Origin of the sequence: Lentzea sp. NPDC058436 (genome assembly GCF_042721515.1) — a bacterium.
Taxonomy (GTDB): Bacteria; Actinomycetota; Actinomycetes; order Mycobacteriales; family Pseudonocardiaceae; genus Lentzea.
The window spans coordinates 822591-937933 of record NZ_JBHXLF010000001.1; the positions used below are offsets into that span (position 1 = coordinate 822591).

Genomic DNA, 115343 nt, shown 5'->3' on the forward strand with positions numbered 1-115343 from the left:
CCATCACCACGTCGTCGACGTTCGCGAGTTCCATCAGGGTGAGCCCGAAGACCAGTGACGAGACCATGAACGGGGTCAGCGCGAAGTCGTCGGCGAGGCCCTGCAACGCCTCGGTCGTGGACGTGGACAGCGCGAACCGCTCCGAGGAGCCGAGGAAGGCGCGGTCGGGCGCCGACCGGTCGCGGGGCAGCGGCAACACGGTCGGGGCGTCCTGGAGGAGCCGCCGCCAGGTCTCGACGTCCTCGGTCGTGCGCGGTGACGCGAGCCGCTCGGCCTGCCCGACGACGTGGTCGCGGTAGTCGGCACCCGCGGGTTCGAGCGGCTTGCCGCCGCCACCGGCGAACTCCGCGTAGAGCGCGGAGAGGTCCTCTTCGAGGATGCCGACGGACCAGCCGTCGAGGACGACGTGGTGCGCCGAGATCAGCAACAGGTGGTCCTGGGGCGCCAACGCGACGAGCTCCCCGGTGCAGAGCGGTCCGCCGTCCAGGTCGAACCGCGCCGAGCCCACCTCGGCGAAGCGGTCGGCGATCCAGGCGTCGTCGGCCCGGCCCTCGGTGAGACGCAGCTCGTTCGTGCCTCCGTCGAAAGTCTGCGGCATCCCGTCGACCGAACGGATGCGGAACCGCAGCGCCGCGTGGGTGTCCTGCAGCCGTTCGAAGGCCTTGGTGAGCGCCTGGACGTCCAGCGGCCCGGTCAGCCGCCAGCCCATCGCGATGACGTAGGCCGAGCCCGCGTCGTCGATCAGTTCGAGGTACCAGAGCCGGAACTGCTCCCGGGAGAGCCCGGTGCGCCGTTCGTCGTCCGCGGCGACGTGCGCGGTGGCGGGCAGCGGCGTCGTGGGGCGCTCGACGAAGAGCGCCATCTCGGCGGCGGTGCGCGTCGCGAACACGTCCGCGATGCCGAACGGCACCGCGAACTCGTCGCGCACGAGCAGCGCCAGCCGCAGGGCCGAGAGCGAGTTGCCGCCGGCGGCGAAGAAGTCGCCCCTGCCGTCGCTGCCGGGCAGGATCTTGCTCCACAGCCGCCGGATCGTCTCGGCCGCCGGCCCCGAGTCCGGTTCCGGCACCACCGCGGGAGCCGGGTCCGCCGCGGTGGGCAGAGCCGGGAGCGCCGCCAGCACCGCCGTCGTGTCGACCTTGCCGTTGGGCAGGTGCGGGATCTGCTCCACCTGCACCATCGCGGTCGGGATCAGGTGCCGTGGCAACGTGTTCTGCAACGTCCGGCGCACGGCCTTGACGTCGATCGCCGCACGGCCCTGCACCACGGCCGCGAGCCGGGCGTGGCCTCCGCCGTCCTGCACGACGGCCGCGCAGTGCGTGACGCCGTCGACCTGCGACAGCGCGCTCTCGACCTCGCCGAGCTCGATGCGCATGCCGTTGATCTTCACCTGCCGGTCGAGACGGCCCGCGTACTCCAGCTCGCCGTCGGGCCGGAACCGCCCGAGGTCGCCGGTGCGGTACATCCGCGCGCCCGGTTCGGCGGAGAACGGGTCGGGCACGAAGCGCGCCGCGGTCAGAGCCGGCCGGCGGACGTAGCCGTCGGCCAGGCCGGTTCCCGCCAGGCAGATCTCGCCGATGGCGCCGTGCGGGAGCGCGAACCCGTCCGGGTCCAGCACGTAGGCGCGGCTGCCGGGCACGGACTGGCCGATCTGCGGGTGGTCGCTCGCCGGTGAGATCACGGCGGACGTCGAGTAGGTGCAGTCCTCGGACGGGCCGTAGATGTTCACGACACGCGCCGCGCCCGCCGCGTGGAGGCGGCGCACCAGTTCGGCACGCAGCGGCTCGCCACCCGCGGCGACGACCATTCCGGTCACGTCCAGCGTGCCGCCCTCGACGGCCGCGCCGAGCAGCGACGGCACACCCGCGGTGAACGTGGGGCGCACATCTCCGGTGGGCGGCTCGAACAGGGACCGCGCGAGGTGCACCGTCCCGCCGAGCCCGAGGGGCGGGTAGAGCTCGACCGTCGAGACGTCGAACGAGACGGACGTCGCCGCCAGCGACTCCCGCAGGCAGTCCGTCCCGAAGAGCTGCCAGGTTCCCCGCACCATCGCGAGCACGGCGCGGTGCGGGATCGACACGCCCTTGGGCACGCCGGTCGAGCCGGACGTGTAGAGGACGTAGGCCTCGTCGGCCGGCCCGGTGGCGGGTACCGGCGGGTGCACCGGCTCCGCGGGCAGGACGTCCGGGGAGAGGACCGGGACGGCCGTGGCCAGGCCGGGGACCTCGGCGCCGGAGGCGATGACCGCGACGCACCCGGAGTCCTCGATCATGAACGACAGCCGCGGCGCGGGGTAGCCGGGATCGAGCGGCACGTACGCGCCGCCCGCGGCGAGGACCGCGAGCATCGACACCACCAGGCGCGGAGTCCTGTCGAGCAGGACGCCGACGCGGGCACCGGGGCCGACGCCGTGGGCGGTGAGCACACCCGCCAGCCCCCGGACGTCGGTCAGCAGGCGTTCGTAGGTGTACTCCTCGTCGTCGTACCGGATCGCGATCGCGGCGGGCGAGGCCTGCGCGGCGGTCGTGACGAGCTCCAGCACCGTGGCCGGATCGTCCCAGCGCGCCGGGGCGAGCTCCTGCGGCCGTTGCGGGACGGCGCTCGGCGCGAACGCCGCCGTGCGGGTGTCGCTGCCCGGATCACCCGCGAGCGCCGCCACGGCCTCGAACGCGGTGAGGATCCGCTCGGCGGTCCGCGGGTCGAACAGCGCCCGCGCGTACTCCAGCACGGCGCGCAGCCTGCCGTCGGCGTCCTCGTGCACGGTCAGCGACAGCTCGAACTTGGCGGTCGTCCCGGCGACGTCCACGGGCCGCACGGTCGCCTCGCCCAGAACGGGCGGTGCCGCCTCGCCGTCCGCAGCCGCGTAGGCGAACGAGACCTGGAACAGGGGCGGACGGCTGAGGTCCTGCCTCACCACGAGGCGGTCCACGAGGGCGTCGAGCGGGACGTCCTGGCCGTCGAAGGCTTCCAGACAGGCCGCGCGGACCCGTGCGACCGACTCCCGCAGCGAGTCCGACCGCTCGATCCTCAGCCGGATCGGGATCGTGTTGACGAACATCCCCACGACGTCGTCGAAGTCGGCCGACGGCCTGCCCGCCACCGGTGTGCCCACGACGATGTCGCGGTCACCCGCGTACCGGCTCAGGGCGTGGCCGAACAACGTCAGGCACGTCATGAACGGGGTCGCCCCGGTCGCGGCGCCCAGCGAGCGGATCGCCCGGCTCGTCGCGGCGGACAGGACCCGTTCGGCGTTGGCGCCCTCGAACGACTGCGTCCGGGGCCGGGGGAGGTCGACCGGGAGCTCGATGCCGGCCGGGGCATCGGCCAGTACCTCCGCCCACCGCCGCAGTGCCGCGTCGCGTGACCCGTCGGTGGCGGCACGGCGCTCGGCGCGCACGTAGTCGCTGTACTCACCGGCGCTCGGGTCGGGAGGCGGGACGGGACCACCCGCCACGACGGCCGCGTAGAGGTCCGACAGCTCCCGGTAGACGACGTCGAGCGACCAGCCGTCGGCCACGGCGTGGTTCAGCGTGAGCAGGACGAGGTGGTCGTCGGCGGCGTACTCGACCGTGCCGAGCCGGGCCAGCGGGCCACCGATGACCTCGAACGGCCGCGCGGCGTCCGCGCTCGCCCGTGCGCGGGCGTCGTGGTCGCGGGCGTCCGCGCCGAGGCCCGGGCACGTGTGGTGCTCGACCGCGGGCGTCTCGTCGGACTCCAGTGCGAGCAGGCGGTCGCCGGCCAGGACGAACCGCCTGCGCAGCTGTTCGTGGCGCTGCAGGAGTACACCGAAGGCCTCCTGCAACGCGTCGGTGTCCAGACCGCCTACGACCCGTCCCGCCCACGGCAGGGTGTAGGTCGCGGCCCCGCCCTCGATGGCCGACAGGACGATGATCCGCTCCTGTGCCGCCGAAGGCAGGACGGCGGCGGCCAGGTCCTCGTCGGCCAGCGCCCGGCGCGCGAAGGCGGCCTGCTGTGCCTGTCCGAGCGCCTGGAACGACTCGAAGAGCCCCATGGGCGCTACCGCCGCGTCTCGTGCAGGCGCCGCAACGCGGTGTCCGCGCGGGCGAGCACGGACCCGCTGTCGGCGTGCTCCCTGATCCTCGCCGCGAACAGGTCGGGCCGCGGATAGCGGAACATCGTGACCAGCGGCAGGTCGACGCCCAGCTCGGCGTTGAGCACCGTCAGGGTGCGGATCGCGCCGATCGACGTGCCGCCGGCGCGGAAGAAGTCGACGAGCTCGCTGTCGTCGAGCAGCCCCAGCTCCCGCCGCCACACCGCGTTCACGACGTCCTCCACGGGGTCACCGGAGCCCGGGACGGCCTGCTCGGTGCTCGGACGGCACAGCTCCCCGAGCCGGCGCTGGTCCTCCTTGCCGCCTGCCGTGCGCGGAACGGCGTCCAGCACGACCACGCGCGCCGGGATGCTCGTCAGCGGCAGCACGTCGACCAACCGGCCGCGCACGTCGTCGCCGTCGAGCTCGTGGCCTGTCTCCGCCACCACGTACCCGACCAGCACCTGGTCGGCGGACCGCTGCCCGCCCAGCATCGCGACCGCCCTGGCGACCTGGTCGTCGGACAACGCGGCGATCCGGTCCCGCAGTGCGTCGCGGGCGCTCTCGTTCATCACGGGGTTCACTTGACCGCCCTGACCACGCACATGCTGTCGGCCCACCAGTACTCGCAGTCGTCCGGTGGGCGCAGGCCGCTGACCAGCTCGACGCCGAACGAGGAGAAGTAGCGCAGCAGGTTGCGCTGGTGGCGGCGGCTCAGCGAGTCGCGCTCGTTGGTGTAGTAGGTGAAGACGCCGCCGGGACGCAGGTGCGCCGCGGCGAACGGGAAGAACGCCTCGGCGACCGTCGAGTCGCGCAGGACGTACTGGTCGAACTCGGACTCGCTGGTGGGGAAGGCGTCCCAGAAGACGCCGTCGAACAGGCCCAGGCGATGGGTCTGCTCCTGCCAGCTGCCCTCGGCGATGACGATGTCGGACTCCGGGCGCGTGGCGGCCCAGGCCCTGGCGACGTCGGCGACCTCGGCGTTGAGCTCGACGATCGTGTGCGAGTTGACGCCGCAGTCCTCGATGAACCCCGCGGAGAGCCCGAGACCGAACCCGATCTCCAGCACGTCCCCGTGCCCTGCCGCGACGACCTCGGCCATCCGGCGCATCAGCGGGATCTCCCAGTCCTGCATGACCTGCTGGTCCTCGATGAGCAGCTCACCGTCCACATAGGTGGCGGTGCTGCCGGACCACTGGCCGGGGTCGATCTCCCGGCGGGACGCGCCGCCGACGTAGCCGGGAGCGGTGACGTCGAGGTGCCGCAGCTGCTCGACGAGCTCGTCGACGGCGCGGTTGGTCACCCAGTGGCGCTGCTCCGGCCGGGGCGCGTCGATGTAGGACAGCCGCTCGAAGTCGACCGAGACCGACACGTCCCTCAGCTTCCGCTGGACCGACCGGGCCAGGTAGGCCTTGTCGGCGGGCGGAGGGGTGGGCTGCTGGCTGTTCGTCATCGCTCTTGCTCCATCAGGACGAGCACGGCCTCGGCCGCCGCGCGGCGGCCGGGGTCGGCGGAGGTGTGGGCGTCGAGCACGAGCGCGGTGAGGAGCTCGCGGGGGTCGTCGGCCACCGCGTCGGTGCCGATCACCCCGGCCTCGGCGACGCCGTCGATCGACAGCAGGGCGCGCGTGATCTCGCCGCTCTCGACCCGGACCCCGTTGAGGTTGAACTGCCGGTCGCGGCGCCCGAGGAACTCCAGCGCCCCGTCCTCGCGGACGCGGGCCAGGTCGCCGGTCCGGTAGAGCCTGCCCTCGCCGGGCAGGTCCACGAACCGGGCCCGCGTCTGGGCGCGGTCGTGCGGATAACCGAGGCCGACGCAGGCGCCGCCGAGGAAGAGCTCTCCGCGCACCCCCGCGGGCACCGGGACGAAGTTGTCGTCGAGGACGAGAGCCGTCGTGTTGTCGATCGGGTGCCCGATGGGGATCGGCGCTCCCGAGTCCTCGGTGAGCCGGTGGAAGATCGAGCCGATGCTGGCCTCGGTCGGCCCGTACAGGTTGTAGACGGCGACACCGAGGCCGACCCGCGTGACGAGCTCCGCGACGGCGGTCGTCAGCTCCTCGCCGCCGACCACCGCGACCTCCAGGCAGCGCAGCCCCTCCAGTGCGGCGGGGTCGGCGCCGACGTGCCCGAGGAGATCCCGGAACAGCCCGGGCACCATGTCGATCGTCGTGATGCCCCGTTCGGCGATCACCGCGCTGAGCGCGGCGGGGTCCAGGTGCAGCGCCGGTGTGCCCAGGACGGTCGTACCGCCGTTGACCAGCGGCCAGAAGTACTCCCACACGCAGCTGTCGAGGTGCGGTGGCGTGGTCTGCAGGACCCGCCTGCTCGCGCTCTCGCCGAACCGCGAGGTCATCCACTCGATCCTGTTGGCGACGCCGAGGTGCGACACCGCGGCGGCCTTGGGCGTGCCGGTGCTGCCCGACGTGAAGATCGCGTACATCGCGGCGCCGAGGTCGGCTGCCGGTGGGGGAAGAGCCGGTGCGGGAAGAGCCGGTCCGGTCTGCTCCGCCGGGAGGACGACCTGGCCGCGGGCGCCGAGCCAGGAGGGGGCGCCTCCCGCTGTCACGCAGAACGGGCTGCCGAGGTCGTCGAGGACCGCCTCGATCCGCGCGGCGGGCCAGTCGGGGGAGACCGGCGCGAAGGCCGAGCCCAGCCGGTTGACCGCCAGCATCGCGGCGACCAGCCACGGGCCGCTGTCCATCACGAGCGGGATGAACGGCGGCAGGTCCGACCCCAGAGCCGCGGCCGAGATGGCGGCGGCGGCGCGGTTCGTCGCGTCGGCCAGCGTCTCGTAGTCCCATTCCCCGTCGGCGGAGATGACGGCGGTCCGGTGCGGAAACCGTTGTGCGGTCTCGGCGACGCGGAGGTGGACCGGCTGGAGCGAGGCCGTTCCGGTCGACTGTCCACGTTGGACGGAAGCGTGCTCGGGAGCCGGCGGGACCGAGTCGCCCGTGCGGCGGTCGGGGTCGGCGAGGACCGCGTGCAGCACGGAGCCGAAGGTGTGGGCCATCCGCTCCACCTCGGTGGCGGAGAACAGGTCCGGGTTGTAGACGAAGTGCGGCCGCGGCCCGGTCTCCGAGCCGCGCACGATGAGCGTGAGGTCGACGGTCGACGTGGTCTCGGCCAGGTCGACCGCGGCCCCGCGGGCGTCACCGAGGTCGAGCCGGAGCTCGTCGTCGGGTTCGAGCACCACCATCGTCTGGAACAACGGGTTGTGGGCGGCGTCGCGGGTGGCGCCCGCGGCCTCGACGATCGCCTGCAGCGCGACACCCTCGTGGGACTGGGCCGACAGGAGGCTGCGCGCGGTGTCCGCGAGGTGTTCCGCCGCGGTCGGGTTGGCCCGCAGGTCGATCCGGACCGGCAGCGTGTTGACGAAGAACCCGACCACGCCCTCGGTCTCGGCGAGACCGCGGTTGGCGCTCGGCACGCCCACCAGCACGTCCGGCGAACCGACCTCGCGCGAGAGGAACAGGCCGAACACGCCGAGCCAGAACTGGTACGGGGTGAGACCTTCCCTGCGCAGGCAGCGCTCGACGTCGGCACCGACCGCCGGCGCCCCGGCGATGGGATGCCGGCTGCCGCGACCGGAACGGACGACGGGCCGGTCCCTGCCGACGGGGAAGCGGACCAGGGTCGGTGCGCCGGCGAGGTAGTCCCGCCAGAACTCCCGGCCGTGCGCGCTGCTTGCGGCGGCGGAACGTTCCCACCGCGCGTAGTCGAGGTAGCGAGCGGGGACCGCGGGCAGCGCCGGGGTCGTGCCCCTCGCGGCTGCCCGGTAAGCCGTGCCGAAGTCCTCGAACAGCGGAGGCAGCGACAGCTCGTCGACCGCCACGTGGTGCAGGACGAACACGAGCCGGTGGCGCGACTGCGCGAGCCTCGTCCAGCCGATCCGGAACACCAGGCCGTCGTCGAGGGAGAACGGCGTCGCGACGAAGTCGAGCTCTGCCCGGCTCAGCGTGCCGGGGACGGGCGGGCCGTCCTCGGGCGCGACGACGATCTCGCGCACCTCCACGTCCCGCTCCGTGATGGCCTGGACGACCATGCCGTCCTCCATCCGCAGCGCCGTGCGCAACACGGGATGGCGTTCGGCGACGGCACGGGCCGCGACCTGGACCGCCTCGACGTCCAGTGTGCCTTCGACGTCGAACGCGAACGGCGAGTGGTAGGCGCGGGAACCCGGATGCAGCTCGTCGAGCAGCCACAGCCGTTCCTGCGCGAGGGAGGCGGGCCCGGTGGTCTCCACGCCGACGGGCAGGGTCTCCGCACGCGCGTCCGCGGCAGGCCCCTCGACGCGGTCGGCCACGAGCCGGGCGACCCGCCGGACGGTCGGCGCGGTGAAGAAGTCCTGCGCCGACAGGGCGATCCCGTAGGACGAGCGCAGCCGGACGAGCACCCTGGCGAGGTTGAGGCTGTTGCCGCCGAGGTCGAAGAAGTCGTCCTCCGGGGCCGGGACCTGACCGAGCACGAGGCTCCAGATCGACGCGATTCCCTGTTCTAGCGGACTCAACGCGTCATGGGCGGGCTCGGAGGCCGTGGCCTGGACGCGCTGCGGCGTCACTGTGACGAACTCGGAGCCGCGCAGCACCCGGTACCGGGAAGGCCGCTCGTGGTCGCGCAGCCTGGCGCGTGCCTCGGTGTCGGCTGCGAGGACGAGCTGCTGGTCCAGCACGGCGCGAGGATCGTTGGCGAGGGCGCGTCCTGGGTCGTGCGGCCTCGCTTCCCGCAGCAGCCCCAGTGCGAGGGCGTGATCGGCGGGGGTGAAGACGACGACGTCCACCAGCCGCGGGGAATGGGCGGCGGGAGCGGCTTCCAGCCGGAGTCCGTCCGCCGCGACGCGTCGCCGCAGCTCACCGATCCGCACCGCGGTGGGCTCCCGGTGGTCACCGTCCGCGGCGCGCAGGACGTCGCGGACCACGACCGGTACGCCCGGTGCGACGAGCGATCCCAGCTCCGCCTCGGCCAGCCTGGCCGCGCCGAGTCCGCTGTGGACGATCGCGTCCGCCGTCGCCGGGACCGGTGGGGCGTCGAGGCGCAGCACGGCGTCGAACCGGAACAGCGTCATCTCGCTGTCGTCGTCGGTGTACTTGACGGTGACGTCGGCGCGGACCGGCCGGCCGCCGAGCTCCGCCAGGGAGGTGAAGTAGGCGGGCGAGAGCACCAGCTCCGACTCGTCACCGGTGCGGCCGCCGCGGAGCGAGTGGTTCGCCTGGGCGTGCAGCCAGTCCCGGAAGCCGCTGTCCAGGTCGAGGTTGCGCACGTCGCCGACGACCACGACGCCACCGGGCGCGACCGCGCGGGCGGCCAGGTCGAGGACGCGCCGCAGCTCGTGGGCGTCGGGGAGGTACTGGACGACCGAGTTCAGCACGACCACGTCGAACAGCTCGTCCACCGAGCCGAGCGCGGTCGCGATGTCGGTCTCGACGAACTCGGCGTCGAGGCCGGGCCACCGGTCGGCGGCGCTGTCCTGCAGGGCCGAGAGCCCCGGCGCCGAGAAGTCCACGCCGACGTAGCGGTCGAGGTCCGCGGCGATGCCGTGCAGGATCATGCCGGTTCCGCAGCCGAGGTCGAGGACGCGGCGCGGCCGTTCGGCCCTGATCTTCGCGACGACGTCGTCGCGCCAGCTCTCCATGACCTCGCGGGGCATCGGCTGCCCGTCGACCGCGCTCAGCCACGTCCTCGTGTCGAGTTCGGCGGGGTGCGCGGTGGTGTCGGACGCGTAGAGCGCGTCGTAGACCTCGCGCCAGCCCTGCACGACACCGTTGTCGGGAGCCTCGGGAACGAGGTCGGCGACCAGGCGGGTGACCGTGTCGACCTGGTCGGTGTGCACGTGCGCGGAACGCACCCCCGGCACGGCGCCGAGGACTTTCTCGATCTCCGCCGGGTGGACGGTGTGGCCGTGCACGAAGATCGTCTGGTCGATGCGGCCGCGGTACTCGATCCGCCCGTCGGGCAGCTCGCGCACCTCGTCGCCCATGGCGTACATCCGGGTGCCGGGTCGTTCGGCGAAGGGATCCGGCACGAACGCGCGCGCGGTCCGCCGCGGATCGCCGTCGTAGCCGAGCGCGGCGACCGAGCCGGAGAGGTAGAGCTGGCCGGGCTGTCCCTGCGGCACCGGACGCAGGTCGTCGTCGAGGACGTGGTGGACCACGCCGTCCAGCGGCAGGCCGATCACGGACGACGAGGTGAGCTCGACCGCGCTCCCGCTCGCGGTGAGCGGTCCGTCGACGACCGTCGTCACGCCGGTCTCGGTCGAGCCGAAGAGGTTGAAGAGACCGGCCTCGACACCGGGCAGGCCGGTCCAGCGCCGGATCGCGTCGTGCGGGACCGGCTCACCACCCACGCCCACCACGCGCAGCGCCGGACCCGGTGGCCGGACGTCACCGCGTTCGATCGCCTCCAGCCACACCAGCCAGAACGCGGTGGGCAGGTCGGCGACGCCGACCTGGAAGGTCTCCAGGTGCTCGGTGAACGCCGACAGGTCGGTGCGCAACGCGTCGGGCAGGGCGACCGTCGTGCCGCCCACCGCCCAGGCGATGGCGAGTTCTTCGAGCGCGATGTCGACCGCGGCGGGGTGGTACTGCAGCACCTTGTTCGTGGCGTCCATGCCGAGTCGCTTGCTCAGCCGTCCGGCCAGCCCCGCCAGGGCGCCGTGCGAGGTGAGGACGCCCTTGGGCGTGCCGGTCGTGCCGGAGGTGAAGGTGAGGTAGGCGGCGCCCGTCCGCGGCGGCCGGTACCCGTGAGGCGTGCCGGCACCGGCAGCGGCCGCTTCGGGGACGAGCACCGAGGCGATCCCGTGCTCACGTGCGAGCTGCTCGCCGGCCTGTCCCGTGGTGGCGACGACGTGCACACCGGCCCGGGACACGATGCCGGACGTCCGCGCCGCGGGCCACGACGGGTCCAGGGGCACGAACACCGCGCCGGCGCGGAAGACCGCCAGCACCAGTGCCGGGAAGTTCCAGTCCTGTTCGCCGACGAACGCGACCCGGGAGCCGTGGCGCGTGCCCGCGGCGACCAGCGCGTCGTGCAACGACCACGCGACCTGGTCGAGCTCGCGGTAGGAACGCGTCCCGTCCACGCCGGTGACGGCGGGACTGCCGGGCGCGTGCCCGAGAACGTGGTCGAACAGGTCGAGTGCGGAATCGGGTGCGGCGCGACCGTGCGTCGTTCCCATCGAGGAGCCCCCAGGTGTCGAGCGGGATCGGTGTGCGTCGTCAGCGGGCGGAGAGGGGACGCATGTCGACCCACGTCCGCTCGATGAAGTCCAGGCAGTCGTCGTACCCGCCGGTGAACCCGCCCTCGTGCCAGCCGGCGGGCCGGGCTCGGCCGGTGGGCCACACGGAGTACTGGCCCTCGTCGTTGACGACGACGAGGTGGGTCGCCGCCTCAGCTGGTGCGTTCATCGGGACCATCGCCTCCCAGTTGGTCGATGAGTGAGCTCAGCCGGTCGGCGACCGACTCGGGACGGGGTGCGGCGGCCACCCGGCGTGGCGCCGCCGCCGGCGCGAGCGCCGCGATGCGCGCCGCGGTGCGCCCGTCGAAGACCGCTCGGAGGGTCACCGCCGCGATCCCCTCGGACTCGAGCGTCCAGACCAGCCGGTTGGCCAGCAGCGAATGGCCGCCCAGCTCGAAGAAGTCGTCGTGCTCGCCGACGGACTCCCTGCCCAGCACCGCGGCCATGGCACCGGCGACGGCGAGACTCCTCGGATCGCCGGTCGGTTCGGCCCGCGTGGTGCGGGGACCGGTGGTGTCGTCGTCGGGATGCGCGGCTAGGAGGGCGCGCTGGTCGACCTTGCCGTGCGCGGTGAGCGGGAACTCGCCGATCTCGACGAGCCTGGCCGGGACCATGTAGGACGGCAGGTGGTCGTGCAGGTGCGCCCACGGGTCGCCGGCGACACCGGGGACCCGCGACCAGAACGCGGTGATCACGTTCTGACCGGCGCGGGCCGTCACCATCACGAAGCTCTGCGCCACCTGCGCCGCCGCGTCCAGCACGGCCCGGACCTCCTCCAGCTCGACCCGGAAGCCGCGGATCTTGATCTGGCTGTCGCGGCGCCCGAGGAACTCCAGGTCACCGCCGGGCAGGAACCTCGCCAGGTCGCCCGTCCGGTACATCCGCGCGCCGGGGCCGGTGCCGTGCGGGTCGGGCACGAACGCTCTCGCCGTCGTGGCGGGCAGGCGGGAGTACCCGTCGGCGAGCCCGGGACCGGCCAGGCAGATCTCGCCGACCGATCCCGGCGGCGTGCGCCTGCCGTGGGCGTCGAGCAGCCTGACCTCGGTGTCGCCCACCGGTGTGCCGATGGGCATCCACGCGGGCCAGCGCGCCGGGTCCGCCGGGGCCTGGTACATGGTCGCCACGTGCGTCTCGCTGGGGCCGTACTCGTTGAACAGCCGCGCGTCGGGGTGCAGCCGGGTCAGGAACGTCCGCAGCGCCTCGGTGACGACGAGCTGTTCGGAGCCGGAGACGAGCACGCGGAGCCGGTCGGGGACGACGTCGAGCGCGACGGCGCTCTCCACGGCTTCGAGCAGAGCGGGCGCCGCCATGAAGACGCGGTCGACCCGCCGGTCGCGAACCACGCGCATGACGTCGTGGACCGCGTCGCGTTCGTGCTGGTCGATCAGCACGAGGACACCGCCCGTGCAGAGCGCGCCGAAGATCTCCTGCGCCGAGACGTCGAAGCTCAGCGCCGCGAACTGCAGGGTGCGGTGACCCCGGCCGATCGACGCGTAGTGGCGGCGCTGCCAGTCCAGCAGGTTCCACACGGCGCCGTGCGACATGCGGATGCCCTTGGGCTTCCCGGTGGAGCCCGAGGTGTAGGTGACGTAGGCGAGGTCCTTCGGGTTCGCCGCCACCGGGACGACGGCCTCGGTGGCGCCGGTGCCCTCCGCCGGGATCGTGACGACACCGAACGCGCTCATCGGCCCCGCCGACGCCTCGTCGGTCACGACCACGCGGACGTCGCTGTCGGCGATCATGTGGTCGAGCCGGGAGGCCGGGTGCGCGGGGTCGAGCGCGACGTAGCCGGCACCCGTCGCCAGCACGCCGAGCACCGCGGCGACCATGGCGGGGGAGCGAGCCACGGAGACGCCGACGACCGTGCCGGGCGTGACCCCGGCCGCGCGCAGCCGTGCCGCGATCCCGTCGGACGCGGCCTTGAGCTCGGCGTAGCTCACGGAGGTGTGCGCGTGCTCGATCGCGACCCGCTCGCCCTCGCGCAGTGCGGTCGCCGTGAACTCCGCGTGGAGGTGACCGGGAACCTGGCGAGGTCCCTCACGGCGTTCCCACCGGCGCAGCGCGGCCACCTCGTCGTCGCCGAGCACGGTGATGTCGCGCACCCGGACGTCCGGGTCGCCGACGACGAGACCGAGCAGCCGCCGGTAGTGGCGCAGCATGCCGTCGACGACCGCGGCGTCGTAGAGGGTGCTGGAGTACTCGACGGCCAGCTGGTGCCCCGTCGCGCCGAGGGACACGTACAGCGCGAGCTCGAACTTCGCCGCCGTCGTGGGAACGGCGATCCGCTCGACCGCCACCCCGTCGAGGGTCAGGCCGGAGGTCGCGTCGTCGAGCGCGAACCACACCGAGAACAGGGGAGCAGCCGGGTTCTCCCGCCTGCCGGAGAGCGCGTGAACGACGTCCTCGTAGGGCACGTCGGCGTTCTCGACAGCGCCGTAGAACGCGTCGCGCGTGGCTTCGAGCACGTCGGTGAACGTGAGTTCGGCGTGCACGTGCTGCCGGACCACGAGGGTGTTGAGGAAGTACCCCACCAGATCGGTCGTGCCCCGACCCAGTCGATCGGCGACCGGCGTGCCGACGGTGATGTCGTCGTGCTGGGCGTAGATCCCCACCAGCGTCGCCCACGCGGCGAGGTAGAGCACGTACTCCGTGCAGCCCGCCTTCATCGCGGCGGCGCGCACCCCGGCGGCGACGTCCTCGTCCAGCACCGCCTCGCTGCTCGCCCCGCTCCAGCCCCGCTGAGCGGTGGAGTCCGACTTCCGCCTGGGCAGGTCGAGTCGTTCCGGGGCGTCGGCGAGCGCGCCGGCCGCCACGTCGAGGCGGGCCTGGTGCGACGCGTGTGACCGTCGAGCCGCAGCCCACGAGCGGTGTGCGGCCATGGCGTCGCCGTCGTTGACGGGGGACGGCGGTGGCGCACCGTCGCGGTAGAGCTCCGCGAGCTCGTCCAGCAGAACGCCCATCGACCAGTCGTCGAAGACGATGTGGTGGACGGTGAACGACAGCACGTGGTGATCGCCGTCCACGTCCAGCAGACGAACGCGGACGAGCCGGTCGGAAGTCAGGTCGAACGGCGTGCGCCACGACGACTCCAGGACGGCGCCGACGTCGTCAGGGCCGATCCGCGCGCGGTGGAAGTCGAGCGGTGGCGGATCGGCCGCGACGAGCGCGGCGACCTCGCCGCCGACCTCGCGGAAGACCGTCCGGAACACCTCGTGCCGCCCGATCGACTCCTGGACCGCGGCCGTGACGGCCGCGACGTCGAGCGAGGAGTCGAGGCGGTACGCGAAGGAGACGTTGTAGGCGTCCGCCGCGCCCATCCGGTCCTGGATCCAGATCCCGACCTGGCCCGCGGACGGCGTCAGCGCCGGTGCGGTGGCCCACGCGTCGGCCCCAGCGGTCACGACCGGCGACCGGAGGTCTGGGCGGAGTAGCGGTCCAGCGCGTCGTCCGGGACGCGGTCGAGCGGGGTGAAGTCCCGTGCCGCGACGAACTCCGGTCGCGGGTTCGCCACCGGGACGAGCACGTTGTCGACGCTGTTGTAGCTGACGATCGCCATGCGCCGGTCATGGGCGGACATGTTGGGCGCGGACGCGTGCAGCAACGTGCAGTCGAACATCAGCACGGTTCCGCGCGCGCCTTTCGGCGCCACCAGTTCACGTCCGCGAGTGGCTTCGGCGAGATCCGACACCGATACCTGATAACGGAGCGAAGAAGCAAGTGTGTCTTTCCACGTGCCGGGACGTTCGTCGACCGGAACGAGACCTTCTGACTGTGAACCGGGAACGACCATCAACGGACCGTTGAATTCCGTCACCTCGTCCAGGAAGATGGCGAAATTGACCGCGCGGGGATTCGGCATGCCGTCCTCCGCGTGCCAGAACTGGAAGTCCTGGTGCCATTCCCACAACTCGCCGACGAGGGCCCGCTTGGCGTTGATCTTGAATTGGTGCACGTAGACCCGGCTGTCCAGGACGGCCTCGGCGGCGTCCAGGAATCGTTCCAGCCTGACGAGATCGGCGAAGACGTCGTTCACCAGATGTGCGCCGTGATGGCCGCGGACGGCACCGGTCCCCGCTTCGTGAATAGTCGCTTCGCTCTTCGTCCGGACCAGTCGCTCGAATTCCCTGCCGAGCAGGTCGACTTCGTCGGAAGTGAAGAAGTTCTCCAGCAACAGCCATCCGTCGGACCGGTAGCTGATGAGTTGGTCAGCAGTCAGCACAATTGCGAGCCCCCCGGCAGTTCGCATGCTCTCGTAACTTCACCGTAGCACGGCCGTACGGCGGTGCTGGGCCGTTTCGGGCAGCTCGCGTTACTCCCGATCATGGGGGTGCGGGGCGCTGAGGCACGCCGACGGGCTCGGGTTCCGGGTCACCCGGATGTCGAACGGCGTCGAGACCGGCTTCAGGCGGCGGGGACGCACGACGGTGCCTGACCCGGCGTGCCGGCCACTGTCTCGGGTCTGCCTGGGAGGCTGCCCCAGGCGTGCCGGCCACCATCTCGGTTTCGCCAGGAGGCTGCCCGGCGTGCCGCCCACTTTCCCGGCTTCGCCAGGAGGCTGCCCGGCGTGCGGCCACCATCCCTGCTCCGCCTGGGAACGAGGTCGGTAGCAGGCGGGCGCGGAACTGCCCGCCGTCAGCTCAGCCGGCGGGCGCGGAAACGCCCGCCGGCCGTCGGCTCACCGGCCGCTGAGCGCGTACGCCCTGATCACGGTGACCTGCGAGGTGTTGCCCCGGCTGTCCACCGCGGACGCGCGGAGGGACACGTGACCGGGCCCGTTCGGGTGCTGGAGCAGTGCGCGGTCACCGAGCACCGGTGCCTTGGCCCACGTCGTCCCGTCGTCGTAGGAGACGTCCACGGTGATCCGCCGGATCCTGCCCGCGCCGCTGTCCGCGTACTGCTGCACCTGAAGGGGCACCGCGAAGACCCGTCCGCCGGGTGCCGCGCCGGACGCGTCCAGCTTCGGCGTGAAGCGGACCGCCGAGAGCGGGAACGCCGTGGCGCCGTGCGCCGTGTCGAACTCCCAGACCGCCCGGACCCGTGTGCTGGTGGCGGTCGTGTCGGCGCGGGTGCCGGCCACGTCGAGCCGCAGGCGGGTGCGTTCGGCGGGCAGCGGGTAGGTGCCGTTCTGGTCGGCTGCGATCGGGGTGCCGGTGCGGACGTCGGTGAGCGTCATCTTCTCGCGCTCCGACATCGTGACCCAGCCGCGGTTGCCCGCCGCGTCGCCGTACAGCAGCGGGTAGCCGGGCACCAGCAGGTCCCCGGCGCGCCGCAGGTCGAAGCCGTCGCCTACGGACACCGCCGTTGGTCCGAGCACCGGTGTCATCGCGCTCGTCGTGGTGGTGCGGCCCGCCCGGAACGCGGTGAACGGCGTCCACGCGGCGTGGGTCTGCTGCCACGACTTGTCGTAGTCGAGGTAGGTGTAGCTCCACCGAGTTCCGCTGGAACCCGGTGTCGCGTGCAGCCGCAGGGCGGTGACGCCGGTGATGTCGATCGCGGGGCCGAAGGTGGACCTGTGGTCGGAGTTCGTGCCTGCCGACCACGGCTCGACGTAGGTGCGGCCGCCCTCGGGTCGGGCCGGCAGCGCGGTCTTCCTCAGTTCGAGGTCGGACGCCTTGACGGCCTGCCGGATGCCGTTCGGGACCTGACCGGGCCAGTCCCAGCCCAGCGTGTAGAGGCCGTCGGTGCCGGAACGCCAGTGCGAGTTGACGTAGCCGGTCACGCGTCCGTCCGGAATGGACCCACCCGCGCGGCCGACGCGGAACGCGCGCCCGCCACCGGAGAAGCCGCCGAAGGTGACGAACTCGTAGTTCAGCCCGGTGCCGGCCGCGGAACCCCTGGCGCGCAGGGAGATCGTGCCGATCTGCTCCGCCGCCGCCGGGTCCTCCGGCAGGGAGATGTCGATCGGACCGGCCTGCCTGGCGTCGAGCGACACCTGCCGGTCACCGGTCAGCGCGATGTCGGCGTACGCCATCAGCGTGACCTCGGTGCGCGTCGAGATCATCCCGGTGATGCCGTAGGTCCCCCTGGGCAGCCGGACCGAGCCCTTGCCCTGGTCGTCGGTGGCCAGGTCCACCAGCTTGCCCGGCTGGTCGAGCCGGTAGACGCTGAGCCCGGACGAGTCGGGCGCGCCCTGGGAGTCGAGGGTCGTGACGTCCAACCGGTACATCTCGTCCTCGACGGTGAGGCCGACTGGGGTGCGCACGCGAGTGGTGCCGTCCGTCGCGACCAGCGCGCCCTCGTGCTTGCCGTACCTGGTGGTGCCGCGGGTGTCCGCGGTGACGGTCGCACTGGCCTGACCGCCGGCCGGCACGGTCAGCGAGGTGGGCGAGACCGTGATGGAGCCCTGCGCCGCGGTGCCTTCCAGGGCGAGGCCGAGCACGACCGGGTCCGTGCCGGTGTTGCGGTAGGTGACCTGCCTGACCACGGGCTTGTCGTCGTCGTGCGGCCACGTCTGCACGCCGAACGACAGGCTCGCCGGCTCCGCGCCGACCGCCTGCGTGGTCGCCCTCGTCAGGTCCACGCGTCCGGAGCCCTGCGCGAAGACGCTCAGTCCGGCGGTCGGCTCGGCCGAACCCACCAGAGCGGACTTCAGTTGAGCGCCGGTCCAGCCGGGATGGCGCTGGGCGAGGAGCGCGGCGGCGCCCGCCACGTGCGGGGTGGCCATCGAGGTGCCGGACATCCGCACGTAGCCGGGGTCGTCGGCCGGGGTGCCGATGGTGCCGTTGGCCGCCTTGGCCGCCGCGACGTCCACGCCGGGTGCGGTGACGTCGGGCTTGATCGCGCCGTCGTCGACCCGTGGGCCGCGACCGGAGAAGTACGCGATCGCGTCGGTGGCGTCGACGGCCCCGACGGTGAGCGCGGCGTCGGCGGTGCCGGGGCTGCCGAGCGTCGTCTCGCCCGGCCCGGAGTTCCCGGCGGCGACCACGAACAGCGTGCCGCTCGACGCCGACAGGTCGTTGACCGCCTGCTCGATCGGATCGGTGCCGGGGGAGTCGAACGGGGTGCCCAGACTCATGTTGACCACGTCGGCGCCCTGGTCGACGGCCCACCGCATCCCGGCCAGGATCGCCGAGTCCTGGCAGTAGCTGCTCTCGCAGACCTTGCCGACGAGCAGCGACGCGTCCGGGGCGACACCGGTGTACTTGCCGCCGAGGTTCGCACCGCTGCCGGCGATGACCGAGGCGACGTGCGTGCCGTGCCCGACCGTGTCGTCGACGCTCGGCTGGGAGGAGAAGTTCGCGGTCGCGGCGATCCTGCCGACGAGGTCGGGGTGGTTCTCGTCGACACCGGAGTCGAGCACGGCCACCTTGACGCCGGTTCCGGTCAGCCCCGCCTGCCACGCGCCGGGCGCCCCGATGCGGGCGACGCCGGGCTGGACGCTGAGCTTCTTCTTGCCGTCGAGCCACACCTTGTCGTGCCCGGCCACCAGGGCGTCCAGCGCGACACCGCTCTGCGGCCCCGCGGCCGAGAACCGCCTGCCGGCCCCCTCCAGGATGACCGGCGTGGCGTCGGTGTAGCCGAACTCCCGCAGGGCGTCGACGTCGAAGAGCGCCTTGTCGAGCCGCCCGGCGGCGAGCAGCGGTTCCGCGTCGGCCGGGACGACGTAGCGGTGCTGCCCGGTCGTGGAGATCGCGAACATCGCGTGCTCACGACCCGCCGCGGGCACGATGCCGAGCCCTGAACGGGAGAACGTCACCTTGTCCCCGGTGACGAGCGTGACCTGGTCGTTCGATCCGCGGTCGCCCGCGGTGGCGGGCAGTGCGGTGACCAGGGGGACGAGCAGTCCGGCGACCACGCCGAGCTTGGCCAAGCGTCCGCGCATGAAAACGACCTCCGTGTCACAAGACAGGACGGGACCGTTCACCGCGCGGCAGAGGCGGTGGCTGGAACAGTTGTGAGAGCGCTTCCATCGTCGACCGGTCGTCGTGGGCGTGTCAACGAGCCTCGACGAGTGGCCGTTGACCGATGACCCACGCCGTGCGCGGTCCCGGACGTGCCGGGACCGCGCACGGACCGGTCAGCTGACGAACCGGACGTCCGCCGCGGGCGTGTAGCCGAGCGTGCCCGTGCTCAGGTAGACCGTGTACCAGCCGTTGGTGGCCAGGCACAGGGACGGCCCGGTCATCTGCTGGCCCTTCTTCTTGGTCCGCACGATCGGGTGCTGCGTGCCGGGGCCGCTCCTGACCACGGTGTCCCGGATGGCCACGTAGGTGCAGGCGGCCGCGGCCTCCACGCCCGTGCCCGCCTCGGTGGTCGTGGCGGGTGCGGCCTGCGCGGTGGCCGCCGCGGTGAAGGCCAGCGCGACCGCCAGGCCCGTGAGGCCCAGTCCTCGTCGTACCGCCCTGCTGCTCGAACTCATGTGTTCCTCCCCTGGATCCGATGTCCGAGGCGGGTGCCTGTGCTGTCCGCCTCGGTGAGGACGGTGGTGGGCCGATCGTGTGAACTGGTTGCGAGATTCCTGTACCGCGCAGGTCAGGCCGTTATCCATGGACCGGGGAGAGGGGGAGGTCCATGGGGGTGGAACTCGGTCTGCTCGGCGAGGTGACCGCACGGGTCGACGGGCGGGAGGTGGAGCTCGGGCCCGCGAAGCTGCGGTGCGTGCTGGCGGCTCTCGCGGTGGACGTGTCCCGGCTGGTGCCGGCGGACCGGCTGGTCGAGCGGGTGTGGGGCGCGGACGCACCGCGCAGGGGTCGCAGGACGCTGTACAGCCACATCTCCCGGCTGCGCCAGGCGCTGTCGGGCATCAACGCCGTGACCGTGGTGAGCAGGGCGGGCGGCTACGCCCTGGAGGTGGACCGGCCGGAGGAGGTCGTCGACCTGCACCGCTTCCGCGCGTTGCGGGACCGGGCGAGTGGAAGCACGCGTGCGGAGGAGCCACTGACCGCGGCGCTGGCGCTGTGGCGCGGGCCCGCGTTGACCGGCCTGGACGGCGAGTGGGCCGAGGCCGAGCGCGACCGGCTGGAACGCGAACGGCTCGCCGTGCGGCACGACCTCACCGACACCCGGCTGCGGCTCGGCCAGGGCCCAGGGCTGCTGGCCGAGCTCGCGTCCCTGGCCGACGACCACCCGCTGGACGAGCGGATCGCGGGCCAGTTCCTGCTCGCCCTGCACCAGGCCGGGCGCACGGCCGACGCGCTGGAGCGCTACCGGCGGTTGCGCGAGCTGCTCGTCGAGGACCTGGGCACCGATCCCGGCGCCGCGTTGCAGGACCTCCACCGGCGCATCCTCGCGGCCGACCCGGCCCTGTCCGTCACCACGACCACGACACCGGTCGTGCCCCTGCAGCTGCCTGCCGCACCGGCGATGTTCACCGGCCGGGAGACCGCGCTGACCGAACTCGACCGCGCCCTCGTCGCCGACCCGTCGCCGACGGCCGGTTCCTGCGCGACGGCGGTGATCTCCACGGTCGGCGGTACCGGCGGCATCGGCAAGACCTGGCTCGCGCTGACCTGGGCCCACCGCAACCGGCAGCGCTTCCCCGACGGGCAGCTCTGGGCGGACCTGCGCGGCTTCGGCCCCGGCGAACCCAAGCAGGCGGCGGACGTGCTGGCGGACTTCCTGGCCGCCCTCGGCGTCGACCGCGATCACCAGCCGCAGGATGCCGACGCCCGCGCCGCGCTCTACCGCACCCACACCGCCGGCAGGCGCATGCTCGTCCTGCTGGACAACGCCGCCACGGCCGAGCAGGTCGTCCCACTGCTGCCCGGCGGTGACGCGTGCACCGTCCTGGTCACGAGCCGTCATCGGCTGCCCGCGCTGCTCACCCGCCACGGTGCCCACCCGGTCCACCTCGACGTGCTCACCGGGGCCGAGGCCCGCAGCCTGCTGCACGCCGCGCTCGGCGACACCCGCGCGCTGGGCGCCGAGCACGCGGTCGCCGAGCTGATCGAGCTGTGCGGCGGGTTCCCGCTCGCGCTCGGCCTGATCGCGGCCCGCGTCCGCGCCGACCGAGGCCTCCTCGGCGACGTCGTCGAGGACCTGCGCGCGCTGGGCCTCGGCGCCCTGGACTCGGACAGCCCCGACGCGAGCCTGCCCACCGTCCTGTCCTACTCCCTGCGCAGGCTCACCGAGGAGCAGCGCACCGTCTTCGGGCTGCTCGGAATCGCCCCCGGCCCCGACATCGCCCTGCCCGCCGCGGTCGCCCTCACCGGCCTGCCCGAGGCCGGGGCGCACAGGACGCTGGCGGCCCTGGAGGAGGCGTCACTGATCGTCCGGCGCCCGCACGGCCGGTACGCGATGCACGACCTGGTCCGCAGCTATGCCGCGGACACCGCCCGCACGATGCCCGACGAGGTGCGCGGCACCGCGTTGCGCCGCGTCGTCGACTTCTACCTGCACACGTCGTGCGCCGGTGAACGCGTTTTGGACCCCCACCGCCCGGCCATCGCGCTGGACCCGTCGACGACCCGGCCCCAGGTCCTCGCCGGCACGCAGGAGGCGTTCGACTGGTTCGACACCGAGCACCTGAACCTGCTGGCGGCGCAACGCACGGCCGGCGCCCACGGGTGGCACGCCGCCGCGTGGCAGCTCGGCTGGGCGTTGTTCACCTTCCACGACCGGCGCGGACACGTGCACGACCAGCTCGCCGTGGCGCTGCACGCGGTGGCCGCCGGCGGTCACCTCGACGAGCCGGACGTCCACGTGCTCACCCACCGGCTGGCCGGCATGGCCTACGCGGGCCTCAGCCGGTTCCCCGAGGCCGTGGAGCACCTGAACCGGTCGCTCGCACTGGCGGAACACCAGGGCGACCTGCTCAGCCGGGGACGCAACCACCGCGCGCTCGCGTGGACGTGGCGCAACGCCGGGAACAACCACCAGGCCCTGCACCACGCCGTGCTGGCACTGGAGGCGCACCGCCTGCTCGGCAACCCGGTCGAGGAGGCCCTGTCGCGGTGCCTCACCGCCTGCTACGCCGCCTACACCGGCCACTACGAGCGGGCCGCCGAGGACTGCGAGATCGGGCTCCGGCAGTGCCGCCGGTACGGCATCCCGCAGGGCGAGGCGGCGATCCTCAGCACCATGGGCTACATCGGCCACCACACCGGCCACCACCACCGCGCCATCCGCGACTACGAGGCGGCGATGGCGCTGCACCGCAGCCTCGGCGACATGTGCCACGTGGCCGACGTGCTGACCCAGATCGGCCATCCGCACGCCGCCCTCGGCCGTCACGACCAGGCCCGCGCGTCGTGGCAGGAAGCGCTGGAGATGTACGTCGACCAGGGCCGCGGCGAGGACGCCGGCCACGTCCGGCGGCAGCTGGAGGAGTCCGGCCGACCATCCAAATGAGACGCTTCCGGCCTGGCGATCCCCCGCACTCGCCGGGGAGGGTGGAAGCTCCGCGATCAACGGCTGACACAATGGACGAATGGCACTGGGTTACGTCTTCGCCGTGCTGGCGACCCTGGCGTCAGGCAGTGGTTCGATCCTGGAGTCGTTGGGTGTCCGGCGTGCGGGCGCGTACGGCGGCAGGTCTCTCGATCTCATCGCTCTGCGGCGTCAGTGGCTGTACTTCCTCGGTCTCGGCGTGAACCTGCTGGGATTCGGCTTCGCCTCCGCGGCGTTGCATCGGCTGCCGTTGTTCCTCGTGCAGTCGATGCTCGCGTTCAGCGTCGGCGTGACCGCCACGATCAGCGTGTTCATGGGCGCCCGCGTCCGCGCGTCGACCTGGGGTGCGCTGGCCGTCGGGGCGACCGGTCTGGTGCTGCTGGGCGTGTCCGCGGAGCCGGGGCCCGCCCAGGCCCTGTCGTCGCACTGGCGCTGGATCCTCGTGGCGGCGCCGGTCCCGGTGCTGGCGCTCGCCCTGTACGCCCGGCGCCGCCAGCACGTCTGGGCCAAGGCGGCACTGGCGTTCGGCTCCGGCGTCTCCTACAGCGTCGTCGGCATCTCGGCACGGACGCTCCACCTCCCGGACACCGCGTGGCGGCTCGTCCTGGAACCGGCGGCCTGGTCCATCGCGCTCAACGGACTCACCGCGGCGGTGCTGTTCGCGATGGCGCTGCAGAAGGGCGGCCCGACCGGGGTCACCGCGATCATGTTCACCACCAACACGACGCTGTCGTCGTTCGTCGGCCTGGTGTACCTCGACGACCAGGTCCGCGCCGGGTACGTGACCGCCGCGACGATCGGGTTCGTCCTCGCGATCGCCGGAGCGCTCGCCGTCGCCCGCTACTCGGCCGACACCCGGCAGGAGGACCGCACGGCCACGGCGGCCCGCACGCGGGTGTGACGCGTCCCTGACACGGTTGTCATCTTGATCTCCACCTCCATGAGCCAAGTCGTTGTCAAAACGTTGACGCCGCCCGGTTCGGTCGGAAGGTTCGACGTAGTCAGCGTCGACAGGGGGAGGCCCGATGCGGTTCAGGCTCGCGGTGGCTGTGGTCGTGGCGGCGGTGCTGGGCGCACCCGGCACGGCGATCGCGGATCCGACATCGACGTCTCTGCCGGGAGCCGATCCGGCCGCGGCTCCGACAACGATGTCTCCGCTGGTGGCCGATCCAACCGCGTTCGTCGATCCGATGATCGGCACCGGCCGCGGTGGCGCCACGGTGGGCGAGATCAACAACTTCCCCGGCCCGTCCACGCCGTTCGGCATGATGCAGTTCTCGCCGGACACGCAGGGCTCGTACGCCGGCTACCAGTACCACTCCGACCGCATCAGGGCTTCAGCCTCACGCACGCCTCGGTCGGGTGCACGGCGTTCGGTGACGTGCCGCTGCTGCCCGTCGCCGGGGACGTCGGCGCTTCACCCTGGGACCGCACCGAGAAGTTCACCCACGACGGCGAGCAGGCCGAGCCCGGCTACTACGCGGTGACGCTCGGGAACGTCCGCGCGGAGCTGACCGCGAGCACCCGCACCGGTCTGGCGACCTTCACCTACCCGGCGGGCTCGGCGTCGCAGGTGCTCGTCAAGGCGGGCGGCAGTCTCGCCGGGAACTCCCGCGCGAACGTGCGGATCAGCGGCGACCGCCAGCTGAGCGGCTCGGCCACCACCGGCGACTTCTGCGGCAAGGGCAACGAGTACACCCTCTACTACCAGGTCACCTTCGACCAGCCGTTCACCGCGCACGGCACCTGGGACGGGCGCACCGTCTCTCCCGACTCGGACAGCGCGGACGCCTCCAAGGCGGGCGCCTACCTGAGCTTCGGCTCCGCCACCGTGGTGCAGGCCAAGGTGTCCATGTCCTACGTGAGCGTCGACGGCGCCAAGGCGAACATGGCCGAGGAGGTGCCGGGCTGGGACTTCGCGGCCGTCCGGAAGGCCACCCGTGACTCGTGGGCGCGCGCACTCGGCAAGATCCGGGTCGCCGGCCGGGACACGGCGCAGCTCAAGTCGTTCTACACCGCGCTGTACCACTCGCTGATGCACCCCAACGTCTTCGACGACGTGGACGGGCGCTACATCGGTTTCGACGACCAGATCAGGACGTTGCCGAAGGGCCGGCACCAGTACGCGAACTTCTCCGACTGGGACACCTACCGCTCACTGGCGCCGTTGCAGGCCATGTTGTTCCCCCGGGAAGCCAGTGACATGGCGCAGTCGCTCACCAACGACGCCGTGCAGGGCGGCTGGTGGCCGCGCTGGCCGATCGCGAACGACTACACCGGCCAGATGACCGGCGACAGCTCGGTCGCGCTGGTCTCCACGCTGCACGCCTTCGGGGCGCGGGACTTCGACGTGAAGACGGCGCTGAAGTACCTGGTCAAGGGTGCGACCTCGGTGGACAACACGCCGGGCGCGTACCAGGAGCGGCCGGGGATCGAGCAGTACGTCGCCCGCGGGTACCTGCCGAACAACGACGCCGCCCGCGGTGACCACGCCCGCGTCGGCGCGTCGATCACGCTGGAGTGGGCGGTCGACGACTTCGCGATCGCCAGGTTCGCGCAGGCGATCGGCGAGCACGCCACCGCCCGCGACTTCTCGTTGCGCGGCCAGCACTGGCAGAACGTCTTCAACCCGATCACCGACCACGTCGCGCCCCGCGACCAGGACGGCCGGTTCCCCGACGGTCCCGGCTTCGTGCCGCCGAAGCCCGGCAGGTTCGGCCAGAACGGCTTCGACGAGGGCAACGCCGCCCAGTACTCGTGGATGGTGCCGCAGAACCCGGCGGGCCTCGTGACGGCGATGGGCGGTCCGGCGGCGGTCTCGCAGCGCCTCGACTCGTTCTTCCAGAAGCTCAACATCGGCGCGAACGAGCCGTACATGTGGATCGGCAACGAGCCGAACTTCGGGGTTCCGTGGCTGTACAACCACGTCGGGCAGCCGTGGAAGACGCAGGAGGTCGTCCGCAGGATCGCCACGACGACGTTCAGCGCGACGCCCGACGGCGCACCGGGCAACGACGACCTCGGTGCGATGTCGTCCTGGTACGTCTGGGCCGCGCTCGGTGTCTATCCCGCCATCCCCGGCACGCCGAACCTGGTCGTGCACAGCCCGTTGTTCGAACGCGCGGTGATCTCGCTGCCGACCGGGCGGGCGATCGACGTCCGGGCACCCAGCGCCTCCACGACCGCGCCGTACGTGCACGGGCTGAAGCTCGACGGCCGGAGCTGGAACCGCACCTACCTGCCGCCGAACGCCTTCCGGGACGGCGGCCGGCTGGACTTCGAGCTGGCGACGACCCCTGACCGCACCTGGGCCGCGGGCAGCACCCCACCGTCCTATCGCGACGGTGAGAAGCCGTTCCTGGCGGCGGCGACGAGCCAGATCACCGTCGAACCCGGTGCCACGGGCCAGTTCGAGGTGAGCGCGCAACGCCTCGGCGGCCGCGACAGGTCGCTCGGGGTGACGGCCGACGCCCCTGCCGGTCTCACCGTCACCGGCCAGGGCAGGCTCGGTCTCGACGACCGGACCGGCAACGGAACGACCAGGCTGACCGTCGCCGTCGCTCCGGACACCCCCGAGGGGTACCACGAGGTACCGGTGACCGTGCGCGGCGGCGGAACGTCCTCGCCGAACTCGGTGATCGTGTTGGTAGCGGCGAAGAACGGCTTCGCCGCCGCTTACGCGAACGCCGGGATCTCCGACGACGGCGACGTCGGGTCGGCGGACCTCGACGGCGCCGGCAACAGCTTCTCCCGGCAGTCGCTGGCGGCCGCGGGCCTCGTCGGCGGCCGTGAACACGAGGCCGCGGGCACGTCGTTCACCTGGCCTGCCGCACCCGTCGGCCGGCCGGACAACGTCGTACCCGCCGGGCAGACGATCGCGCTGGGCACGACGGCGACCCGCCTGTCGTTCATCGGCGCGGCCACGAACGGCGACCACCGCGCCACCGCGACGGTGACGTTCACCGACGGCAGCACGAGCGAGACCGACCTGTCGTTCGGCGACTGGGTGTTGCCGGGCGGCGGCCAGACACCGGTGTTCGGCAACACGCTGGTCGCCCGTGCCGAGTACCGCAACCGGCCGAGAGGTCCCGAGCCCGGCGCACTGGTCTTCGCGACGGCGCCGTTCGACGCGCCGGAGGGGAAGCGGATCGCCTCGGTGACGTTGCCGTCCAACGCGAACATGCACCTGTTCGCGATCGGCCTGTCGTAGGACTGCTCAGAACGAGATGGTGCAGTTCACCACGCTGTACTTGCCGGGGACGACGTCGCGCCACTGGCGGTTCCACGTGCCGCCCGCCTTGGCGCAGATCTGCGGCGCCTTCTTCCGGGCGTCGTCCTCGTCAGCGATGACGTCGCCGGCGTCGATGTCCAGGACGCGCTTGGTGGTGGGCTCGAACACGAAGGAACAGGTCACCATGCTGTACTGACCCTCGGTCTGGCCGGGGGTGAACCACGCGACGTTGAACTTGCCGCCCACCTGTTCGCAGATCGCCGGTCCCTTCGCCTGCGCCTCGTCGTTGCCGAACAGCGGGCCGCCGGCGGGAATGGTCAGCAGGCGCGTCGTGGTCTGGACGGTCGAGGAGGGTGTGGCGACGGGCTTTGTGGTCGTCGTCGTGGTGGTGGACCGTGTGGAGGAGGAGTGCGTCGCGGCGGACGACGTCCAGGACCGGATGTTCGGGTACAGGGCGACGATCGACGCCGTCACGGCGACCAGGACGAGCGCGGCGATGCCCCAGCCGAGCGCACGGCGCCTGGCCGGCGGGCGCTGGGCGTGGTCCGGCAGCACCCTGGTGTGTTGTGGTTGCGCCACAGGGATTCGAGGGGGCATCGGCCTCGGGGGCGCGACCGGGACGGGCTGTCGCGGAGTCGCCAGCGCGTTGCGGGCGGCTGTCGCCAGCGCTCCCGCGCTGGGGTGGCGGTGCCGGGGGTCCTTGGCGAGTGCGCGAGTGACGACCTCGTCGAGTCCGAGCGGCAGACCGGGGCGGAGGGCGCTGGGACGTGGCGGCGCGGTGTTGAGGTGGGCGAACATCATCGCGAGGTTGTTCTCGCAGGGGAACGGGAGTTGCCCGGTGAGGAGTTCGTGCAGCACGCAGCCCAGCGCGTAGATGTCGACGGCCCTCTGGAAGGCGTCCGCGGCCAGGACAGGCTGCAACCGCTCGGGTGCCGTGTAGGCGGGGCTGCCGAGCACGCGGTCGCTGGTGGCGGTCGTGTCGAGTGAGTTGTGGACGATGCCGAAGTCGATGAGGTAGGCGAACTCGTCCGCGCCGGACCCGGCGACGATCACGTTGGAGGGCTTGACGTCGCGGTGGATCAGGTTCTCGGCGTGCGCGGCGTCGAGTGCTGCGCCGACCTGCCCGATGATGTGCACCGCGCGGGCCGGGTCCAGCGGCCCGTCCCGGCGGACGAGGGAGCCCAGGTCGAGGCCGTCGACCATGCGCATGTCGATGAACAGCTGGCCGTTGATCTCGCCGAAGTCGTGGATCGGGATGATGTGCGGCTCACGCAGGCGGGCGGCCACCTGGGACTCGCGCCGGAACCGGGCCTGGTACCCGGTGTCGGAGGCCAGGGCGACCGGCAGGAGCTTCACCGCGACGGTGCGCTCCTTGACGGTGTCGTAAGCGCGGTAGACCTCGCCCATGCCACCGCGGCCCAGCAACGACTCCAGCCGGTATGGACCGAACATTCCGTTTTCGGAAGCGGAACTGCCGGGATCGATCACTGTGCAGACCCTCCGGGGGAGTCGCCACTCAGGCGAACGAATCCGGCCACACGCTACCAGTCGAGTGAACGGCTCGTGCTCGGAGCGTGACAACTGGTGTGTGGCAGGGCAAATGGCGGATGTCGTTGAGCGTCGGCTGCTGCGTTGGTGAGTGGCAGTGCGGCTTTCTGGTCACGGAGCGTTGGTCCGGTCGCGCCGTCGAGCACGCCGATTGCGGCTCGATAGCCGGGCGATGGGGGAGGGGAGTCGAATGCGTGATCTGAGTTCACCCGCGGTGCGGCGGTGAGATCGCCGAGGGAGCGATGGGTGGGAGGTGGCTGGTACCGCGGGATGTCGACCATCTCCTGCCTTGAGCGATCGAAAATCGTGGAGAGGAGGATCGGATGGACAAAAATGACATTCTCGCTGATGAAGACGGCCACGTTCGCGGATATGACTAGACACGACTCGTCGGCGCGAGGGAGTCGTCCATTCCGAGATGCTCCCTCGCGGCTCAAGCGCGTTCGAGAAAGGCGATCTTGATCAAGACGATGCGAGCCGCCGTGCTCGACGCTCCCGGCCCGCCGGAGAACCTGGTCGTGCGCGAACTGCCGGTACCTGAACCTCCGGTCGGCTGGGTCCGGATTCGCGTTCGCGCCTTCGGGCTCAACCGGTCGGAGCTCGTGGCGAGGCGGGGTCTTCCCGGGGATCCGGTCGGCTTTCCGCGTGTGCTGGGTGCCGAAGCGGTGGGCGAGGTCGACCTCGACAGTTCCGGCAGGTTCGCTCAGGGCCAGCAGGTCGTGGCGATGACGGCGGGAATGGGACGGCTGCTCGACGGCGGATACGCGGAATACGCGTGCTTTCCGATTTTCGCCTTGACTCCGTTCAGTTCGACGCTCAACTGGGCTGTGCTCGGTGCGATGCCTCAAATGTTCCGCGCAGCACACGAATCACTGGTGGCGGCTGTTGATCTGCGGCGCGGGCAGAGCGTGCTCGTGCGCGGCGGTACGTCTTCGGTGGGGCTGGCGACGACACTGCTCGCGAAGCAGCTCGGTGCGACCGTGCTCGCCACCACGCGCGACCCCGGCAAGCTCGATCTGCTGCGCTTGCACGGTGTCGACCACGTGTTCATCGACGACGGAGTGGTGGCGCCGCAGGTGCGCGACCTGTTCTCGGACGGCGTGGACAGCGCGGTCGAACTGGTGGGCATGGCCACGCTGCCTGACACCGTGCGTGCGACGAGGGGAACGGGAACTGTTTGCCTGACCGGCTCGCTCGGCGATGAGCGGAGTCCGTCGCCACCGGGTCCCGTGGACGTCGATTCCCGTGGCGCGCGGGTTGTCGTCTGCTCCGGAGATCAGAGCCTCTGCCCGCAGGTGTTCCGGGGAATGATCGACGACGTCGAAGCGGGACGTCTCGACGTGCCCATCGGGCGCCTGTACCGGATCGCCGAGATCGCGCAGGCCCATCGTGACATGGAAGCCGATCTGATCTGCGGCAAGGCGGTCGTCGTTCTTGATTGAGGCGTTCTGGCGTTGGTGGATCAATGCGCGATAGAAGAACAATAAGTTCCGCCGCCACCATCGAGGTATGACGGAGATCCTTGACTACCTCCGCGAGAACCTCATTCTCGCACTGATCGTCGGCTGCGAGATCGGGTTCTGGTTCTTCCTCCTCGCCGGGCTCGTCGCGCGTTATCCGCTGCGCAGTCCCAAGGTCGGTGGTCTCCTGCTCCTCTGCACACCCCTCGTCGACGTGGTGCTGCTCGTCGCGACGGTGTTCGACCTGCGTTCCGGCGGCGAGGCGACGTGGCCGCACGCGGCGGCCGCCATCTACCTCGGCCTCACGCTCGGGTTCGGGCACAGCATGATGCGCTGGGCCGACCAGCGCTTCCAGCACCGGTTCGCCGGTGGCCCGCCGCCGATCCGCCCACCGAAGTACGGGCGCGCCAAGGTGCGGCACGAGTGGAAGCAGTTCGCCAAGTTCCTGGTCGCCTGGACGATCTCGGCGGTCATCATGGCCGCGCTGGTCTTCGTCGTCAGCACGCCCGCGCAGACCGAGCTGCTGTGGAAGGTCGCCGTGCCGATCATGACCGGCACGGGGGTCGCCTGGTTCGTCTTCGGGCCTGTCCTGACGACGATCCGCCCGCCTCGCCCGCGCAGGGGAGTCCACGAGACCTACGTGGCCTGAGCGTCGATCCCGTCAGATCGAGTTGTCTCGGCCGGCTTGCCGCAGTGGTGCGGGAGGCCGGCCGTGTTCTGCTGATTCCGGTTGTCGAGTCCGTGGTAGTTGGCGAGGAGATCCGCGATGAGAATCGCCTGTTGGCAGGCGTTGACGCGACCGTCCGATGTGGACGGCGCGCTCGCGCGTCTGCGTGTGCGCGCGGGAGAGGCCGCTGCGGCCGGCGCGCGGTTGCTGGTCACGCCGGAGATGTCGCTGACCGGGTACAACATCGGCAGCAGGGGACTGCGCCGGCTCGCCGAACCGGAGAACGGGCCGATGTGCGAGGAGGTCTCGCGGATCGCCGCCGAGTTCGGCGTCGCCATCGTGCACGGCTGGCCGGAGCTGGACGGGGAGCGCGTCTACAACTCGGTGCGCGTGGTCGGTGCCGACGGGACGGGCCTGGCCTCCTACCGCAAGACGCACCTGTTCGGCGCCATCGACCGGATGAGCTTCTCCGCAGGGGAGACGGGGGTCGTGCAGGCCGATGTGGACGGAGTGACCGTCGGCGTGATCATCTGCTACGACGTGGAGTTCCCGGAACTGGTTCGCGCACATGCGTTGCGCGGCACCGAACTGCTGGTGGTGCCGACCGCGCTGATGTCGCCGTGGCACTTCGTCGCCGAGACGCTGGTGCCGGCTCGCGCCTGGGAGAGCCAGCTGTTCATCGCCTACACCAACTGGACCGGCCGCGAACGCGACCTGGAGTACTGCGGTCGCACCAGGGTGGTGGGACCGGACGGGCGGGTCGTCGCGATCGAAGCCGAGACCGCGGAAGGACTTCTGGTGACCGAGCTGGACGTGTCGCAGATCGCCAAGGCCCGCGCCGAGACGCCTTACCTCACCGACAGGCGTCCGGAGCTCTACTGAGCCGTCCCAGGTCCTGGCCGCGTCACCGGCCACGACCTGGGACACCTGTCAGATGTCGACCGGTGCCAGCTCGTCGAACAGGTCGCCGGGGCCCGGGTTGTCGGGGTGCGTGGCGCCACCGAGGTGGTGCACCACGCCCCAGACCGCGTTGAGCGCCGTCTCCACGGCGTTCTCCGCGAAGCCGCCCAGCCACGAGATGTCGTCGCCCGCCATGAGGAATCCGCGGTGCCTCGCGGCGAGCCCGTCCTGCATGAAGTTGGTGAACAACGTGCGCTGGTACCGGTACTGGCCGGGGAGGCTGGACTTGAACGCGCCCATGAAGTTCGGCTCGGTCTCCCAGGTGACCGAGACCGGCGGCGCGATGATGTGCGAGCGGATGTCGACGTCCGGGTAGATCTGGGCGAGTGACGCCAGAACCACCTCCAGCCGCTCCTCCGCGGTGAGGGTGGCGACCTTCAGGGAGTCGTCGTTCCACGTGTAGGACAGGCACATCACGCCGGGCTGGTCGGGCCCGTCGTCGAACAGGTAGACACCACGCGGCAGCCGGTCGGTCAGCGTCATGCCCATGACCTCGCGCCCGGTCCTCTCGTCGCGGTCGCGCCAGAACGGGCGGTCGGTCAGCACGAAGAGCTTCGACGAGCCCATGTAGTGGGTTCGTTCCAGCGCGGTCCACAGGTCGGACGGCAGCAGGTCGGGATCGCATTTGATGCGGGTCAACAGGTTCCAGCTCTGCGCGGTGTAGACGGCCGCCGGGTACTCGCGCACGTCGCCGGACACGTCCTCGATCACGTAGCCGGTGCCGTCGTCGGTGCGGCCGATCCTGCTCACGCCCGGCAACGGCGTCCCGTCGTGCAGCCGCGCGAGCGAGGTGCCGGCGGGCCAGTGCACGAGGTCGTCCGGTTCGTGGTGCCAGAGCCCGGTGGGAATCTGCTGGCTGCCGCCGATGATCCGGTACTGCTTGTCGCCGACCTCGGTGTAGACGACCCGCAGGACGTCGAGCACGGAGTTGGTGAAGTCGGTGTCCCACCCGCCGCACCCGAAGCCCACCTGGCCGAAGATCTCCCGGTGCTCGAAGGAGGAGAACCCCGCCGTGGAGGCCAGGAAGCCGTAGAACGACTGGTTCTCCAGCTCGCGGACCGTCCGGTTCCACAGCGCCTTGATCACCGGGATGTCGCGGCGCTCCATCGCGCCCATCATGACCGGCAGGTCGGCCTTCTCGTGCAACGCCTTCGACCACGCGTCGGAGACCTGCTGGAACGTCAGGGGCAGGTCCTCGGGGCCGCGTGCCCAGAGGGTCTCGCCGCGCAGGTTGATGACGGTGCTGGGAGTGGCCTCGGCCAGCGGATTGGGGAACGCCGCTGATTTCAGGCCCAGTTTGTTGACGTAGTGGAACAGCGTGGCCGACGGCGAGAAACGCATCGATCCCAGCTCGGCACGCGGTTCCGGGTGCCCCTCGAACCCGACGGTGCGCATTCGCCCGCCGATCTGCTCGATCTCGTACAGGACCGGTCGCAGTCCTAGTTTCATGAGTTCGTAGGCGGTGACCACCCCGGAGATTCCTCCGCCGATGACGGCGACCTCGGTACCGAGTCGTTCCACCGGCACGGCACCGAGTCCGGCCCGGTGGTCCAGCCATTCCTGGTAGACGAAGGGGAAGTCGGGGGAGAAACCCGTCGTCGGTGCCGGGTCGTCGTCTGTGACTGTCGTCGTGAATGCCATTGCTCAAACCTCGATGATTCGTCGGATCTCAGTGGTGTGCCGGAACGTCGGTCGAGGGTGTGCGGAAATCCGTGCGGCCGGATCGCCTCGAAGTGAGGGGCGGCCGGGCTGAATTAATACGACTGTGTTTTAACCCGCGCACAACGATGGGCGAGGTGAGCCGCTGAACGCCGAGGCCTACTTGGCGGGCCTGCGGGGCTTCAGCGCGTCCTTCGGGCCGGCCGTCACCACGTCGAAGTCGTCCTTGAGGAGCGACAGGCGGTGCAGGAGGTAGTCGGGGCCCGCCACGCAGATCGTCGTCAGGCCCTCGCCGACCAGCCGGTCGCGGATGTGACCCCAGTGCACCGGGCTGTCGGTGGACGCTTCGAGCAGCGCGCCGACGCCGGCTCCGTCGCTGATCAGCGAGCCGTCCTGGTCCGAGATGATCGGGATCTCCGGTGCGGAGAAGGAGACCTTCCTGAAGACCTCGTCCCGCAGCCGGGCGCGCAGCGGTGCCAGAACGCCGGCGTGTGCGGCCGGGCGCATCGTGGTCAGGGAGTAGCCGCCGCGCTCGCTGATCCTCCGCTTGAACGCGTCGAGGTGCTCCTCGTGCATCGTCACCAGGTGAACGCCGGGGTCGAAGTAGCCGGAGACCTCGTGCCACTCGCCGTCCTGGGACATCGTGGCGAGGACGTCGTCCAGCCGTTCCTGGGGCGTGCGCACGACCAGCTGGCTGACCAGGTCCTTGTGCTCCTCGCGGAAGTAGTCGAGCTCGCACCGCGCCAGTTCGGCGGTGAGCGCGACGACCTCCCCGAACGGCAGGGCTCCCGAGTACGCGACCGCGGCGCGCTCGCCGAAGCTGGAGCCGACGCACACGTCCGGGCGCAAGCCCAGCGACTTCTCCATCCAGTCGGCCATCGCGACCGAGTTGACCAGGAAACCGATCTGCTGGGCCGCGTTGTACTCGTCCGGACCGGACCGCAGCTCGTCGAGCAGCGAGTAGCCGAGCGCGGCGTCCGCCTGCGCCACCCGACGCCGGGCGAACGGACTGATCGTCATGAACCTGCCGACGTCGCCGAAACTCGACGGACCCATTCCCGGAAACACGACTGCCGTGCGGCTCATGGTGACGCCTCCTGTGCCTGTTGATCCTGCTTCCGGCTCGCGCCGCGCTGACGAGGTGCCGCACCCGGCGGCTCTCGGAGAAATAGGTGTGGATCCTATGTGCGGGTGTGCCCGCCGAGTAATGGAGCGATTCCGCAGCCCGGTCATCGCCAAGTAATTCGGCGGTAGCGCCGAGGACTTCCCCGCGGCACCGGCTTGGGGAAGTGATCGAGGTTCTCGTCCAGTGGTCGGTGAGTGGAATCTTTGCATCCCGCACGTCCGCGACATGTGATTGCTTTATGAGGCCTTCTGCGTCCCGACGTGCCGGGATCGGTTTGCGATGTTGTTCGCCATCACTGACGTCCCACGGAGTAGTTGGGGAGTGCGCACTTGAGCGAGTTCGATGACCTCCGTCCCGCCGGCGAGGCGGTGGACCGGGGAAACGAGCTGCCCGCGGGAATTCCGGGGGCAGCGGCACACGCATCGCGCGATCTCGTCCTGCGTGTGACCGCGGAAGTACTCGCCGACATGGTGCCCGGCGCGCCCGCGGTGGGCAGCGGCACCCGGTCGTTCCTCGACCTCGGCTTCGACTCGCTGGCGTCGGTCGAGCTCCACGCGCGCCTCGTCGCGGCCACCGGCCTCGAACTGCCCGTGACGGTCGTCTACGACTACCCGAGCCCGATGGCGCTGGCCGCACGCCTGGGCGCCGGTGACGAACCGCTCGGGTCCGTCGCCGCGTTCCCGGCGATCGAGCACGACGACGACGTGGCGATCGTGGGCATCGGCTGCCGGTTCCCCGGCGCGGTCGACTCGCCGGAACTGTTGTGGCGCCTGGTCGACGACGGCGTCGACGCCGTCACCGGCTTCCCCTCCGACCGCGACTGGGACGTCGAGGAGATCTTCGACCCCGACGCGAGCAAGGCGGGCAAGACCTACAGCCGCCACGGCGGGTTCCTCGACGCGGCGGCGGAGTTCGACGCCGAGTTCTTCGGGATCTCACCGCGTGAGGCGACCGCGATGGATCCCCAGCAGCGCCTGGTGCTCGAAGTCTCCTGGGAGGCGCTGGAACGCGCGGGCGTCGACCCCACCTCGTTGCGCGGCAGCCGTTCCGGCGTGTTCATCGGCGTCGAACCGCAGGAGTACGGTCCGCGACTGGCGGACGCTCCCGAAGGGTCAGAAGGCCATCTGCTCACCGGCAACGCGACGAGCGTGGTGTCCGGTCGCATCGCGTACGTGCTCGGCCTCGAAGGTCCCGCGCTGAGCGTGGACACCGCCTGCTCGGGTTCGCTCGTCGCCCTGCACCTCGCCGCGAACTCGCTGCGGTCCGGCGAGTGCGACCTCGCGCTCGCCGGTGGCGTGGCGGTCATGGCCAGCCCCGGCAACTTCATCGCCTTCTCCCGTCAGCGGGGACTCGCGCCCGACGGGCGCTGCAAGCCCTTCGACGAGTCGGCCGACGGCACCGGCTGGGGCGAGGGCGTCGGAGTCCTCGCCCTGGAACGACTTTCCGACGCCCAGCGCAACGGCCACCCCGTGCTCGCCGTCCTGCGCGCGTCGGCCATCAACCAGGACGGCGCCTCGAACGGCCTGACGGCGCCGAACGGCCTCGCGCAGCAACGTGTGATCCACCAGGCGCTCGCCAACGCCCGGCTCGCCGCCGCCGACGTCGACGCCGTGGAGGCCCACGGCACCGGCACCCGCCTGGGCGACCCGATCGAGGCGCAGGCGATCCTCGCCACCTACGGCCGCGAGCGCGAGGCGGACAGGCCGTTGTGGGTCGGTTCGATCAAGTCGAACATCGGCCACGCCCAGGCCGCCGCCGGTGCCGCCGGCGTGATCAAGATGATCATGGCGATGAGGCACGGCACCCTGCCTCGCTCTCTGCACCTCACCACGCCGACGCCGCACGTGGACTGGTCGGCCGGCGCCGTCTCGCTGCTCTCCGAAGCCCAGCCGTGGCCGGAGACCGGCCGTCCGCGCCGTGCCGCGGTCTCGTCCTTCGGCATCTCGGGCACCAACGCCCACGTGATCATCGAGGAGCCGCCGCCCGCGGAGGGCGAGCGGTCCGCCGACACCGGGAACATCGCCGTTCCGTGGGTGTTGTCGGGCAAGACGCAGGAAGCCCTGCGCGCCCAGGCCGAACGGCTGAAGGCCTTTGCCGGAAACGACTCCACGTCCAGCACCGTCGACATCGGACTGTCGCTCGCCACCACCCGCGCCGCCCTCGACCACCGCGCCGTCGTCGTCGGCCGCGGCCGCGACGAGCTGCTGGCCAGCCTCGACGCCGTGATCGACCCGGCCTCTCCGGCTCTCCGCGACGTCGCGGGCACCGGCGGCCTCGCGTTCCTGTTCTCGGGTCAGGGTTCCCAGCGCCGCGCGATGGGCCTCGAACTGTACGAGCGCAACGAGGTGTTCGCCCGCGCGCTGGACGACACATGCGGCTACCTCGACGTCCAGCTCGACATCCCGTTGCTGGAGGTGCTGTTCGCCGAGGAGGGCAGCGAGAACGCCGCCCTGATCGACCAGACCTCCTACTCCCAGCCCGCGCTGTTCGCGATCGAGGTCGCGCTCTACCGGATGCTCGGGTCGTGGGGCCTGAAGCCCGACTACGTCAGCGGCCACTCGATCGGTGAGATCGCCGCCGCGCACGTCGCGGGTGTCTTCTCCCTGGAGGACGCGGCGACCCTGGTGGCCGCCCGCGGACGGCTGATGCAGGAGCTTGAGCTTCGAGGCGCGATGGTGTCGTTGCGCGCCAGCGAAGAGGAGGCTCTGGGCCTGCTGGGCGGACACGAGCAGACCGCGAGCATCGCGGCGATCAACGGACCGCGCTCCGTCGTGATCTCCGGAGCCGACGACGTCGTGCTGGGGATCGCCGACCGGTGGCAGGCGCAGGGCGGCAAGGCGAAGCGCCTCAACGTCAGCCACGCCTTCCACTCGCCGCTGATGCGGCCGATGCTGCAGGAGTTCCGCCAGCTGCTGGAGTTCCTCTCCTTCTCCGCTCCGGCCATCCCGTTCGTCTCCACGGTCACGGGCGGCCTGGTGAACCCGGCCGAACTGTCCACACCGGACTACTGGGTGGCGCACGTCAGCGAGGCCGTGCGCTTCCACGACGCCGTGCGGGTCATCGAGTCGGCCGGCGTCACGACCTGTCTGGAGCTGGGCCCCGACGGTGTGCTGTCCGCGATGGCCGCGGACTGCCTCACGGACGAGGCCGACGTGCTGGTCCGGCCCGTCCTGCGCCGCGACCGCTCCGAGGAGATCGAGGCGCTCAGCGCGCTGGGTCACGCCCACGCGCGCGGCGCCCAGGTCGACTGGCCCGCGGTGTTCCCGGCGGGCGCGACCACCGTCGAGCTGCCCACGTACGCCTTCCAGCGCGAGCACTTCTGGCTGCCGGGAACGGCCGCCGGTGACGTGGCCGCGCTGGGCCTGGAGTCCGGCGACCACCCGCTGCTGGGCGCGAGCGTCGAACTCGCCGACGGCGTGGGTCACGTGCTCACGGGACGCCTGTCGCTCGCGACGCACCCGTGGCTCGCCGACCACGTCGTGTTCGACCGCGTCGTCGTTCCCGGCGCCGTGCTGCTCGACCTCGCGGTGCGCGCCGCGGAGGAGGTGGGCTGCGCGACGGTCGAGGAGCTGACCCTGCAGGCACCTCTGGTGCTCGCGGCGACCGACTCCGTGCGGTTGCAGCTGCGGGCGAACCCCGTTGACGACTCCGGCAGGTCCGCGATCAGCGTGCACTCGCTGCGGTCGGGATCCGGCGAGTGGGTCCTGCACGCCTCCGGCGCGCTGGCCGTGGAGGAGCAGACGCCGCGCGAGTGGTCCACGACGGCCTGGCCGCCCGCCGGAGCGCGGGAGGTCGCGCTCGGCGGCGTCTACGACGAGCTGGCCGCCACCGGTCTGGCCTACGGCCCCGTCTTCCGCGGGCTGCGCGGCGCGTGGGTCGCGGGCGACGAGGTGTTCGCCGAGGTCGCGCTGCCGGAGCAGGCCGGCGTGGACGCGGCGGAGTTCGCCCTGCACCCCGCGCTGCTGGACGCGTCGCTGCACGCGATCGCGTTCGGCGGTGCCGGTGACGACGCCGGCCGGGCACGGCTGCCGTTCTCCTGGTCCGGCGTGTCGGTGCACGCGACCGGCGCGACGTCGCTCCGCGTCAGGATCACGGTCAAGAGCGCCGACGAGGTCGCTCTGCACGCCGTCGACCCGGCGGGTGCTCCCGTTCTCACGGTCGACTCACTGGTGTCCCGTGCGCCTTCCGCTGACACGCCGAGTGCTCCGTCCAGTCTGTACGCAGTGGACTGGGTTCCCGTTCCCGTCGGCAGTTCACCGGAGTGGACGACCTTCGGCTCGGTGGACGCCGTCCCCGGTGTGCTCGCCCTGGTCGTCTCGCCGGAGAACGACGGTCCGGCCGGCGTGCGCGAGGCCACCCGCACCGTGCTCGCGGCCGTGCAGGACTTCCTCGCCGACGCCCGGTACTCGGACTCCCGCCTCGTGGTGGTGACCCGTGGTGCGGCCGGGCCGGACGTGACCGACGTGGCCACCTCGGCGGTGTGCGGTCTGGTGCGTGCGGCACAGGCCGAGCACCCAGGGCGGTTCGTCCTCCTCGACGGCCCGCAGGAGTTCGTCGGGACTGCCGCCGGAAGCGGTGAGGCCCAACTGGCCGTGCGCGAGGGCGTTCTCCTCGCACCTCGTGTCGTGCGCGCCCCGGCCGGGAACAACGCCGAACCGGAACTGCTCGAAGGCACGGTCCTGATCACCGGTGGCACCGGTGGGCTCGGAGCCGCGCTGGCCAGGCACCTGGTCTCAGCCCACGGCGTCACGAGTCTGGTCCTCCTCAGCCGTGGCGGCGCCGAGTCGCCAGGAGCCGGCGAACTGAGCGCCGAGCTCACCGAACTCGGTGCGCACGTCACGATCGAAGCGTGCGACGTCGCCGATCGCGCGGCCCTGGAATCCGTCATCAGCGCCATCCCGGAGGAACGTCCTCTGGTCGGCGTGGTGCACACCGCGGGCTCGCTCGCGGACGGCGTGGTCACGTCGCTCGACGAGGAACGCCTCGAAGGCGTGCTGCGCCCGAAGGTCGACGGCGCCTGGCACCTGCACGAGCTGACGAGCGGCCTCGACCTGCGGCTGTTCGCCCTGTACTCCTCCACGTCCGGGCTCTTCGAGGGCGCCGGACAGGGCAACTACGCCGCCGCCAACAGCTTCCTCGACGCACTGGCGCAGCACCGCCGCGCCGCCGGCCTCCCGGCCCAGTCCCTCGTGTGGGGTCTGTGGGAGCTCGGCATGGGAGGCGGCCTGACGCCGGAGGAGGCCGATCGCGCCGCTCGCCAGGGCTTCCCCGCGTTGGCCGAGCACGAGGGCCTCGCGTTGTTCGACGCGGCACTGGCCTCCGGCCTGCCCGTCGCCGTCACCGCGCGGCTCGACCTCGCCGCTCTCGAAGCACGATCCCGCGACGGACTCCTCCCGCCGCTGCTCGAACGTCTGGTCAGGACGAGGTCGCGCCGCGTCGCCGCCGGTGCCTCGCCCGCGCAGGGCTCACTGCTGGCCGGGATCGCGAAGTCCGACCAGCGGGCCGTGCTGCTCGGTGTGGTGCGCGCCCAGGTCGCGGGCGTGCTGGGGCACGCCTCCGCCGACCGGGTCGAGCAGGACAAGGCGTTCACCGACCTGGGCTTCGACTCGCTGACCGCGATCGAGCTGCGCAACAACCTGAGCGCCGCCGCCGGCGTGCGGCTCCCGGCCACGGTCGTCTTCGACCACCCGACGCCCGCCGCGCTCGCCGCGTTCCTCCACGTCCAGCTCTCCGGCGACGAGCCCGACCCGACCGCGCCGGTCGTCACCTCGGCCGCGTCGGACGAGCCGATCGCGATCGTCGGCATGGCGTGCCGCTACCCCGGTGGGGTGGGTTCGCCCGAGGACCTGTGGACCGTCGTCGCGTCGGGCACGGACACCATCTCCGGCTTCCCGTCGAACCGCGGCTGGGACCTGGACAACCTGTTCCACCCCGACCCCGACCACCGCGGCACCTCCTACGCGTCCGAGGGCGGCTTCCTGCACGACGCCGACGCGTTCGACGCCGAGTTCTTCGGCATCTCGCCGCGCGAGGCCCTGGCGATGGACCCGCAGCAGCGCCTGCTGCTGGAGGTCGTGTGGGAGTCGCTGGAGAACGCCGGCCTCGACCCCACGTCGTTGAAGGGCAGCAGGACCGGCGTGTTCGCCGGGGTCATGTACTACGACTACGCGCACAGCCTGGGCTCGATCCCCGAGGAGGTCGAGGGCTACATCGGCACCGGCACCTCGGCCAGCGTGCTGTCCGGCCGGGTGGCCTACACGCTCGGGCTGGAGGGTCCGGCGGTCACCGTCGACACCGCCTGTTCGTCCTCGCTCGTCGCTCTGCACCTCGCCTCGCAGGCGTTGCGCTCGGGGGAGTGCGGGCTGGCTCTCGCGGGTGGCGTCACGATCATGGCGACGCCGGAGACGTTCGTGGACTTCTCCCGCCAGCGCGGCCTGGCCGCAGACGGGCGCAGCAAGTCCTTCGCGGCCGCCGCCGACGGGACCAGCTGGTCCGAGGGCGTCGGCGTGCTCGTGCTCGAACGGCTGTCCGACGCGCGCCGCAACGGCCACGAGATCCTGGCCGTGGTCAAGGGTTCCGCGGTGAACCAGGACGGCGCGTCGAACGGCCTGACCGCGCCGAACGGTCCGTCGCAGCAGCGCGTGATCCGCCAGGCGCTGGCCAACGCCGGACTGTCCACTTCGGACGTGGACGCCGTCGAGGCGCACGGCACGGGCACCCGGCTCGGCGACCCCATCGAGGCACAGGCGCTGCTCAACACCTACGGGCAGGACCGCGCCGGACTACCGCCGTTGTGGCTGGGTTCCATCAAGTCCAACTTCGGGCACACGCAGGCCGCCGCCGGTGCCGCCGGTGTGATCAAGATGGTCCTCGCCATGCGGAACGGGACGCTGCCGGCGACGTTGCACGTGGACGCCCCGACGCCGCACGTCGAATGGGACACCGGCGCGGTGTCGCTGCTGACCGAGCAGGTTCCGTGGCCCGCGGCCGACCGGCCGCGAAGGGCCGCCGTGTCGTCGTTCGGCATCTCCGGCACCAACGCGCACGTGATCCTCGAAGCTCCGGACGAGGTGGACGTCCCCGTCCGCGCGACGGGCGAGGACACCTCCAGGATCGCCTGGGTGCTGTCGGGCAGGACGCCGGCGGCGGTGCGGGAGCAGGCGCGACGGCTGAGCGACTTCGTCGGCACCGGCGCCACCCTCTCCCCGGCGGACATCGGCTTCTCGCTGGCCACGACCCGTGCCGGGTTGGAGTCCCGTGCCGCCGTGACCGGAGCGGACCTCGGCGAGCTGGTGGCCGCCCTGGACGTCCTCGCGGACGGAGGGGCCGGCACCGACGTGGTGGACGGCTCCGTCCTCAGTGGACCCCTGGCGTTCCTGTTCGCCGGTCAGGGCTCGCAGCGGTTGGAGATGGGCCGCGGCCTGCACGAGGAGTTCCCGGTCTTCGCTTCGGCCTTCGACGAGGTCTGCGAGCTGCTGCCGGGCGTGCGCGAGGTGGTGTTCGGCTCGGACGCCGAGGCGCTGAACCGGACCGCGGTGGCGCAGCCGGCGTTGTTCGCCGTCGAGGTGGCGCTGTTCCGGCTCGTGGAGTCGTGGGGTGTCCGGCCGGAGTTCCTGGTGGGCCACTCGATCGGAGAGATCGCGGCGGCCCACGTGGCCGGCGTCTTCTCACTGGCGGACGCGGCCAGGTTGGTCGCGGCGCGTGGCCGGTTGATGCAGGAACTGCCTGCCGGTGGCGTGATGGTGGCGGTGCGGGCCGGCGAGGACGAGGTCGAGCGGTTCCTGTCGGACGAGGTGTCGCTGGCCGCGGTCAACGGCGCCGGTTCGGTGGTGCTGTCCGGTGTGGAGGGACCGGTTCTGGCGGCGGCCGACGAGCTCACCGCGCAGGGCCGCAAGTGCACGCGGTTGTCGGTGTCGCACGCGTTCCACTCGGTGTTGATGGAGCCGATGCTGGACGGGTTCCGCGCGGTGGCGGAGTTGATCGAGTACCGCGAACCGGCGGTGCCGATGGTGTCCACCGTGACGGGTGCCCTGGTGGGGCCGGGTGAGGTGACGTCACCGGAGTACTGGGTCCGGCACGCGCGGCAGCCCGTGCGGTTCGCCGACGCGGTGGCCGTGTGCGCGAAGCTCGGGGTGACGCGGTTCGTCGAGCTGGGCCCGGACAGCTCCCTGTCCGGACTGGGCGCGGAGGGCGCGGACGAGGAGAGCGTCTTCGTCCCGCTGCTGCGCAAGAAGCACGACGAGGTCAAGTCGTTCACCACGGCGCTGGCGCGGTTGCACGCGCACGGTGTGCCCGTCGCCTGGGACGCCATGTTCCCCGGTGCCCGGCGGGTCCCGTTGCCGACGTACGCGTTCCAGCACGGGAGGTACTGGCTGGAGGCGCCGCGCACGCAGGCCGGCACGACCGGGCTCGGGCTCGCCTCCGCCGAGCACCCGCTGCTCGGCGCGGCCGTGGAGTTCGCGGAGGGAGACGGGTTCCTCTTCACCGGATGCCTCTCCCGTGCCGCCCACGGCTGGCTGACCGACCACGTCGTGCTGGACCAGGTGATCGTTCCCGGCGCGTGCCTGGTCGAACTGGCCGTGCGCGCCGCGGACGAGGTCCGCTGCGGCACCCTGGAAGAGCTGACGCTCCAGACCCCGCTGGTGCTGCCGGAGTCGGGCGCGGTGGACATCCGGGTGCAGGTCGGTCCGTCCACTTCGGACGGTCGTCGTTCGGTCAACGTGCACTCTCGCCCGGCGAACTCCCTCACCGGAGACGCCTGGACGCGGCACGCCACGGGCTCCCTCGTACCTGCCGCGCCCACGCCCGACTTCGACCTCCGCGAGTGGCCGCCGGCCGGAGCCGAGCCGGTGGCGATCACCGGCCGGTACGAGGAGCTCGCGAGCACCGGCCTGTCCTACGGTCCCGCGTTCCAGGGCCTGACCGCGGCCTGGCAGCTCGGTGACGACGTCTTCGCCGAGGTCGTGATCGCGGACGACGACAGCCACCCGGACTACGGGCTGCATCCGGCACTGCTGGACGCCTCGCTGCACGCGATCGGCCTGAGCGGGGACACGCCGCTGTCGCTGCCGTTCGTGTTCAACGGCGTCACCCTGCACGCCTCCGGCGCCGGCTCGCTGCGGGTCCGCCTGCGCGAGGAGAGCGGTGGCACCTGGTCGATCCGGGTGGCGGACAGCGCCGGCGAGCCGGTGATGACCGTGGAGTCCCTGGTGCTGAAGGAGATCTCCGCCGAAGGGCTGCAGACGCGGCAGCAGAACGACTGGGCGTTGCGCGTGGAGTGGGCGCCGGCGGTGCTCGGCGACGCCGTCGAGTGGACGGACTACGAGGCGGTCGACGGCCGGGCTCCCGCGCACGTCGTCCTGCACGTGCCGGTGGACCACGACCAGGACGTGCCCGAGGCGGCGCGCAGGCTGTCCCACCGGATGCTCGACGTCGTCCAGCGCTGGGTGGCGGACGACCGGTTCGCCGGCTCCCAGCTCGTCGTGGTGACCGAGGGCGCGGTCGCAGTGGAGTCCGCGGTCGACAGCCCGGCGACTGCTGTCGTCTGGGGCCTCGTCCGCACCGCGCAGCAGGAGTACCCCGGCCGTTTCCTGCTCGTCGACGCCGAACCCGGCGCGGCGATCGGGCGCGAACTGCTGGGCAGGCTGATCGGGGCGGGGGAGCAGCAGCTCGCGGTGCGCGGCGACCACGCCTTCGCGCCGAGGATCGTGTCCGCGGCCAAGGACCGGCTGTCCCCGCCCGCGGGAACGGACGCGTGGGTGCTGGGGATGTCCGGCAAGGGCACGCTCGACCACCTGGTCCTGACCCCGAACCCCGGTGTGCTGGAGCCGATCGCGCCCGGAGACGTGCGCATCGGCGTCCGCGCCGCCGGACTGAACTTCCGCGACGTGCTGACCGTGCTCGACATGTACCCGGGAGACGCCGGGACGATCGGCAACGAGGCCGCCGGCGTCGTGCTCGAAGTCGGCTCCGAGGTGACCGACCTGCGTCCGGGCGACCGCGTGATGGGCCTGGTCATCGGCGGGATCGGCCCGATCGCCGACGCCGACCGCCGGCTGGTGACCCGGATGCCGCAGGGGTGGACGTTCGAACAGGCCTCCGCTGTGCCGCTGGTGTTCCTGACGGCGTACTACGGCCTGCGCGACCTCGGCCGGCTTGAGAAGGGCCAGTCCGTCCTGATCCACGCCGCCGCGGGTGGCGTCGGCATGGCGGCGACCCAGATCGCGCACCAGCTCGGTGCGGAGGTCTTCGGCACCGCGAGCACCGGCAAGCAGGACGTCCTGCGCGCGGCAGGGCTGGACGACCTGCACATCGCGTCGTCGCGCGACCTCGACTTCGAGGACGTGTTCTGCGCGGCGACCGTCGGACAGGGAGTCGACGTCGTGCTCAACGCGCTGTCGGGTGAGTTCGTGGACGCGTCGCTGCGCCTGGTCACCGCCGGCGGTCACTTCGTCGAGATGGGCAAGACCGACGTGCGCGACGCCGCCGAGGTGGCCGCACAGCACCGCGACGTCACCTATCGGGCGTTCGACCTGATCGACGCCGGACCGGACCGGATCGCGGAGATCTGGGCGGAGCTGGACCGGCTCTTCGAACGCGGAGAGCTCACGCCGTTGCCCACCAAGAGCTGGAACGTCGGCCAGGCGCAGGACGCGTTCCGGTTCATCAGCCAGGCCAAGCACGTCGGCAAGGTCGTGCTCACGCTGCCGAGGCCGATCGACCGGAACGGAACGGTCCTGATCACGGGTGGCACCGGCGCGCTCGGCAGTGCGGTCGCACGTCATCTCGTGGCCGAGCACGGCGTCCGCCACCTCCTGCTGATCAGCCGGAGCGGAGCGGACGCGCCGGGAGCCGAGCAGCTGCGCGCCGACCTGGTCGGGCTCGGTGCCACGGCGGACATCGCCGCCTGCGACTCGGCCGACCGCGAAGCGCTGGCCGCCGTGCTGGACGCCGTTCCTCAGGACCGGCCGCTGACCGCGGTCGTGCACACCGCCGGTGTCCTCGACGACGGACTGCTCGGCTCGCTCACGCCCGCACGACTGGACGTGGTGCAGCGCGCGAAGGTCGAAGCGGCCTGGCACCTGCACGAGCTGACCGAGCACCTCGACCTGGCGCGGTTCGTCCTGTTCTCCTCCATCAGCAGCATCACCGGCATGGAGGGCCAGGCCAACTACGCCGCGGCCAACGCGTTCCTCAACGCCGTGGCCGAGCACCGCCGCGGCAACGGCCAGGCGGGCCAGGCCCACGCGTGGGGCCTGTGGGCGGACGGCATGGGAGCCGGCCTGTCCCGCTCCGACCTGGACGTGATGGAGCAGGAGGGTTTCGGAGCACTGGCCCTGGCGGAGGGCATGACCCTGTTCGACGACGCGCTCCGCACGGACGAGCCCGTCACCGTCCCGGTGAAGCTCGATCGCGCGGCGTTGCGCAAGTTCGCCAAGCACAACGAGCTCAACCAGATGTGGCACGAGCTGGGACGGGCCACGTCCCGCCGCGTCACCGAGGCGGCCCAGTCGTCCTCGCTGGCGGACCGGCTCGCCTCGCTGACGGCGACGGAGCAGGACGCGTTCCTGGTCGACCTCGTCCGCGGGCACGCCGCCGCCGTCCTCGGCCACAGCGACGTGGACGCGCTGGAGACGACCAAGCCGTTCACGGACATCGGCCTCGACTCGCTGACGGCGGTCGAGCTGCGCAACCGGCTCAACACGGCGGCGGAGGTCCGGCTGTCCGCGACGGCCGTCTTCGACCACCCCACACCGGCCGCGCTCGCGACCCACCTGAAGGAGCTGCTGGCTCCGCAGGGAGCCGCCACGTTGTCCGCGGCCGCCGTGCTCGCGGAGCTGGACCGCCTGGAGACGAGCCTGCGGGCGGTCGACGGGGACGGTCACCTGACGATCGTGCTGCGGCTGGAGGAACTGCTGTCGACGTTCTCGGCGACGGCCGCGGGGCCGGTCGACGACGAGAGCACCGACCTGGCGGACGCCTCGGTCGACGACGTCGTCGACTTCCTGGAACGAGAACTCGGCCTTTCCTGACCGAGCCCACCCCCTGTCCTGGTCAACATTTCTTTGAGGTTGTGAGATGGCGGATCAAGAGAAGCTGGTCGGCCTGCTGAAGAAGCTCACCGCGGAGCTCCAGCAGACCAGGACGCGCCTGCGGCAAGCGGAGTCCCGTGACAGGGAACCGATCGCGATCATCGGCATGGCCTGCCGCTACCCCGGTGACGTCGAGAGTCCCGAGGACCTCTGGCGACTGGTCGACGAGGAGCGGGAGGGGATCTCCGGGTTCCCGACCAACCGCGGGTGGGACCTGGAGGGGCTGTTCGACGCCGACCCCGAGAGCTCCGGCCACAGCTACGTGAACACCGGTGGCTTCGTGCACACCGCGGACGAGTTCGACGCCGAGTTCTTCGGCATCTCACCGCGTGAGGCGCTGGCGATGGACCCGCAGCAGCGCCTGCTGATGCAGGTCACGTGGGAGGCCATCGAACGGGCGGGCATCGCCCCCGGTTCGCTGGCCGGCACCAGGACCAGCGTGTACGCGGGTGTGTCGTCGCAGGAGTACGGACCGCGGTTGCACGAGGAAGCCCTCAACGTGGAGGGGTACCTCCTCACCGGCACCACGTGTTCCGTGCACTCCGGCCGCATCGCCTACAACCTCGGTCTCGAAGGCCCCGCCGTCTCGGTGGACACCGCGTGCTCGTCGTCGCTGGTGGCGATCCACCTCGCCGTGCAGGCGCTGCGCAGCGGTGAGTGCGACCTCGCCCTGGCGGGGGGCGCGAACATCATGGGAGGGCCCGGCGTCTTCGTCGAGTTCTCCCGCCAGCGCGGTCTGTCGCCCGACGGGCGGTGCAAGTCGTTCGCCGAGGCCGCCGACGGCACCGGCTGGTCCGAGGGCGCCGGCGTGGTGATGCTGGAGAAGCTCTCCGACGCCCGGCGCAACGGCCACAGGGTGCTCGCGGTCGTCCGGGGTTCGGCGATCAACCAGGACGGCGCGTCGAACGGGCTCACCGCACCCAGCGGGCCCGCGCAGAAGAGCGTCATCGCGCAGGCGCTCGCCGACGCCCGGCTGTCGACGAGGGACGTCGACGTGGTCGAGGCGCACGGCACCGGCACCCGGCTCGGCGACCCGATCGAGGCGCAGGCGGTCCTCGCGACCTACGGGCAGGACCGCCCCGGTGACCGGCCGCTGTGGCTGGGTTCGCTGAAGTCCAACATCGGCCACACGCAGTGCGCGGCGGGCGTCGGCAGCCTCATCAAGATGGTGATGGCGCTGCACCACGACACGTTGCCGAAGACCCTGCACGTCGACAAGCCGACGTCGTTCGTGGACTGGCAGTCGGGTGCCGTCGAGCTGCTGACGGAGGCCCAGGCGTGGCCCCGGCAGGACGAGCCGCGCCGGGCGGCCGTGTCGTCCTTCGGCATCTCGGGCACCAACGCCCACCTGATCATCGAGGAGGCACCCGCCGAGGAGGTCGCCGAGGACCGGCCCAGCACCGGGAACACGCCCGTTCCCGTCGTGCTGTCCGGGACGAGCCGCGAGGCGCTCGCGGCGCAGGCCCGCAGGCTGCTGTCCACAGTGGAGGCCGATCCCTCCGCGAGCCCGCTCGACCTCGCCTACTCGCTCGCCACCGGCCGCACCGCGCTCGCCGAACGGGGTGTCGTCCTCGCCGCCGACCGCGACGGCCTCCTCGACGGACTGGCCGTCCTCGCCGACGGCGCGAGGAGCGACCAGGTCCTGCAGGGCAGCGTGAGCAACGGCAAGACCGCGTTCCTGTTCACCGGCGGCGGGGCGCAGTACCTGGCGATGGGCCGTGAGCTGTCCGCTGCCAACCCCGCGTTCGCCGCCATCTTCGACGCCGTCATGGGGGAGTTCGACGCCCACCTGGAGCGGCCGCTGCGCGAGGTCCTGTTCGCGGAGGACTCCGCGCTGCTGGACCGGATCGACTACATGCTGCCCGCCCTGTTCGCCGTCGAGGTCTCGGTGGCGCGGCTGCTGGAGTCCTGGGGCGTCGTCCCGGACTTCGTGGCGGGGCACTCGATCGGTGAGTTCGCCGCGGCGCACGTCGCCGGCGTCTGGTCGCTGGCCGACGCCGCGCGCATCGTCGCGATCCGCGGCCGGTTGATGAACTCGCTGCCGCCCGGCGGCGCGATGGTCGCGATCCAGGCCTCGGAGGAGGAGGTCGCGCCCGAGCTCACCGGCCTGGTGGGGTTCGCGGCGCTGAACGGGCCGACGTCGGTCGTGATCTCCGGCGACGAGGACACCGCCATGGCCATCGCCCAGCGGTTCAAGGACCGGGGGCGCAAGGCCAAGAAGCTCGTCGTCAGCCAGGCGTCGCACTCGGCGCTGATGGACGGCATCCTCGACGAGTTCGGCAGGGCGACCGCCGAGCTCACCTACTCCGCGCCGCGCATCCCGATCATCTCCACGCTCACGGGCAAGCAGGCCGGCGCGGACGAGGTGGGCGACCCGCAGTACTGGGTCCGCCACATCCGCCGTCCCGTCCGGTTCACCGACGCGGTGAGCCTGCTCGAACGGGAAGGCGTCACCCGCTTCGTCGAGGTGGGACCCAACGGTGTGCTGACCGCCGCCGCGATGGAGATCGTGGAGCGCCCGGAGGCCGCGGCGTTCGTCCTGTCGCTGCGCAAGAACCACGCCGAGGACCTGGACCTGGCCACGATGGTGGCGCGACTGCACGTCAGCGGCGCGCAGGTCGACTGGACGGCGTTCTTCCGCGACACGGGTGCCCGTCGCGTGGACGTGCCCACCTACGCGTTCCAGAACAGCCCGTACTGGCTCGCCAACGACAACAGCGGTCCCGCCGACCTCAGCGCGATCGGCCTCGTCTCGGCGGAGCACCCGGTGCTCGAAGCGTCGATCCTGCCCGCGGACGGCGACGGGGCGTTGTTCGCCGGACGGGTGTCGCTCGCCTCCCAGGCCTGGCTGGCCGACCACGCCGTCATGGGCACGGTGATCGTGCCGGGGGCGGGCCTGGTCGAGCTGGCGATCCGCGCCGGTGACGAGGTCGGCTGCGGGACCGTCGAGGAACTGACGCTCCACGCGCCGGTGCTGCCGGGTGCCGAGGGTTCCCTGGCACTGCAGGTGGTCGTGGGCGACGCCGACGAGGAAGGCCGCAGGCCGGTCTCCGTCCACAGCCGGCACCGCGACGCCACCTCCGGGCAGGCGTGGGTCCGCAACGCCGACGGATGGCTGCGGCCCACCTCCACCGCGGACCACTGGGTGCCGGGGGAGTGGCCGCCCAGCGGAGCCGAGTCCGTTGCCCTGGACGACTTCTACCCCCGCCTGGCCGACGCCGGTTTCGACTACGGCCCGCAGTTCCAGGGCCTGCGGGCGGCGTGGCGGCGCGGTGACGAGGTCTTCGCCGAGGTCGCCCTGCCGGACGCCGGCACCGACGGCTTCACGATCCACCCCGCCCTGCTCGACGCGGCGCTGCACACCCTCTTCCTGGCCCCCGGCGCGGAGGAGTCCGCCGCACTCCCGTTCTCGTGGAGCGGTGTCTCGTTGCACGCCACGGGTGCGCGCACGCTGCGGGTGAGGCTGACGGGGTCCGACGGGAACTCCGGAACCCTGTCCGCGGTGGACGACGCCGGCCAGCCGGTGATCTCCGTCGAGTCGATCGCCACCCGGCCCGTCACCGCGGAACAGCTGCGGAACGCGGACGCGCCGGAGAACCTGTACGCGGTCGAGTGGCAGAGCCGGCCCGCCCGGGGTTCCGCGCCCTGGACCGACCACGCCGACCTGCCCGCCGAGGGCGACGTCGAAGGACACGTCGTGTTCTCGGCGACGTCCGGAGACGACCCGGTCGCCGACACCCACCGGCTCACCGCGAGCGTGCTGGCCGTCCTGCGCACCTGGCTGGAGGACGACCGGTTCGCCTCGGCGACCCTGGTCGTGCGCACCAGCGGTGCGACCGATCCCGCCGAACCGTGCCCGGCTGCCGCCGCGGTGTGGGGCCTGGTCCGTTCCGCCCAGTCCGAGAACCCCGGCAGGGTCGTCCTCTTCGACGGTCCGGCCGAATCGGTCGGCGAGGCCGTCGCGACCGGTGAGCCCCAGGTCGCGCTGCACGGTGGCGAACTGGTCGTGCCGCGTCTGGTTCCCGCCGCCGCGTCCGACGACCTGACGGCGTGGGACCCGGACGGCACCGTGCTGATCAGCGGTGGCACCGGAGACCTCGGCGCACTCGCCGCCCGGCACCTGGTGACCGAACACGGCGTCCGGCACCTGGTCCTGACCAGCCGCCGCGGCATCGAAGCACCGGGAGCGGCGGACCTGCACGACGAGCTGACCGCACTGGGCGCACAGGTCGTGGTGGAGCGCTGCGACAGCGCCGACCGCCAGGAACTCGCCACCGTGCTCGGCCGCATCCCGGCCGGCCACCCGCTGACCGGCGTCGTGCACGTCGCCGGGGTGCTCGACGACGGCCTCGTCACCACGATCACCCCCGAACGGCTCGCCGGGGTGCTCACCCCGAAGGTCGACGCGGCGTGGCACCTCCACGAGCTCACGAAGGACATGGGCCTTCAGCACTTCGTCCTGTACTCGTCGGCCGCCGGCGTCCTCGGCTCTCCCGGCCAGGGCAGCTACGCCGCCGCCAACTCCTTCCTGGACGCGCTGGCCGGCTACCGCCGGGCTCGCGGTCTCGCCGCCCGGTCGCTGGCCTGGGGTCCGTGGCAGCAGGACCAGGGGCTGACCAGCCACCTGGACGAGACCCAGACCGGTCGCCTCGGCCGGGACGGGTTCGCCTCGCTGGACCGCGCCGAGGGCATGCGCGCCTTCGACGCGGCCCTGGCGGTGGACGAGTCGCTGGTGGTCCCGGTGAAGCTCGACCTGACCGCCCTGAACCGCGTCGCGCGCAGCACCGAGATCCCGGCCGTTCTCCGCGGCCTGGTCCGCACCACCCGCCGGAGCGCGACGACGAGCGAGACGCGGGAGCTGTCGCTGGTCGAACGCCTGGCCGCGCTGCCGGGAGCCGAACGGCCGGACGCGGTGCAGGACGCCGTGCTCGACCAGGTCGCCGACGTGCTGGGGCACAGCTCAGGGGCGGCGATCGACCCGGAACGCGCGTTCACCGAGCTGGGGTTCGACTCGCTCAGCTCCGTGAACCTGCGCAACCGCCTCAACGCGATGTTCGAGCTGCGCCTGGCCGCCACCGTCGTGTTCGACCACCCGTCCCCGCGCGCGATCGCGACCTTCGTCCTCTCGCTGCTGCCCGGAATGGACGAACCGGTCGACTCCGGTGCGGTCGACGAGCAGCAGGTCCGCCGCCTGCTCGCCACCGTTCCGTTCGACCGGCTCCGCACCGCCGGGGTCCTGGACGCACTGGTCCGGCTGGCGAACGACCCGGCGGCCGGGTCCGTCGCCGAGGTGGCCCCCGCGGACGACCTGGTGGACGAGATGGACGCCGACGAACTGGTGAAGCGCGTCATGGCGGCCGCCGAGGACAACACCGTGTCACTCACCTCTGGTTCGGAGAACTTCTGATGCCCTCCAACGAGGAACTTGTCGCAGCACTGCGGGAGTCGGTCAAGGAGAGCAGCAGGCTGGCCGCCCGCAACCGGAAGCTGGTCGACGACGCCCACGCGCCAATCGCGATCATCGGCATGGCCTGCCGGTACCCCGGCGGCGTCGACTCGCCCGAGTCCCTGTGGGACCTGGTCGCGACCGGCACCGACGCGGTGTCGGGATTCCCGGCGGACCGGGGCTGGAACCTCGGCGAGCTGTTCCACCCCGACCCCGACCACCGCGGCACGTCGTACTCCCGCGAGGGGAGCTTCCTGCACGACGCCGCGGACTTCGACCCGGACTTCTTCGGGATCTCGCCGCGCGAGGCGCTGGCCATGGACCCGCAGCAGCGGCTGATGCTCCAGGTCAGCTGGGAGGCCGTCGAGCACGCCCGCATCGACCCGACGACGCTCAAGGGCAGCGCGACCGGCGTGTTCGCCGGGCTCATGTACAGCGACTACGGCGTCGGCGTCGGACAGCTGCCCGAAGGCGTCGAGGGCTTCCTGGGCAACGGGACCCAGGGCAGCGTCCTGTCCGGTCGCGTGGCCTACACGCTCGGCCTGGAGGGGCCGGCGCTGACGGTCGACACCGCCTGTTCGTCGTCGCTGGTCGCCGTCCACCTCGCCGCTCAGGCGCTGCGCACGGGCGAGTGCTCGATGGCCCTCGCCGGCGGGGTGTGCGTCATGCCCATCCCCGACACCTACGTCGAGTTCTCCCGGCAGCGCGCGCTCTCCCCGGACGGCCGCTGCAAGTCCTTCTCCGCCTCCGCCGACGGCACCGGCTTCGGCGAGGGCGCGGGAATCCTGCTGCTGGAGAAGCTGGAGGACGCCGAGCGCAACGGTCACCACGTGCTCGCGGTCATCCAGGGCTCCGCGGTCAACCAGGACGGCGCGTCCAACGGCCTCACCGCGCCCAACGGACCGTCGCAGCAACGCGTCATCCGCGCCGCGCTCGCCGACGCCCGCCTGCCCGCGGGGGAGGTGGACGTGATCGAGGCGCACGGCACCGGCACCGAGCTGGGCGACCCGATCGAGGCCGACGCTCTGCTCGCCACCTACGGCCAGGACCGCGAGGAGCCGTTCTGGCTCGGCTCGATCAAGTCCAACATCGGGCACACCCAGTCCGCCGCCGGAGCCGCCGGGATCATCAAGATGGTCGAGGCGCTGCGCCGCGGCGAACTGCCGCGCACGCTGCACGTCACCGAGCCGTCGTCGGCCATCTCGTGGGACTCGGGCAACGGGCGCCTGCTCACCGAGCACCGCGACTGGCCCGCCGCCGGGCACCCCCGCACCGCGGCGGTGTCGTCGTTCGGCATCAGCGGCACCAACGCCCACGTCATCCTTCGCGAAGCGCCGGAACGCGCGGCCGCCGTTCGCGAGACCGCTCCGCCCGCCCGCGTCCCCTGGGTGCTCTCGGGGAACACCGAGGCAGCGGTGCGCCGGCAGGCGGAGCGCCTCGCGCGCCGGGTGCCCGGACTCGACCCGGTCGACGTCGGTTTCACCCTCGCCACCGGTCGTGCCGCGCGCACGCACCGCGCGGTGGTCTTCGGCGAGGAGGGGCTGGCCGCCCTGGCGGCCGAAGGACAGGGGCCCGAGGTCGTCACCGGCACGCAGACCACCGGCAAGGTCGCGTTCCTGTGCACCGGTCAGGGTGCGCAGCGCCTCGGCATGGGGCGCGAGCTGTCCGCCTACTCGGTGTTCGCGGAGAAGTTCGCCGAGGTGGCGGCGCACCTGGACAAGCACACCGAGTTCTCGCTGCTGGACGTCGTGCACGGCGACGTGCCGGAAGCGCTCGACCAGACGGCGGTGACCCAGCCGGCGCTGTTCGCGTTCGAGGTGGCGCTCGCGGAGCTGGTGAGGTCGTGGGGCGTCCGTCCCGACTTCCTGCTCGGCCACTCCATCGGCGAGCTCACCGCCGCGCACCTCGCGGGCGTGTGGTCGCTGGAGGACGCGGCGAGGCTGGTCACCGCTCGCGGCAGGCTCATGCAGGCGTTGCCGGCGGGCGGCGCGATGATCGCGGTCAGGGCCTCGGAGGCCGAGGTCGAGCTGCTGCCGGGCGTGAGCATCGCGGCCGTCAACGGCCCGGAGTCACTGGTGTTGTCCGGTGACGAGGAGGCCGTCGCCGAGATGGCCGCCCGGTTCGAGCGCTCCAAGCGGCTTCCGGTGAGCCACGCGTTCCACTCGCACCACATGGACGGCATGCTCGCCGAGTTCCGGGAGATCGCCCGCGACGTCGAGTACGCCGCGCCGCGCATCCCGCTGATCTCCAACCTCACCGGCGCCGTCGCCACCGCCGACGAGGTCACCGACCCGGAGTACTGGGTGCGGCACGTGCGCGGCACCGTCCGGTTCGCCGAGGGCATGGCCGCCCTGCACACCTTGGGCGTCCGCCGCTTCGTCGAGATCGGCCCGGACGCGGCGCTCTCCTCCCAGGGGGGCGACTGCGTGCCCGGCGGGTTGTTCCTGCCCGTGCAGCGCAAGAACCGCGACGAGGTCACCACCGCCGCGCAGGCGCAGGCCACCTTGTTCGCCCACGGCGTCAAGCTCGACTGGCCCGGCATCTTCGCGGGCACCGGCGCTCAGACGGTCGACCTGCCGACCTACCCGTTCGAGCGGGAGCGGTTCTGGCTCGCGCCCGAGCCGGCCAAGCGGGCGAACGGCTGGCGCCACCACATCCGGTGGACACCCGTGGCGACCACAGGCACACCGGCCGGGCCGTGGACGGTCGTGGCGGACCAGGACGACGCCTGGGCGCAGGCGGCCGCGGAAGCGTTGGGCACCAAGGTGGTCACCGCCGCCGACGCCCGCGAGGGCAACGTTCTCGCGTTCGCCGGCGACGGCATGGAGGCCGCCGCCCTGCTCCGCGAGGGCACCACGCTGTGGTGCGCCACGCGTGGTGCGGTCGCGGTCGGGCACGAGCGGGTCACCTCGCCCCGGCAGGCCGAGGTCTGGGCCGTCGGCAGGGTCGCGGCGATCGAACAGCCCCGTTCCTGGGGTGGCTGCGTCGACCTCCCGGAGGTGCCGGACGCCCGGTCCGTCGCACGGCTGGTGGAGGTCCTGTCCGGCGGTGAGGACGAGGTCGCGATCCGCGAGTCCGGCGTGCACGCGCGCCGTCTCGTGCCCGCCGAGCCCTCGACCGCGACGTGGACCACCAGCGGTACCGCGCTGGTCACGGGCGGCACGGGTGCGCTCGGCGCGCTGGTCGCCCGGCGGCTGGTCGAGGCGGGTGCGGAACACCTGGTCCTGCTGTCGCGCCGCGGCGAGGACGCTCCCGGAGCGCCTGAACTGGCCGCGGAGCTCACCGAACTCGGTGCGCGGGTGAGCATCCGCGCCTGCGACGCGGCCGACCGCGACGCACTGGCCTCGGTCGTGGCGGAGCTGGACGACCTCCGGGTCGTCGTGCACACCGCGGGAGTCCTCGACGACGGCCTGATCACGGGCCTCACCCCGGAGAGGTTCGACGCCGTCGCCAGGCCGAAGGTCGACGCCGCGCACCACCTCGGCGACCTGACCAAGCACCTCGAACTGGACGCGTTCGTCCTGTACTCGTCCCTGGCCGGGGTGCTCGGCAACGGCGGCCAGGCGGCCTACGCCGCCGCCAACGCGCACCTCGACGCCCTGGCCGAGCAACGGCGTTTCGACGGACTGCCCGCCACGGCCGTGGCGTGGGGCCCGTGGGCCGAGGGCGGCATGGCCGGCTCGCACGACGAGGGCGTGCGCCGGATGGGGCTGCGGCCGATGACGCCGCACGCCGCCGTCGAGGCGCTGTTCGAGTCGCTCGCCGCGGACGACGTCACGGTGACCGTGGCGGACTTCGACTGGCCCGCCTACCTCGACACCGCGCGGCAGGCACCGGTCCTCGCGGAGATCCCCCGGCAGCAGGCCGACGTTCCCGCGGCGACGGCGGGTCCGTCGTTGCGCGACCGGCTCGCCGGACTCATCGAGCCCGAGCAGCGCCGCCTGCTGCTCGACCTGGTCCGCGACGTCGTCGCCAAGGTGCTCGGACACGCGAGCGGCACGACGATCGAACCGGACCGCGCGTTCAGCGAGCTCGGCTTCGACTCGCTGACCGCAGTCGAACTGCGCAACCGCCTCGACGCGGCGGCGTCGCTGTCGGTCCCGTCGACCCTGGTCTTCGACCACCCGACACCGCTCGCGCTCGCGGACTACCTGTGGGCGGAGGTGGCGGGCCCCGAGCACGCGGCGGAAGCCCTGCTGCACGACCTCGACAGAGCCGCCGAGGTGCTCGCCGGCCTCGACGACGACAACGCGGCGCGCGCCGCCGTGCTGGAGCGCCTGCACGCGCTCGTGGCGGAGTTCGGCTCCGCACCAACGCATTCCCGCGGAGCTGTGGCGCGGACCGACCTCACCGAGGCGTCCGACGACGAGCTCTTCGCCTTCATCGACCAACAGCTCGGCACCTGAGCCGGCGCTCGTGATCTTGACCAATGAGTGGGGCAACCGTGGATGAGAACGCCAAGCTGCGCGACTACCTGACCCGGGTCACCGGTGAGCTGCAGCGCACCCGAAACCGCCTGGCCGAGGTCGAGGACCGGGAAGCCGAGCCGATCGCCGTCGTGGGGATCGGCTGCCGCTTCCCCGGCGGTGTGCGCACACCCGAGCAGTTCTGGGACCTGCTGGTCTCCGGACGGCACGGGATCACCGAGTTCCCCGGCAACCGGGGCTGGGACGTCGACGGCCTGTTCGATCCCGATCCCGACCACCTGGGCACCAGCTACGTGCGGCTCGGCGGCTTCGTGCACGACGCCGACGAGTTCGACCCGGAGTTCTTCGGCGTCTCGCCGCGCGAGGCCGTGTCGATGGACCCGCAGCAGCGCCTGCTGCTGGAGACCTCGTGGGAGGCGCTGGAGCGCGCGGGGATCGACCCCACGTCGCTCAAGGGCGGCCGCGCAGGGGTGTTCATGGGCACCAACGGCGTGGACTACGCGCGCGACATCCCCAGGGGCGTCGAAGGCGTCGAGGGCTACCTCGGCACCGGCACCGCGGGCAGCGTCCTGTCCGGCCGCATCTCGTACGTGCTGGGGCTGGAGGGCCCGTCGGTCACCGTCGACACGGCGTGCTCGGCGTCGCTGGTGACCCTGCACCTCGCGGTCCGCTCGCTGCGCGCGGGGGAGTCCGACCTGGCGCTGTCCGGCGGCGCGACGGTGATGTCGGACCCCGGCGCCTTCGTCGAGTTCTCCCGCCAGCGCGGCCTGTCCCGCGACGGCCTGGTCAAGGCGTTCGCCGCGGCCTCCGACGGCACCGGCTGGGGCGAGGGCGCGGGTGTGGTCGTGCTGGAGCGCCTGTCCGACGCCCAGCGCAACGGCCACCAGGTCCTCGCCGTCATCCGCGGCACGGCGGTCAACTCCGACGGCGCGTCCAACGGCCTCACCGCGCCCAACGGACCGTCGCAGCAGCGCGTCATCCGCGCCGCGCTCACCGACGCCCGCCTGTCCGCGAAGGACGTCGACGCCATCGAGGCGCACGGCACCGGCACCACCCTCGGCGACCCGATCGAAGTGCAGGCGCTGCAGGCCGTCTACGGCCGCGGCCGCGAGGCCGGCAGTCCGCTGCACCTCGGCTCGGTCAAGTCCAACATCGGTCACACGCAGGCCGCCGCCGGCGTCGCGAGCGTGATCAAGATGATCCTCGCGCTGCGCAACGGAGTGCTGCCCGCGACCCTGCACGTCGACGCCCCCACCCCGCAGGTCGACTGGTCGTCCGGCGCGATCTCCCTGCTCACCGAGAACCACTCCTGGCCCGCCGACCGCGTCCGCCGTGCGGGCGTGTCGTCGTTCGGCATCAGCGGCACCAACGCGCACGTCGTCCTGGAACAGGCTCCCGAGCCCGCGGAGGTCCCCGAGCGCGGGCCGGTGCCCGCGGTGATCCCGTGGGCGCTCTCCGGCAGGACCGACGCGGCATTGCAGGCGCAGGCCGAGGCGTTGCTCTCGGTCGACGCCCACCCGGCCGACATCGGCTACTCGCTCGCCAGGACGCGGGCGACCGGGCAGCGCCGCGCCGTCGTCACCGGTACCGACATCGAGTCCCTGCGCGCGGGTCTGCGCGCCGTGGCCCAGGGATCCGCGGCGCCCGCTGTCACGACCGGCGAGGCCGTCGGCGGCCAGCTCGCCGTCATGTTCACCGGACAGGGCTCCCAGCGGCTGGGCATGGGCCGTGAGCTGTACGCGGCGTTCCCCGTGTTCGCCGAGGCCTACGACGAGATCGCCGCACTGCTGCCCGGCATCCGCGAGGTCGACGACGCCGAGGTGCTCAACCAGACGGGCAACGCCCAGCCCGCGCTGTTCGCACTCGAAGTCGCGCTCTACCGGCTCGTCGAGTCGTGGGGCGTGCGGCCGGACTTCCTGATCGGCCACTCGGTCGGCGAACTGGCCGCCGCGCACGTCGCGGGCGTCTGGTCGCTTGAAGACGCCGCGAAGCTGGTGGAGGCGCGCGGCAGGCTCATGCAGGCGCTGCCCACCGGTGGCGCCATGGCCGCGATCCAGGCCGGCGAGGAGGAGGTCAGGGCCGCGCTGCGCGACGGTGTCGACATCGCCGCGGTCAACGGTCCCGAGGCGGTCGTGATCTCGGGTGACGCGGACGCCGTCGCCGCGATGACCGCGGGGTTCTCCGCCTCCGGCCGCAAGACCAAGGCGCTCAAGGTCTCGCACGCGTTCCACTCCTCGCTGATGGACGGCATGCTCGCCGAGTTCGCCGAGGTCGCGCGCGCGATCACCTACCAGACCCCGAAGATCGCCCTGGTGTCCAACGTCACGGGCGAACTGGCCCGCACCGAGGAGGTCTGCGACCCCGGCTACTGGGTCCGGCACGTCCGCGAGGCCGTCCGGTTCGCCGACGGCGTCAGGACCCTGGCGGCGGCCGGTGTCACGCGGTACCTGGAGCTGGGACCGGACGGCGTGCTGTCCGCCGCCGGTCAGGACTGCGCGGACGGGAAGTTCGTCACCGCGCTGCGCCGGGACCGCGACGAGGTGGCGACGATCCTCGCCGGTCTCGCCGACCTGCACGTCCACGGCGGCCGCGTCGACTGGGCCGCGTACCTCTCCGGCGCCCGCGTCGTCGACCTGCCCACCTACCCGTTCCAGCGCGACCGCTACTGGCTGCCCGTCACCGCCCCCGCGGGCGACGCGTCCGGCCTCGGCCTCAGCTCGCTGGACCACCCGCTGCTCGGTGCCGCCGTCTCCGTCGCCGACGCCGACGGGTTCCTGTTCACCGGCATCCTGTCCACGAGGACCCACCCGTGGCTGGCCGACCACGTCGTCATGGGCGCGGTGGTCGTGCCCGGCACGGCCCTCGTCGAACTGGCCGTGCGCGCGGCCGACGAGACCGGCCTGACCGGCGTCGAGGAACTGACCCTCCAGGCACCACTTGTGCTGCCCGAGAACGCGGGCGTGCACGTCCAGCTGTGGGTGGGCCCGCCGGACGAGGCGGGCCGCCGTCCGCTGACCCTGCACTCGCGTTCCAGCAACGCCCCCGTGGACGGCGCTTGGACCCTGCACGCCTCCGGTTCGCTGGCCGCGGCACGCCAGGACACGCCCTGGGACCTCGCCGAGTGGCCTCCGCCCGGTGCCGAGTCCGTCGGGCTGGACGGCCACTACCAGGAGCTCGCCGCCCTGGGCCTGGAGTACGGCGACACGTTCCAGGGCCTGCGCGCGGTGTGGACGTGGGGCGAGGACACCTTCGCCGAGGTCGCGCTGCCCGACCGGGCGCGCGACCAGGCCGGCCGGTTCGGCCTGCACCCCGCGTTGCTCGACGCCGCACTGCACGCCCTGGCACTCGGTGACGGCCAGGCCCGGCTGCCGTTCGCCTGGACCGACGTGGCCCTGCACGCCTCCGGCGCCGCCGACCTGAGGGTGAAGCTGTCCCCGGCGGGCACCGATGCGATCACCCTGAGGGTCGCCGACGGTCAGGGCGCGCCGATCGCCACCGTCGGCTCCCTCGCGGTGCGGCCCGTTTCGGCCGAGCAGATCCGCACGGCCTCCGACCAGAACGGGCTCTACGAGCTGGCCTGGAAGCCGGTCACCTCGACGCAGGGTGACGCACTCGACTGGGTGCGGTGGGAGGACCTGGGCGAGGAAGTTCCCCCGGTCGTCGTGTACCGCGCCGGCGGCGAGGACGTGCGGAGCACGCTCGCCGCGACGCTCGACGTTCTTCAGCAGTGGCTGGCCGACGAGCGGTTCGAGACCGCGAAGCTGGTCGTCCACACCGTCGACGCCGTCTCGACCGGTGCGGACGACCCCACCGTCGACCCGGTCGTGGCCGCGGTCTGGGGCCTGGTGCGCTCCGCTCAGTCCGAGCACCCCGACCGCTTCGCGCTGGTGGACGCGGCCGAGATCACCGACGCCGCCATCACGTCCGACGAGCCGCAACTGGCCGTGCGCGACGGCGAGCTCCTGGTGCCGCGCCTGGTCGCCACGGAGACCACCGGCCGCATGATCCCGCCCGCGGGTGACTGGCGGCTGGGCATGACCGGTCAGGGCACCGTCGACCACCTGGTGCTGGAGCCGGTGGAGGCGCGGCCGCTCGCACCGACCGAGGTCCGCGTCGCGGTGCGCGCGGCGGGCCTGAACTTCCGGGACGTGCTGAACGTCCTGGGCATGTACCGCGGCGAGGCGGGACTGCTCGTCAGCGAGCTCGCCGGTGTCGTGACCGAGGTGGGCGCGTCCGTGACCGACCTCGCGCCCGGCGACGAGGTGATGGGCCTGGTCGCCGGTGGCGGTGGCCCGTCGGCCGTGGTCGAACGTCAGATGATCACCCGCAAGCCCGCGGGGTGGACGTACGAGCAGGCCGCGACCGTGCCGCTGGTGTTCCTCACCGCGTACTACGCGCTGTGCGACCTGGGCGAGCTGAAGGCGGGGGAGTCGATCCTGATCCACTCCGCCGCCGGCGGCGTGGGCATGGCGGCGACGCAGCTCGCGAACCACCTGGGCGCCGTCGTCTACGGCACGGCGAGCGAGAGCAAGCAGCACGTGCTGCGGGAGGCGGGCATCGCCGAGGAGCACATCGCCTCGTCGCGCACGCTCGACTTCGAGCAGCGGTTCGGCCAGGTCGACGTCGTGCTCAACGCACTGGCGGGCGACTTCGTGGACGCGTCGCTGCGGACCATGGCTCCGGGTGGCCGCTTCCTGGAGATGGGCAAGGCCGACGTCCGCGACGTGGCCACCGTCGGGCAGGACGTGAGCTACCAGGCGTTCGACCTCAGCGAGGCGGGACCCGAGCGCACCGCGCAGATGTGGACCGCCCTCGTCGAGCTGTTCGAACGGGGCGTCCTCGAACCGCTTCCGGTGAAGGTGTGGGACGTGCGCCAGGCACGGGCGGCGTTCCGCTTTTTGAGCCAGGCCAAGCACATCGGCAAGATCGCGCTGTCGATGCCGAGGACGGCCGAGCCGGGCGGGACGGTCCTGGTGACCGGTGGCACCGGAGGCCTCGGTGCCGTGGTGGCCAAGCACCTGGTCACCGACCACGGCGTGCGCGGACTCCTGCTCACCAGCCGCCGCGGACTCGCCGCCCCCGGCGCGCAGGCGCTGGTCGACGAGCTCACCGCGCTGGGCGCCGAGGTGACGGCCGTCGCCTGCGACGTGGCGGACCGCGACGCGCTCGCCGCACTGCTCGACGGCGTCGACCTGACCGGCGTCGTGCACGCGGCCGGTGTGCTCGACGACGGCACGATCGACTCGCTGACCCCGCAACGGGTGGCGGGCGTGCTGGGGCCGAAGGCGGACGCCGCCCGGTACCTGCACGAGCTGACCGCACACCACGACCTGGCCTTCTTCCTCACGTTCTCCTCGGCCGCCGGTGTGCTCGGCGCGCCGGGGCAGGGCAGCTACGCCGCCGCGAACGCGTACCTCGACGCGCTCGCCGAGCACCGGCGTGCCCTCGGCCTGCCCGGCCAGTCGATGGCGTGGGGCCTGTGGGCGGCCGGCATGGGCGAGGCGCTCGGCGACGCCGACCTCGCCCGGTTGCGCAACGGCGGAACGCCCGCGCTCACCGTGCCGGAGGGCCTGGCGCTGTTCGACGCCGCCCTCGCGGCCGACGCGCCCGTGGCCGTCCCGATCAAGCTCGACCTGCCCGCTCTGCGCGCCTCCGCGCGGGGCACCGCGCTGCCGGCCGTGCTCGGCGGCCTCGTCCGCACGCCGGCCCGGCGCGTCGCGCAGTCCGGCGCCGGGCGGGACTCCTCCCTCGCGCGCCGTCTCAGCCAGCTCACCGAGGCCGAGCAGGACCACGAGCTGCTGGACCTGGTCCGCACCGAGGTCGGACTGGTGCTCGGGCACGTGACCCCCGGCGGCATCGAGCCCGGCCGAGGGTTCCTGGACCTGGGCTTCGACTCGCTCACCTCCGTCGAGCTGCGCAACCGACTCAGCTCCGCGACCGGTCTGCGGCTGCCGTCGACGGTGACCTTCGACCACCCGACCCCCGTCTCGCTGGCGGGTTTCCTGCGCTCCGAACTGATGGGCGAGCTGGGCGTGACGAGCACGCCCCAGGTGCGCGCGCAGGTCGCCGCCGACGACGACGACCCCATCGCGATCGTCGCCATGAGCTGCCGCTTCCCCGGCGGAGTGCGTTCGCCGGAGGACCTCTGGTCGCTGGTGTCCGAGGGCCGCGAGGGGATCTCCCCGTTCCCCGACGACCGCGGCTGGGACCTGGCGTCGCTGTTCGACACCACGCCGGGCAAGCAGGGCGTCTCGAACACCCGTGTCGGCGCGTTCCTGGAGGACGCCGGCGACTTCGACCCCGAGTTCTTCCGGATCTCGCCGCGCGAGGCGTTGGCGATGGACCCGCAGCAGCGGTTGCTGCTGGAGGTCTCCTGGGAGGCGTTCGAGCGCGCCGGGCTCAAGCCCGCGGACCTGCGCGGCAGTGCGACCGGTGTGTTCGCCGGCGCGATCTACCACGACTACGCCTCACAGCTGAAGACGATCCCCGACGACGTCGAGGGCTTCCTCGGCACCGGCACCTCGGGCTCGATGATGTCCGGGCGCATCGCCTACACGTTCGGCTTCGAGGGACCGGCCGTGTCGGTCGACACCGCCTGCTCGTCGTCGCTCGTGGCACTGCACATGGCGGCCCACTCGCTCCGTTCCGGTGAGTGCGAGCTCGCCCTGGCCGGCGGCGTGACCGTGATGTCCACCCCCGGCCCGTTCATCGACTTCAGCAAGCAGCAGGCCATGGCGCTCGACGGCCGTTGCAAGGCCTTCGCCGACGGCGCCGACGGCGTCAGCTGGGGCGAGGGCGTCGGCATGGTGCTCCTGGAGCGCCTGTCGGACGCACGACGCAACGGCCACCAGGTGCTGGCCCTGCTCAAGGGTTCCGCGGTGAACCAGGACGGCGCGTCCAGCGGTCTCACCGCGCCGAACGGTCCGTCGCAGCAGCGGGTGATCCGCCAGGCGCTGGCCAACGCCGGTCTGTCCACTTCGGACGTCGACGTGGTGGAGGCGCACGGCACGGGCACCCGGCTCGGCGACCCCATCGAGGCGCAGGCACTGCTCAACACCTACGGCCAGGACCGGGACGAGCCGCTGTACCTGGGTTCGATCAAGTCGAACATCGGTCACACGCAGGCAGCGGCGGGCATCGCCGGTGTCATCAAGATGGTGCAGGCGATGCACCAGGGCGTGCTGCCGCGCACCCTCCACATCGACGAGCCGTCCGGCCAGGTCGACTGGAACAGGGGCGCCGTCCGGCTGCTGACCGAGCAGGTCGACTGGCCGGAGACCGGCAAGCCGCGCCGCGCGAGCGTGTCGTCGTTCGGCTTCAGCGGGACCAACGCGCACGTCGTGCTCGAACACGTCCCGGCACCCGTCGCGGAGGCGGAGGGCAACCCGCCCGCGGTGGTACCGCTGGTGCTGTCCGCCCGCACCGACGAGGCCCTGCGCGAACAGGCGGGCCGGATCGCCGCGGACGCGGGCTCGAAGTCCCTGGCGGACCTCGGTTTCTCGCTGATCACGACCCGCCAGTCGCACGAACGGCGTGCCGTAGTGGTCGGCACCGACCGCGAGAGCGCGCTCGCCGCGCTGTCGGCGTTCGCGGACACCGGCCAGGCGGCCGGCGTCGTCACCGGTGTGGCCGCTCCCGGCAGGCTCGCGTTCCTGTTCGCCGGCCAGGGGACCCAGCGGCTGGGCATGGGGGCCGGGCTGTACGAGGCGTTCCCGGTGTTCACCCGCGCCTACGACGAGGTCTGCGAACTCCTGCCCGGTGTCCAGGGCATCACCGACGCCGACGTGCTGGCGCAGACGAGCAACGCGCAGCCGGCGATCTTCGCCGTCGAGGTCGCGTTGTTCCGGTTGCTCCGCTCGTGGGGTGTCACGCCCGACTTCGTCGCAGGGCACTCGATCGGTGAGATCGCGGCGGCGCACGTCGCCGGTGTCCTGTCGTTGGAGGACGCGGCGAAGCTGGTGTCCGCGCGGGGCCGCCTGATGCAGGCGCTGCCCGGCGGCGGTGCGATGGTCGCGGTTGAGACGACCGAGGAAGAGGTCCGGGAGTTCCTGTCTCCCAAGGTGTCCCTGGCCGCGATCAACGGCCCGAACGCCGTGGTGCTGTCGGGCGCGGCGTCGCCGACGCTCAAGGTCGCCAAGAAGTTCGAGAAGCTCGGCCGCCGCACCAAGCGGCTGGCGGTCTCGCACGCGTTCCACTCGGCCCTGATGGAGCCGATGCTGGACGAGTTCCGCGCGGTGGCGGAGTCGATCGAGTACCAGGAACCGTCGGTGCCGATGGTGTCCACCGTGACGGGTGCCCTGGTCGGGCCCGGCGTGGTGACCTCGCCCGAGTACTGGGTCGAGCACGTGCGCGAGCCCGTGCGGTTCGCCGACGGCGTGACCGCGCTGGCCGCCCTGGACGTCACCCGGTTCCTGGAGATCGGTCCCGACGCGGCCCTGTCCGGCCTCGGGCAGGGCATCGCGGAGGCGGTGTTCGTCCCGTCGCTGCGCAAGGACCGCGACGAGACGACCTCGCTGGTGTCCGCGCTGGGCACGTTGCACAGCCACGGCGCCGAGGTCGGCTGGCGGGAGTACTTCGCCGGCAGCGACGCGGCGGTCGTGGACCTGCCGACCTACCCGTTCCGGCGCCAGCGGTTCTGGCTTCACTCCACGCCGGGCGCGGGTGACGCCCCGAGCCTGGGCCTGGGCGCGCTCGACCACCCGCTGCTCGCCGCCACCGTCGCGCTCCCGGACGGCGGGGGCCTCGTGCTGACGGGCCGGCTGTCGCTGGACGCCCAGCCGTGGCTGGCCGGGCACAGGGTGATGGGCTCGGTGCTGCTCCCCGGCACCGCGTTCGCCGAACTGGCCGTCCGCGCGGGCGACGAGGTCGGCTGCGGCACGGTCGAGGAGCTCGTCCTCCAGACGCCGCTGGTGCTCGGCACCACGGCCCTGCAGCTCCGCGTGTCCCTCTCGGAGTCCGAAGTGGACGGTCGCCGCGCGGTGACGGTCCACTCGCGGCCCGAGGGTGCCGACGTCGACGACGAGTGGACCCTGCACGCCATCGGAACGCTCGCCCGCGGCGACGAGCCGGGAGAGCCCCAGACCGTGTGGCCTCCGGAGAACGCCGCACCGGTCGACCTCGACGGCTTCTACCCGAACCTCACCGAGGCCGGACTCGACTACGGCGGCCTGTTCCGCGGCCTGCGCGCCGCGTGGCGCCGGGGCGAGGAGACGTTCGCCGAGGTCGAGCTGCCCGAGGACACCGACGTCAGCCGGTTCGGCCTGCACCCGGCCCTGCTGGACGCCGCGCTGCACGCCGTCGGGCTCTCCGGTGGCGGGGCGAGGTTGCCGTTCTCGCTGGCAGGCCTGACGCTGCACGCGTCCGGCGCGACGGCGCTGCGGGTCCGGCTCGCCCCGGCGGGATCGGGCGCGCTGTCGCTGCGGGTCGCCGACGTCACCGGTGCCCCCGTGCTGTCGGTCGCCCGGCTCGCGCTGAGGGAGATCAGCGAGGAGCAGTTCCGCCCGGTCGACCAGGCGGAACGCGAGTCGCTGTTCACCGTCGACTGGGTGCCGCTCGCACCCGGTGAGGCGGCGGACGCGTTCGTCGACCACGTCGTGGCTGAAGGCGCGGTGGCCGACCTGACCGCCGAGGTCCTGGAGCTGCTGAAGTCGTGGCTGGCGGAGGACCGCGAGGCGAAGCTGGTCGTGCGCACGACCCCGGACGTTCCCGCGCACGCCGCGGTGAGCGGCCTCGTGCGCAGCGCGCAGGCCGAACATCCCGAACGGTTCGTGCTGGTGCACGGCGACGGTGACGTCGCTGCCGCGGTCGGCACGGGCGAGCCCGAGGTCCTGTTCGCCGACGGCGAGCTGAGGGTTCCGCGCCTGGTCCGCGCCAAGGCGACCGGCGGCGACTGGACGCTCGACGGGACCGTCCTGGTCACCGGCGGCACCGGAGGCCTGGGCGCGCTGGTCGCCCGTCGCCTCGTCGAACGCCACGGCGTCCGGAACCTGCTGCTCGTCAGCCGTTCCGGTGGCGACAGCCCCGGCGCACCCGCACTGGTGCAGGAGCTGACCGCACTCGGCGCCGAGGTGACGGTCGCCGCGTGCGACGTCTCCGACCGCGGTCAGATCGAGGCCGCGCTCGCCCTCGTCCCCGCCGACCAGCCGCTGCGCGGGATCGTGCACGCGGCCGGCGTCCTCGACGACGGTGTGCTCGACGCGATGACCCCCGAACGCGTCGAAGCCGTGCTGCGTCCCAAGGCGGAGGCCGCCCGGCACCTGCACGACCTGACCACCGACCTTGACCTGTTCGTCACGTTCTCCTCGATCGCGGGCACGTTCGGCGCGCCGGGCCAGGCCAACTACGCCGCGGCGAACGGCTACCTCGACGGCCTCGCCGCCCACCGACGGGCGCAGGGACTGCCGGCGACGTCGATCGCCTACGGCCTGTGGGACGAGGGCATGGGCCACGGCCAGGCGGCGGGAGCCGCGGGCTTCGCGGCGCTGTCGGCCGAGGACGGCTTGACGCTGTTCGACCTGGTCGCGCTCGGCGACGACGCGAACCCGGTCGCGATGCGGCTGGACGTCGCCGCGGCCAGGGAGAGCGCGAAGGCCACCGGAGTGGTCCCGCACGTCCTGCGGAGCCTCGTCAAGGTCCGCCCGCGCCGCACCGCGCGAGCGGAGGAGGGCACCGGCCTGCGCCAGCGGCTGGGCGCGCTTCCGCCGGCCGAGCGACTGCGGCAGCTGCTCGACCTGATCCGCACCGAGGTCGCCCTGGTGCTGGGCCACACCAGCCCGGACGCGGTCGAGACCGACCGCGCGTTCGGCGACCTGGGGTTCGACTCGCTCACCGCGGTCGAGCTCCGCAACCGCCTCGACGCGGCCACGGGTCTCCGGCTGCCCGCCACCCTCACGTTCGACTACCCGACGCCCCTCACGCTGGCCGAGTTCCTCCAGGCCGAGTTCGTCGACGAGCTGGCCGACGCGGCGACGCCCGCGTTCACCTCCGTGGCGCTCGGCGACGACCCGATCGCGATCGTCGGCATGGCCTGCCGCTACCCCGGTGGCGTCGGGTCGCCCGACGACCTGTGGGACCTGGTCACCCACGGCCGCGACGGCGTCACCCGCTTCCCCGAGGACCGCGGGTGGGACGTCGACGGCATCTACCACCCCGACCCGGACGCGCAGGGCAAGACCTACACGCGCGAGGGCGGGTTCCTGCACGACGCCGGTGACTTCGACCCTGAGTTCTTCGGCATCTCGCCGCGCGAGGCGCTGGCGATGGACCCGCAGCAGCGGTTGCTGCTGGAGGTCTCCTGGGAGGCGCTGGAGCACGCGCGGGTCGACCCGTCCGGGCTCAAGGGCTCGCAGACCGGCGTGTTCGCCGGCTTGATGTACCACGACTACGGCGCGCGCCTCGGCGTGCTGCCCGACGGCGTCGAGGGTTTCATCGGCACCGGGACGTCCGGCAGCGTGCTGTCCGGTCGCGTGGCCTACACCCTCGGCCTGGAGGGCCCCGCCGTCACGGTCGACACGGCGTGCTCGTCCTCGCTGGTCGCCATGCACTGGGCGATGCAGGCGCTGCGCTCGGGTGAGTGCTCGATGGCACTGGCGGGCGGCGTCACCGTCATGGCCACGCCGGACACGTTCATCGGCTTCTCCCGCCAGCGCGGCCTAGCCGCCGACGGCAGGTGCAAGTCCTTCTCCGGCGACGCCGACGGCACCGGCTGGTCCGAGGGCGTGGGTGTCCTGGTGCTGGAGCGGTTGTCCGACGCCCGGCGCCACGGTCACCGGGTTCTGGCCGTGGTCAAGGGTTCCGCGGTGAACCAGGACGGCGCGTCCAACGGCCTCACCGCCCCGAACGGGCCCTCGCAGCAGCGGGTGATCCGGCAGGCGCTGGCCAGCGCGGGCATCGCTTCGTCCACTGTGGACGTCGTCGAGGCGCACGGGACCGGCACCCCGCTGGGCGACCCGATCGAGGCCCAGGCGTTGCTCGCCACCTACGGTCAGGAACGCGAGGAGGAGCCGCTCTACCTCGGTTCGATCAAGTCGAACATCGGCCACACGCAGGCCTCGGCCGGTGTCGCCGGCGTGATCAAGATGGTGCAGGCGCTGCGCCACGGCGTGCTTCCGGCGACGCTGCACCTGAACGAGCCGACCCCGCACGTCGACTGGGCGTCCGGTGACGTCAGCCTGCTCACCGAGCAGCGCGCCTGGCCCGAGAGCGACCGGCCGCGCCGTGCCGCCGTGTCGTCGTTCGGCATCAGCGGCACCAACGCGCACGTGATCCTGGAGCAGGCTCCGGACGTGGCCGTGCTGCCGCGTGAGGACGCGGAGCTTCCCGCCGTGCCCTGGGTGCTCTCCGGGCGCAGCGAGGAAGCCCTGCGCGAGCAGGCGGTCCGGCTGCTCGCAGTCGACGGCCAGCACGCCGACCTCGGCCTTTCCCTTGCCACCACGCGCACCTCGCACGACCACCGTGCCGTCGTGGTCGGCTCCACCGCGGAGGAGCTGCGTGCCGGTCTGACGGCGTTGTCGGCCGGCGAGACCGCCGCGTCGGTCACGACCGGCAGGGTCCACTCCGGACGGACGGCGGTCCTGTTCACCGGACAGGGCTCCCAGCGGCTGGGCATGGGCGCCGGGCTGCACGAGGCGTTCCCGGTCTTCGCCGAGGCGTACGACGAGGTCTGCGGTCACCTGCCCGGCATCCGGGAGATCACCGACGCGGACGTGCTGAACCTGACGGGCAACGCGCAGCCGGCGATCTTCGCGCTGGAAGTGGCGCTGTTCCGCCTCGTCCGGTCGTGGGGCGTCCTGCCGGACTTCCTGGCCGGGCACTCGATCGGTGAGATCGCGGCGGCGCACGTCGCCGGTGTCCTGTCACTGGAGGACGCGGCGAAGCTCGTGTCCGCTCGGGGCCGTCTGATGCAGGCGCTGCCCGACGGTGGTGCGATGGTCGCCGTTCAGGCGACCGAGGACGAGGTCCGCGAGCACCTGTCTTCCGAGGTTTCGCTGGCCGCCGTCAACGGCCCGAACGCCGTGGTGCTGTCCGGGGCTTCGGCGCCGACCCTCAAGGTCGCCGCGAAGTTCGAGAAGCTCGGCCGCCGCACCAAGCGGCTGGCGGTCTCGCACGCGTTCCACTCGGCCCTGATGGAGCCGATGCTCGCCGAGTTCGCGGAGGTCGCGCGCTCGCTGACCTACACGGCACCGTCGATCCCGGTCGTCTCCACGGTCACCGGCGAACTCGTCACCGACCGGCTGACCGACCCCGAGCACTGGGTCGAGCACGTCCGGGCGACCGTCCGGTTCGCCGACGCCATCTCCTCGCTCGGCGACAAGGGCGTCACGCGGTTCCTCGAAGTCGGGCCGGACGGCGTGCTGTCCGCGATGGGTGCCGACAGCGCCGACGGCCTCTTCACCTCGTTCCTGCGCAAGGACCGCGACGAGGCCACGTCCGCGCTGACCGGGCTCGCCGCCGCCCACACCAGGGGCGAGCAGGTCGACTGGTCCGCGGTGTTCGCCGGGACCGGCGCGCGGATCGTCGACCTGCCGACGTCGGCGTTCCAGCACCAGCGGTTCTGGCTCGCCTCCTCCGGCGCCGGAGCCGACGTCTCGTCCGTCGGTCTCGTGCCCACCGAGCACCCGCTGCTCGGTGCGGCCGTGCCCTTCGCCGACGGCGACGGGTGGGCGCTCACCGGCCGGCTGTCGCTGGCCACGCACCCGTGGCTCGCGGACCACGCCGCGCTGGGCACGGTGCTCCTGCCGGGGACCGGGCTCCTGGAACTGGTCGTGCGGGCCGGCGACGAAGCCGGCTGCGGCACGGTCGAGGAGCTCACGGTCCAGGCGCCGCTGCTGCTGCCGGCGTCCGGTGCGCTGGACGTCCAGGTGCTCGTCGGCGCGGCCGACGGCGCTCAAAGGCGACCGGTGTCGGTGCACTCCCGCAGTGCGCACGGAGCATGGACCGAGCACGCCACGGGCGTGTTGTCACCCACCACGTCCGCTCCGGCGTTCGACCTGACGGCCTGGCCGCCCGCCGGTGAGGCCGTGGAGCTCGACGGCCTGTACGAGGACTTCGCTGCCGCCGGACTGAGCTACGGACCGGTGTTCCAGGGCCTGCGGGCCGCCTGGCGCGACGGCGGCGACGTCTGGGCCGAGGTCGCGCTTCCGGAAGAGGAACACGACCAGGCGGGCCGGTTCGGCCTGCACCCGGCGCTGCTCGACGCGGCGTTGCACGCGATCGGGCTGATGGCGGGGGAGGGGACCCGTCTGCCGTTCTCGTTCGGCTCGGTGACCCTGCACGCGACCGGCGCGACCACGCTGCGCGTCCGGGTCACGTCGACCGGCACCGACAGGGTGTCCGTCCTCGTCGCCGACAGCACCGGCACCCCCGTCGCGACGATCGGCTCGCTGGTCGTCCGCGCCGCCTCCGCCGAACAGCTGCGCACGAACGACGAGTCGCTGTACGAGCTGTCCTGGGTTCCCGTGCCCGCACAGGGCACGGCGGTCGAGCACCTGCCGCTGAACGAGGTCGGCGACGACGTTCCTTCGGCGTTGGTGCTGGAGGTTCCGGCGGGCGAACCCCGGGACGTCCTGCACAGCACCCTGACCGCTATCCAGGGATTCTTGGCCGAGGAGCGGTTCGCCGACGCACGGCTGGCCGTCGTGACCGACGGCTCGCTGTCCGGTGCGGCGGTGCGCGGACTGGTCCGCAGCGCGGAGTCGGAGAACCCCGGCCGGTTCGTCGTCGTCGAGGGTGACGACGTGGACGCGGCGCTGGCAACCGGCGAGCCGCAGGTCCGCGTCCACAACGGACAGACGCTCGCACCCCGGCTCGTCCGGGCGCGCACCAACGACCCGGCCGCGTGGGGCGAGGGCACCGTCCTCGTCACCGGTGGCACGGGTGGGATCGGCGCCGCCGTCGCCCGCCACCTCGCGCAGGTGCACGGCGTCACGAAGCTGGTGCTGACCAGCCGCCGTGGCCTGGAAGCGCCCGGAGCGGCCGACCTGGCCGCGGAACTGGATGCCGAGGTCAAGGCGTGCGACGTCGCGGACAGGGACGCCCTGGCGGCGTTGCTGGACTCGATCCCCGACCTGACCGGGGTCGTGCACGCCGCCGGTGTGCTCGACGACGGTGTGGTCACGGCCCTGACGCCCGAGCGGGTCGACACCGTGCTGCGTCCCAAGGCCGACGCGGCCGTGGCGCTGCACGAGCTGACCCGTGACCGTTCGCTGAGCCAGTTCGTCCTGCTTTCCTCGGTCTCCGGCATCCTCGGCGGCCCCGGGCAGGCGAACTACGCCGCGGCGAACGCGGTCCTCGACGCACTGGCCGAGCAGCGGGTCGCCGAGGGGCTGCCCGCCCGGTCCGTGGCCTACGGCCTGTGGGCCGACGGCATGGGCGACGGGTCCGATGTGGACAGGCTGAGCCGCGACGGCTTCGGCGCACTGTCCGAAGAGGAGGGTCTGGCGCTGTTCGACGCCGCACTCGCCGCGCAGACGGCGGTGCCGGTGCCGGTGAAGCTGGACCTCGCGACGTTGCAGGTCCACGCCCGCACGTCACCGATCCCCGCCGTGCTGCGCGGTCTGGTCAGGGTTCCGCGGCTGCGCGGCGCCGTGAACGCCCAGGCGGTGTCGGCGCTGCTGGAGACCCTGTCGAGGCTCTCCGACGCCGACCAGCAGGCGCACGTCACGGACCTCGTCCGCGTTCGCGTCGCCGAGGTGCTGGGCCACAGCGGTACTGCCGCGGTGGAGGTGGGCCGTGCGTTCACGGAACTGGGCTTCGACTCGCTCACGGCGGTCGAGCTGCGCAACCGGCTCGGTGAGGCCACCGGCCTGCGTCTGCCGGCGACGCTGATCTTCGACTACCCGACGCCGCTGGCGCTCGCGGACTACGTGCGCACCGAACTGATCGGCGCGGCGGAGACCACCGCGGTCGCGCCGGCGCGGTCCGCCGCACCGGACGAGCCGATCGCGATCATCGCGATGAGCTGCCGCTACCCCGGTGGCGTCCGCTCGCCGGAGGACCTGTGGCGGCTGGTGGCGGAGGGCACCGACGCGATCACGCCGTTCCCGGCCGACCGCGGCTGGGACCTCGACGGCCTGTACGACCCGGACCCCGACCACACCGGGACGAGCTACGCCCGCGAGGGAGGGTTCCTGCTCGACGCGGCGGACTTCGACGCCGAGTTCTTCGGCATCTCGCCGCGCGAGGCGATGACCGTCGACCCGCAGCAGCGCCTGCTGCTGGAGACCGCCCAGGAGGCCTTCGAACGCGCCGGGATCGACCCGGTGACGCTCAAGGGCAGCCCCACCGGTGTGTTCGCCGGCGTGATGTACAACGACTACGCCTCCCGCCTGACCAGCACTCCCGACGGGTTCGAGGGCCTGCTCGGCACCGGCAGCGCGAACAGCGTCCTGTCCGGCCGGGTGTCCTACACCTTCGGCCTGGAGGGCCCTGCGGTCTCGGTGGACACGGCGTGCTCGTCGTCGCTGGTCGCGCTGCACCTCGCGGCGCAGGCGCTGCGGTCCGGTGACTGCGACCTGGCACTGGCGGGCGGTGCGACGGTGATGGCGACGCCGAACCCGTTCATCGAGTTCTCCCGGCAGCGCGGACTGGCCGCAGACGGCCGGTGCAAGCCGTTCGCCGCGGCGGCGGACGGCACCGGCTGGTCGGAGGGCGCCGGGTTCCTGCTCCTGGAGCGGTTGTCCGACGCCCAGCGCAACGGTCACCGCGTCCTGGCGGTGGTCAGGGGTTCCGCGGTGAACCAGGACGGCGCGTCCAACGGTCTCACCGCCCCGAACGGCCCGTCCCAGGTCCGCGTGATCCGTCAGGCCCTCGCGGCCGCTCAACTGTCCACTTCGGACGTGGACGCGCTGGAGGCGCACGGCACGGGCACCGCGCTGGGTGACCCGATCGAGGCGCAGGCCGTCCTGGCCACCTACGGCCAGGACCGGGACGAGCCGCTCGTGCTCGGCTCGGTGAAGTCCAACATCGGCCACACCCAGGCCGCGGCCGGCGTCGCAGGGATCATCAAGATGGTCGAGGCGATGCGGCACGGGATCGTCCCGGCGAGCCTGCACATCGACTCGCCGTCCCCGCACGTGGACTGGGCGGGCGGTGCGGTCGAACTGGCGACCGAGGCCCGGCTGTGGGTGCGGCGCGACCGCCCGCGTCGTGCGGCCGTGTCCGCGTTCGGCATCAGCGGCACCAACGCGCACGTCATCCTGGAGCAGGGGCCGGAGGTCCCGCCGGCGCCGCGGGAGGTCAGGAAGCCGGCTCTGCTCCCGTACGTCCTCTTCGGACGGACGGAGAACGCCCTGCGCGAGCAGGCGGCACGTCTGCTCAACGCGGAGCTCGCGGAACCGGTGGACGTCGCGTACTCCCTGGTCACCACGCGTGCCTCGCACGAACGGTGCGCGGTCGTGACCGGGAGCCCCGCCGACGTGCGCGCAGGGCTCGCCGCCCTGGCGGACGGGCTGACCGCGGCGAACGTGACGACCGGCCGTGCCGTCGGCGGCAAGCTCGCCGTGCTGTTCACGGGCCAGGGCAGCCAGCGGCTGGGCATGGGTCGCGAGCTGTACGCGGCGTTCCCCGTGTTCGCCGAGGCCTACGACGAGATCGCGGCGTTGCTGCCCGGCATCCGGGAGATCGACGACGCCGAGGTGCTCAACCGAACGGGCAACGCCCAGCCCGCGCTGTTCGCTCTGGAAGTCGCGCTGTACCGGCTGATCGAGTCGTGGGGCGTGCGACCGGACTTCCTGGCCGGCCACTCCATCGGCGAGCTGAGCGCGGCACACGTCGCAGGGGTGTTGTCCCTGCGGGACGCGGCGAAGCTGGTCGAGGCTCGCGGACGCCTGATGCAGGCACTGCCCACCGGCGGCGCGATGGTGGCCGTCGAGGCCACCGAGGACGAGGTGCGCGAGCACCTCACCGCCGAGGTGGGCCTGGCCGCCGTCAACGGGCCGTCCGCCGTCGTGCTGTCCGGAGTGGAGGGTCCGACGCTGGCCGTGGCCGAGAGCTTCCGCGCGCTCGGCCGCCGCACCAGGCGACTGGAGGTCTCGCACGCCTTCCACTCGGCGTTGATGGACCCGATGCTCGCGGAGTTCGCCGAGGTCGCGCGATCGCTGGACTACCGCGAGCCCGCGATTCCGGTCGTGTCGAACGTGACCGGCCTGCGGGCGACGGAGCTGACCGACCCGGAGTACTGGGTCCGGCACGTGCGGGACACCGTCCGGTTCGCGGACGGGATGCGCGAGCTGGAGGCCGCGGGCGTCACGAAGTTCGCCGAGCTGGGTCCGGACGGCGTGCTGTCCGCGATGGGACACGACTGCGTGAGCGACGGCGCGGTGTTCGTTCCGTTGCTGCGCAAGGACCGCGCCGAACCGCAGTCCGCCGCGGTCGCCTTCAGCCGTCTGGTGGCGGCGGGCGTGGCCCCGGACTGGGAGGTGTTCTTCGCCGGTACCGGAGCGCGGCGCACCGAGCTTCCGACCTACGCGTTCCAGCGCGAGCGCTACTGGCTCGACAGCGGCCCGGCGACCGGTGACGCCGCCGGGCTCGGGCTGGCGACGACCGAGCACCCGCTGCTCGGCGCGACCGCCTCGGCGCCGAACGGGGACGGGCTGACCTGCTTCGGCAGGCTGTCGCGCTCCGCCCAACCGTGGCTCGCGGACCACACCGTGCTCGGCGCGGTCCTGGTCCCCGGCGCGGCACTGGTCGAGATGGCCGTCCGGGCAGGCGACGAGGTCGGCTGTCCCAGGATCGTCGAACTGACCCTGGCGGCGCCGATGGTGCTGCCCGACCAGGGCGGCCTGGCCGTCCAGGTCGTCGTCGGCGCCGCGGCAGCAGACGCCGGGCGCGAGGTCGCGGTGTACTCGCGGCGGGCCGACGCCTCCGTCGAGGAACCGTGGACGCAGCACGCCGCCGGCGTGCTCATGCCCGACGAGGACCGCCTTCCGGTGGTGGCCGGCGCATGGCCGCCCGCGGGGGCGGAGGTCCTCGACCTGGAAGGCCTCTACTCCGACCTGGCGGCCACGGGACTGGGCTACGGCCCGGTGTTCCAGGGCGTCACCTCCGCCTGGCTGCACGAGGAGCAGATCTTCGCCGAGGTCGTGCTGCCGGAGGCGGCGCACGGTGACGTGACGCGGTTCGGCATCCACCCGGCGTTGCTCGACGCGGCCCTGCACCCCATCGGTCTGCTCGGGTTCACCGGCGACACGAGCGCACTCCTGCCGTTCCTGTGGCGCGATGTCTCGCTGCACGCCACGAACGCGACCGCGATCCGAGTGACGGTGACCCCCACCGACGCCAAGACGGTCCGGCTGGAGATCACCGACACCGCGGGCGCGCCGTTGCTCACGGTCGGATCTCTGGTGCTGCGCGAGGTGTCGACGGACCAGCTCGGCACCGAGTCCACTTCGGACTCTCTGTTCCGGACGGAATGGGTTCCGGTCGCGGGTGACGGGAACCCGGTCGCCTGGTCGTACCACGACGAGGCCGGGCAGACCGCGGTGACGGTGCTCAGGGCGGAACCGCCCGCACAGGCGGTTCCGCAGGCCGTGCGCGAAGTGCTCGTGAGCACGCTCGCCACCGTCCAGGAATGGCTGGCGGACGAGCGCAACGCGGACGGCAGGCTCGTCGTGCTCACCCGCGACGCGATGCGGGCACGACCGTCCGACGAGGTCGACCCGGTCGCGGCGTCGATCTGGGGTCTCGTTCGCAGCGCCCAGGCGGAGAACCCCGGCCGGCTGGTGCTGCTGGACGCTTCCGGGGAGGACGTGGACACGGCGCTCGCGAACCTCGGAGAGGAGACGCAGCTGGCCGTGCGCGACGGCGTCGTGCACGCCTGCCGGCTGCTTCCCGCGAGCAGTGCGCCGGAACTGGTGCCCCCGCCCGGCGAGGACACCTGGCGGGTGGACTCACCGGGAGGAACCCTGGACCGGTTCACGCTCCAGCCCGCCCCGGAAGCCGATGAACCCCTTGCCGCACACGAGGTGCGGATCGGTGTCCGCGCCGCGGGAGCGAGCTTCCGCGACGTGCGCACCGTCCTGGACGGCCAGTCCGGACCGCTCGGCCGCGAGGCCGCGGGCGTCGTCCTGGAACTGGGGGAGGGCGTCACGGACCTCCGCGTCGGCGATCCGGTGATGGGCCTGGTGCACGGCGGTTTCGGTCCGGTGGTCCGCACCGACCGCGCGTTGGTCACGAGGATTCCCCACTGGTGGACGTTCGAGCAGGCGGCCTCCGTGCCGCTGGCGTTCCTGACGGCCTGGTACGCGCTGAAGGACCTTGCCCGGTTGTCGGCCGGGGAGTCGGTGCTCATCCACGCCGCGGCCGGTGGCGTCGGCATGGCCGCCACCCAGATCGCCCACCACCTCGGCGCCGAGGTCTACGGCACGGCCGCCGAGGGCAAGTGGAACGTGCTGCGCGCCGCGGGCCTGCCCGACAGCCGCATCGCGTCCTCGCGCAGCCTCGGCTTCGAGGAGCGGTTCCTGGCCTCCAGCAACGGACGCGGCGTCGACGTCGTCCTCAACGGTCTCTCCGGTGAGTTCGCCGAGGCGTCGATGCGGCTGTTGCCGCGCGGTGGGCGGTTCGTGGAAATGGGGAACGGCGATCTTCGCCCGGCGAGCGATTTCGCAGGGCAGTATCCAGATGTGACTTACCGGGTGCTCGACGTGACCGACGCGGGTGCCGAACGGATCGCGACGATGTGGGAGGAGCTGATCACGATGTTCGAGTCGGGCCGGCTCACCCCGCTGCCGATCCGCTCCTGGGACGTGCGCGAGGCTCCCGAGGCGCTGCGCCACCTCTCCGAGGGCCGTCATGTCGGCAAGGTCGTCCTGACCGTGCCGCGGGCGCTCGACGTGAACGGCACGGTGCTCGTCACCGGCGGCACCGGTGGCCTCGGCGCCGTCGTGGCGCGGCACCTCGTCACCGCCCTCGGCGTGCGGGACCTCGTTCTCGTGGGCCGGCGTGGTTTCGACGCTCCTGGCGCGGCGGACCTGGCCGACGAACTGGCCGAGCTGGGTGCCAAGGTGCGCGTCGTCGCCTGCGACGCGGCCAACCGCTCCGCGCTGGAGGAGCTGCTGGAGAGCATCCCGGTGCTGACCGGCGTCGTCCACGCCGCCGGCGTGCTCGACGACGGTCTGTTCACCTCGCTCACCCCGCAGCGACTGGACACCGTGCTGCGCCCGAAGGTGGACGCGGCCTGGAACCTGCACGAGCTGACCCTGGGCCGGGACCTGGCGATGTTCGTCCTCTTCTCCTCGGCCGCGGGCGTCCTGGGCGCACCGGGCCAGGCGAACTACGCCGCGGCGAACACGTTCCTCGACGCGCTCGCGGAACACCGCCGTTCGCTGGGCCTGCCCGCCTCGTCCCTCGCCTACGGCCTCTGGGCCGACGGCATGGGCGCGGACACGGGCACCGGCCGGATGGCACGCGACGGCATCGGTGCGCTCACCCCGGACGAGGGGCTGGCGCTGTTCGACCTCGCCACGTCCATGGCGGCACCGGTGACGGTGCCGGTGAAGCTGGACCTGGCCGGGTTGAGGGCGCACGCCCAGACCGCTTCTCTGCCGCCGCTGCTGCGGGCACTGGTACCGACTCCGCGCACCCGTCGTGCGGCCTCGGCCGACGCGGCGGCGCAGGCGGACGAGCTGAGGCGGCGTCTGGCCGGACTGTCCCAGGCGGACGCCCGGCAGGCACTGCTCGACGTGGTCCGCAGGCAGGCGGCGGCCGTGCTCGGTCACTCGGGACCGGACGTGGTCGAGCCCGACCGGGCGTTCACCGACCTGGGCTTCGACTCGCTGACCGCGGTCGAGCTGCGCAACCGGCTCGGTGAGGCCACCGGCCTGCGCCTGCCGGCGACGCTGATCTTCGACTACCCGACTCCGGACGCCATGTCGGAGTTCCTCCAGACCGAGGTGGTCCCCGCGGCCGCCGCTGAAGCGTCCGGTGTGGACAGCGAGATCGTCCAACTGGAGGCGGCGCTGTCGGCGCTGGACCCGGCGACCACCGACGGGGCGCACGTGGAAACCAGGCTGCGCCGGCTGGTCGAGCTGTGGCGGGACAAGACCCGTGCCGGCTCGGACGACCGGGCGGACCTCGAGTCGGCCACCTTGGACGACATGTTCTCCCTGCTCGACAACGAACTCTGACCCACTTCCACCTTTCCGTGGTGGCAGCGTCCCAGCAGGACGCTGCCACGAGGAGGAATCGGCATGACCAGCGACGACCGGACGCTCGACTACTTGAAGCGGTTGACGACCGAGCTCCGCGACACCAGGCGTCGCCTGGACGCGGTGAAGGAGAGCGCCTCCGAGCCGCTGGCCGTCATCGGGATGGCCTGCCGGTACCCCGGCGGAGTGGGTTCGCCGGAGGACCTGTGGCGACTGGTGGAGCAGGGCGAGGACGGCGTGACCAGCTTCCCGGACAACCGGGGCTGGGACGCCGGCTCGCTCTACCACCCCGACCCCGACCACCGCGGCAGGACGTACACCACCGCGGGCGGGTTCCTGCACGAGGCGGACAGGTTCGACGCGGAGCTGTTCGGCATCTCGCCCCGCGAGGCGCTGGCCATGGACCCGCAGCAGCGCCTGCTGCTCGAAGTCGTGTGGGAGGCGTTGGAGCGCGCCGGGATCGTCCCCGCGTCGCTGCGGGGGAGTGCCACCGGTGTGTTCGCCGGCGCGATGCGCACGGAGTACGTGTCCGGGTTGACCTCGGTGTCCGAGGACATCGAGGGCTTCATCGGCACCGGCTCGTCCAACAGCGTGCTGTCCGGCCGGGTGTCCTACACGTTCGGCCTGGAAGGGCCGGCCGTCACCATCGACACCGCGTGTTCGTCCTCCTTGGTCGCACTCCACCTGGCCGGGCACGCCCTGCGCACGGGTGAGTGTTCGCTGGCACTGGTCGGCGGGGTCACCGTGATGTCCACGCCGGAGACGTTCGTCGAGTTCTCCCGCCAGCGCGGGCTGGCCGTCGACGGGCGGTGCAAGGCCTTCGCCGCCGCTGCCGACGGCACCGGGTGGTCCGAGGGCGCCGGTGTGCTCCTGCTGGAACGGTTGTCCGACGCGCGCCGCAACGGGCACCGCGTGCTCGCGGTCGTCCGCGGTTCGGCGGTCAACCAGGACGGTGCCTCCAACGGGCTCACCGCTCCCAGTGGGCCGTCCCAGCAGCGGGTGATCCGCCAGGCGCTCGCGAACGCCCGGCTGTCCACATCGGACGTCGACTTCGTGGAGGCGCACGGCACGGGCACCCGGCTCGGCGACCCGATCGAGGCGCAGGCGTTGCTCGCGACCTACGGTCAGGACCGCGAGGAGCCGCTGTACCTGGGATCCATCAAGTCCAACATCGGTCACTCGCAGGCCGCCGCCGGCGTCGCGGGCATCATCAAGGTCGTCGAGGCGATGCGGCACGGCGTGCTGCCGCGCACGCTCCACGTCGACGAGCCGTCGCCCCACGTCGACTGGACGGCGGGCGCGGTGGAACTGCTCACCGACCAGCGCCCCTGGCCCGCCGTCGACCGCCCGCGCCGCGCCGCGGTGTCGTCGTTCGGCCTGAGCGGCACCAACGCCCACGTCATCCTCGAACAGGTCGTGGACGAGCAGGAGGACGCCGAACGGACGTCCCCGCCCGTGCTGCCGTGGGTGGTGTCGGCCAAGACCGAGAACGGCCTGAGGGCACAGGCTTCTCGTGCTCTCGACGCCGTGGAGGGGAACGATCCGCTCGACGTCGCCCGCTCGCTGGCGACCGGCAGGGCCGCGCTCGACCGGCGCGCCGCGGTGGTCGGCTCGACCCGCGACGACCTCGTCGCCGGCCTGACCGCGCTGGCACAGGGCACGCCCTCGCCTGCAGTGGTCGAGGGCACTCCGCTGATCGGCCGCACGGCGTTCCTGTTCACCGGCCAGAGCAGCCAGCGCTGCGGCATGGGCCGCGAGCTGTACCAGGCCTTCCCCGCCTACGCCACGGCGTTCGACGCGGTCGTGGCGGCGCTCGACGAGCACCTGGACCGGCCGCTCGCCGACGTGGTGTTCGGCGACGACCAGGACCTGCTGGACCGGATGACCTACCTGCAGCCGGCGCTGTTCGCCGTCGAGGTGGCGCTGTTCCGGCTGCTGGAGTCCTGGGGCGCCCGTCCCGACTTCGTGGCCGGCCACTCGATCGGTGAGCTCACCGCCGCGCACGTGGCCGGCGTCTGGACGCTGGCGGACGCGGCGAAGATGGTCGCCGCGCGGGGCAGGCTCATGGAGTCGCTGCCCGCAGGCGGCGCGATGGTCAGCGTGCAGGCCGCCGAGGACGAGGTGCGCGCCGCGCTCACCCGCGGCGTCGAGATCGGCGCGGTCAACGGTCCGGACGCGGTGGTGCTGTCCGGCGACGAGGACGCGGTCCTCGCCGTGGCCGAGTCGTTCGCCGAACGGGGCCGCAAGACCAAGCGGCTGCGCATGACGCACGCGTGCCACTCGGCGCGCATGGACGGCATGCTCGCCGAGTTCGCCGCGATCGCCGACGGCGTCTCCTACGAGGCCGCGACGATCCCGGTGGTGTCCACCGTGACCGGCAGGCTGGCCGGCACCGACGAGGTCACCGTCCCGGGGTACTGGCCGCGCAACGTCCGGCAGGCCGTCCGGTTCTCCGACGCGATCACCTGGCTGCGCTCCGAGGGCGTCTCGCGGTTCGTCGAACTGGGACCCGACTCGGTGCTGACCGCCATGCTCGCGCGCATCCTGCCCGACGGGGACGTGCTCGCCGTGCCGATGTTGCGCAAGGGCCGTCCCGAAGCCGTGACCGCGACGACCGCCCTCGCCTCGCTGCACGTGCGCGGCGGACGCGTCGACTGGCGGACGTTCTACGAAGGCACCGGGGCCCGCACGGCGGACCTGCCGACCTACGCGTTCCAGCACGACACCTACTGGCTGCAGTCCGCGGGCAGCGCCGGAGATCCGTCCGGGCTGGGCCTGGCCGACGCCCGCCACCCGCTGCTGGGCGCGTCGGTGGCGCTGGCCGACGACTCCGGGCTCGTCCTCACCGGCAAGATCTCGCTCTCGACCCACCCGTGGCTCGCGGACCACGTCGTCGCGGGAACCGCCCTCCTGCCCGGAACGGCGCTGGTCGAACTGGCGCTGCGCGCGGGCGACGAGGCCGGCTGCCCGCACCTGGAAGAGCTCACCCTGCACGAGCCGGTGTTCCTGGACGGCCCGCGCGACCTCCAGGTCGTGCTGGCCGCGCCGGACGAGTCGGGCCGCCGTCCGGTGTCCCTGCACTCCCGCACCGGCGAGGGATCCTGGGCCCAGCACGCCTCCGGCACGCTGGCCCCCTCCGTCGCGGCGCCGGACTTCGACCTCGCCGAGTGGCCCCCGCGCGGTGCCGACGCGGTCGACCTGGGCGACGTGTACGAAGCCTTCGCCCGCAACGGGTTGGAGTACGGCACGGTGTTCCGCGGCCTGCGGGCCGCCTGGCGCCTCGGGGACGAGGTCTACGCGGAGCTGCGGCTGCCCGAGGAGGGCGAGGCGCAGAAGGACGCGGAGAGGTTCGGCCTGCACCCCGCGCTGCTCGACTCCTGCCTGCACGCCATCGGTCTCACCGCCGACGAGGACTCCGGTCCCCGGATTCCCTACCTGTGGCAGGACGTCGCGCTGCACGCGATCGGCGCCACCACACTGCGGTTGCGGCTCACCCCCGGCCAGTCGGACGCCGTCACGCTCCGGGTCGCGGACGGCGTCGGCGCTCCGGTGGCCACCATCGGCGCGCTCCTGCTGCGCCAGATCAGCGCGGACCAGTTCAAATCCGCCGAACCCGATGGCCCGGAATCCCTGTACCGCCTCGAATGGAAAGCGCTTACCGCATCAGGCGAGCACGATGTCGAGTGGACGTTCGTGGACGACCTCGACGACGACGTCCCGCCACCGCCGGTGGTCGTGCTCCCGGTGCGCACAGGAGCCGACGACGTGGCGGCCACCGCTCTGGCGGAGACCAACCGGGTCCTCTCCGTGCTCCAGCGGTGGAGCACCGAGGAACGCCTGCACGAGACCACCCTGGTCGTGCTCACCCGCGACGCGGCCGACACGGACCGGGTCGACCCTGCGGCCGCCGCCGTCTGGGGCCTGGTGCGCTCGGCCCAGTCCGAGCACCCCGGCCGGTACGTGCTGATCGACACCGACGCCGACGAGCCGACCTCCGCGGAACTGGGCGCTGCCCTGGCCACCGGGGAGCCGCAGCTGCTCTCCCGCGGCGGCGAGTTCGCCGCACCGCGCCTCGCCTCACTGCCGGGAGACGACGAGCTCGTCCCGCCCGCCGGCCGGGCCTGGGGATTGGGCATGTCCGGTCGCGGAACGCTGGACAACCTGCGCCTGGAGTCGTATCCGCAGGTGCTGGAACCGCTGGCACCGCACGACGTCCGGATCGCCGTCGCCGCGGCGGGGCTGAACTTCCGCGACGTGCTGAACGTGCTCGGCATGTTCGAGGGCGAGCCCGGCCACCTCGGCAAGGAGGTCGCGGGCGTCGTGATCGAGGTCGGGTCCGGGGTGACGGACCTGGCCGCCGGCGAGGCCGTGATGGGCGTGACGGACGGCGGCCTGGGCACGATCGCCACCGCACCCCGCGCCTACGTCACGCGCATTCCCGACGGCTGGTCGTTCGAGACCGCGGCCTCGGTCCCGCTGGTGTTCCTGACCGCCTACTACGGGCTCAAGGAACTGGCGGGGCTCCGCGCCGGCGAGTCGGTGCTGATCCACGCGGGTGCCGGCGGCGTCGGCATGGCCGCGATCCAGATCGCCCGGCACCTCGGTGCGGAGGTCTACGCCACCGCGAGCGTCGGCAAGCAGTACGTCCTGAGGGACGCGGGACTCGACGACGACCACATCGCCGACTCCCGCACGCTCGACTTCGAGGCGCACTTCGCCGCCACCACCGCCGGCCGGGGTGTCGACGTCGTGCTGGACGCGCTGACCGGTGACTTCGTGGACGCCTCGCTGCGGCTGCTGCCGCGCGGCGGCCGGTTCATGGAGATGGGCAAGGCGGGGCTGCGCGACCCGCAGGAGGTCGCCGCGCGGCACGACGGGGTCGTCTACCAGCCCTTCGACCTGGTCGAGGCCGAGCTGGACCTGGTCGGCCGGATGTGGGCCGACGTGGTCGAGCTGTTCGACCGCGGTGTGCTCACGGCGTTGCCGACCCGCGTCTGGGACGTGCGACGCGCCCCGGAGGCGTTCCGCTTCTTCAGCCAGGCCAAGCACATCGGCAAGCTGGTGCTGACGATCCCCGGCGGTCCCGAGCCGGACGGCACCGTGCTGATCACCGGCGGTACCGGCGACCTGGGCGGGCTGCTGGCCCGGCACCTGGTGACCGAGCACGGGGTCCGGCACCTCGTGCTGACCAGCAGGCGCGGCCTGGACGCTCCTGGCGCCGCCGAGCTGGTCGCCGACCTGACCGGCCTGGGCGCCGAGGTCACCGTCGCCGCCTGCGACGTCGCCTCCCGCGACGCCGTGGCGGACCTGCTCGGCGCCATCCCGGCCGAGCACCCGCTGACCGGTGTCGTGCACGCGGCGGGTGTTCTCGACGACGGCCTGGTCGACGCGCTCACGCCGGAGCGGCTGGACCGCGTCTTCGCGCCCAAGGTCGACGCCGCCTGGCACCTGCACGAGCTGACCCGGCACCTGCCGCTGCGCTGGTTCGTCCTGTTCTCCTCGGCCGCCGGTCTGCTCGGCAACGCGGGACAGGCCAACTACGCCGCCGCCAACAGCTTCCTCGACGCCCTGGCCGCCCGCCGTCGTGCCGACGGCCTGGCCGCCCACTCGATCGCGTGGGGCCTGTGGTCGGGCGGCATGGGCGGCAGGCTCGGCGAGGACGGCGAGGAACGGTTGCGCCGCAGCGGTTTCCCGCCCATCGCGTCCGCCGAGGGCATGGAGATGTTCGACATCGCGGTCGGCACCGAACACCCGGTCCTGCTCGCGCTGAAGCTCGACCGCGCCACGGTCCGCGCCCACGCCTCGGACGCGTCGCTGTCCCCGTTGCTGCGCGGTCTGGTCGGCGCTCCCGGCCGCGTCCGCGCCAGGGCCGCCACGGCCCAGCAGGACGGCGAACTGCTGCGCAAGCTCGCCGAGCTGACGCCGGCCCAGCAGAACGAGTTCCTGCTCGACCTCGTCCGGCGGGAGACCGCCCTGGTGCTGGGCAGGACCGGCGGCGACACCGTCGAGCCCTCCCGCGGTTTCAACGACCTCGGGTTCGACTCGCTCACGTCGGTCGAGTTCCGCAACCGCCTGAGCGCCGTCACCGGGCTGCGGCTGTCCTCGACGCTGGTCTTCGACTACCCCAGCCCGGCAGCGCTGTCCGCCTTCCTGCACACCGAACTGGCCGGTGACGCCGCACCGGCGGGCACCGCGCTGATCGAACAGATCACCCGGCTGGAGGCGATGCTCGCCAGCACCGATCCGGACGACACGGAGGTCGACCGGCGTCTGCAGCGCCTGCTGTCCGACTGGACGGCCAAGCGCTCCGACAGGACGGGATCCGATCTCGACATCGCGACCCCGGACACCATCCTCGCGCTGATCGACCACGAGTTCGGCACGCGCTGACCAGCCCGGCCGTCATAGGAGCCATGACCGATGCCCACCGAAGAGCAGTACGTCGACTACCTCAAGCGAATGGCGACTGACCTGCGGGAAAGCCGTCGGCAGCTGCGGGAGTCCGAGGAACGCCACACCGAGCCGATCGCGATCGTCGCGATGAGCTGCCGCTATCCCGGCGAGATCCGTTCCCCGCAGCAGCTGTGGGACCTCGTCAGCAGCGGGGGAGACGCCGTCTCGCCGTTCCCCACCAACCGCGGCTGGGACCTCGACGGCCTCTACGACCCGGACCCCGACCGGCCGGGCACGAGCTACGTCCGCGAGGGCGGGTTCCTGCACGACGCGGGCGAGTTCGACGCCGAGCTGTTCGGCATCTCGCCGCGTGAGGCCGAGGCGACCGACCCGCAGCAGCGGCTGCTGCTGGAGGCCGCGTGGGAGGCCGTCGAGAGCGCCGGCATCGACCCGGCCTCGCTCGTGGGCAGTGCGACCGGTGTGTTCGCGGGCGTCACGTACACCGACTACGCCTCGCGGCTGAACGAGGTGCCGGAGGAGTACGAGGGGTACCTCGCCACCGGCACCCTCGGCAGCGTGGTGTCCGGGCGGATCTCCTACGTGCTGGGGCTGCAGGGGCCGTCGGTGTCGATCGACACGGCCTGCTCGTCCTCACTCGTGGCGTTGCACCTCGCCGCCCACTCGTTGCGGACGGGGGAGTCCACGCTGGCCCTCGCGGGCGGCGTGACGGTCATGGCGGGCCCCGGCCCGTTCGTCGAGTTCTCCCGTCAGCGCGGGCTGGCCGCCAACGGCCGGTGCAAGCCGTTCGCCGACGGCGCCGACGGCACGAACTGGGCCGAGGGCGTCGGCGTGCTGGTGCTGGAGCGGTTGTCCGACGCCCGGCGCAACGGCCACCCGGTGCTCGCGGTGATCCGCGGCAGCGCGGTCAACTCCGACGGGTCGTCCAACGGCCTGACCGCCCCGAACGGCCCGTCCCAGCAACGGGTGATCCGCCAGGCGCTCGCCAACGCGCGGCTGTCCCCGTCCGACGTGGACGCGGTCGAGGCGCACGGCACCGGCACGAAGCTCGGTGATCCCATCGAGGCGCAGGCCCTGCTGGCCGCCTACGGCCAGGACCGCACCGAGCCGCTGTGGATCGGGTCGGTCAAGTCCAACATCGGGCACACGCAGTGCGCCGCGGGTGTCGCCGGCGTCATCAAGATGGTCGAGGCGATGAGGCACGGCGTCCTCCCGCAGAGCCTGCACGTCGACCGGCCGTCCGCGCACATCGACTGGTCGGACGGAGCCATCTCGCTGCTCTCGGAGCAGCGGCCGTGGCCGGAGGCGGACAGGCCGCGCCGCGCGGGTGTGTCCTCGTTCGGCATCAGCGGTACCAACGCCCACGTCATCCTGGAGCAGGCGCCGGAAGAGCCGTTGCCGCCACGGGACGTCGTGGCCCCGGCCACCGTGCCGTACGTCCTTTCGGGAGCGTCTCCCGCAGCTGTTCGCGCGCAGGCCGAGGCGCTGCTGCTCAGCGCTGACGAACCCGTTGACATCGCGCTGTCCCTCGCCACCACTCGCGCGGCGATGGACCACCGCGCGGTCGTCGTCGGCGCTCCCGGCGAGCTGGCCGCCGGACTCCGTGCGGTCGCCGACGGCGACGCCGGCGCGATCACGGGCTTCGCCGCCACCGGAAAGCTGGCCGTGCTGTTCAGCGGCCAGGGCTCGCAGCGGATCGGCATGGGCCGCGAGCTGCACGCGGCGTTCCCGGTCTTCGCCACCGCGTTCGACGAGGTCTTCGACCACCTGCCCGGTGTGCGCGAGGTCGTGTTCGGCGACGACGCCGAGCTGCTCAACCGCACCGAGTTCGCCCAGCCCGCGCTGTTCGCGTTCGAGGTGGCGCTGTTCCGCCTGGTCACGTCCTGGGGCGTGGTCCCCGACCTCCTCGCGGGCCACTCGATCGGTGAGCTCGCCGCCGCCCACGTCGCCGGTGTGCTCTCCCTCGCCGACGCGGCACGGCTGGTGCAGGCCCGCGGCCGGCTGATGCAGGCGCTGCCGGCCGGTGGCGCGATGGTCGCGGTCGAGGCGACCGAGGACGAGGTCCGTCCCCACCTCGGCGACGACGTGTGCCTGGCCGCGGTCAACGGACCCCGTGCCGTGGTGCTGTCCGGCGCCGAGAAGGCCGTTCTCGCGGTGGCCGAGCGGTTCGCCGACCGCCGCACGACGCGGCTGAAGGTCTCGCACGCCTTCCACTCCAGCCTGATGGACCCGATGCTGGCGGAGTTCGCGGAGGTCGCCCGCGGCATCACCTACGCCGAGCCCGCCATCCCGGTGGTCTCCACGCTGACCGGTGCGCTCGCCGACCGGCTGACCGACCCGGAGTACTGGGTCGAGCACGCCCGCGAGGCGGTCCGGTTCGCCGACGCGCTCGGCACCCTGCACCAGCGCGGCGTGACCGCGTTCCTCGAACTGGGACCGGACGCCCCGCTGACCGCCATGGGTGGCGCCACGCTCGGCGACGGCGCGGTGTTCGCGGCCTCCCAGCGCAAGGACCGCGACCCGGTCGAGATCCTCGTCCGCGCGCTCGCCGCGTTGCACGTCAACGGCATCAGCGTCGACTGGGCCGCCTACCTCGACGGCACCGGTGCCCGCACGGTCTCCCTGCCGACGTACCCGTTCCAGCGCAGGCGTTACTGGCTGGAGGACGCCGGAGTCGCCACGGCCGGCACCGGTGGCGAGGACGCCCGGTTCTGGTCGGTCGTCGCGAGCGGTGACGCCGAGGAGCTGGCCGCCGAACTGGAGCTGCCGAACGCGCAGGTCTCGCTCGGCGACGTCCTCCCGGCACTGGCCCGCTGGCACACCTCCCGCGCGAGTGAGTCCGAAGTGGACTCTCTGGGCTACCACGTGGGGTGGAAGCCGTTCACGCCGAAGCCGGCGACCGCGTCCGGACGCTGGCTGCTGGTGACCTCGGCCCGGTCGAACGACTGGACCGAGGCCGCCGAGGCGGCACTGCGAGGCGCCGACGTTGAACGCGTGGTCCTCGACGCACCCGACCGGGCCTCCGTGGCCGCCGCGTTGGACGGTGTCCCGGCGTTCGACGGCGTGCTGTCCCTGGTGGCACTCGACGAGCACGAGAACGACGGCCTGTCCTTCGGCGCCGAAGCGACCCTGTCGCTGGTGCAGGAGCTCGCCGCCCGCGAGCTCACCACTCCTTTGTGGACGATCACCCGGCAGGCCGTGGCCACCGGCCCGCACGAGGCACCCGCCTCCGCGGTCCAGTCCCAGCTCTGGGGATTCGGCAGGGCCGCCGCACTGGAACACCCGCGCCTGTGGGGTGGGCTGGTCGACGTTCCAGCCGAGCCGTCCGACCGCGTCAGCGCGCTTCTCGGTGCCGTGGTCACCGGTCCTCGCGGTGAGGACCAGGTCGCGATCCGCGCGGCCGGCGCGTTCGGTCGTCGCCTGACCCACGCGGGCAACACCGAGCCGGCGCGGCCCTGGAAGCCGCGGGGCACGGTTCTGGTGACCGGCGGTACCGGCGGTCTCGGCGGAGTGGTCGCCCGCTGGCTCGTCGAGGCGGGCGCGGACCACGTCGTGCTGGTCTCCCGTTCCGGCGCGAACGCCCCCGGCGCGGAGTCCCTGCGCGAGCAGCTGGGCGCCAAGGTCACCATCGCCGCCTGCGACGTCGCCGACCGCGACTCGTTCAAGAAGATCGTCGACGACGTCCGGGACGACCTGCGCGCCGTGTTCCACCTCGCGGGTGTCCTTGAGATCGGCCCGATCGACACGATCGACCGCGGGGCCTACACCGACGCGCTGCGCCCGAAGGTCGCCGGCACGCGGAACCTCGAAGAGCTCACCGACGGGCTCGACCTGGACGCCTTCGTGCTGTTCTCCTCCATCGCCGCCTCCGTCGGCAACCCCGCGCAGAGCGTGTACGGCGCCGCGAACGCGTACCTGGAGGCGGTCGCCCAGCGGCGCCGGTTCCGCGGCCTGCCCGCCACCTCGGTCGCCTGGGGTCGCTGGGGCGAGGTCGGCATGGGCGTCACCGGCCAGGCCGACGAGCTGCTCGGCGACCTCGGCGTGCCGACCATGGCACCGGAACTGGGTGTCGCCGCGCTGCGGCGCGCGATCGGCCGCGAGGAGACCGCGCTGACCGTGGCGGCGTTCGAGTGGGCGAAGTTCGCGCCGCCGTTCGCCGCGCTGCGACCGAGTCCTCTGCTCGCCGACCTGCCCGAGGTCCTGGCCATCGCCGAGGCCGACGCGAAGCGCGCCGAGGAAGGCGCCGAAGTCACCACGGCGTGGCGGACGCGGCTCGCGGGCATGCCCCAGGCCGAACGCGAACGCGTGCTGAGCCGGCTCGTGGTCTCCCACACCTCCGCCGTGCTGGGTCACGAGGACGAGGTCAGCGCCCAGCAGCTGTTCACCAAGCTGGGCATCGACTCGCTCACCGCGGTCGAGCTGCGCGGCCGTCTCAACGCCGAGACCGGCCTGGCGCTGCCGCCGACCGTCGTCTTCGACCACCCGAGCCCGGCCGCCCTCGTCACGCACCTGCTCACCGAGTTGGGGCCTCAGGAACAGTCCTCGACGACAACGGCCGCCGTGCGCGCGAACACCCCGCAGGGCCAGGAGATCGCCGTGACCGGCATGTCCTGCCGCTTCGCGGGCGGCAGCGACACGATCGACGAGTACTGGCAGAACCTCCTGCAGGGCAAGGACCTCGTCAGCCTGGCCCCGGAGAACCGGTGGATCGCCGCCGACTACCTCGACCTGGACCGCACCGCGCCGGGCAAGGCCTACACGCAGCACGGCGCGTTCGTCACCGACATCGCCGGCTGGGACGCCGCGTTCTTCGGGCTCTCGCCGCAGGAGGCGCGCCGCACCGACCCCAGCTTCCGGTTGCTCATGGAGCTGGTCTGGGAGGCGTTGGAGGACTCCTCGCTGACCGCCGAGGAACTGCGCGGCAGCCGCACCGGCGTGTTCGCCGGCCTGATCGACACCATCCAGTACAGCATGCGGCAGCTGGAGGTCGACGGCGCCGAGGCGGGGGACGACCCGTACTTCGGCCTGGGCAGCTCGCTGTCCGCGGCCGCAGGCCGGATCGCGCACCAGCTCGACCTGCGCGGCCCGTGCATCACCATCGACACCGCGTGCTCGTCCGCGCTCAGCGCCATGCACCTGGCCGTGCAGAGCCTGCGCCGCGGCGAGTGCGACATCGCGATCGTCGGCGCCTCCTCCACGATGATCAACCCGGAGGTGTTCGTCCAGTCCTGCAAGATGAGCATGCTCGCCGCCGACGGCCGCACGAAGACCTTCGACGAGTCCGCCGACGGCTACGTCATCGGTGAGGGCGGCGGCGTGGTCGTCCTGCGCCGCACCCAAGACGTTGCTCCAGGCCAGCGCGTCCGTGCGCTGATCCGCGGCACGGCGACCAACCAGGACGGTCGCAGCAACGGCCTCACCGCGCCCAACCGGGCCGCGCAGATCGCGGTCATCCGCGCCGCGCACGCCGACGCGGACGTGCGGACGGACGAGATCGGCTACGTGGAGGCGCACGGCTCCGGCACGCAGCTCGGCGACGCCATCGAGTTCACCGCCCTGCAGGAGGTCTTCGGCGAGCGCTCCGCGCCGGAACCGCTGTACGTGGGCGCGGTCAAGTCCAACGTCGGCCACACGCTGGCCGCCGCCGGGATGGCCGGCCTGGTCAAGACCGTGCTCGCGCTGGAGCACGGCGAGCTCCCGTCCAACCTGAACATGACGAACCCCAACTCGGTCGTCACCCTCGACGGCCCCGTCCGGCCCGTGCAGGCCGTCCGGCCGTTCCCCGCGGACGAGAACGGCGTGCTGCGGGCGGGCGTCAGCTCGTTCGGCTGGTCCGGCTCGAACGTCCACTTCGTACTGGAGCAGGCGCAGGGGAACCCGGTCTCGCGGCCGGGGTCGCCCTGGCAGCTGCTCACGGTGTCCGGGCACAGCGAGTCCAGCCTGCGTGCGAACGCGGCGGCGCTGGCCGACCACCTGGAGGCGCACCCGGAGCTGGAACTGGCCGACGTCGCGCACACCACCCAGTCCGGGCGCAGCGCGCTGCCGGTGCGGTCCGCGCTGCCGGTGCGCGACGTTGCCGACGCCATCGCGTCCTTGCGGACCGGCGTCACCGGTTCGGTGGTCGAGGACAAGCGCCGCTTCGGTCTTCTCCTCCCCGCGGCGCTCGGCGACTGGCGTGGCACCACGGAGGACCTCTACCGCACCGAGCCCGCGTTCAGCACCGCGATCGACGAGTGCGCCGGCCTGCTCAACGGGCGGGTCGACCTGCTGGGCGCGCTGCACGGCGAGGCGGACGCCGACGAACGCGCGGTCGTGTTCGCGGTGGAGTACGGCCTCGTCCGGTTGCTCGAATCCTGGAACCTGGTTCCCGCCGTCGTGCTGGGCGCAGGGGCGGGGGAGTGCGTCGCCGCGGTCATCGGCGGGATGCTCTCGCCGGCCGACGGTCTCGCGCTGGCCCTGGACGGGACCGTCCCGGCCACGGCCACCGAGCCCGCGGTCACCGTCGTGTCCTCGCGGACCGGCGCCGTGCTGACCGCGGCCGAGGTGACGGACGCCGCCCACTGGGCCGGCGAGTCCGACCGGACCGCCGACGGCCTGCTGGTCGTGGACCGGCACGCGGAGGTGCTCGTCGAGGTGGGCCCGGACGCCGCGAGCGGATCCCGGACCTCGCTGGAGCCGAACCGCCGGTCGTGGCTCGCCGCGCTCGGCGCGTTGTGGGAGCAGGGCGTGCCGGTGGACTGGGCGAGCGGTGCCGCCGCGGAACGCGTGTTCGTGACGCTGCCCGCGTACCGGTTCCAGCGCACCCGCTACTGGCCGGAGTCCGCCGCTCCCAGCGCGGTCACCGCCCCGGCGGCCCCCGAGATGCCGTCGTACGACGGCCTGAAGGCCAACGTGCCCACCTGGCGGCGCGACAACAGCCGTCCGGCGCCCGCCACCGCGGGACCCCTGGTGCTCCTCGCCGCCCCCGGCGAGTTCGCCGACAGGTTCACCGCGCTGGCAACGGAAGCAGGGCACGACGTCGTCCTCGCGCCCACCGGGCCGCAGGACCAGGAGGCCTACCGTGCCCTGCTGGCGGGCACCGCCGGCGAGCCGGTGCGCATCGTGCACGCCCGCGGCCTCACCGACACCGGTCAGGAGAGCGGCTTCTACGACCTGATGCGACTCGGCAAGGCCATCGGCACGGAGTGCGCCAACCGGCGCGTCGAGCTGATCAGTCTGGCCGCCAACGGGTTCGAGGTCCTCGACGGTGACGCGAAGGACCCGCACGCCGCGACCATCGCGGCGCTCACCAGCGCCATCGCCGCGGAGTACCCGCTGGTCCGGTCGCAGTACGCCGACCTCGGACCGGACGGCGACCACGCCCGTCAGGCGCTGCGCGAGCTCGACGGCCTGGCGGCGTCCACTTCGGACATCGCCGACGGCGTCGCCGTGGGCGCGTGGCGGCACGGCCGTCGCTGGATCCGCGCCTTCGAGGTGGTCGGGCTGGCGGAGGTCGACGATGCGCAGGCCTGGCGTCCCGGCGGGGTCTACCTCATCACCGGCGGTCTGGGCGAGCTCGGTCTGGCACTCGCGCGGCGGTTGGCGCCGCTGGGCACCAGGCTCGCGCTGGCCGGCCGGAAGGGCCTGCCGCCCGAGGACACCTGGGACGCCTGGATCGCGGAGAAGGGCGTCAACGACAAGACCAGCGGCGTGCTGATGGCCGTGCGGGAGCTGCGCGCCCTGGGCGCCGAGGTGTTCGTCGCCCAGGCAGACGTCAGCGTCCCCGAGCAGGTCGCGTCGCTGGTGCGGGACGTGCGTGCGCACTTCGGCGAGCTGCACGGCGTCGTGCACGCGGCCGGCGTCGCGGGCGGCGGCCTGCTGCAGACCAAGACCGAGGAGCAGGCGGCCGCGGTGCTCGCGCCGAAGGTGGCGGGCACGCTGGCACTGGCGGACGCGTTGCGCTCCGACCCGGTGGAACTGCTGGTGCTCTACTCGTCCGTGGCGAGCCTGACGGTCGGCGTCGGCGCCACGGACTACGCGGCGGCCAACGCGTTCCTCGACTCCTTCGCGGTCGTGGAGGCCAACACGGGCGGGGTCGCCAAGCGCGTCGTCTCCGTGGCGTGGGGCCCGTGGCAGCTCGACCCCTGGACGACGGAGGGCCTCGCCGGTTCGGCGGAGATGCAGGACAGCTCCAAGCGGTTCCGCGAGGAGTTCGGCATCCCCACCGAGGAGGGGACCGAACTGCTGTCCCGCATCGTGGCCTCCGGCGAGACGAACGTGGCGGTGCTGCCGCTGGAGGTCTCCGAGGCCATGGCCGCGCTGGCCCAGCTGGACACCCTCGAAGCCCTGGTGGGCGGTGCGGGCGTCGACCTGACGGACGGCAAGCGCTATCCGCGTCCGGAGCTGCGCACGCCCTACGTCGCCCCGAGCACGCCGGTCGAGAAGCAGGTGGCCGAGATCTGGCAGGCCTGCCTCGGACTGGAGCAGGCGGGCGTCCACGACCAGTTCTTCGACCTCGGCGGCACCTCCCTGATCGGCCTGGTGGTGATCGCCCGCATCTCCAAGGAGCTCGGCGTCGAGCTGGCACCGGCGACGTTGTTCGAGAAGCCGACCATCGCCGAGTTCGCGACCCTGCTGGCCCAGCCGGAGGCGGTGGCGCCGGACCTCGCGGACGTCGCAGGGGACGCGTCCGCCCGCGGTGAACGCCGCCGCGCCCGCGCCGGGAACCTGCGCCGGCGCCAGACCGGAACCCGAAGGTGAGGAACGACGTGACCACGCGAGAACGCGACACCAGCCACGACATCGCGATCGTGGGCATGGCGGGGAACCTCCCCGGCGCTCCGGACATCGGCAAGTTCTGGGCCGACCTGTGCGCGGGGCGGGACGGGATCACGAGGATGAGCCCGGCCGAGCTGCTCGCCGCCGGCGTGCCGCAGCAGCTGGTGGACGACCCGGCCTTCGTCGCCTCGTCGGGCGTGCTGTCCGATGTGGACCGTTTCGACGCGGAGCTGTTCGGCTTCAGCAGGTCCGAGGCCGAACTGGCCGACCCGCAGCACCGCCTGTTCCTCGAATGCTCGTGGCACGCGCTGGAGGACGCGGGCGTCGACCCCGAGACCTTCGACGGCCTCATCGGCGTGTTCGCCGGCGGCGCGCCGAGCACCTACCTGCTGTCCAACCTGCTGCAGAACGACGACCTCGCGCTGACCCACGGGCCCGACCACCTCGTCCTGCAGAACGAGAAGGACCTGCTGCCGTCGCGGGTGTCGTACGCCCTCGACCTCACCGGCCCGTCGGTGAGCGTGCAGAGCTGCAGCTCGACCGCGCTCGCCGCGGTCGCCGCCGGCTGCGGCAGCCTGCTCGCCGGCGAGTCGGACCTGGTCATCGCGGGCGCGGTCTCGGTGATCGTCCCGCAGGTCCCCGGCTACCTCTACCACCCGGCCGGCGAGTTCTCCCCGGACGGCGTCAGCCGCGTCCTGGACGCCGGCGCCAACGGCAAGATCCCCGGTGACGGGCTCGGCGCCGTCGTGCTGCGCAGGCTGGAGGACGCGCAGGCCGACGGGGACCGGATCTACGCGGTCATCCGCGGCTGGGCCGCGCTGCACGAGGGCCGCCACGGCCGCCAGGGGTTCGGCGTGCCCGGCGTGCCGGGCCAGACCGCCGTGATGGCCGAGGCGATGGCCGTGGCGGGAGTGGAGCCCGCCGAGATCGACCACGTCGAGGTGACCGCGATGGGCACGCCCTTCGGTGACGCCGTGGAGGTCATGGCGCTGCAGGAGGTCTTCGGCGTGGAGGGCGTCGAGCGGGTCACGCTCGGCTCGACCGACGGCAACCTCGGCCACATCAACCAGGCGGGCGGGATCGCGCGGCTGATCAAGGCGGCTCTCGCGCTGCACCACGAGAAGATGCCGCCCGCCGTGAACTTCTCCGCGCCGAACTCGCGGCTCGCGGGCTCCGGGGACAAGCTCGCGATGGTCGCGGAGCTGACCGACTGGCCGCGCGGCGAACGCCCGCGACTGGCCGGCGTCAACGCCCACGGGTACGGCGGCGCGGACGTGCACGTGATCATTGAGGAAGCACCGGCCGAGGACGCCGAACGACCGCCCGCGCGTCCACACCAGCTGCTGGTCTGGTCGGCCCGCACGGCAGAAGCCGCCGACGCCGCGACCACGAGGCTGGCCGCGGACGCCGAGCGGTGGGCGGACCCGGCTGACGCCGCCTACACGCTGCAGAGCGGCCGCAAAGCGTTCGGGGACAGGCGAATGGCCGTCGTGTCGTCGAGCGCCGACGCGGTGCGGGCGCTGACCTCACCGGCCCGCGTCCTCGCCGAAACCGGTGTGAGCACACGGCGAGCGGGTTTCCTGCTGGCCGGGGTGGGGGAGCAGTACGACGGCATGGCCGGCGGGCTGTACGCCTCCGAACCGGTGTTCCGCGCGGCGATCGACGAGTGCGCGGAGATGTTCCGCGAGCACCTCGGCTTCGACCCGGTCGCCCGCCTCGTCGGCGCCAGGACGGCGGGCGGCGGCGGTCTGGCCGCGCTGCTCGGTCGTACCCCGGAAGCCGACACCACCGGGGGAGGGCCCGCCGACACGGTCGTCGTCCAGCCCGGCGTCTTCGCGGTCGACTACGCGCTCGGCGTGCTGATGAAGGCCTGGGGCGTCGAGCCTTCGGTCCTCGCGGGGTACAGCGTCGGCGAGTTCGCCACGGCGGCGCTCGCGGGCAGCCTGACGCTCCAGGAGGCCACCGCCCTGGTGGCCACGAGGGCGAAGCTGATCTCGGGGCTGCCGGCCGGATCGATGGCCGCCGTGCCGTTGTCGGAGAACGAGCTGACCGCGCTGGTGGGCGACCTCGGGGTCTTCGGCCTCGACGTCGCCGCCGTCAACGGCCCCCGCATGATCGTCGTGTCGGGATCACCCGAGGGCGTCGTCCAGCTCACCGAGAAGCTCGCCGCCGAGGGAGTGCCCGCCAGGTCGTTGCGGACCACCCACGCGTTCCACTCGCGTTCCCTGCGGCCGGTGGCGGCGGAGCTCACCGCGTGGGCCAGGCGCAACCTCAGCCCCCGCGCTCCCGAGACGCCGTACCTGTCGAACGTCACCGGGCTGCCGATCACCGAGAAGCAGCTGAAGGACCCCGGCTACTGGGCGGAGCACATGTGCCGCCCGGTGCAGTTCGCCACCATGATCGGCCACCTGGCCGCGGAACGGCCCGGCACCGCGTTCGTCGAGCTCGGTGCGGGACAGTCGATGGGCGCGATGTTCCGTGGCCATCCGGACTTCCCCCAGAAGTCCTGGTCCCACCTCGTGTCCACCCTCCCGGGTGAAGCGGATCCCAGGCAGGACACCGAGTCCGTGACCGACGCGCTCGGCAGGCTGTGGCTGTCCGGTGTGGACGTCGACTGGCGCGCCTACCAGTCCGGCCGCGGAGCCAGGAAGACCACCCTGCCCGGCTACGCCTTCCAGCGCGAGCGCTACTGGGTCGAGCCCACCGCCCCCGAGGCCGGAACCGCGGTTCCGAGGGGCACCCGAGCGCGCTGACCGCACGCCAAGCCCGGCTTCGTCGCCCCTGACGCGTGCGAAGCCGGCTCCGGGCGGCGTGGCCGACCCGATTTCTTTCCCCACGAGCAGTGCATCCGAGGAGTAGCGATGACGAACGTTGGAGTTGTCGGCGCCGGAGTGATGGGCACCGGCGTCGCACAGGACCTGGCCCACCACGGGCACACCGTGGTCCTGGTGGACAACAACCAGGACGCGCTGGACGAGGCGCTCTCCCGGATCGAGCTGGAGTGCCGGATGAGCCGGATGCTCGGCGGCCCGGCGATCGACGCCGAGGCGGTGCTCGCGCTGATCACCGCCACCACCTCCCTCGAACTGCTCGCGGAGACCGAGGTGGTGATCGAGAACATCACCGAGAACTGGGACCTCAAGAAGGCGCTGTACGCGCAGCTCGACGTCGCCTGCAAGGCGGACACCGTGTTCGTGGCGAACACGTCGGCGATCCCGATCACCAAGATCGCTGCCCTGACCTCGCGCCCGGACAAGGTGATGGGCGTGCACTTCATGAACCCGGTGCCGATGAAGCCCGCGTGCGAGTTCATCCCCGGCTACCACACCAGTGAGCAGACCAAGGACACCGTCCGCGCGCTGCTGGAGTCGATCGGCAAGAAGCCGATCCCGGTCAACGACGCCTCCGGGTTCGTGTCCAACCGCGTGCTCATGCTGACCGTCAACGAGGCGGCCTTCCTGGTCCACGAGGGCGTCGCCGACGCGAAGACCGTCGACGAGGTGTTCCGCAGCTGCTTCGGCCACCCGATGGGACCGCTGGAGACGGCCGACCTCATCGGCGTCGACACGATCCTCTACAGCGTCGAGGTGCTCTACGAGCAGTTCAACGACAGCAAGTACCGCCCCTGCCCGCTGCTCAAGAAGATGACCGACGCCGGCCTGCACGGACGCAAGAGCGGCAAGGGTTTCTACACCTACCAGAGCATGGGCTGATCTCGCCCCCGATCCAGGTTTCCAGCCGAGAAAGGTCCAGAAATGTCGAATGACGCCCGCACCGAGATCCGTTCCTTCATCACGACCAAGTTCCCCGACGTGAAGTTCTCCGACGAGGAGGACATCTTCGCGCTCGGCTTCGTGAACTCCCTGTTCGCGATGGAGCTCGTGATGTTCATCGAGAAGGCGTTCGGCACGCGCATCCCGAACGAGGAGCTCCACCTGGGCAACTTCCGGTCCGTGGAGCTGATGGCCGACCTGGTGGCGCGGCAGTCCGCCGCGACCGTCGGCTGAGCGCGGTGACGATGCAAGCGCGGACGCGGAGCGCGCCGGCCGGCCTCGCCGAGGTCGTCCGGTTCGTCGACGAGGAGATCGCGCCGCACGCCAACGCCTTCGAGAAGGCGGAGTGGATCCCGCGGGACGTCCTGTCGCGCGTCGCCGAACTCGGCCTGTGGGCACCGTTCCTGCCCTCCGAGTTCGGCGGCGCGGACATGGACATGGTCACGCTCGGCCGCGTGCACGAGGAGATCGGCCGCGGCTGTTCCTCCCTGCGCAGCCTCCTGACCGTGCACTCGATGGTCAGCGCGTCGGTCCACCGCTGGGGCGACGACGCCCAGCAGGAGAAGTGGCTGCGCGCGCTCGCCGGCGGCGAGAAGCTCGGCGCGTTCTGCCTGACCGAACCCGACCACAGCGGCAGCGACTCCACCGCCGCGGGCACCACGGCGGTGCGGGGCGAGGACGGGTGGGTCCTCAACGGCAGGAAGAAGTGGATCACCGGCGGCCAGATCGCGAACGTCCTGATGGTGTTCGCGACGACGGACACCGGCATGAGCACCTTCCTGGTCGAGGCCGACCGGCCCGGCGTGCGGGTCGTCCCGCTGCCGCACGTGATGGGCACGACGGCGAGCATGCTCGCCGAGATCGAGTTCACCGACGTGCGCCTGGAACCGTCCGCCCTGCTCGGCCCGCCCGGCTGGGCGGCGGGGACGGTCATGACGAACGCCCTGAACCTGGGCCGCTACAGCGTGGCCTGCGGTTCGCTCGGCATCATCCGTGCCGCGCTCGAAGCGTGCGCGGCCTACACGTCGGTCCGGACGGCAGCCGGTGTCCCGCTGCGGGACCTGCCGCACGTGCGGCAGATGATGAGCGGCATGGTGACGGCCCGCGACGCGGCGAGGCTGTTGTGCCAGAGGGCGGGCGCGCTCAGCGACGAGGGCGACCCGGCGACGATCATGGCGACGTGGGTGGCGAAGTACCACGCCTCGAAGTCGGCCGCGCAGGCCGCGAGCGACGCGGTGCAGATCCACGGCGCCAACGGGTTCGGCCCCGACCACCGGGTCGCGCGGCTGTACCGGGACAGCAAGGTCATGGAGGTCATCGAGGGCAGCACCCAGATCCAGGAGCTGACGATCGCGGCCGAGGCATATCGAGAGGTGGCGCAGTGACGCAGACGGACGTCGTCGCTTCGGTCAAGCCGAAGCGCGGCCGCATCAAGTGCGTGGTGTGGGACCTGGACAACACCCTCTGGGACGGCACCCTTCTGGAGGACGCCTCGGTGAGGGTGCGTCCCGAGGTCGTGGAGGAGATCAAGCGGCTCGACGCCCTGGGCGTCCTGCACTCGGTGGCAAGCCGCAACGACCACGACGCCGCCATGGCGCGGCTGAAGGCGGAAGGACTCGACGAGTACTTCCTGTACCCGCAGATCAACTGGAACCCCAAGTCCCAGTCGGTCGAGCGGATCGCCAAGGAGATCAACATCGGGCTCGACGCGATCGCGTTCGTCGACGACCAGCCGTTCGAGCTGGAGGAGGTCGCGCACGCGCTGCCGGCGGTGAAGACCGTCGACACCGCGCGGATGGCCCAGGAACTCGCCTCCGAGGAGTTCCAGCCGAGGTTCGTGACCGACGAGTCCCGCGTGCGCCGCGACCTCTACCGCGCGGCCGCCGTGCGCGACCAGGCCGAGGTCGACTACACGGGCACCAACGAGGCGTTTCTGTCCACATTGGACATGGTGTTCACGATCAACCGGGCCAAGCAGGACGACCTGCAGCGCGCGGAGGAACTGACCGTCCGCACCAACCAGCTGAACTCGACCGGCCGCACGTACTCCTACGACGAGCTCGACGCGCTGCGCACCTCGCCCGACCACCTGCTGCTGGTCGCGTCGCTGACCGACAAGTACGGCGGCTACGGCAAGATCGGTCTCGCGCTCGTGGAGCGAGGAAAGCCCGCGTGGCACCTCAGGATGATGCTGATGTCGTGCCGCGTGATGGCCCGCGGCGTCGGGACGGTGCTGCTCAACCACGTGATGCGGCTGGCGAAGGAGGACGGCGCCCGGCTGCGTGCGGACTTCGTCGAGACCGGCCGCAACCGCGTGATGTACGTGACCTACGCGTTCGCGGGCTTCAGCGAGATCTCCCGCGACGACAACCGCTTGGTGCTGGAGTCGAGCCTCGACCAGATCCAGCCGCCTCCCGCCTACCTGGAGGTGAACGTCGAATGACCACGGCGAGCACCACCCACCACTGGCTTCCCTACGGCGTTGTCACGACCGGGACCCGCCTCTTCTGCTTCCCGCACGCGGGAGCCAGCGCTGCGGTGTACGCCGGCTGGCGCGCCGTCGGCGGCGACGACCCGGTGATCTGCCCGGTGCAGCTCCCCGGCCGCGCGGCACGCGGACGGGAGACCCCGCACCACGACCCCGAGGCGCTGGCCGACGACGTGCTCGACGGCCTGGGTCACGAGTTCACCGGCGACTACGCCCTGTTCGGGCACAGCGTCGGTGCCCTCACGGCCTACCAGGTCGCCAGGCGGATCGTCGAAAGGGGAGGACCGCCACCCAGGCACCTGTTCGTGTCCGGCAGGGCGGCGCCACAACTGCCGAACACGCGCAGGGAACTGCGTTCCCTGCCCACCGACGACCTCGTCGAGGAGCTGCGAGCGCTCGGCGGCCTGCCGGACATCCTGCTGCGAGAGCGCTCTCTGCTGGAGTCGTTCCTGCCGCTGCTGCGCGCGGACCTGGCGGTGAACGAGACCTACCGGCACGTCCCCGGACCGCCGCTGCCGATCCCGCTGACGGTGTTCGGCGGCGTCGACGACCCCCGTGCCCACCCCGCGGAACTGGCGGCGTGGCAGGAGCTGTCCGCGGACTCGGCGCTGGTGACCTACCCCGGTGGCCACTTCTACCTGGAGGACCGGGTGGGCGAGATGATGGACGTCGTCCGCCAGAGGATGGCCGGCTGAACCGCTGGCCTGAGCTCGGCCGAACATCGGGGGACGGGTCCAGCGCCACCGGCCGTCGGCCTCCTGAACGCGGTCACGCGTCCGGGACTTGGAGCCCAGCACACCGGTTTTCGGCCTCCTGGGCTTGAAATCCAGCACCACCGGCCGTCGGCCTCCCGGATGCGATAACGCGTCCATGGGCCTGAAACCCAGCACCACCGGCCCCTCGACCTCCCAGGCGCCACAACGCGCCCCAGGGCTCGAACCCCAGCACCACCTCCACCGAGGACTCGGTCGCCTTCGCGCGCCGACGAGCTCCTCCGCATCACCAAGATCTTCGGCTCCGGCAAGCAGCAGTGAGGAACGCACCAGGCAAGTTTCACGACCCGCAGCGAAGGGACCCACCATGACCGAGAGCGTGCAGACCACCAGCGTGAGCGACAGCGCTGTCGACGCCGAGACCAACCTCGGCCTCCTCGTCGACGCGGTGCTCCAGGGCGGCCCCGCCGACCTGCCCGCGGAGATCCGGGCTCGACGGGTGCACCGCGAGGAGCGCAAGGTCAAGATCCCGCACTACGGCGGGCACGAGCACTTCGAACGCGACGGAACCCCGCTCGACGAGCGCGCCGAGCTGGTGTTCCGCTGGACCGGACGCACCCGCGTCGCCGAGTGACGCCGATCGCCGGCCGATGCCGGAGGCGTTGAGCGCCTTCGGCATCGGCGGTCCGGCAGGCAGTCGCGGTACCGCCCGTCGAATGACCTGATCACCCGAATTCCGAAACCGATATGCACTTTCGCGACCACGGCCGAGGCACCTCCTCAGCCGTGGATTTCGCGCGTCCGAAAATACTGGGTGCGCGTGCCGCCGATCTCCCCGGATGCGCTTGAGATGACAACAATCGACGTCGTCTCGCGGCCGGACAGGATCCATCTTCCAGAAGTGGGCTGACTTCTCAGTCAGAACTTTACGACCAATTGAGGGCCCCCTCGGAGAATGCCGAGGTCGCGGATCTCATTGGATCGCCCCAGCCTGTTCCATCGCAGGTCGCGATGAATTCCCGCTCGGCCACGCACGGCATTGCCTGAGCATGCGCGCGCCTTCCGGATCTGGGTCGGCCGCGTTCGACTGTGTCGCGCTCTGCCCGTTTCGGCCGCAACCAAAGTTGCACCAAGGCCGTTCAGGCGTACGGACTCGGCAAGTCGACCGCACCAGGTCAGGCCATACGGAGCAGCTCGCTGCCCGTTTCCGTGAACCGGGCGAAAATCGGGCAGGATCCCACCAGGCTGGGGTTCCGACTGTCACGTTTCACGGGTGTTTCATCAAACGGTGAGCGCGAACCGAAGAACCCCGAGCCGAAGAGCCGGCGACAATCGGACCGCGTAAAGACCGCGTGAGGTCCGCGGCGTCGCGGCGGTCAGCCGAAGATGTCGGACGACCTCACCCACGCCATCCCTGAAGGCGTCCCCCGATCAATGGGCGCTCGCCTCATGAACCGAGCGAACAGCACCCGCGCAGTTCCGCCGCGATCACCGTCCGCAAATACACCCTGTCACGGAACTCGGGAGATTCGAGCATGATCACTCATCACGTCCAGGACGCCGACAACACCATCGAACCGGCGAAATCACAGCTCGACGATCTGCGCGGCGCGTGCGGGTTCGTGCCGGCGGCCGTCGGCCTCATGGTGGACTCGCCGGCGCTGATCAACACGTACCTGTCGGCGTTCGGCCACTTCCAGGACGAGGGGACCTTCACCGCGGACGAACGGCAGGTCCTGTTGCTGTCCAACGCGGTCGCGAACCGCAGCGAGTGGGCGGTCGCCTTCTACACCCTGCAGGCTCTCACCGAGGGGGTCGAGCCGTCCGTGGTGGAGGCGATCCGCCAGGGCATGCTGCCGAGGAACCGCCGGCTGGCCGCGCTGTCCGCGTTCACCCAGTCGGTGATAGAGCTCCGCGGGCAGGTGGACGAGGTGGAGCTGGCGGCCTTCCAGGCGGCGGGCTTCACGAGTGAGCAGGTGCTCGAAGTGATCACGGGGGTGGCCATCTCGGCGATGACGAACTACATCGCCAACATCGCACGCCCGCCACTGGAGGACGCGGCGCTGCCGCACTCCTGGAACGCGAGGGAGCTGGTGGGTTTCTAGGGACGGCCCTCGCAGCCTACGAACCTTCCTTCAGCGCACGCTGTTCCAGCTCCTTGCGGTCCGGCTTCCCGTTGCGGTTCAACGGGAACCGCTCGACGACGCTGACACGGTTCGGCTGCTCGTACTTCGGCAGGACGGAGTTGATCAGCTCGCGCCAGCGGGCCGGATCGCCGTTCTGCTCGTCCTCGACGTAGAACACGAGCGTCGAGCCACGCCGGTCGCAGGGCACCGCCGCGATCATCGTGGTGCAGCCGTGTTCGGCGAGGGTGCGTTCGATGATCTCCGGGTGCAGCGTGTACCCGTTGCGGTGCACGGCCGTCTTGCGGCCGGCGATGAACAGGTTTCCGTCGGTGTCCAGGTAGCCGAAGTCGTTGGTGGCGTACCAGTCCCGCTCCACGGGCGTCACGGTGCCCTCCGGCCCGAGGTAGCCCTCCATGAGGTCGGGGTCGAGCACCTCGATCTCACCGATCTCGCCGGCGGGGAGCTCCTCGCCGTTGTCCCCGCGGATGCGCACCGACATGCCTTCGACCGGGCGTCCCGTGCCGACGGGGTTGTCCGGCGTCGCGAACGCGACGTTGCCCATCTCGGTGCTGCCGTAGGAGTCCAGCAGCGGCAGGCCGTAGACCTCGACCGCCCGCTGCGACAGCGCAGGGTCGAGAGGCGCGGCGCCGCTGCACAGCATGCGGACCTCGCCGAACAGGCCGAGTGACGCGGTGCGCCTCTCCACGATGTTCAGGATGCTCTTGTAGGTGGCGGGCGTGGCGTCGACCACGGTCGTACCCGCCATGCCGGCGAGCTGCAGCGCGCGGTCCAGCCTGCGGTACGGGGCGATGACGAGCGAGCACCGCACGAGCCAGGCGATGAGGATCATCGAGATCCCGTACTGGTGGTTGAACGGCAGCAGCGGGAGCAGGACGTCGTCGGAGCGGTGCCCGACCAGATCGGCGTTGCGCTGGAGGTTCTTCAGGAACCGGCCGCCGTTCTTCACGACGCCCTTCGGCTCGCCGGTCGAGCCCGATGACCACATGATGATGCTGTCCGGCAGCTCGCACCACGCCGTGAAGTCCAGCGCGGAGTCGATCGGCTCACGGCCGCACGCGCCGACCGCGAGCTCGTAGCAGTGCACGACCTCCTGGTCCTTCGAAATGGGCGCGTCGTCGTCGACGATGACCATTTTCACCGAAGAACGGCTGCAGGCCTCTGCCGTGTGGTCGGATTTCTGCTGGTGGTCGACGAGCACCACCGAGGCGCCAACGTGCATCAGCGCGAAAAGCGTGCTGAGGTAGGAAACGGAATTGTCGACCTTCAACAACACGCGGTCGCCGAGGCCGAGCCCCAGGTCACGCAGCACGTCCGCGGTGCAGAGAGCGCGCTGCTCCAGCTCCTCGAAGGTGAAAGTGACATCCGGTGCGAATAGTTTTGCCGACATCGGAACAACTCCTCCCGCACGACTGTTGCAATGCAGGGTATTTCATCAAATCCCACTTACCGCCCACTGGACGGTAATCGCAGGGGTGCGCCAAATTATTCGGCGGCGGTGTGCCGGGGAACAATGGACGCGCCATCTCGTCGTACCCGGCCGTCAGCGGCGCCCCACCTCGGTCAGGCGCCGCCGTGCAGACCCCCGACCGGTTACCCGGCGCCACCGTTCGACGTGCCCGCGGCCGACAGCGAGTTGTCCGCAGAGATCCTCTCCATCACGGCCAGCGCCTTGCTCTCCCAGAACGCGAGCCGCAGCTCCTGGAACGTCCTCATCGCCTGTTCCACTATGGCGATGGCGTGGAACGTGTCCCCGCGCTGCGACACCAGCTGGGCGAGGTCGAGCTGGATCCGCGCGGCCCCGACCCGGTCGAGGTTCTCCTCGCACAGGCGGATCGCGCGCCGCAGCAGCCGCCCGGCCTCCGCGTACATGCGCATGCGGCCGTGTATCAGGCCGAGCGAGTGCAGCGCGTAGCTCTCGCCCACCGTGTCGCCGGAGCGCTGCACCATCGCGAGCACCGACGTGATGAGCTGCTGCGCCTGCTCGTACCGCCCCTGCACGAGCATCGCGCCACCGAGCCGATGCAGCACCTGGGCTTCCACGCGCGGGCTGGAGATCTCCCTGCACATGCGGAGGGCGTCGCTGAGCTGACTGATCGCCAGCTCGTTCTCGCCGCGGTCGATCGACAGCTGCGCGAGTTGGGACACGACGTGCGCCTGGCCGACGACGTCGCCGACGCGGGTGAAGTCGATCAGCGACTGCTCGAAGATCCGCAGCGCCACCTCGGGCCGTCCCTCGTTGTACTCCAGCAGTCCCAGGTTGCGGCGCACCAGCGCGAGACCCTGGGTGTCGTCGAGCTCGGTGAAGAGGTCCAGCGCGGGCTCCAGCGCGGCGCGGGAGGCCTCCATGCGCCGTTGGCTGTGGTGCAACGAACCGAGCGAGCACAGCAGTGCCGCGGTGCCGCGTTTGTTGCCGGCCTGGCGCACGGCTTCCAGCGCGCGTTCGTGGGTGTGCTGCCAGTCGTCGAAGCAGCTGCGCGTCTCGAACAACGTCACGAGCGTCATCGCCAGGTCCCAGCAGAGCTCGTCCAGACCGGCGTCGGCGGCCTGGACGACGGCCGCGCAGAGGTTCGGGTGCTCGCTCTCCAGCCAGCCCAGGGGGTCCTGCAGCACCACGTCGAGGTACGGCGCGGGTGGCTGCCAGCGCTTCCCCTGGCCGTGCAACAGGGTGAAGTCGCCGCCGTAGAGGTGGCGGTGTGCCTGCTCGGCCATCGCGAGCCAGCCCCCTGCGACCCGTTCCACGGATTCCAGCTGCGCGGCAGGCGTCTCGTGCGCGACGACGTGTTCCTTGGCGAACAAGCGGATCAGGTCGTGGAAGCGGTACCGCGGCAGGCCGGTGATGTCGCTGCCCACCACGTCCAGCAGCTGCGCGTCGACCAGCCGTTCCACCAGGTCGAAGCTGCGGCCGCGGTCGTCGGTGAGCGCCGAGGCCGTCCAGACCGGCAGGCTGTCCGCTTCGAGCAGGGACATCAGCCGCATCATCCGGCGCGCGTCGGGTTCCAGGCCGTCGTAGGTGAGCGACAGGCTGGCGCGCACGACCATGTCGCCGTGCACGAGCTCGTCCAGCCGGTGTTGTTCGTCGGCGAGGCGGCCGACCATCGAGGCGAGGGTCCAGTGCGGGCGCGCTGCCAGGCGGGCGCCGATGATGCGCAGCGCCAGTGGGAGCCCTCCCACGACGTCCAGCAACGCCGCCACGGCGACCGGTTCGCTCTCCAGGCGTTGCCTGCCGATGATGCGCCCCAGCAGCTCCCGCGAGTCGTCGGAGTCCATGCAGTCGACGTCGACCAGATGAGACCCGGCGAGCCCGGTGAGACGGGTCCTGCTCGTGACGATCACACCGCACGTCGGTGAGCCCGGAAGCAGTTGGTGCACCTGCGACTCGCTGCCCGCGTCGTCCAGGACGACCAGCACGCGCCGGTTCGCGAGCATGCTGCGGTACATGTCGGCGCGTTCGTCGACGCCGTCGGGCAACGTCGAGCCGACGACACCCAGAGCGGCGAGGAAACGGCCGAGAACCTCGGCGGGCGTGGCCGGTTGGGCGTGGGTGCCGCGCAGGTCGCAGTACAGCTGACCGTCCGGATAGGTCTCGGCGGCGACGCGATGGGCCACGTGGACCGCGAGAGCGCTCTTACCGATGCCCGCCTTGCCCGAGATGTTGACCACGTGCATCGTCATGTGGTCGCCGGAGAGCACGTTCTCGGCGCGCGCCACGACGTCCTGGCGGCCGATGAAGTCCGAGATCGTGGCGGGAAGCTGGTGCGGTGACACGACGTTCTGCACGACGACCGGGACGGACTCCTCCTGGTCGAGTCGCAGCACGTCGTCGTCGAGGAGGATCGCCGTCTCGAGCTTGCGCAGTTGGTCGCTCGGTTCCAGGCCGAGGCGTTCGATGAACAACTCGCGACCGGCGCGGTAAACGTCAAGGGCTTCCGGCTGCCGCCCGGAGCGGTAGAGTGCGAGCATCAGCTGACCGCGCAGGCGTTCTCGCAAAGGGTTTTCGGTGACCATGCTCTGCAATTCACCGATGAGAGCGTGATGGCGACCGAGTGACAGTTCGGTTTCCACGCAGTTCTCCAGCGCTGACAGGCGCTTCTCGTCGAGTCGCAGCGCTTTGCTCTGCAGCGCGGCACCGGCGGCGCTGAGCGCGGGCCCTCGCCACAGCGCCAGGGCCGAGCGCAGGATCGTCGAGGCCTCCTCCAGGCGTCCCTGGCGGACGGCGAGGTCGGCGGCGGCGACGCGGCGTTCGAAGAGGAAGACGTCGATCTTGTCCGCGGCGACTCGCAGCAGGTAGCCGGGCTGGCGGGTCTCGATCTGAGCGTCGACGCCGCCTCGCGCGAACTCCCGCCGGAGCGCGGACACGCAGATCTGGATCTGCGCTCGCGCGGTCGACGGCGGGTTGTGCTCCCAGACGACGTCGATCAACTGCTCCATGCTGACGACGCGGTTGGCTTCGAGCAGCAGGGCGCACAGGACGGTCCTCTGCCGCCGCGGCGGCGCCGGCACCTGCTCGTGGGCCCCGACTATCTCGATCATGCCCAGCAGCTTGAAAATCAGTTCGTCGTCAGGGGTGGGGCTCATGACAGGCGACCCCTCGTACCTAAGTTCGTCGCAGCGAATCGGTCACTTTCGCGTTTGTTCGGCTGGGCGGACCGAAATTGCGCGGAGCGTTTCCGTGATGTTAACTCAGGGTTGATCTCAACGCGAAGCGTCCTCATCTCCAGCATGTGACCTCTGCAAAGTTAGCCCTGGGAGCGAAAGCTGTCAAGATCTTCTTGTCCATCATTGTACGATCAAAGACAATGCTTCCCCCTAATAGTTGTCTCATTTGGGGATGGTTTCCGCCGAGGCGCCGACGGGGATAAACTCGCGCGCACGCGAAATATCGTTGCGGGATACAAACTTTGTAGTGGCCTGTCCGGCGTCTCTACTGTTACTCCGAACGGAGTAGTCGAGCGGGGTTGAACGCAGCAATCCGTTCGTTTGGTTTGCTAAACGCACGCTAATCATTGCGCGTTCCGCAACGTGATTTTTCCCGGTTGTTGATCACTCAGCGTAGTAACGGCGCGAGCTGACTGGCGGGTAAGTCATTCCGCGACTCATCGGCTCGCCGACGGCCACCATCGCAGCCAATCGATACGCGGTGGATTCGCGATAGAACGACGATGGGCCGCGCTCCTAACTTCTTCCTCAGACGCCGCTCGAAGGTGTCTTCAGCACGACTCGAGCCAAAGTCCGATCGAGTAAGAGGAAGCCCACATGATCCGCAAGAAGACCGCAGCCCTGGTTCTCTCCGTCATCCCGGCCGTCCTGACGATGACGCTCTTCGCCGGCACCGCGCAGGCCGACAACAGCCGTTGGGGCGACGGCCACCGGTGCGACACCCACTCGACGCGCCCCTCCGACGGTGACACGCCCTGGGCCTCCGTGACATCCGACGACACCCCCTGGGGACGCAAGGGCCCGCGTCGCTGCGACACCCCCTGGGGCTGATCACCCTTCGTCCGGACACCCTTTCACTGGAGGCCAGAACCATGCGATTCCACCTGCTGGGCTCACTGGAAGTCCTCGACGACGACCTGCCCGTGCCGCTGGGCGGCCTCAAGCAGCGCGCGGCTCTGGGTTTCCTCCTGCTGCAGGCCAACCGAGTGGTGGCGACGAGCAAGTTGCTGCAGGCGATGTGGCCACGGGACGTCGTCCCGCCCACGGCGCGCAAGATGCTCCAGAACGCCGTCTCGGGGCTGCGAGGCGTTCTCGCCGCCCACGGCGGCGATCCCGACGGGTCACCGATGCTGCTGACCCACGCACCGGGCTACCTGCTGCGCGTGGACGAGGACTCCCTCGACCTGTCGCACTTCCAGCGGCTCACCGAGCAGGGGAGGAGCGAGCTCGCCGCGGGCAACTGGCCCGTCGCGGCGAAGGTGCTCCGCAGCGCGCTGGGCCTGTGGCGCGGACCGGTGCTCGCGGACCTCGCGGAGACCGGGATCAACTGGCCGGAGCTGACCGCCACCAAGGACTGGAGACCAGCCGCGCAGGAGGACTGCTTCGAGGCGGAGCTCGCCTGCGGCCGGCACGCCGAGATCATCGGCGAGCTCGAGTCGTTGATCGAGCTGGAGCCCTATCGCGAGCGACTGGGCGGCCAGCTGATGCTCGCGCTGTACCGGTGCGGCCGCCAGGTGGACGCGCTGAACGTCTACCGCCGCACCAGGACGGCCCTGGTGGAGGAACTCGGTCTTGAACCAGGCCGAGAGCTGCAGGAGCTCGAACGCGCGATCCTCGACCACGCACCCACCCTGGACCTCCCGCCGTCGGTGCAGCGCAGGCACCTGCTCGCCGTCGACCAGGCGTCCGCGCCGTCACCCGTCGTGATCACGCCGCCCGCTCCGGAGCCGGCCCGCCCGGCGGACGTGCTGGACTCCACGGTCGTGGAGCGCAAGCTCGTCAGCGTCGTGATGGTGTCCGCCCAGCTCGGACTCGCGGCAGGGGACGGTGACCCCGAGGACGTCGACGCGGTGCACCAGGAGGTCGCCTCCGTCGTCTCCGCCGAGGTCTCCCGTCTCGGCGGTGTCGTCGGCGGCAGCGTCGGATCCGTGTTCCTGGCCCTGTTCGGCGTGCCCAAGACCGCCGAGGACGACGCCGATCGCGCCGTGCGCGCCTCGGTCGCCATCCGCGACAGGCTGGACGCGGTCGCGGAGGTGCAGATCGGCGTGGCGACCGGCGACGCCCTCGTGCGCCTGCCGTCGTCGACCGCCCCGACCGCCAGCGGAGTCCTGCTCGACCAGTGCCGTCAGCTGATGGCGCTGGCACCGCTGGGCGCGGTGCGCGCGTGCACTTCGACCCGTGACGCCGCCCGTTCCGTGATCTGGGAGTCTGATGGCGCCCCGACCGGAGGCTGGCAGGCGATCTCGTGCGTCTCACCTCGCGGTGCGAACCGCCGCTCGCAGGCCGCCGTGCCGTTCGTGGAACGCGAGCGCGAGTTGCTGGTGTTGCAGGGGCTCCTCGACGAGGTGCGCACGCGTCGCCGCCCGCACTTCGTGACCGTGCTCGGCGAGGCCGGCATGGGCAAGACGCGGCTCGTCGACGAAGTCGCCTCCTCCTGCACGACGGCTCTGCGCGGCACCGCGACGGCTTTCGGTGACGACCACGGCTACGGGCCGTTGGCCGACGTCGTCAGCGGCTTCTCGCCCTTCGCGACCCTGCGGGCCGGCCTCCAGAAGCTGGTCGGTGCCGGCGAGCTCGCGGACCGGCTGCACGCGAGCCTGGCCTGCCTGGCCGACCCCGGCGCCGGGGTGCGCCCGGACTTCCCGGCCTGGCGGCGGTTCCTGGAGGAGGCAGCGGAGTCCGAACCGCTGATCGTGCTGCTGGAGGACGTGCACTGGGCGAACGACGTGGTGCTCGACTTCGTGGAGGAACTGGGTGAACAGGCCGGTTCCGTGCCGTTGCTCGTGATCGTCACCGCGCGGCCGGAGTTGTTGCAGCGCAGGCCCTCGTGGTTCGGCGGCAAGCGCAACGCGACCACGATCAGCCTGGAACCGTTGTCCCACAACGGAACTCACCAGCTGCTCAACTCGCTGCTGCAGGCGCGGGACCTCTCGCCCGAACTGTGGCAGGCGCTCGTGTCGTACGCCAGCGGCAACCCGCTGTTCGCCACCGAATACGCCGGCATGGTGTCCGACGCGCGCACACCGTGCCTGCACAACGACGCCTCGCTGCCGGTGCCGCCTTCGGTGCGCGGGGTGCTGACCGCGCAGCTCGACTCGCTGCCGGTCGAGGCGAAGGCGGTGCTGCAGGACGCGGCGCTGACCGGCGACCTCGTGTCGCCCGGTGCGGTGGCGGCGACGGGCCAGCGCGACGCCCGTGAGGTCGCCCAGGTGCTGGAACTGCTGGAACAGCGGGACTTCCTGCGCCGCCGGGGCCGCAACAACGAGACCGGCGAGATCGAGTACGGGTTCCGGCACCTGCTCGTGCGCGACGTCGTCACCGAGCAGATCCCTCGCGCCGAGCGGGCGTCGAAGCACGAGCGGGCGCGGGCGTGGAGCAACCAGCCGACGCTCGACCTCACCGGCCGCCGGGCGGGCTGATCCCGCCAGAACGTTGAACGCCGGACCGCGTCCCACCCCAACGCGGTCCGGCGTTCAGCTTTGTCCGGGCAGGGTGAAACGGACGCAGCCGGCCTGACCGGGCCGGCTGCGTCCGTCGAGTGCGTGGTGAACGGATCAGGTGCCGGTCGGCGTGGCGAGGGATCGCGTGTGCCGCCGCAGAACGTCCATCAACAGGTCCGGCGTCGCTGCCCGCGGGTGCAGGATCGCGTGCAGGGTGAGCCCGTCCAGCAGGGCGCTCAGCCGGCAGCACTCGATGCCGAGGTCCAGTCGCGCGGGAAGCCCGCCGTGGTCGGTCGCCGCCCTGAGGATCCTGGTGATCAGGTGGCGCGTGTGCTCGTGGTGCTCCTCGGCGACGACGTGGAACGCGGGCTGCGCCCGTGCGGCCACGACGAAGGCCGACCAGACGGCAAGGTCCTCCCCGTGCGCCTGGTCGAGCGGGAGCATCTCCGCCAGCAGGTCCGCGACCAGGTCAGGGCTGGTGAGGTCCGCCGCGAGAAGCCGGTCGAAGCGGGTGGTCACGCGCTGCCTGATCCGCTCGCCGAGCTCACGCATCGTGAAAACCAGCAGTTCGTCGTGGCTCTCGAAGTAGTGCCGGATGGCTCCGATGGAGAGTCCGGTCTCGGTGGCGAGGTTGCGCAGGGACGCGCCCTCGACCCCCGTTCGGGCCATGATCCGAACCGCGGCGTCGCTCACGACCTTCCGCCGCTCGTACGGGATCACTATTTTCGGCACGATTTCCCTCTGGGTGCGGTGCTGCCCGAACCAACGGAGACGCCGGCATCGCCGGGGGAGACCCCGAATCAGCGATGCCGGCGTGGGAGACGCGGTCGCTCAGGCGCCGCGTGTGGAGCTTTCTTCCTGTGCGGGTTCCTGGTCGAGGACCTTGGGGACTCCGCGCAGGAACTTCAGGACGAAGAGCGCGAGAATGACGGTGACGGCGGCGCTGAAGGCCATGCTCGTCCGGATGCCGTCGAGGTAGGCCTCGGTGGCGGCGGTGCGGACGGCCGTGGCGAGCGGTTCCGCCAGCCCGCTGCCGACCGCGGCGCTGAAGGACTCCCTGACCTGCTCGACGACCGACTGGGGGACCCCCTCCGGCAGGACGAGCTGCGCCCGGTAGATCCCGGAGAGAACGGTGCCGATGATGGCGATTCCCAGCGAACCGCCCAGCTCGTACGCCGTCACCGAGATCGCGGCGGCCGCGCCGGAACGGTCTCGCGGAACGGTGCCCAGGATCGTGTCACTGGTGACGGTCAGCGTGAGACCCGCGCCCGCGCCGACCGCGATCTGCGCGACGACGACCAGTGCGTACGACGAGTCCGCCTCGACCCTGGCGAGCAGGCCGAAGCCGATCGCGGCCAGCACCAGCCCGAGTGCCACGGAGGACCCGCGGCCGATCTTGTTGATCGCGGTCGCGGCGAGCACGCCACCTGCCAGGACGGCGGCGACGGCCCCGGGGACGTAGGCGATTCCCGCGTTCAGCGGCGTCCACTCGCGCACGACCTGGAAGTACTGGCTGATGATCAGGCCGAACGCGGTCAGGGTGAACACCGCGACCAGGTTCGATCCGACGGACGTCGCGAACTGCCTGCGCTGGAACAGCCGCAGGTCGATCAACGGGACGGGCAGTTGCCGTTGCCGCCGGGCGAACAGCCACAGGGCGAGAACTCCCACGACGAAAGCGGCCATCACGTCCAGGTGCCACGGACCCACGAAGAAGGCGCCCTTGATCGTGTAGACCACCGCGACCACACCGATGACGGACAGCAGCACACTGGGCAGGTCCAGCGGAATTCGTTGCGGCGCACGCGATTCGGGGATGAACCTCACCGCGACGAGGACCAGCAGGAGGATCGGGACGTTCACGAGGAACACCGAACCCCACCAGAACTGGTTGAGCAGAACCCCGCCGACGATCGGCCCGACCGCGAAGCCCGCCGCCGAGAACCCCGCACTGGCGCCCACTGCCGCCGTGCGAGCCTTCTGCGTCGTGAACACGACACGCAGCAACGACGTCGTCGCGGGCAAGATCGCGGCTCCCGCCACACCCAGCAGGGCTCGCGCGATGATCAGCAGCTCGACGGTGGGCGCATAAGCCGCCAGCACCGAGGCCACGGCGAAAGCGCTGACACCCCACATGAGCATCCGTCGCCGCCCGATCCGGTCGCCCAGGTTGCCCAAGGTGACCAGGAGGCCCGCCATCGTGAACCCGTAGACGTCCACGATCCACAGCATCGACACGCTGGAGGCGCCGAGTTGAACGCTCAACGCCGGCGCTGCCAGGTGCAGCACGGTCATGTCCACCGTGACGATGAGCTGCGCGAGGCACGCCACGACGATCGTGGCGTAGCCCGTCACCCGGCTGTTCATGCGACGACCGCTCGTCCCGCGGCGTGGGACATCAGCCCCGAGCGCTGGGACCTGAAGGCCACGTCGCCTTTGTCTCTCATCAGGTCGATCGTCAGATCGGGCATTGTTCCTCCAGTCCGGACCTCGTTCATCCGGCGCGGATGGTGTGCGTAGGGGGCGGCTGTGACGATTGGTCGGGCTTGAACGGATGAAGTCGCGAAAGCTTCACGTGCGCTTCGGTGCGCGGATCGCATTAACCGAAGATGTCGTCGAGGAACGCCCAGCTGTCCTTCTTTTTCTTCTTCTTGCCACGGGAGTTCTTGTCGCTGCCGAAGAAGTCGTCGTCGTCATCGTCCCAGTCGTCGTTCTTCCTGTTGTGGGACGGTGGTGCCGGGTGGTGCGGTGCCTGCGCGGGCGCGGGCTGGTAGGGAGGCGGCGCCGCCAGGGGCGGTGGGCTCTGGTGGAACTGGGCGGACTGCTGACGTGCGCGGTCGGCCAGCAGGATCTGCTGCAACTCGCCTGCGTCGAGATAGATTCCCCTGCAGTTGTCACACTGTTCGAGGTGAATCCCGTGTTGGTCGTAGGTGCGCATGGCGTGTTGACATTTGGGGCAGATCATACGTCGATGGTAGGGCGATCGGCTCGCAAACGCCCCGGTCGTTCGGCTGTTGCGGTAACCGCTCGGTAATCGCGCGTCCATCCGACGTCAATTGTGAGAAACAGACAATGGCGGCCCATCCCGCATCCTATTCGTCGACGGCGTCGCCGGACACCCCCTGGCGGCGGTCCGGCCGCAGGGGCTCTCGCCCGGCGGGGGCCGGTCCGGTCAAGATCGTCCATTTTTACGCGATCTTGATGCCTGAGGCCTCCTGCCTTCACACAGGCAGGACTTCACACGAAGTTGACTCGTTCCCAAATGACGCACACCACCACGGGGGAACGGGCATGACCGAAACGTCGCAGCGGCACGCGATACCTGAGCGCGTGGACAGCCCGGTGCGCCCGGCTGCTCCCGCGACGGGGCTGGGACGGTGGTTGCTGAAGCACCGGGTGCAGCCGGTGGTCGGGCCGCAGAGCGGTGAGGCGCACGCGGAGCCGCAGTCGTGGTGGAAGGTGATGTGCCTGACCGGCGTGGACTACTTCTCCACGCTGTCCTACTTACCGGCCATCGCGGCGCTCGCGGCGGGAGCGGTCTCACCGCTGGCGACGTTGCTGATCGTGGCGCTGACGCTGCTGGGGATGCTGCCGATGTACCGGCGGGTGGCGAAGGAGAGCCCGCACGGACAGGGTTCGGTGGCGATGCTGGAGAACCTGCTGCCGTTCTGGCGCGGCAAGTTGTTCGTATTGGTGCTGCTGGGGTTCGTGGCCACGTCGTGGATCATCACGATCACGCTGTCGTCCGCGGACGCGACCGTGCACCTGCTGGAGAACCCGTACGCGCCCGGTTTCCTGCACGGACACGAGGTCGCGGTGACCGTCGTGCTGTTGCTGGTGCTGGGCGGCGTGTTCCTGCTCGGGTTCAGCGAGGCCGTCGGGGTGGCCATCCCGCTGGTCGCCGTGTTCCTGGTGCTGAACGCCGTGATCGTCGTGGCGGGTGTCGTCGAGGTGCTGGCGGAGCCGGCCGCGCTCGACCGGTGGCTGGACGCGCTGACGTCCACGAACGGTGGCGTCGTCGGCCCGGCGATCCTGGCGTTTCCGTTGCTGGTGCTGGGGTTGTCGGGCTTCGAGACCGGCGTGAGCATGATGCCTTTGGTGGCATCGAAGGGGAAGACCGCCGAGGAGCGACTGCGCGACCGCGTGCGCAACACGCGCAAGCTGCTCACGACCGCCGCGCTGATCATGTCGGTGTACCTGATCGCGACCAGCTTCGTGACCACCGTGCTGATCCCCGCGGAGAAGTTCCAGCCGGGCGGCGAGGCCAACGGACGGGCGCTGGCCTACCTCGCGCACGGCCTGCTCGGCGACGCGTTCGGCACGGCCTACGACATCAGCAGCATCCTGATCCTGTGGTTCGCGGGTGCCTCGGCGATGGCCGGCCTGATCAACATCGTGCCGCGCTACCTGCCGTCGTACGGCATGGCGCCGGAGTGGTCGCGCGCGGTGCGGCCGGTCGTGATCGTCTACACGGCGGTCTGCGTCCTGGTCACGATCATCTTCAACGCCGACGTCAACGCCCAGGCGGGCGCCTACGCCACCGGAATCCTCGCGATGATGGTCTCCGCGTCCGTCGCGGTAGCCATCTCCGCCC

At 71.9% G+C, this 115343-nt stretch carries 42 protein-coding genes (2 of these 42 cut by a window edge); 24 read left to right on the top strand and 18 right to left on the bottom strand.

Annotation, left to right across the window (positions count from 1 at the left end; all coding sequences use genetic code 11):
• From ACFWN2_RS03410 to ACFWN2_RS03450, 9 genes are all read right to left on the bottom strand, one after another.
• Positions 1–4009: the 5' portion of an amino acid adenylation domain-containing protein gene (locus ACFWN2_RS03410; protein ID WP_382424657.1), read on the bottom strand. 509 nt of this gene lie to the left of the window's left edge; 4009 of the gene's 4518 nt are visible here — the first part of the coding sequence; its start codon is at positions 4007–4009; the stop codon falls past the left edge of the window.
• Positions 4010–4014: 5 nt separating this feature from the next.
• Positions 4015–4620 (bottom strand): phosphopantetheine-binding protein, encoded by a 606-nt coding sequence (locus tag ACFWN2_RS03415; RefSeq protein ID WP_382424658.1) that lies wholly within the window; start codon positions 4618–4620, stop codon positions 4015–4017.
• Between the two features lie 8 nt (positions 4621–4628).
• The gene (locus ACFWN2_RS03420) at positions 4629–5501 is read right to left on the bottom strand and encodes a class I SAM-dependent methyltransferase (protein WP_382424659.1); all 873 of its coding nucleotides are present in this window, start codon (positions 5499–5501) and stop codon (positions 4629–4631) included.
• Entirely contained in the window at positions 5498–11218 is a 5721-nt protein-coding gene (locus ACFWN2_RS03425; protein ID WP_382424660.1) for an amino acid adenylation domain-containing protein, read from the bottom strand. The genes ACFWN2_RS03420 and ACFWN2_RS03425 overlap by 4 nt, the downstream gene beginning before the upstream one ends.
• Positions 11219–11258: 40 nt before the next feature.
• On the bottom strand, positions 11259–11447 hold the full coding sequence (locus tag ACFWN2_RS03430; RefSeq protein ID WP_382424661.1) for an MbtH family protein: 189 nt from the start codon (positions 11445–11447) through the stop codon (positions 11259–11261).
• Positions 11431–14679: an amino acid adenylation domain-containing protein gene (locus ACFWN2_RS03435; protein ID WP_382424662.1), complete on the bottom strand. Its 3249-nt coding sequence runs from the start codon at positions 14677–14679 to the stop codon at positions 11431–11433. Before ACFWN2_RS03435 ends, ACFWN2_RS03430 begins: the two co-directional genes overlap by 17 nt.
• Positions 14676–15524, bottom strand: coding sequence for a phytanoyl-CoA dioxygenase family protein (locus ACFWN2_RS03440; protein WP_382424663.1), 849 nt, complete (start codon positions 15522–15524; stop codon positions 14676–14678). Before ACFWN2_RS03440 ends, ACFWN2_RS03435 begins: the two co-directional genes overlap by 4 nt.
• 429 nt (positions 15525–15953) lie before the next feature.
• Positions 15954–19100, bottom strand: coding sequence for a S8 family serine peptidase (locus tag ACFWN2_RS03445; RefSeq protein ID WP_382424664.1), 3147 nt, complete (start codon positions 19098–19100; stop codon positions 15954–15956).
• Positions 19101–19295: 195 nt separating this feature from the next.
• Complete coding sequence (locus ACFWN2_RS03450; RefSeq protein ID WP_382424665.1) at positions 19296–19637, bottom strand: hypothetical protein; 342 nt, start codon at positions 19635–19637, stop codon at positions 19296–19298.
• Between the two features lie 152 nt (positions 19638–19789).
• Between ACFWN2_RS03450 and ACFWN2_RS03455 the strand changes: the two genes are divergently transcribed.
• The 4 genes from ACFWN2_RS03455 to ACFWN2_RS03470 all read left to right on the top strand — a co-directional run bounded on the left by ACFWN2_RS03455 (position 19790) and on the right by ACFWN2_RS03470 (position 26816).
• Complete coding sequence (locus ACFWN2_RS03455) at positions 19790–22567, top strand: BTAD domain-containing putative transcriptional regulator (RefSeq protein WP_382424666.1); 2778 nt, start codon at positions 19790–19792, stop codon at positions 22565–22567.
• Positions 22568–22646: 79 nt separating this feature from the next.
• Positions 22647–23507 (top strand): hypothetical protein, encoded by an 861-nt coding sequence (locus ACFWN2_RS03460; protein WP_382424667.1) that lies wholly within the window; start codon positions 22647–22649, stop codon positions 23505–23507.
• Positions 23508–23631: 124 nt separating this feature from the next.
• Positions 23632–24093 (top strand): hypothetical protein, encoded by a 462-nt coding sequence (locus tag ACFWN2_RS03465; protein WP_382424668.1) that lies wholly within the window; start codon positions 23632–23634, stop codon positions 24091–24093.
• Entirely contained in the window at positions 23988–26816 is a 2829-nt protein-coding gene (locus ACFWN2_RS03470; protein WP_382424669.1) for a GH92 family glycosyl hydrolase, read from the top strand. The genes ACFWN2_RS03465 and ACFWN2_RS03470 overlap by 106 nt, the downstream gene beginning before the upstream one ends.
• A gap of 6 nt (positions 26817–26822) precedes the next feature.
• On the opposite strand, the gene ACFWN2_RS03475 is transcribed toward ACFWN2_RS03470, so the two are convergent.
• The gene (locus ACFWN2_RS03475; RefSeq protein WP_382424670.1) at positions 26823–28289 is read right to left on the bottom strand and encodes a protein kinase; all 1467 of its coding nucleotides are present in this window, start codon (positions 28287–28289) and stop codon (positions 26823–26825) included.
• A gap of 89 nt (positions 28290–28378) precedes the next feature.
• A complete protein-coding gene (locus tag ACFWN2_RS03480) occupies positions 28379–28747 on the bottom strand; it encodes a hypothetical protein (protein ID WP_382424671.1) in 369 nt (122 codons plus the stop codon).
• Positions 28748–28903: 156 nt separating this feature from the next.
• Here ACFWN2_RS03480 and ACFWN2_RS03485 point away from each other — a divergent pair, with 156 nt between their 5' ends.
• The 3 genes from ACFWN2_RS03485 (at position 28904) to ACFWN2_RS03495 (ending at position 31394) form a co-directional block, all read left to right on the top strand.
• Positions 28904–29827 carry a zinc-binding dehydrogenase gene (locus tag ACFWN2_RS03485; RefSeq protein WP_382424672.1) on the top strand — a complete coding sequence of 308 codons (924 nt, stop codon included), beginning with the start codon at positions 28904–28906 and terminating at the stop codon, positions 29825–29827.
• Positions 29828–29894: 67 nt separating this feature from the next.
• Positions 29895–30494, top strand: coding sequence for a hypothetical protein (locus ACFWN2_RS03490; RefSeq protein ID WP_382424673.1), 600 nt, complete (start codon positions 29895–29897; stop codon positions 30492–30494).
• 117 nt (positions 30495–30611) lie between these two features.
• On the top strand, positions 30612–31394 hold the full coding sequence (locus tag ACFWN2_RS03495) for a carbon-nitrogen hydrolase family protein (protein WP_382424674.1): 783 nt from the start codon (positions 30612–30614) through the stop codon (positions 31392–31394).
• 48 nt (positions 31395–31442) lie between these two features.
• Here the strand turns inward: ACFWN2_RS03495 and ACFWN2_RS03500 are convergent, their stop codons facing one another.
• Together ACFWN2_RS03500 and ACFWN2_RS03505 are read right to left on the bottom strand one after the other, a co-directional pair.
• A complete protein-coding gene (locus ACFWN2_RS03500; protein WP_382424675.1) occupies positions 31443–33113 on the bottom strand; it encodes a flavin monoamine oxidase family protein in 1671 nt (556 codons plus the stop codon).
• Between the two features lie 177 nt (positions 33114–33290).
• On the bottom strand, positions 33291–34217 hold the full coding sequence (locus ACFWN2_RS03505) for an ACP S-malonyltransferase (RefSeq protein ID WP_382424676.1): 927 nt from the start codon (positions 34215–34217) through the stop codon (positions 33291–33293).
• A 369-nt stretch (positions 34218–34586) separates the two neighbouring features.
• Here ACFWN2_RS03505 and ACFWN2_RS03510 point away from each other — a divergent pair, with 369 nt between their 5' ends.
• The 14 genes from ACFWN2_RS03510 (at position 34587) to ACFWN2_RS03575 (ending at position 102611) form a co-directional block, all read left to right on the top strand.
• Positions 34587–46289: an SDR family NAD(P)-dependent oxidoreductase gene (locus ACFWN2_RS03510; protein ID WP_382424677.1), complete on the top strand. Its 11703-nt coding sequence runs from the start codon at positions 34587–34589 to the stop codon at positions 46287–46289.
• 46 nt (positions 46290–46335) lie between these two features.
• Positions 46336–51756, top strand: a complete 5421-nt coding sequence (locus ACFWN2_RS03515) for a type I polyketide synthase (RefSeq protein ID WP_382424678.1) — start codon at positions 46336–46338, stop codon at positions 51754–51756.
• A complete protein-coding gene (locus ACFWN2_RS03520; protein ID WP_382424679.1) occupies positions 51756–56201 on the top strand; it encodes a type I polyketide synthase in 4446 nt (1481 codons plus the stop codon). Before ACFWN2_RS03515 ends, ACFWN2_RS03520 begins: the two co-directional genes overlap by 1 nt.
• A gap of 38 nt (positions 56202–56239) precedes the next feature.
• Positions 56240–78343, top strand: a complete 22104-nt coding sequence (locus ACFWN2_RS03525) for an SDR family NAD(P)-dependent oxidoreductase (RefSeq protein ID WP_382424680.1) — start codon at positions 56240–56242, stop codon at positions 78341–78343.
• A 63-nt stretch (positions 78344–78406) separates the two neighbouring features.
• Entirely contained in the window at positions 78407–84754 is a 6348-nt protein-coding gene (locus ACFWN2_RS03530; protein ID WP_382424681.1) for an SDR family NAD(P)-dependent oxidoreductase, read from the top strand.
• Between the two features lie 30 nt (positions 84755–84784).
• Positions 84785–93514, top strand: coding sequence for a type I polyketide synthase (locus ACFWN2_RS03535; protein WP_382424682.1), 8730 nt, complete (start codon positions 84785–84787; stop codon positions 93512–93514).
• An 8-nt stretch (positions 93515–93522) separates the two neighbouring features.
• Positions 93523–96285, top strand: coding sequence for a type I polyketide synthase (locus tag ACFWN2_RS03540; protein ID WP_382424683.1), 2763 nt, complete (start codon positions 93523–93525; stop codon positions 96283–96285).
• 108 nt (positions 96286–96393) lie between these two features.
• On the top strand, positions 96394–97245 hold the full coding sequence (locus tag ACFWN2_RS03545; protein WP_382424684.1) for a 3-hydroxyacyl-CoA dehydrogenase family protein: 852 nt from the start codon (positions 96394–96396) through the stop codon (positions 97243–97245).
• 42 nt (positions 97246–97287) lie between these two features.
• Positions 97288–97539, top strand: a complete 252-nt coding sequence (locus ACFWN2_RS03550; RefSeq protein ID WP_382424685.1) for an acyl carrier protein — start codon at positions 97288–97290, stop codon at positions 97537–97539.
• Positions 97540–97550: 11 nt separating this feature from the next.
• On the top strand, positions 97551–98690 hold the full coding sequence (locus ACFWN2_RS03555) for an acyl-CoA dehydrogenase family protein (RefSeq protein ID WP_382425581.1): 1140 nt from the start codon (positions 97551–97553) through the stop codon (positions 98688–98690).
• Entirely contained in the window at positions 98687–99748 is a 1062-nt protein-coding gene (locus tag ACFWN2_RS03560; protein ID WP_382424686.1) for an HAD-IIIC family phosphatase, read from the top strand. Before ACFWN2_RS03555 ends, ACFWN2_RS03560 begins: the two co-directional genes overlap by 4 nt.
• Entirely contained in the window at positions 99745–100488 is a 744-nt protein-coding gene (locus ACFWN2_RS03565) for a thioesterase II family protein (protein ID WP_382424687.1), read from the top strand. The genes ACFWN2_RS03560 and ACFWN2_RS03565 overlap by 4 nt, the downstream gene beginning before the upstream one ends.
• A 385-nt stretch (positions 100489–100873) precedes the next feature.
• Complete coding sequence (locus tag ACFWN2_RS03570) at positions 100874–101140, top strand: DUF5988 family protein (RefSeq protein WP_382424688.1); 267 nt, start codon at positions 100874–100876, stop codon at positions 101138–101140.
• Positions 101141–102041: 901 nt separating this feature from the next.
• Entirely contained in the window at positions 102042–102611 is a 570-nt protein-coding gene (locus ACFWN2_RS03575; RefSeq protein ID WP_382424689.1) for a carboxymuconolactone decarboxylase family protein, read from the top strand.
• Between the two features lie 16 nt (positions 102612–102627).
• Here the strand turns inward: ACFWN2_RS03575 and ACFWN2_RS03580 are convergent, their stop codons facing one another.
• Both ACFWN2_RS03580 and ACFWN2_RS03585 read right to left on the bottom strand, forming a co-directional pair.
• Positions 102628–104040: a class I adenylate-forming enzyme family protein gene (locus ACFWN2_RS03580; RefSeq protein WP_382424690.1), complete on the bottom strand. Its 1413-nt coding sequence runs from the start codon at positions 104038–104040 to the stop codon at positions 102628–102630.
• A 203-nt stretch (positions 104041–104243) separates the two neighbouring features.
• Positions 104244–107228: a BTAD domain-containing putative transcriptional regulator gene (locus ACFWN2_RS03585; RefSeq protein ID WP_382424691.1), complete on the bottom strand. Its 2985-nt coding sequence runs from the start codon at positions 107226–107228 to the stop codon at positions 104244–104246.
• Positions 107229–107906: 678 nt separating this feature from the next.
• Here ACFWN2_RS03585 and ACFWN2_RS03590 point away from each other — a divergent pair.
• Together ACFWN2_RS03590 and ACFWN2_RS03595 are read left to right on the top strand one after the other, a co-directional pair.
• On the top strand, positions 107907–108140 hold the full coding sequence (locus ACFWN2_RS03590; RefSeq protein WP_382424692.1) for a hypothetical protein: 234 nt from the start codon (positions 107907–107909) through the stop codon (positions 108138–108140).
• Between the two features lie 41 nt (positions 108141–108181).
• Entirely contained in the window at positions 108182–110728 is a 2547-nt protein-coding gene (locus ACFWN2_RS03595) for a BTAD domain-containing putative transcriptional regulator (RefSeq protein WP_382424693.1), read from the top strand.
• A 135-nt stretch (positions 110729–110863) separates the two neighbouring features.
• Here ACFWN2_RS03595 and ACFWN2_RS03600 read toward each other — a convergent pair whose 3' ends face one another.
• From ACFWN2_RS03600 to ACFWN2_RS03610, 3 genes are all read right to left on the bottom strand, one after another.
• Positions 110864–111481, bottom strand: coding sequence for a TetR/AcrR family transcriptional regulator (locus tag ACFWN2_RS03600; protein WP_382424694.1), 618 nt, complete (start codon positions 111479–111481; stop codon positions 110864–110866).
• Positions 111482–111580: 99 nt separating this feature from the next.
• A complete protein-coding gene (locus ACFWN2_RS03605) occupies positions 111581–113116 on the bottom strand; it encodes an MFS transporter (protein WP_382424695.1) in 1536 nt (511 codons plus the stop codon).
• Between the two features lie 232 nt (positions 113117–113348).
• Positions 113349–113795 carry a zf-TFIIB domain-containing protein gene (locus ACFWN2_RS03610; protein WP_382424696.1) on the bottom strand — a complete coding sequence of 149 codons (447 nt, stop codon included), beginning with the start codon at positions 113793–113795 and terminating at the stop codon, positions 113349–113351.
• A gap of 245 nt (positions 113796–114040) precedes the next feature.
• On the opposite strand from ACFWN2_RS03610, the gene ACFWN2_RS03615 reads away from it, so the two are divergent.
• Positions 114041–115343 carry the 5' portion of an amino acid transporter gene (locus ACFWN2_RS03615; RefSeq protein WP_382424697.1) on the top strand. It continues 677 nt past the right edge of the window, so 1303 of the gene's 1980 nt are visible here — the first part of the coding sequence; its start codon is at positions 114041–114043; its stop codon lies beyond the right edge, outside the window.

Coding starts and splice junctions, on each gene's coding strand:
- ACFWN2_RS03415 (WP_382424658.1), bottom strand. CDS start 4,620: ATGAACGAGAGCGCCCGCGACGCACTGCGGGACCGGATCGCCGCGTTG.
- ACFWN2_RS03420 (WP_382424659.1), bottom strand. CDS start 5,501: ATGACGAACAGCCAGCAGCCCACCCCTCCGCCCGCCGACAAGGCCTAC.
- ACFWN2_RS03425 (WP_382424660.1), bottom strand. CDS start 11,218: ATGGGAACGACGCACGGTCGCGCCGCACCCGATTCCGCACTCGACCTG.
- ACFWN2_RS03430 (WP_382424661.1), bottom strand. CDS start 11,447: ATGAACGCACCAGCTGAGGCGGCGACCCACCTCGTCGTCGTCAACGAC.
- ACFWN2_RS03440 (WP_382424663.1), bottom strand. CDS start 15,524: ATGCGAACTGCCGGGGGGCTCGCAATTGTGCTGACTGCTGACCAACTC.
- ACFWN2_RS03445 (WP_382424664.1), bottom strand. CDS start 19,100: ATGCGCGGACGCTTGGCCAAGCTCGGCGTGGTCGCCGGACTGCTCGTC.
- ACFWN2_RS03450 (WP_382424665.1), bottom strand. CDS start 19,637: ATGAGTTCGAGCAGCAGGGCGGTACGACGAGGACTGGGCCTCACGGGC.
- ACFWN2_RS03455 (WP_382424666.1), top strand. CDS start 19,790: ATGGGGGTGGAACTCGGTCTGCTCGGCGAGGTGACCGCACGGGTCGAC.
- ACFWN2_RS03460 (WP_382424667.1), top strand. CDS start 22,647: ATGGCACTGGGTTACGTCTTCGCCGTGCTGGCGACCCTGGCGTCAGGC.
- ACFWN2_RS03465 (WP_382424668.1), top strand. CDS start 23,632: ATGCGGTTCAGGCTCGCGGTGGCTGTGGTCGTGGCGGCGGTGCTGGGC.
- ACFWN2_RS03475 (WP_382424670.1), bottom strand. CDS start 28,289: ATGTTCGGTCCATACCGGCTGGAGTCGTTGCTGGGCCGCGGTGGCATG.
- ACFWN2_RS03490 (WP_382424673.1), top strand. CDS start 29,895: ATGACGGAGATCCTTGACTACCTCCGCGAGAACCTCATTCTCGCACTG.
- ACFWN2_RS03495 (WP_382424674.1), top strand. CDS start 30,612: ATGAGAATCGCCTGTTGGCAGGCGTTGACGCGACCGTCCGATGTGGAC.
- ACFWN2_RS03500 (WP_382424675.1), bottom strand. CDS start 33,113: ATGGCATTCACGACGACAGTCACAGACGACGACCCGGCACCGACGACG.
- ACFWN2_RS03505 (WP_382424676.1), bottom strand. CDS start 34,217: ATGAGCCGCACGGCAGTCGTGTTTCCGGGAATGGGTCCGTCGAGTTTC.
- ACFWN2_RS03515 (WP_382424678.1), top strand. CDS start 46,336: ATGGCGGATCAAGAGAAGCTGGTCGGCCTGCTGAAGAAGCTCACCGCG.
- ACFWN2_RS03520 (WP_382424679.1), top strand. CDS start 51,756: ATGCCCTCCAACGAGGAACTTGTCGCAGCACTGCGGGAGTCGGTCAAG.
- ACFWN2_RS03530 (WP_382424681.1), top strand. CDS start 78,407: ATGACCAGCGACGACCGGACGCTCGACTACTTGAAGCGGTTGACGACC.
- ACFWN2_RS03535 (WP_382424682.1), top strand. CDS start 84,785: ATGCCCACCGAAGAGCAGTACGTCGACTACCTCAAGCGAATGGCGACT.
- ACFWN2_RS03545 (WP_382424684.1), top strand. CDS start 96,394: ATGACGAACGTTGGAGTTGTCGGCGCCGGAGTGATGGGCACCGGCGTC.
- ACFWN2_RS03550 (WP_382424685.1), top strand. CDS start 97,288: ATGTCGAATGACGCCCGCACCGAGATCCGTTCCTTCATCACGACCAAG.
- ACFWN2_RS03555 (WP_382425581.1), top strand. CDS start 97,551: ATGCAAGCGCGGACGCGGAGCGCGCCGGCCGGCCTCGCCGAGGTCGTC.
- ACFWN2_RS03565 (WP_382424687.1), top strand. CDS start 99,745: ATGACCACGGCGAGCACCACCCACCACTGGCTTCCCTACGGCGTTGTC.
- ACFWN2_RS03570 (WP_382424688.1), top strand. CDS start 100,874: ATGACCGAGAGCGTGCAGACCACCAGCGTGAGCGACAGCGCTGTCGAC.
- ACFWN2_RS03575 (WP_382424689.1), top strand. CDS start 102,042: ATGATCACTCATCACGTCCAGGACGCCGACAACACCATCGAACCGGCG.
- ACFWN2_RS03580 (WP_382424690.1), bottom strand. CDS start 104,040: ATGTCGGCAAAACTATTCGCACCGGATGTCACTTTCACCTTCGAGGAG.
- ACFWN2_RS03585 (WP_382424691.1), bottom strand. CDS start 107,228: ATGAGCCCCACCCCTGACGACGAACTGATTTTCAAGCTGCTGGGCATG.
- ACFWN2_RS03590 (WP_382424692.1), top strand. CDS start 107,907: ATGATCCGCAAGAAGACCGCAGCCCTGGTTCTCTCCGTCATCCCGGCC.
- ACFWN2_RS03595 (WP_382424693.1), top strand. CDS start 108,182: ATGCGATTCCACCTGCTGGGCTCACTGGAAGTCCTCGACGACGACCTG.
- ACFWN2_RS03605 (WP_382424695.1), bottom strand. CDS start 113,116: ATGAACAGCCGGGTGACGGGCTACGCCACGATCGTCGTGGCGTGCCTC.
- ACFWN2_RS03610 (WP_382424696.1), bottom strand. CDS start 113,795: ATGGACGCGCGATTACCGAGCGGTTACCGCAACAGCCGAACGACCGGG.